Origin of the sequence: Rhizobium sp. LC145, from assembly GCF_001005825.1 — a bacterium.
Classification (GTDB): domain Bacteria; phylum Pseudomonadota; class Alphaproteobacteria; order Rhizobiales; family Rhizobiaceae; genus Neorhizobium.
Window position 1 is genome coordinate 217,599 of sequence record NZ_LBHV01000007.1, and the last position, 106,729, is coordinate 324,327.

General features: G+C 61.5%; 128 protein-coding genes and 3 tRNA genes (2 of these 131 only partly in view). 58 read left to right on the top strand and 73 right to left on the bottom strand.

Annotated features, from left to right (window positions below; all coding sequences use genetic code 11):
- Nucleotides 1-721, top strand: partial view of a tyrosine-type recombinase/integrase gene (locus YH62_RS19135; protein WP_046795852.1) — the 3' portion only. 158 nt of this gene lie to the left of the window's left edge; the window shows 721 of its 879 coding nt (coding positions 159-879); the start codon falls outside the window, past its left edge; the stop codon is at nucleotides 719-721.
- A 480-nt stretch (nucleotides 722-1,201) separates the two neighbouring features.
- Here the strand turns inward: YH62_RS19135 and YH62_RS19145 are convergent.
- A protein-coding gene (locus tag YH62_RS19145) for an IS3 family transposase (RefSeq protein ID WP_137326828.1) occupies nucleotides 1,202-2,415 on the bottom strand; the annotation gives its coding sequence in 2 pieces (ribosomal slippage) (nucleotides 1,202-2,079 and nucleotides 2,079-2,415; 1,215 coding nt in all).
- A 315-nt stretch (nucleotides 2,416-2,730) separates the two neighbouring features.
- Here YH62_RS19145 and YH62_RS30230 point away from each other — a divergent pair.
- The 6 genes from YH62_RS30230 to YH62_RS19180 all read left to right on the top strand — a co-directional run bounded on the left by YH62_RS30230 (nucleotide 2,731) and on the right by YH62_RS19180 (nucleotide 5,496).
- A complete protein-coding gene (locus YH62_RS30230; protein WP_046795856.1) occupies nucleotides 2,731-2,967 on the top strand; it encodes a hypothetical protein in 237 nt (78 codons plus the stop codon).
- A gap of 11 nt (nucleotides 2,968-2,978) precedes the next feature.
- The gene (locus YH62_RS19160; protein WP_046795857.1) at nucleotides 2,979-3,230 is read left to right on the top strand and encodes a DUF982 domain-containing protein; all 252 of its coding nucleotides are present in this window, start codon (nucleotides 2,979-2,981) and stop codon (nucleotides 3,228-3,230) included.
- A gap of 144 nt (nucleotides 3,231-3,374) precedes the next feature.
- Entirely contained in the window at nucleotides 3,375-4,055 is a 681-nt protein-coding gene (locus YH62_RS19165; protein ID WP_046795858.1) for a hypothetical protein, read from the top strand.
- On the top strand, nucleotides 4,048-4,386 hold the full coding sequence (locus YH62_RS19170) for a hypothetical protein (RefSeq protein WP_052760461.1): 339 nt from the start codon (nucleotides 4,048-4,050) through the stop codon (nucleotides 4,384-4,386). Before YH62_RS19165 ends, YH62_RS19170 begins: the two co-directional genes overlap by 8 nt.
- 15 nt (nucleotides 4,387-4,401) lie before the next feature.
- Complete coding sequence (locus YH62_RS19175) at nucleotides 4,402-5,148, top strand: SOS response-associated peptidase (protein ID WP_046795859.1); 747 nt, start codon at nucleotides 4,402-4,404, stop codon at nucleotides 5,146-5,148.
- 21 nt (nucleotides 5,149-5,169) lie between these two features.
- Nucleotides 5,170-5,496 (top strand): hypothetical protein, encoded by a 327-nt coding sequence (locus YH62_RS19180; RefSeq protein WP_046795860.1) that lies wholly within the window; start codon nucleotides 5,170-5,172, stop codon nucleotides 5,494-5,496.
- Nucleotides 5,497-5,695: 199 nt separating this feature from the next.
- On the opposite strand, the gene YH62_RS19185 is transcribed toward YH62_RS19180, so the two are convergent.
- The 3 genes from YH62_RS19185 to YH62_RS19195 all read right to left on the bottom strand — a co-directional run bounded on the left by YH62_RS19185 (nucleotide 5,696) and on the right by YH62_RS19195 (nucleotide 7,454).
- Nucleotides 5,696-6,064 carry a hypothetical protein gene (locus tag YH62_RS19185; protein ID WP_137326919.1) on the bottom strand — a complete coding sequence of 123 codons (369 nt, stop codon included), beginning with the start codon at nucleotides 6,062-6,064 and terminating at the stop codon, nucleotides 5,696-5,698.
- A 458-nt stretch (nucleotides 6,065-6,522) separates the two neighbouring features.
- A complete protein-coding gene (locus YH62_RS19190) occupies nucleotides 6,523-6,771 on the bottom strand; it encodes a hypothetical protein (RefSeq protein WP_046795861.1) in 249 nt (82 codons plus the stop codon).
- Complete coding sequence (locus tag YH62_RS19195; RefSeq protein WP_052760462.1) at nucleotides 6,771-7,454, bottom strand: lysozyme; 684 nt, start codon at nucleotides 7,452-7,454, stop codon at nucleotides 6,771-6,773. Before YH62_RS19195 ends, YH62_RS19190 begins: the two co-directional genes overlap by 1 nt.
- Nucleotides 7,455-8,091: 637 nt before the next feature.
- Between YH62_RS19195 and YH62_RS19200 the strand changes: the two genes are divergently transcribed.
- Entirely contained in the window at nucleotides 8,092-8,370 is a 279-nt protein-coding gene (locus YH62_RS19200; RefSeq protein ID WP_046795862.1) for a hypothetical protein, read from the top strand.
- A 106-nt stretch (nucleotides 8,371-8,476) separates the two neighbouring features.
- Nucleotides 8,477-9,490, top strand: a complete 1,014-nt coding sequence (locus tag YH62_RS19205; RefSeq protein ID WP_046795863.1) for an acyltransferase family protein — start codon at nucleotides 8,477-8,479, stop codon at nucleotides 9,488-9,490.
- Nucleotides 9,491-9,548: 58 nt separating this feature from the next.
- Here the strand turns inward: YH62_RS19205 and YH62_RS19210 are convergent, their stop codons facing one another.
- From YH62_RS19210 to YH62_RS29585, 33 genes are all read right to left on the bottom strand, one after another.
- Nucleotides 9,549-12,254: a GDSL-type esterase/lipase family protein gene (locus YH62_RS19210; RefSeq protein WP_046795864.1), complete on the bottom strand. Its 2,706-nt coding sequence runs from the start codon at nucleotides 12,252-12,254 to the stop codon at nucleotides 9,549-9,551.
- Nucleotides 12,255-12,281: 27 nt separating this feature from the next.
- Entirely contained in the window at nucleotides 12,282-14,483 is a 2,202-nt protein-coding gene (locus YH62_RS19215; protein WP_046795865.1) for a phage tail protein, read from the bottom strand.
- The gene (locus tag YH62_RS19220; protein WP_046795866.1) at nucleotides 14,480-14,884 is read right to left on the bottom strand and encodes a hypothetical protein; all 405 of its coding nucleotides are present in this window, start codon (nucleotides 14,882-14,884) and stop codon (nucleotides 14,480-14,482) included. The genes YH62_RS19215 and YH62_RS19220 overlap by 4 nt, the downstream gene beginning before the upstream one ends.
- Nucleotides 14,881-15,459 (bottom strand): hypothetical protein, encoded by a 579-nt coding sequence (locus tag YH62_RS19225; protein ID WP_046795867.1) that lies wholly within the window; start codon nucleotides 15,457-15,459, stop codon nucleotides 14,881-14,883. Before YH62_RS19225 ends, YH62_RS19220 begins: the two co-directional genes overlap by 4 nt.
- Before the next feature lie 3 nt (nucleotides 15,460-15,462).
- Nucleotides 15,463-15,678, bottom strand: a complete 216-nt coding sequence (locus tag YH62_RS19230) for a hypothetical protein (protein WP_137326671.1) — start codon at nucleotides 15,676-15,678, stop codon at nucleotides 15,463-15,465.
- 3 nt (nucleotides 15,679-15,681) lie between these two features.
- Nucleotides 15,682-16,410, bottom strand: coding sequence for a hypothetical protein (locus YH62_RS19235; protein ID WP_245282133.1), 729 nt, complete (start codon nucleotides 16,408-16,410; stop codon nucleotides 15,682-15,684).
- Complete coding sequence (locus YH62_RS29145; RefSeq protein ID WP_052760463.1) at nucleotides 16,407-18,302, bottom strand: hypothetical protein; 1,896 nt, start codon at nucleotides 18,300-18,302, stop codon at nucleotides 16,407-16,409. The genes YH62_RS19235 and YH62_RS29145 overlap by 4 nt, the downstream gene beginning before the upstream one ends.
- 13 nt (nucleotides 18,303-18,315) lie before the next feature.
- Entirely contained in the window at nucleotides 18,316-18,495 is a 180-nt protein-coding gene (locus YH62_RS30805) for a hypothetical protein (RefSeq protein ID WP_245282134.1), read from the bottom strand.
- A 101-nt stretch (nucleotides 18,496-18,596) separates the two neighbouring features.
- Nucleotides 18,597-18,950 (bottom strand): GTA-gp10 family protein, encoded by a 354-nt coding sequence (locus tag YH62_RS19250; protein WP_046795870.1) that lies wholly within the window; start codon nucleotides 18,948-18,950, stop codon nucleotides 18,597-18,599.
- A gap of 10 nt (nucleotides 18,951-18,960) precedes the next feature.
- Nucleotides 18,961-19,668 (bottom strand): phage tail tube protein, encoded by a 708-nt coding sequence (locus YH62_RS19255; RefSeq protein WP_046795871.1) that lies wholly within the window; start codon nucleotides 19,666-19,668, stop codon nucleotides 18,961-18,963.
- Between the two features lies 1 nt (nucleotide 19,669).
- The gene (locus YH62_RS19260; RefSeq protein ID WP_046795872.1) at nucleotides 19,670-20,038 is read right to left on the bottom strand and encodes a DUF3168 domain-containing protein; all 369 of its coding nucleotides are present in this window, start codon (nucleotides 20,036-20,038) and stop codon (nucleotides 19,670-19,672) included.
- Between the two features lie 7 nt (nucleotides 20,039-20,045).
- Nucleotides 20,046-20,480, bottom strand: a complete 435-nt coding sequence (locus YH62_RS19265; RefSeq protein WP_046795873.1) for an HK97-gp10 family putative phage morphogenesis protein — start codon at nucleotides 20,478-20,480, stop codon at nucleotides 20,046-20,048.
- Complete coding sequence (locus tag YH62_RS19270) at nucleotides 20,455-20,817, bottom strand: phage head closure protein (protein ID WP_046795874.1); 363 nt, start codon at nucleotides 20,815-20,817, stop codon at nucleotides 20,455-20,457. The genes YH62_RS19265 and YH62_RS19270 overlap by 26 nt, the downstream gene beginning before the upstream one ends.
- On the bottom strand, nucleotides 20,817-21,398 hold the full coding sequence (locus YH62_RS19275; RefSeq protein WP_046795875.1) for a hypothetical protein: 582 nt from the start codon (nucleotides 21,396-21,398) through the stop codon (nucleotides 20,817-20,819). The genes YH62_RS19270 and YH62_RS19275 overlap by 1 nt, the downstream gene beginning before the upstream one ends.
- 1 nt (nucleotide 21,399) lies before the next feature.
- The gene (locus YH62_RS30235) at nucleotides 21,400-21,576 is read right to left on the bottom strand and encodes a hypothetical protein (protein WP_156176982.1); all 177 of its coding nucleotides are present in this window, start codon (nucleotides 21,574-21,576) and stop codon (nucleotides 21,400-21,402) included.
- 61 nt (nucleotides 21,577-21,637) lie between these two features.
- Complete coding sequence (locus YH62_RS19280; RefSeq protein WP_046795876.1) at nucleotides 21,638-22,864, bottom strand: phage major capsid protein; 1,227 nt, start codon at nucleotides 22,862-22,864, stop codon at nucleotides 21,638-21,640.
- Between the two features lie 26 nt (nucleotides 22,865-22,890).
- The gene (locus YH62_RS19285; RefSeq protein ID WP_197082538.1) at nucleotides 22,891-23,703 is read right to left on the bottom strand and encodes a head maturation protease, ClpP-related; all 813 of its coding nucleotides are present in this window, start codon (nucleotides 23,701-23,703) and stop codon (nucleotides 22,891-22,893) included.
- Between the two features lie 38 nt (nucleotides 23,704-23,741).
- Nucleotides 23,742-24,962, bottom strand: coding sequence for a phage portal protein (locus YH62_RS19290; RefSeq protein WP_046795878.1), 1,221 nt, complete (start codon nucleotides 24,960-24,962; stop codon nucleotides 23,742-23,744).
- Complete coding sequence (locus YH62_RS19295; RefSeq protein WP_046795879.1) at nucleotides 24,962-26,674, bottom strand: terminase large subunit; 1,713 nt, start codon at nucleotides 26,672-26,674, stop codon at nucleotides 24,962-24,964. Before YH62_RS19295 ends, YH62_RS19290 begins: the two co-directional genes overlap by 1 nt.
- A complete protein-coding gene (locus tag YH62_RS19300; protein ID WP_245282135.1) occupies nucleotides 26,661-27,077 on the bottom strand; it encodes a hypothetical protein in 417 nt (138 codons plus the stop codon). The genes YH62_RS19295 and YH62_RS19300 overlap by 14 nt, the downstream gene beginning before the upstream one ends.
- A gap of 163 nt (nucleotides 27,078-27,240) precedes the next feature.
- Nucleotides 27,241-27,417 (bottom strand): hypothetical protein, encoded by a 177-nt coding sequence (locus YH62_RS30240; RefSeq protein WP_156176984.1) that lies wholly within the window; start codon nucleotides 27,415-27,417, stop codon nucleotides 27,241-27,243.
- Nucleotides 27,418-27,993: 576 nt separating this feature from the next.
- Nucleotides 27,994-28,650: a transcription termination/antitermination NusG family protein gene (locus YH62_RS19310; protein WP_046795882.1), complete on the bottom strand. Its 657-nt coding sequence runs from the start codon at nucleotides 28,648-28,650 to the stop codon at nucleotides 27,994-27,996.
- Nucleotides 28,637-29,929, bottom strand: a complete 1,293-nt coding sequence (locus YH62_RS30245; protein WP_137326670.1) for a helix-turn-helix domain-containing protein — start codon at nucleotides 29,927-29,929, stop codon at nucleotides 28,637-28,639. The genes YH62_RS19310 and YH62_RS30245 overlap by 14 nt, the downstream gene beginning before the upstream one ends.
- Complete coding sequence (locus tag YH62_RS19330; protein ID WP_046795886.1) at nucleotides 29,883-30,227, bottom strand: dATP/dGTP diphosphohydrolase domain-containing protein; 345 nt, start codon at nucleotides 30,225-30,227, stop codon at nucleotides 29,883-29,885. The genes YH62_RS30245 and YH62_RS19330 overlap by 47 nt, the downstream gene beginning before the upstream one ends.
- On the bottom strand, nucleotides 30,224-30,772 hold the full coding sequence (locus YH62_RS19335; RefSeq protein WP_046795887.1) for a hypothetical protein: 549 nt from the start codon (nucleotides 30,770-30,772) through the stop codon (nucleotides 30,224-30,226). The genes YH62_RS19330 and YH62_RS19335 overlap by 4 nt, the downstream gene beginning before the upstream one ends.
- The gene (locus YH62_RS19340; RefSeq protein WP_046795888.1) at nucleotides 30,769-31,089 is read right to left on the bottom strand and encodes a helix-turn-helix transcriptional regulator; all 321 of its coding nucleotides are present in this window, start codon (nucleotides 31,087-31,089) and stop codon (nucleotides 30,769-30,771) included. Before YH62_RS19340 ends, YH62_RS19335 begins: the two co-directional genes overlap by 4 nt.
- Nucleotides 31,086-31,367, bottom strand: coding sequence for a hypothetical protein (locus YH62_RS19345; protein ID WP_046795889.1), 282 nt, complete (start codon nucleotides 31,365-31,367; stop codon nucleotides 31,086-31,088). Before YH62_RS19345 ends, YH62_RS19340 begins: the two co-directional genes overlap by 4 nt.
- Nucleotides 31,364-32,902 carry a hypothetical protein gene (locus tag YH62_RS29150; RefSeq protein ID WP_197082539.1) on the bottom strand — a complete coding sequence of 513 codons (1,539 nt, stop codon included), beginning with the start codon at nucleotides 32,900-32,902 and terminating at the stop codon, nucleotides 31,364-31,366. Before YH62_RS29150 ends, YH62_RS19345 begins: the two co-directional genes overlap by 4 nt.
- Nucleotides 32,899-33,102 (bottom strand): hypothetical protein, encoded by a 204-nt coding sequence (locus YH62_RS19355; RefSeq protein ID WP_046795890.1) that lies wholly within the window; start codon nucleotides 33,100-33,102, stop codon nucleotides 32,899-32,901. The genes YH62_RS29150 and YH62_RS19355 overlap by 4 nt, the downstream gene beginning before the upstream one ends.
- Nucleotides 33,102-33,314, bottom strand: a complete 213-nt coding sequence (locus YH62_RS30250) for a hypothetical protein (protein WP_137326669.1) — start codon at nucleotides 33,312-33,314, stop codon at nucleotides 33,102-33,104. The genes YH62_RS19355 and YH62_RS30250 overlap by 1 nt, the downstream gene beginning before the upstream one ends.
- Nucleotides 33,311-33,763 carry a hypothetical protein gene (locus YH62_RS19365; protein WP_046796068.1) on the bottom strand — a complete coding sequence of 151 codons (453 nt, stop codon included), beginning with the start codon at nucleotides 33,761-33,763 and terminating at the stop codon, nucleotides 33,311-33,313. The genes YH62_RS30250 and YH62_RS19365 overlap by 4 nt, the downstream gene beginning before the upstream one ends.
- A gap of 206 nt (nucleotides 33,764-33,969) precedes the next feature.
- A tRNA-Met gene (locus tag YH62_RS19370) sits at nucleotides 33,970-34,049 on the bottom strand.
- A gap of 145 nt (nucleotides 34,050-34,194) precedes the next feature.
- Complete coding sequence (locus YH62_RS29585) at nucleotides 34,195-34,413, bottom strand: Cro/CI family transcriptional regulator (RefSeq protein WP_348625774.1); 219 nt, start codon at nucleotides 34,411-34,413, stop codon at nucleotides 34,195-34,197.
- 76 nt (nucleotides 34,414-34,489) lie between these two features.
- On the opposite strand from YH62_RS29585, the gene YH62_RS19375 reads away from it, so the two are divergent.
- The 16 genes from YH62_RS19375 (at nucleotide 34,490) to YH62_RS19450 (ending at nucleotide 43,281) form a co-directional block, all read left to right on the top strand.
- The gene (locus YH62_RS19375; protein WP_046795892.1) at nucleotides 34,490-35,182 is read left to right on the top strand and encodes a helix-turn-helix transcriptional regulator; all 693 of its coding nucleotides are present in this window, start codon (nucleotides 34,490-34,492) and stop codon (nucleotides 35,180-35,182) included.
- Nucleotides 35,183-35,665: 483 nt separating this feature from the next.
- A complete protein-coding gene (locus YH62_RS19380; protein ID WP_046795893.1) occupies nucleotides 35,666-35,902 on the top strand; it encodes a hypothetical protein in 237 nt (78 codons plus the stop codon).
- 66 nt (nucleotides 35,903-35,968) lie between these two features.
- Complete coding sequence (locus tag YH62_RS19385; RefSeq protein ID WP_046795894.1) at nucleotides 35,969-36,202, top strand: hypothetical protein; 234 nt, start codon at nucleotides 35,969-35,971, stop codon at nucleotides 36,200-36,202.
- Nucleotides 36,202-36,540, top strand: a complete 339-nt coding sequence (locus tag YH62_RS19390; protein ID WP_046795895.1) for a hypothetical protein — start codon at nucleotides 36,202-36,204, stop codon at nucleotides 36,538-36,540. The genes YH62_RS19385 and YH62_RS19390 overlap by 1 nt, the downstream gene beginning before the upstream one ends.
- The gene (locus YH62_RS19395; RefSeq protein ID WP_137326667.1) at nucleotides 36,527-36,850 is read left to right on the top strand and encodes a hypothetical protein; all 324 of its coding nucleotides are present in this window, start codon (nucleotides 36,527-36,529) and stop codon (nucleotides 36,848-36,850) included. Before YH62_RS19390 ends, YH62_RS19395 begins: the two co-directional genes overlap by 14 nt.
- On the top strand, nucleotides 36,847-37,161 hold the full coding sequence (locus YH62_RS19400) for a hypothetical protein (RefSeq protein WP_046795897.1): 315 nt from the start codon (nucleotides 36,847-36,849) through the stop codon (nucleotides 37,159-37,161). The genes YH62_RS19395 and YH62_RS19400 overlap by 4 nt, the downstream gene beginning before the upstream one ends.
- Nucleotides 37,151-37,390, top strand: a complete 240-nt coding sequence (locus YH62_RS19405; protein ID WP_046795898.1) for a hypothetical protein — start codon at nucleotides 37,151-37,153, stop codon at nucleotides 37,388-37,390. Before YH62_RS19400 ends, YH62_RS19405 begins: the two co-directional genes overlap by 11 nt.
- A gap of 245 nt (nucleotides 37,391-37,635) precedes the next feature.
- Entirely contained in the window at nucleotides 37,636-38,226 is a 591-nt protein-coding gene (locus YH62_RS19410; protein WP_197082540.1) for an HNH endonuclease signature motif containing protein, read from the top strand.
- Complete coding sequence (locus YH62_RS19415) at nucleotides 38,223-38,663, top strand: hypothetical protein (protein WP_046795899.1); 441 nt, start codon at nucleotides 38,223-38,225, stop codon at nucleotides 38,661-38,663. The genes YH62_RS19410 and YH62_RS19415 overlap by 4 nt, the downstream gene beginning before the upstream one ends.
- Nucleotides 38,660-39,481, top strand: a complete 822-nt coding sequence (locus YH62_RS19420; RefSeq protein ID WP_046795900.1) for a hypothetical protein — start codon at nucleotides 38,660-38,662, stop codon at nucleotides 39,479-39,481. Before YH62_RS19415 ends, YH62_RS19420 begins: the two co-directional genes overlap by 4 nt.
- Nucleotides 39,478-39,819: a hypothetical protein gene (locus YH62_RS19425; RefSeq protein ID WP_046795901.1), complete on the top strand. Its 342-nt coding sequence runs from the start codon at nucleotides 39,478-39,480 to the stop codon at nucleotides 39,817-39,819. Before YH62_RS19420 ends, YH62_RS19425 begins: the two co-directional genes overlap by 4 nt.
- A complete protein-coding gene (locus YH62_RS19430) occupies nucleotides 39,816-40,457 on the top strand; it encodes a hypothetical protein (protein WP_046795902.1) in 642 nt (213 codons plus the stop codon). The genes YH62_RS19425 and YH62_RS19430 overlap by 4 nt, the downstream gene beginning before the upstream one ends.
- Nucleotides 40,454-41,044, top strand: a complete 591-nt coding sequence (locus YH62_RS19435; RefSeq protein WP_046795903.1) for a hypothetical protein — start codon at nucleotides 40,454-40,456, stop codon at nucleotides 41,042-41,044. Before YH62_RS19430 ends, YH62_RS19435 begins: the two co-directional genes overlap by 4 nt.
- On the top strand, nucleotides 41,041-41,247 hold the full coding sequence (locus YH62_RS19440) for a hypothetical protein (RefSeq protein WP_046795904.1): 207 nt from the start codon (nucleotides 41,041-41,043) through the stop codon (nucleotides 41,245-41,247). Before YH62_RS19435 ends, YH62_RS19440 begins: the two co-directional genes overlap by 4 nt.
- Nucleotides 41,240-41,989 (top strand): DUF5131 family protein, encoded by a 750-nt coding sequence (locus YH62_RS19445; protein ID WP_046795905.1) that lies wholly within the window; start codon nucleotides 41,240-41,242, stop codon nucleotides 41,987-41,989. The genes YH62_RS19440 and YH62_RS19445 overlap by 8 nt, the downstream gene beginning before the upstream one ends.
- Before the next feature lie 233 nt (nucleotides 41,990-42,222).
- On the top strand, nucleotides 42,223-43,281 hold the full coding sequence (locus YH62_RS19450) for a site-specific integrase (protein ID WP_245282136.1): 1,059 nt from the start codon (nucleotides 42,223-42,225) through the stop codon (nucleotides 43,279-43,281).
- Nucleotides 43,282-43,400: 119 nt separating this feature from the next.
- Here YH62_RS19450 and YH62_RS19455 read toward each other — a convergent pair.
- Nucleotides 43,401-43,477 (bottom strand) — tRNA-Pro (locus YH62_RS19455).
- A gap of 251 nt (nucleotides 43,478-43,728) precedes the next feature.
- Here YH62_RS19455 and YH62_RS19460 point away from each other — a divergent pair.
- Nucleotides 43,729-44,094, top strand: a complete 366-nt coding sequence (locus YH62_RS19460) for a hypothetical protein (RefSeq protein ID WP_046795906.1) — start codon at nucleotides 43,729-43,731, stop codon at nucleotides 44,092-44,094.
- Nucleotides 44,095-44,193: 99 nt separating this feature from the next.
- Here the strand turns inward: YH62_RS19460 and YH62_RS19465 are convergent.
- Nucleotides 44,194-44,268: transfer RNA gene (locus tag YH62_RS19465), tRNA-Gln, on the bottom strand.
- Between the two features lie 175 nt (nucleotides 44,269-44,443).
- Between YH62_RS19465 and YH62_RS19470 the strand changes: the two genes are divergently transcribed.
- Nucleotides 44,444-45,352 (top strand): MBL fold metallo-hydrolase, encoded by a 909-nt coding sequence (locus YH62_RS19470; protein ID WP_046796071.1) that lies wholly within the window; start codon nucleotides 44,444-44,446, stop codon nucleotides 45,350-45,352.
- 2 nt (nucleotides 45,353-45,354) lie between these two features.
- Here the strand turns inward: YH62_RS19470 and YH62_RS19475 are convergent, their stop codons facing one another.
- Nucleotides 45,355-46,248 (bottom strand): DUF1499 domain-containing protein, encoded by an 894-nt coding sequence (locus YH62_RS19475; RefSeq protein ID WP_046795907.1) that lies wholly within the window; start codon nucleotides 46,246-46,248, stop codon nucleotides 45,355-45,357.
- Nucleotides 46,249-46,366: 118 nt separating this feature from the next.
- Between YH62_RS19475 and YH62_RS19480 the strand changes: the two genes are divergently transcribed.
- From YH62_RS19480 to YH62_RS19495, 4 genes are read left to right on the top strand one after another with little or no spacing between them, the layout of a single operon-like run.
- Entirely contained in the window at nucleotides 46,367-46,639 is a 273-nt protein-coding gene (locus tag YH62_RS19480; protein WP_046795908.1) for a hypothetical protein, read from the top strand.
- Between the two features lie 28 nt (nucleotides 46,640-46,667).
- Entirely contained in the window at nucleotides 46,668-47,738 is a 1,071-nt protein-coding gene (locus YH62_RS19485) for a glycosyltransferase family 4 protein (protein ID WP_052760465.1), read from the top strand.
- A gap of 39 nt (nucleotides 47,739-47,777) precedes the next feature.
- On the top strand, nucleotides 47,778-47,969 hold the full coding sequence (locus YH62_RS19490; protein ID WP_046795909.1) for a hypothetical protein: 192 nt from the start codon (nucleotides 47,778-47,780) through the stop codon (nucleotides 47,967-47,969).
- Complete coding sequence (locus YH62_RS19495; RefSeq protein WP_046795910.1) at nucleotides 47,962-48,246, top strand: type II toxin-antitoxin system RelE/ParE family toxin; 285 nt, start codon at nucleotides 47,962-47,964, stop codon at nucleotides 48,244-48,246. The genes YH62_RS19490 and YH62_RS19495 overlap by 8 nt, the downstream gene beginning before the upstream one ends.
- Nucleotides 48,247-48,259: 13 nt before the next feature.
- Here the strand turns inward: YH62_RS19495 and ppdK are convergent, their stop codons facing one another.
- From ppdK to YH62_RS19515, 4 genes are all read right to left on the bottom strand, one after another.
- Nucleotides 48,260-50,941: a pyruvate, phosphate dikinase gene (gene ppdK, locus YH62_RS19500; protein ID WP_046795911.1), complete on the bottom strand. Its 2,682-nt coding sequence runs from the start codon at nucleotides 50,939-50,941 to the stop codon at nucleotides 48,260-48,262.
- Between the two features lie 376 nt (nucleotides 50,942-51,317).
- Nucleotides 51,318-54,779, bottom strand: coding sequence for a chromosome segregation SMC family protein (locus YH62_RS19505; protein ID WP_046795912.1), 3,462 nt, complete (start codon nucleotides 54,777-54,779; stop codon nucleotides 51,318-51,320).
- Nucleotides 54,780-54,815: 36 nt separating this feature from the next.
- The gene (locus YH62_RS19510) at nucleotides 54,816-55,517 is read right to left on the bottom strand and encodes a DsbA family protein (protein WP_046795913.1); all 702 of its coding nucleotides are present in this window, start codon (nucleotides 55,515-55,517) and stop codon (nucleotides 54,816-54,818) included.
- A gap of 223 nt (nucleotides 55,518-55,740) precedes the next feature.
- On the bottom strand, nucleotides 55,741-56,241 hold the full coding sequence (locus YH62_RS19515; protein WP_046795914.1) for a DUF721 domain-containing protein: 501 nt from the start codon (nucleotides 56,239-56,241) through the stop codon (nucleotides 55,741-55,743).
- 226 nt (nucleotides 56,242-56,467) lie between these two features.
- On the opposite strand from YH62_RS19515, the gene mutY reads away from it, so the two are divergent.
- Complete coding sequence (gene mutY, locus YH62_RS19520; protein ID WP_046795915.1) at nucleotides 56,468-57,565, top strand: A/G-specific adenine glycosylase; 1,098 nt, start codon at nucleotides 56,468-56,470, stop codon at nucleotides 57,563-57,565.
- Nucleotides 57,566-57,603: 38 nt separating this feature from the next.
- Nucleotides 57,604-58,218 carry an HAD family phosphatase gene (locus tag YH62_RS19525; RefSeq protein WP_046795916.1) on the top strand — a complete coding sequence of 205 codons (615 nt, stop codon included), beginning with the start codon at nucleotides 57,604-57,606 and terminating at the stop codon, nucleotides 58,216-58,218.
- A 54-nt stretch (nucleotides 58,219-58,272) separates the two neighbouring features.
- Here the strand turns inward: YH62_RS19525 and YH62_RS19530 are convergent, their stop codons facing one another.
- Entirely contained in the window at nucleotides 58,273-59,355 is a 1,083-nt protein-coding gene (locus YH62_RS19530) for a LuxR C-terminal-related transcriptional regulator (RefSeq protein WP_046795917.1), read from the bottom strand.
- A gap of 185 nt (nucleotides 59,356-59,540) precedes the next feature.
- Complete coding sequence (locus tag YH62_RS19535; RefSeq protein ID WP_046796073.1) at nucleotides 59,541-60,428, bottom strand: LysR substrate-binding domain-containing protein; 888 nt, start codon at nucleotides 60,426-60,428, stop codon at nucleotides 59,541-59,543.
- Between the two features lie 141 nt (nucleotides 60,429-60,569).
- Here YH62_RS19535 and YH62_RS19540 point away from each other — a divergent pair, with 141 nt between their 5' ends.
- A complete protein-coding gene (locus tag YH62_RS19540; RefSeq protein WP_046795918.1) occupies nucleotides 60,570-61,238 on the top strand; it encodes an NAD(P)H-dependent oxidoreductase in 669 nt (222 codons plus the stop codon).
- A gap of 146 nt (nucleotides 61,239-61,384) precedes the next feature.
- Here YH62_RS19540 and YH62_RS19545 read toward each other — a convergent pair whose 3' ends face one another.
- The gene (locus YH62_RS19545) at nucleotides 61,385-62,515 is read right to left on the bottom strand and encodes a site-specific DNA-methyltransferase (protein WP_046795919.1); all 1,131 of its coding nucleotides are present in this window, start codon (nucleotides 62,513-62,515) and stop codon (nucleotides 61,385-61,387) included.
- Nucleotides 62,516-62,655: 140 nt separating this feature from the next.
- On the opposite strand from YH62_RS19545, the gene YH62_RS19550 reads away from it, so the two are divergent.
- A complete protein-coding gene (locus YH62_RS19550; RefSeq protein WP_046796074.1) occupies nucleotides 62,656-62,952 on the top strand; it encodes a nucleotidyltransferase in 297 nt (98 codons plus the stop codon).
- A complete protein-coding gene (locus YH62_RS19555; RefSeq protein ID WP_046795920.1) occupies nucleotides 62,952-63,302 on the top strand; it encodes a HepT-like ribonuclease domain-containing protein in 351 nt (116 codons plus the stop codon). The genes YH62_RS19550 and YH62_RS19555 overlap by 1 nt, the downstream gene beginning before the upstream one ends.
- Here YH62_RS19555 and YH62_RS19560 read toward each other — a convergent pair.
- Both YH62_RS19560 and YH62_RS19565 read right to left on the bottom strand, forming a co-directional pair.
- Nucleotides 63,299-63,646, bottom strand: a complete 348-nt coding sequence (locus tag YH62_RS19560; RefSeq protein ID WP_046795921.1) for an antibiotic biosynthesis monooxygenase — start codon at nucleotides 63,644-63,646, stop codon at nucleotides 63,299-63,301. The genes YH62_RS19555 and YH62_RS19560 overlap by 4 nt on opposite strands.
- Nucleotides 63,643-63,972 (bottom strand): NIPSNAP family protein, encoded by a 330-nt coding sequence (locus tag YH62_RS19565; protein ID WP_046795922.1) that lies wholly within the window; start codon nucleotides 63,970-63,972, stop codon nucleotides 63,643-63,645. Before YH62_RS19565 ends, YH62_RS19560 begins: the two co-directional genes overlap by 4 nt.
- Nucleotides 63,973-64,044: 72 nt before the next feature.
- Here YH62_RS19565 and YH62_RS19570 point away from each other — a divergent pair, with 72 nt between their 5' ends.
- Complete coding sequence (locus tag YH62_RS19570; RefSeq protein WP_046795923.1) at nucleotides 64,045-64,728, top strand: winged helix-turn-helix domain-containing protein; 684 nt, start codon at nucleotides 64,045-64,047, stop codon at nucleotides 64,726-64,728.
- Here the strand turns inward: YH62_RS19570 and YH62_RS19575 are convergent.
- The 3 genes from YH62_RS19575 to YH62_RS19585 all read right to left on the bottom strand — a co-directional run bounded on the left by YH62_RS19575 (nucleotide 64,679) and on the right by YH62_RS19585 (nucleotide 66,596).
- Nucleotides 64,679-65,155: a DUF1284 domain-containing protein gene (locus tag YH62_RS19575; protein WP_046795924.1), complete on the bottom strand. Its 477-nt coding sequence runs from the start codon at nucleotides 65,153-65,155 to the stop codon at nucleotides 64,679-64,681. The genes YH62_RS19570 and YH62_RS19575 overlap by 50 nt on opposite strands.
- Nucleotides 65,152-65,742 (bottom strand): biotin transporter BioY, encoded by a 591-nt coding sequence (locus YH62_RS19580; RefSeq protein ID WP_046796075.1) that lies wholly within the window; start codon nucleotides 65,740-65,742, stop codon nucleotides 65,152-65,154. The genes YH62_RS19575 and YH62_RS19580 overlap by 4 nt, the downstream gene beginning before the upstream one ends.
- A 185-nt stretch (nucleotides 65,743-65,927) precedes the next feature.
- Nucleotides 65,928-66,596 carry a GntR family transcriptional regulator gene (locus YH62_RS19585; protein WP_046795925.1) on the bottom strand — a complete coding sequence of 223 codons (669 nt, stop codon included), beginning with the start codon at nucleotides 66,594-66,596 and terminating at the stop codon, nucleotides 65,928-65,930.
- A 127-nt stretch (nucleotides 66,597-66,723) separates the two neighbouring features.
- Between YH62_RS19585 and YH62_RS19590 the strand changes: the two genes are divergently transcribed.
- Nucleotides 66,724-67,413: an HAD family hydrolase gene (locus YH62_RS19590; RefSeq protein WP_046795926.1), complete on the top strand. Its 690-nt coding sequence runs from the start codon at nucleotides 66,724-66,726 to the stop codon at nucleotides 67,411-67,413.
- A gap of 10 nt (nucleotides 67,414-67,423) precedes the next feature.
- On the opposite strand, the gene YH62_RS19595 is transcribed toward YH62_RS19590, so the two are convergent.
- Nucleotides 67,424-67,996 carry a PilZ domain-containing protein gene (locus YH62_RS19595; RefSeq protein WP_137326674.1) on the bottom strand — a complete coding sequence of 191 codons (573 nt, stop codon included), beginning with the start codon at nucleotides 67,994-67,996 and terminating at the stop codon, nucleotides 67,424-67,426.
- Nucleotides 67,997-68,121: 125 nt separating this feature from the next.
- Between YH62_RS19595 and thrC the strand changes: the two genes are divergently transcribed.
- From thrC to YH62_RS19615, 4 genes are read left to right on the top strand one after another with little or no spacing between them, the layout of a single operon-like run.
- Nucleotides 68,122-69,528, top strand: coding sequence for a threonine synthase (thrC, locus tag YH62_RS19600; protein ID WP_170986309.1), 1,407 nt, complete (start codon nucleotides 68,122-68,124; stop codon nucleotides 69,526-69,528).
- A gap of 28 nt (nucleotides 69,529-69,556) precedes the next feature.
- Nucleotides 69,557-70,855 (top strand): pitrilysin family protein, encoded by a 1,299-nt coding sequence (locus YH62_RS19605; RefSeq protein WP_046795927.1) that lies wholly within the window; start codon nucleotides 69,557-69,559, stop codon nucleotides 70,853-70,855.
- Nucleotides 70,856-70,875: 20 nt separating this feature from the next.
- Nucleotides 70,876-71,487, top strand: coding sequence for a GNAT family protein (locus YH62_RS19610; RefSeq protein WP_046795928.1), 612 nt, complete (start codon nucleotides 70,876-70,878; stop codon nucleotides 71,485-71,487).
- Between the two features lie 59 nt (nucleotides 71,488-71,546).
- A complete protein-coding gene (locus YH62_RS19615) occupies nucleotides 71,547-74,393 on the top strand; it encodes an EAL domain-containing protein (protein WP_245282141.1) in 2,847 nt (948 codons plus the stop codon).
- Nucleotides 74,394-74,403: 10 nt separating this feature from the next.
- Here YH62_RS19615 and YH62_RS19620 read toward each other — a convergent pair whose 3' ends face one another.
- Complete coding sequence (locus tag YH62_RS19620; protein ID WP_137326673.1) at nucleotides 74,404-75,099, bottom strand: helix-turn-helix domain-containing protein; 696 nt, start codon at nucleotides 75,097-75,099, stop codon at nucleotides 74,404-74,406.
- A gap of 207 nt (nucleotides 75,100-75,306) precedes the next feature.
- Here YH62_RS19620 and YH62_RS19625 point away from each other — a divergent pair, with 207 nt between their 5' ends.
- Nucleotides 75,307-76,458, top strand: coding sequence for an acyl-CoA dehydrogenase family protein (locus YH62_RS19625; RefSeq protein WP_046795931.1), 1,152 nt, complete (start codon nucleotides 75,307-75,309; stop codon nucleotides 76,456-76,458).
- Between the two features lie 47 nt (nucleotides 76,459-76,505).
- Here the strand turns inward: YH62_RS19625 and YH62_RS19630 are convergent, their stop codons facing one another.
- The 3 genes from YH62_RS19630 to YH62_RS19640 form a co-directional block, all read right to left on the bottom strand.
- Nucleotides 76,506-77,570 carry a putative zinc-binding metallopeptidase gene (locus YH62_RS19630; RefSeq protein WP_046795932.1) on the bottom strand — a complete coding sequence of 355 codons (1,065 nt, stop codon included), beginning with the start codon at nucleotides 77,568-77,570 and terminating at the stop codon, nucleotides 76,506-76,508.
- An 85-nt stretch (nucleotides 77,571-77,655) separates the two neighbouring features.
- On the bottom strand, nucleotides 77,656-77,847 hold the full coding sequence (locus YH62_RS19635; RefSeq protein WP_046795933.1) for a CsbD family protein: 192 nt from the start codon (nucleotides 77,845-77,847) through the stop codon (nucleotides 77,656-77,658).
- 85 nt (nucleotides 77,848-77,932) lie between these two features.
- Nucleotides 77,933-78,538: a YqgE/AlgH family protein gene (locus tag YH62_RS19640; RefSeq protein WP_046795934.1), complete on the bottom strand. Its 606-nt coding sequence runs from the start codon at nucleotides 78,536-78,538 to the stop codon at nucleotides 77,933-77,935.
- Nucleotides 78,539-78,699: 161 nt separating this feature from the next.
- Between YH62_RS19640 and YH62_RS19645 the strand changes: the two genes are divergently transcribed.
- Entirely contained in the window at nucleotides 78,700-79,560 is an 861-nt protein-coding gene (locus YH62_RS19645; RefSeq protein WP_245282137.1) for a protein-disulfide reductase DsbD domain-containing protein, read from the top strand.
- 106 nt (nucleotides 79,561-79,666) lie between these two features.
- Entirely contained in the window at nucleotides 79,667-80,152 is a 486-nt protein-coding gene (locus YH62_RS19650; protein ID WP_046795935.1) for a peroxiredoxin, read from the top strand.
- Between the two features lie 34 nt (nucleotides 80,153-80,186).
- Here the strand turns inward: YH62_RS19650 and YH62_RS19655 are convergent, their stop codons facing one another.
- The 13 genes from YH62_RS19655 to coxB all read right to left on the bottom strand — a co-directional run bounded on the left by YH62_RS19655 (nucleotide 80,187) and on the right by coxB (nucleotide 91,182).
- Nucleotides 80,187-80,495, bottom strand: coding sequence for a Dabb family protein (locus YH62_RS19655; RefSeq protein ID WP_046795936.1), 309 nt, complete (start codon nucleotides 80,493-80,495; stop codon nucleotides 80,187-80,189).
- 63 nt (nucleotides 80,496-80,558) lie between these two features.
- The gene (locus YH62_RS19660; RefSeq protein ID WP_046795937.1) at nucleotides 80,559-81,368 is read right to left on the bottom strand and encodes an endonuclease/exonuclease/phosphatase family protein; all 810 of its coding nucleotides are present in this window, start codon (nucleotides 81,366-81,368) and stop codon (nucleotides 80,559-80,561) included.
- Nucleotides 81,369-81,373: 5 nt separating this feature from the next.
- Complete coding sequence (locus YH62_RS19665) at nucleotides 81,374-82,108, bottom strand: class I SAM-dependent methyltransferase (protein ID WP_046795938.1); 735 nt, start codon at nucleotides 82,106-82,108, stop codon at nucleotides 81,374-81,376.
- 22 nt (nucleotides 82,109-82,130) lie between these two features.
- On the bottom strand, nucleotides 82,131-82,571 hold the full coding sequence (gene rnhA, locus YH62_RS19670; protein ID WP_046795939.1) for a ribonuclease HI: 441 nt from the start codon (nucleotides 82,569-82,571) through the stop codon (nucleotides 82,131-82,133).
- Nucleotides 82,568-83,548 carry a homoserine kinase gene (locus tag YH62_RS19675; protein WP_046795940.1) on the bottom strand — a complete coding sequence of 327 codons (981 nt, stop codon included), beginning with the start codon at nucleotides 83,546-83,548 and terminating at the stop codon, nucleotides 82,568-82,570. The genes rnhA and YH62_RS19675 overlap by 4 nt, the downstream gene beginning before the upstream one ends.
- A gap of 206 nt (nucleotides 83,549-83,754) precedes the next feature.
- On the bottom strand, nucleotides 83,755-84,759 hold the full coding sequence (gene ispH / locus YH62_RS19680) for a 4-hydroxy-3-methylbut-2-enyl diphosphate reductase (RefSeq protein WP_046795941.1): 1,005 nt from the start codon (nucleotides 84,757-84,759) through the stop codon (nucleotides 83,755-83,757).
- Nucleotides 84,760-84,907: 148 nt separating this feature from the next.
- Nucleotides 84,908-85,681 carry an SURF1 family protein gene (locus YH62_RS19685; RefSeq protein ID WP_245282142.1) on the bottom strand — a complete coding sequence of 258 codons (774 nt, stop codon included), beginning with the start codon at nucleotides 85,679-85,681 and terminating at the stop codon, nucleotides 84,908-84,910.
- Between the two features lie 86 nt (nucleotides 85,682-85,767).
- Nucleotides 85,768-86,643, bottom strand: a complete 876-nt coding sequence (locus YH62_RS19690; protein ID WP_046795943.1) for a cytochrome c oxidase subunit 3 — start codon at nucleotides 86,641-86,643, stop codon at nucleotides 85,768-85,770.
- Nucleotides 86,644-86,696: 53 nt separating this feature from the next.
- Entirely contained in the window at nucleotides 86,697-87,302 is a 606-nt protein-coding gene (locus YH62_RS19695) for a cytochrome c oxidase assembly protein (protein WP_046795944.1), read from the bottom strand.
- 17 nt (nucleotides 87,303-87,319) lie between these two features.
- Entirely contained in the window at nucleotides 87,320-87,460 is a 141-nt protein-coding gene (locus tag YH62_RS30255) for a hypothetical protein (RefSeq protein WP_156176988.1), read from the bottom strand.
- Complete coding sequence (locus YH62_RS19705) at nucleotides 87,457-88,413, bottom strand: heme o synthase (protein ID WP_046795945.1); 957 nt, start codon at nucleotides 88,411-88,413, stop codon at nucleotides 87,457-87,459. The genes YH62_RS30255 and YH62_RS19705 overlap by 4 nt, the downstream gene beginning before the upstream one ends.
- Nucleotides 88,414-88,579: 166 nt before the next feature.
- On the bottom strand, nucleotides 88,580-90,277 hold the full coding sequence (gene ctaD / locus YH62_RS19710; protein WP_046795946.1) for a cytochrome c oxidase subunit I: 1,698 nt from the start codon (nucleotides 90,275-90,277) through the stop codon (nucleotides 88,580-88,582).
- Between the two features lie 17 nt (nucleotides 90,278-90,294).
- Nucleotides 90,295-91,182 (bottom strand): cytochrome c oxidase subunit II, encoded by an 888-nt coding sequence (gene coxB, locus YH62_RS19715; RefSeq protein ID WP_046795947.1) that lies wholly within the window; start codon nucleotides 91,180-91,182, stop codon nucleotides 90,295-90,297.
- Between the two features lie 305 nt (nucleotides 91,183-91,487).
- On the opposite strand from coxB, the gene YH62_RS19720 reads away from it, so the two are divergent.
- The 3 genes from YH62_RS19720 to YH62_RS19730 all read left to right on the top strand — a co-directional run bounded on the left by YH62_RS19720 (nucleotide 91,488) and on the right by YH62_RS19730 (nucleotide 94,009).
- Nucleotides 91,488-92,078 (top strand): invasion associated locus B family protein, encoded by a 591-nt coding sequence (locus YH62_RS19720; RefSeq protein WP_046795948.1) that lies wholly within the window; start codon nucleotides 91,488-91,490, stop codon nucleotides 92,076-92,078.
- A gap of 93 nt (nucleotides 92,079-92,171) precedes the next feature.
- Nucleotides 92,172-93,587 carry a metalloprotease TldD gene (gene tldD, locus YH62_RS19725; protein ID WP_046795949.1) on the top strand — a complete coding sequence of 472 codons (1,416 nt, stop codon included), beginning with the start codon at nucleotides 92,172-92,174 and terminating at the stop codon, nucleotides 93,585-93,587.
- 20 nt (nucleotides 93,588-93,607) lie between these two features.
- Nucleotides 93,608-94,009, top strand: coding sequence for a VOC family protein (locus YH62_RS19730; protein WP_046795950.1), 402 nt, complete (start codon nucleotides 93,608-93,610; stop codon nucleotides 94,007-94,009).
- Between the two features lie 27 nt (nucleotides 94,010-94,036).
- Here YH62_RS19730 and YH62_RS19735 read toward each other — a convergent pair whose 3' ends face one another.
- Nucleotides 94,037-94,345: a pyrophosphatase gene (locus tag YH62_RS19735; RefSeq protein ID WP_046795951.1), complete on the bottom strand. Its 309-nt coding sequence runs from the start codon at nucleotides 94,343-94,345 to the stop codon at nucleotides 94,037-94,039.
- A 199-nt stretch (nucleotides 94,346-94,544) separates the two neighbouring features.
- Between YH62_RS19735 and YH62_RS19740 the strand changes: the two genes are divergently transcribed.
- Nucleotides 94,545-95,303: a sulfite exporter TauE/SafE family protein gene (locus YH62_RS19740; RefSeq protein WP_046796080.1), complete on the top strand. Its 759-nt coding sequence runs from the start codon at nucleotides 94,545-94,547 to the stop codon at nucleotides 95,301-95,303.
- 99 nt (nucleotides 95,304-95,402) lie between these two features.
- Nucleotides 95,403-96,446 carry a polysaccharide deacetylase family protein gene (locus tag YH62_RS19745; RefSeq protein WP_137326672.1) on the top strand — a complete coding sequence of 348 codons (1,044 nt, stop codon included), beginning with the start codon at nucleotides 95,403-95,405 and terminating at the stop codon, nucleotides 96,444-96,446.
- Between the two features lie 20 nt (nucleotides 96,447-96,466).
- On the opposite strand, the gene pdxH is transcribed toward YH62_RS19745, so the two are convergent.
- Nucleotides 96,467-97,087, bottom strand: a complete 621-nt coding sequence (pdxH, locus tag YH62_RS19750) for a pyridoxamine 5'-phosphate oxidase (protein WP_046795953.1) — start codon at nucleotides 97,085-97,087, stop codon at nucleotides 96,467-96,469.
- 172 nt (nucleotides 97,088-97,259) lie between these two features.
- Between pdxH and YH62_RS19755 the strand changes: the two genes are divergently transcribed.
- The 4 genes from YH62_RS19755 (at nucleotide 97,260) to YH62_RS19770 (ending at nucleotide 100,553) form a co-directional block, all read left to right on the top strand.
- Complete coding sequence (locus YH62_RS19755) at nucleotides 97,260-97,604, top strand: RT0821/Lpp0805 family surface protein (protein WP_245282143.1); 345 nt, start codon at nucleotides 97,260-97,262, stop codon at nucleotides 97,602-97,604.
- A 197-nt stretch (nucleotides 97,605-97,801) separates the two neighbouring features.
- Nucleotides 97,802-98,950 carry a DnaJ C-terminal domain-containing protein gene (locus YH62_RS19760; protein WP_046796081.1) on the top strand — a complete coding sequence of 383 codons (1,149 nt, stop codon included), beginning with the start codon at nucleotides 97,802-97,804 and terminating at the stop codon, nucleotides 98,948-98,950.
- 175 nt (nucleotides 98,951-99,125) lie between these two features.
- Nucleotides 99,126-99,944, top strand: coding sequence for an enoyl-ACP reductase FabI (fabI, locus tag YH62_RS19765; RefSeq protein ID WP_046795955.1), 819 nt, complete (start codon nucleotides 99,126-99,128; stop codon nucleotides 99,942-99,944).
- A gap of 21 nt (nucleotides 99,945-99,965) precedes the next feature.
- Nucleotides 99,966-100,553: a histidine phosphatase family protein gene (locus tag YH62_RS19770; RefSeq protein ID WP_046795956.1), complete on the top strand. Its 588-nt coding sequence runs from the start codon at nucleotides 99,966-99,968 to the stop codon at nucleotides 100,551-100,553.
- Here YH62_RS19770 and YH62_RS19775 read toward each other — a convergent pair whose 3' ends face one another.
- Nucleotides 100,554-100,814, bottom strand: coding sequence for a DUF1344 domain-containing protein (locus tag YH62_RS19775; protein WP_046795957.1), 261 nt, complete (start codon nucleotides 100,812-100,814; stop codon nucleotides 100,554-100,556).
- Nucleotides 100,815-101,092: 278 nt separating this feature from the next.
- On the opposite strand from YH62_RS19775, the gene YH62_RS19780 reads away from it, so the two are divergent.
- The 4 genes from YH62_RS19780 to YH62_RS19795 all read left to right on the top strand — a co-directional run.
- On the top strand, nucleotides 101,093-104,260 hold the full coding sequence (locus YH62_RS19780; protein WP_082118425.1) for an EAL domain-containing protein: 3,168 nt from the start codon (nucleotides 101,093-101,095) through the stop codon (nucleotides 104,258-104,260).
- A gap of 127 nt (nucleotides 104,261-104,387) precedes the next feature.
- A complete protein-coding gene (aroC, locus tag YH62_RS19785) occupies nucleotides 104,388-105,485 on the top strand; it encodes a chorismate synthase (protein ID WP_046795958.1) in 1,098 nt (365 codons plus the stop codon).
- Between the two features lie 10 nt (nucleotides 105,486-105,495).
- On the top strand, nucleotides 105,496-106,599 hold the full coding sequence (gene ribB / locus YH62_RS19790) for a 3,4-dihydroxy-2-butanone-4-phosphate synthase (protein ID WP_046795959.1): 1,104 nt from the start codon (nucleotides 105,496-105,498) through the stop codon (nucleotides 106,597-106,599).
- Nucleotides 106,600-106,676: 77 nt separating this feature from the next.
- Nucleotides 106,677-106,729 carry the beginning of a BrnT family toxin gene (locus YH62_RS19795; RefSeq protein WP_046795960.1) on the top strand. The gene runs 217 nt beyond the window's last position, so 53 of the gene's 270 nt are visible here — the first part of the coding sequence; its start codon is at nucleotides 106,677-106,679; its stop codon lies beyond the right edge, outside the window.

A 106,729-nucleotide genomic window follows, 5' to 3' on the forward strand; every position in this document is an offset into this window, starting at 1 on the left:
AGAAATCTTCCCCTTCGATGTGAAGGCGCTCGCGAACTCGCTTTACCCAGAGCACCAGAACTCCACGCGAAATCGCTGCGTCATCACGCCGGTACGAGCCGTTTTCAGCCATTCTTATGACCGCGGATGGGGTCCGCTCATCCGCCTACGGAACTTTCGTCAGGACGCCCCGAAAAGGAAGAAGGCCGCCTCTCAGGCTTGGGTCCATGCCTTCGTGCGGCAGTGTGCCAAGGATGATCTGCCGCACGTTGCCGCTCTGGTGATGTTTATGAGCCAGACAGGCGCGCGCGTGTCGGAGGCGATTGCCCTAGAGTGGAAGGAGGTGGATCTGCTCGGCAGGACTGCGCTGATCCTAAAGACCAAGACCGGCCGGAATTCCACCCGGTTTCTAACCGATCAGCTTCTCGCGCGCCTGCACCAGCTGCGCGAGACCGCCGCGCTAGGTGATCGAGTTTTCCGCTATACGAACCGTCACTCGGTCAATGAACGTATCCTTGCAGTCTGCCGGCGAGCCAGCATCACCTACAAGCCATCGCACACCTGCGGCCGGCACGCCTTCGCGAACAACGCCCTTTCACTCGGCCTTGACGTCAAGACCACAATGGACGCAGGCGGATGGAGAAGTGTTGCCGTTTTCCTCGGGACTTACGCGAACCCGCGAAACGCCGGCAGGATGGTCGCGGAAAGGCTAAACCTCTATCAATATGATAACGAGCTATGATTCTATCTATTTCCTCTAACAGAACATTCATTCGGGGGGCGGTAATGGCGGACATATTAGGTCATATCTGGAATCTATTGTCGTCCAATACGCGCGTTTTTCTCATCGTCCTTCTCTCCTGCCTCATCTTTCTTGTTCTTTTTCCTGAGGAAGCAACGGGGAACGTCCTCCTGACTGTACGAGCCGCAACAGCGGTGGCGGGCGCCGGTATCCTGGTAAGCGTGCTTGATTGTCTTTGGAAAAGATTCTGCGCTTGGCTTGAATGGCGCGGAGAACGAGAGGAAGGCCTAAAGAGAGCGCTTGAAGAGGAGCAAATAGCGCTAAGCAGCATCAGTCATTTACTTCCTGAAGAGCGCGAGTTCTTGCGGACAGCTCTCACTAGAGCAGATAAGGCAGGGCTCTTCCGAAGGTGGACAGGAGCTTATACCAGCGACAATATCTTGGATACTGGAGTGCCCCCCGTTTTACCGGACATGTCGGCTAGTTTGATTTAGCCCTGATGAACTGCCGTGGGGAAGCCATCTTGAGCGCGGAGTGGGGATGGATCTCGTTGTAGTCCTCGATCCATCCGTCGATGAGCCGTAGCGCTGTTTCGGCGTCCGGTAGAGCCGATATGCGGATGTAATCCCGCTTTAGGGTTTTGACGAACGCCTCGGACATACCATTCGACTGAGGGCTCGCGACAGGAGTGAAGCAGGGTGTCAGATTGAGCGCCTGGGCAAACAGCCTCGTGTCCCTCGCGGTGTAAGCCGAGCCATTGTCCGAGAGATGCTCGATTGCGTGCGGGGCTCGGGTGGCTACGAACCGCTTCTCGACAGCCTCCAGCATCATGTCGCGCACGTCGGAGCCGGAGATGCCTGCATTCGCGACCGCAGTCCAGGCAATGATCTCGCGGTCGAAGGCATCGATGATGAAGGCGAGACGAATGACCTCGCCATTCCAGCAGGTGAACTCCAGCCCGTCGGAGCACCAGCGCAGGTTCGAGCGCATGACCATCACCTTGCCGTCGTGGAGGCGGCCCTTGCGAACGGCCGTGTGCTTCTCCAGCAGCATGGCGTGGTTGCCCATGATGCGATGAACCCGCTTGGCGTTAACGACAGGCATATCGGCGGCTCGCCTCTCGCGATTGAGGAGCGCGGCGATCCGCCGATAGCCATAGGTTGGCCTTTGATCCACCAGCCTTCGAATGGTGGGCAGAAGCTCTGCATCCTCGGCCTTGTGATAGGCCCCGCGCGGCTTCGATCTGCCTTTCAGGCGCTCGACGAGGTTGGAACGGGAGACGCCCAGCGTGTCGGCGACGGTCTTCATCGGGAACCGTCCTTCGGCAACAAGATCGGCCGCGATATCCGTTTTTTTGAGTCCGCTTTGGAGAGAGCTTCCCGGAGGATTTCGACCTCCATCGTCTTGCGGCCGAGCATGCGCTCCAGCTCGCGAACGCGATCCTCCAGCTTCTTCACTTCCGAATTGCCGACAACCGGCTCGTCAGAACCCACGGCTGCAGCACCTCCCTCGCTTAAGAGCCTGCGCCACCGGTAAAGCAGATTGGGCGCAACGCCATGGCGGCGAGCAGCCGAAGACACCGTCTCGCCCGGTTCGAAACTCTGCTCAATGATTGTCAGCTTCTGCTCGGTTGTCCACCGCCTGCGGCGAACATCACCCGTCAGCAATTCGACGTGTCGATACTCGTTAGACATAAGCCTATCCTCAAGCCTGTGCTTGAGCCTTTCTGCTTATGCCGACTGTCCGGTCGAAATGGGGGGCAGTTCAGATACGCTCAGAGAATGCAAGATGATCGCCCCCTCCAACCCCAGTCAGATGCACCATTCAACGAGCGCCATTGATTTTTGGAAATTCTCACCTGCAGTGTTTGCGAGGCGCGATGATCTGGAGAAAGAGTTAAAGAACCAACCTTCACGGCGATGAGCAGCAGCTTGGCAAGCTGGCCTTGATGCCAACGCCGGCCGACGCTCTCCCTTTCCGCCGCTGCAGGTCGCCCTATCATTCTGGGCATGAGCGACATCCCTTCCCCGACACTCCCGATGGGAGACGAGAACCGGCACCTGTTCTGCCAGATGGCGGTCGAGCTACCGCTGCAGGATCTCATCGAGGATGCGGTGAAGGCTGGATGGGAGGAGACGGAGGTCATCACCGCCATCATTGAGGTCGCCGACAACCTCATGCTCGCCGCCGGCTCGAACGCAGAGCTGGAGGCGCTGCTGCATGCGCTGAAACGGAAGCTTGATTAGGGAGCGCGGCGATGGACCCAGGCCGGTGGGATACGCCCGTCACATTCGAAGAGGACGATCGCGGCGGGTTTCGCACTATCACCAGCGCGGAGGAAGCCGCTCGGGCTCTGCTGAAGCGCTGGCCCGTTGATGATGGGGAGGAATTTTGGGAGGCGCAGCGCGTGTGCCTTGCCGTAATGCAAGGGGAGCGGCCGGCAGAGGATGCCCGGACCGCATTCCTCAAAGCCGCCGCGGAAGCCGGCGTCTTCATCCGCGATCAATAGTCCATCAGCGTTCTCTTAATAACATTCATCATTGACTCGTCGTATCAGATGAGAACATAATCAGAACATCGGAGCCGCAATGCGGCGGCGCTCCCTATGAAAAGTTACAAAAGAAGAACGCGCGAAAAGCGCGAAGGAGAAGTCGTGTCCGAAGCCGAGAGGCCTAGAAAATTGGTTTCGCTGAGAGACGTGCCGGAGGAGATAATCGAGATCGCCTGCACGCAATGCGACTTTCGGCAGGAACTGCCGAAGGCCGACCTTCTCAAGACCTGCTCGCCTGATGTGCTGCTTGAAGTCCTCGTCGTGAACGCAACAAAGGACTGCAAGCATCGACGCGCCTATGGAGACCAGCCGCCGTGCGGCGCCTATACCGACCAGGTCCGCAGTGCCGAGGCGGCTATTCTGGAGAGAAGGGAGAGCGAGCGAAGGGAAAGAGAGGAAGCTGCCCGCCGACGTGCAGAAGAGGAAGAGCGCCGGGCAGAGCGTGTGAGGAACGCCGCAATTCGGGTTGGCGACAACAATGGCTGGATGGGCTGGCAGAAAATCCCAACAGGGTCGAAGCCTCGATACCGCTGGCAACATAGCTGGGCGGAAGAAGAGCCGGAGGATTTCATCGGCCTCGACGGCACTCAGCCGATAGGCAGGGTCTTCCAGCTTGAGACGGTATCCACCAGCAAGGATATCTGGTTCTGGATACTGTACGGCGTCGAAGGGCATCGACGGAAGCGCCCAGGGAAAGGCAGCGGTTGGGAGGGTTCGCGGCTAGACGCCATGTGCCGCGTCGAGCAGCTCTATGAAGAAATGAACAGCAAACGATATGCCTAGCGTCGAATACAAGGGCTTTGCCCATCCCGCACGGGAAGCCCAGATACCCAGGCTGACCGACGCGCATATGCTGGGCCAGTATGTGAAGATCACCTGCCGCTGGTGCAAGATCACGAGGACGTACCGCCCGTTGGACATTCTGAAGCTCGTGGGCGATGTTCATGTCTTGAAGCTCCAGCACCGGTTCCGATGCGAGAAGTGCAAACGCAAGGACTACATGGAGGTGGAGTTCAAGAGCGTGATGGGTAGCGAGATCGTCGGCATGCAGATCCGCGAGCTCGTGGAAATCAGGATGGTGAAAAAGCCGATCTGGCGCGACAGGAAGCTTTAAGGGGAGAAGAGCGGAATGTGCAATCTCTACAACGTCTCGACCAACCAGGAAGCCATCCGGAGGCTAACCAAGTCCTTCGACCGCCTGGGCAACCTGCAGCCGTCCTTGGACGTCTATCCGGATCAGATGGCGCCGATCGTCAGGAACAATGGCGGGGAACGCGAGGCGGCATGGGTGAGATGGGGAATGCCAAGCTCGCAAAAGGCGCTCATGGACGCGGCGAGCAAAAGGGCCGACAAGATGCGGGCCAAGGGCAAGGACGTGGATTTCAACGAGCTGTTGAAGATGGAGCCCGACCGCGGAACCACGAACATCCGGCGCGTAGATAGCAAGCACTGGCGCCGGTGGCTCGGAGAGGCAAACCGCTGCGTCGTTCCGTTCACCCGCTTTGCCGAACCCGATCCAGCCAGTGCCGGCGGTGGCCGCATTCCGAACGCATGGTTTGCCGGCGACGAGAGCGAGCCCCTGATGTTCTTCGCCGGGATATGGGTGAAGGATTGGGAATGCGTCCGCAAGGTCAAGGAAGGGCTGATCACGTGCGATCTGTTCGGCTTCCTGACGACCGATCCGAATGGTGTCGTCGGTCCTATTCACCAGAAGGCAATGCCGGTCATCCTGCGGAACGAGGATGAAATCGAGACCTGGCTGTCAGCGCCCTGGGAAGAGGCGGGAAAGCTGCAAAGGCCCCTGCCCGATGATGAACTGGTGCTGTTGCCGAAACGCGAGGAAGAGGCGCCGGAGCCGCAAGGCTTGCTGCTGTAGCCGTCCACAAGGAGAAGCGCGATGCAGATCGACATCGAGACTGCGGAACGACAAACCAGAGAAACAAAAATCCGCTATCGTCGCCTCATGGAACGGCTCTCGACCATAAAGCGGCCGGACCGCGAAGTCGATGTAGAGATGGCGGCGTTGATCGGCCGCAAGAAGGTGGAGCAGCGCGAGGATGGCGAATGGTACGCGGACGGGAAAGTCATTCCCCGCTACACGGCCTTTCGCGAGGCCGCTCTTGCCTTGTGGTGGGAATGCTTTCCCGCCGATTGGGATGAGCCGCCGGAAGAAGCCGACGCCATAGAAATCTGTTGGTGGAACGCCCAGGAAACCGAATACTAAACGCAGGAGACCAGCAGCTTGGCCGACGAAGGACGCACGAGCCAACCGGAATCATCGATCCACGTAAACCACTATTGCTGCATTGAAGGATGTGGGCAGTTCGGAGAGTTCGGTTTTGCACGGACCAGGGCAGAACCGGTCACATGGTGGTGCTACGAGCACTATCCGCAGTGGGATGAGATCAAGAGAAACGCTCGGGCTACCGGATCGAGGTAGGCGGAGGCCGATCACCTTCGATCCTCTGCAGGATTTCCCGCACCACCCGGATATCGGAGCCGAGGGTGTTGAGCGTGCTTTCCAGCGATCGCATCGATACGGCAGCCTCGCTCGCCTGCTTCTCGACGCCTGCAATCCGGATTTCCTGAGTGTCGAGGGTGCGAAGAGCGACCTCCGCCGCGGTGAGCCTCTTGTCGAGCCGCTCGATCGCCGCAGAATTCGCCCGCATCTCGGATTGCACCTGGTTCCAGGTGGCGCCCCAGGCGAAGAAAATCCCAATGAAGCCAATCAGGCTCACCAGAGTGTTCAGGTTCCATTCGAACTTCCAGGTGGGAGTTGGTACCGTGACCATGTCCATATCCTTGCTCGTCAATTCCCCGGCCCTCGTCTGATGCATGTTTAGGTATGGAGTTCATGTGCTCCCGGACTGTGGTAAAGTAGCCCGAGAGAGGGAATGGTGCCGATATGCGATGCGAGCGATGCAAAGACATCGGATGGGTATGCGAAGCTCATCCGAACAAGCCTTGGGCAGGCCCGAAGGCATGCCACTGTGGAGCGGCCGGCATGCCCTGCCCAAGCTGCAATCCGGTGAACGATGAAGAGCAGGAGCCCGATTTCGTAGGGGTGATGAAATCAGTGGTCGTTGTGCACGGAAAAACGGTCCACTGACGGACGCGTCACTTCCTGCATCCGGCATCGCGCCGGCACTGATCATTGTTGGAAGCAATCGCCGGGCCGGCCGTGGCATCCTGCGATGCGAGCCGCGCCGCCTGAGCGTCGGAAAAGCGCACGATCTGGTAGCCGGAGCCGTCAGTCGCACTCCCGCTCTGGCAAGCCGCTGTCACGCATGAAGACAAGACAACGATCGCGATCCGAAAGCTTGCGAAAATTCGCATTGTTCTTCTCCAGGTCCTCGATGCGATTGAGGGCGTTCTTTGCCGCTTCGATCTTGGCGGCCTCGGTCGCTTCCTGCCGCCCGTAGAAATAGGCAGGCGCGGCCATGAGGGCGGCGCCGACGAAACCGCCGACGCCGAGCTTCATCCAGTCGAAGAGGGACATCACGCCCTCACCTTCCGATAGATGCCGTAGAGGGTCAGCCCCACGATCACGGCGGCGATGGCGATGCGCGTCCAGTCGCCGCTCGAAAGCTCCTGCTGCTGACCATTGACGACATCCACAATCTCGGGGATGACAGGACCGATCGTTGCGCCGGCGCCTGCCGCGCCAGTGCCGCCGACCACAGCGACATCCGTCGCGGGAGCCTTCGTCTTCGCCTCGACGGTATTGCTCGAGACGAACTCGCCCTTGGCCCAGAGACCGGCTTCCGCGGCACGGCGATTGACGAGCCCCTTCACCTTCTTCCCGCCGGCATGAACCCACTTCATCAGCTCGACTGGAACGGCGTCATAGTCGCCCTTGTTGAGCTTCTTGAGCAGCGTGGACTTGTCGAGCTTGCCGGTGTTGAAATCGAAGGAGACGAGCACCGCAAACTGATTGTCGGTCAGCGGCACCTTCACGAAGCGCTCGACGCGCTCCTCAAATTTCCGGAGATCGCGGCTTAGGATTTCCTCGGCTTCCGCCTCCGTGATCTTCATGCCTTCCCTGACCACCGGAGCGCCGGCGGCGGAGGTATGGCCGTAGCCGATCGTCAGAATGCCGGCCACGTCTCGATAGGCGCGGGTCTTGAGGCCTTCCCACTGCTTGACGTGCGAAAGCCCCGCCGCGTTGATGCGTCGTGTCATGATGTTTTTCTCCGATGTTGAAGGGAACCGTTTCAGGGGAGCGATGTTTGGACGCCATCGCACCACACTTCACTCCTATGGTGCGCCGCTGCGAGCCCCCGCCCCCGAAGCATTAAGGTCGCAGCACAGAGGCCTGGTGGAGTGGAACCCGCCAGGCCTCTTTCATGTTCAGCTACGTCAAATGACCAATTTGTCTGGCACCCTTGTTGGCACTAGAATTTGGTTGCCGCGGCAATCCCACACCTGCTCGCGGTGGAGAGAGGTCCGCGCGTTCCCAATCAGCCTCGCGCGGGCCTCTCACCCGAGAGCAAGTCGGGAACAGAACCTGTGCCGAAATGTTCGGGCAAGTCGCGGCTAAGCTGCCATTGACCTCCACTGCGACCGCAGGCCGGCAGGAGTCCATACTTGCCGGTCCTGTGCTTGCCTTGATCGAGCATCTTCAAACGACCACATAAGGGTTGCGGCAAGGCGCTTACTTCAGCAGCCAGCCGCTGGCCGGTGCACAGTCTTGGGGTGCGCCGGCCGGAAGCCCTGCTGTGAAGGGTGAACCAAGCGCCGCCTCGATCCCGAAGCAGATGTATATCTTGATTTTTTCACACCCCAGTGGTTGGGTATCAGCTGTTCCGAGGACAGACAAATGAGCCACCCGCCAGCCGTTGAGAGAATGCTTGAAGACCTTCGCAGACGAGGCGGAGAACTATTCGTTTTCGATTTAGACGAATGCGAATACCCCGATGAGGCCGTTCGCTATGCGAAAAAGCACCGCCTCATTAAGGTGGACACCGCCGGAAGCTGGACCGACTACGGATGGACCTACACCTTGCGCGATCCAGACAGGAAGACGCTCTTCGAGGAGCTTAGAGACCGGCTGTATACCGCTATTTATAACTGGTTGGATAGACCGAAGCAGAAGTAGTGAGATGCACTGGACATCGCGCATCAGATGCGCCCGCCGCTTGCATGATGCTTGAATTCCCCTCGGCACCTCCGTATGCACCCCTGACGCATTGCAGGGGAAATTTATGCAAAGGGATTCGGCGCTCGATAATCTTCGGGCCGTGGCAATCATCTCGGTGCTGATCATCCACAGTATCGACACGGCAAATAATCTATCCCATATCGGACGAGAAACAGTCGACTGGCCTATATATCAAACCCTACGCGCGATCGGGCGACTTGGGGTTCCCCTCTTCCTGATGGTTTCAGGCGCCCTTATCTTGAATCGATTGGATAGGGTTTCGGACTTCTATCGCAAGCGCCTGTTGCAGTTTGTAGCGCTCATTTTCATCCTGCCGTTCGCATATGACTTCTTCAACGTCTATATCCTCGGTCACAGCCCCGCTGCTAACCTAACGCAGATATTGCGCGGTCGCTCCGGGTACGCCTATCAGCTCTGGTATCTTTACGTCGCGTTCGGCCTGTACATCATCGCCCCGTTACTCCAGGCGATAACCAGAACCAGCCGCAGGGATCTACTTGTGGTCTTGGCCGCAGTGCCAATTGTCTGGAATTTCATTCCGAGCACACTGGCCGTCTTCGGCATCACCACGCATCTCCCCTATTTGGGGCTGGAGTTTACCGGGATCTACTTCTTCTACTTCGTGTACGGCTACATCGCCTACCGAATGAATTTCCTCCAGAATGTACCCGGTATCGCAATCGGGGCAGCACTCGTGGCGTGCTTATCACTTTGGGTGATCTCGCAACTTCAATGGCTGGAGAATCCCGTAGTGAGTGGCGACGGCTTCATGTGGTATGACAATATCTTCTGCCTTATTTCGTCAGCCACGACATTCGAGTTGGTGCGCCGGATCAGGATGAGAAGCAGTGCCGCAGAAGAAGTTAGCCAAGCCAGCTTTGCGATATATCTCTGGCATCTGTTCCCATTTTACTTCCTATCCAGCTTCTCGGCTGACCTCCTCGGCACTCCATGGTGGATCTTAGCCGTTCTGATGCTCGTCTCCGGTGCGGCCTTTGGTTACGCGCTATACCGCGCGCTGCGAAAACTTCCGTACCTCAACCGCCTGGTGACCTAGACGGTACCTCGTCCGAAGCGCAAATGGATCAAGATGTACGATCGCTTTGCAAGCCCACTCACAAGTAGTGGGCTTGCGCTGCGACGTACTTTGCTCCCGACACGATGCCAAAGGCTTGCACCGTCCCATCCACGTTGAAAACGAGAGTTCCCGACGCATTCGATGCTGTTGAGCATGGTACGCGCACCCTACTCTCCGGCCGAAGATGTATGGGGAGCTGCATAATCACGACGCCATCGGCAATCACACCGGCATCGCCGCTGGTCGTCAGAAGACTGAAGCTAAGGTGTTTGACACCTTGTTCATCAATCCACCAATTAGCAGAATCCCCCCCGTAATATGTCCAAGTGTTCCGGAACCAGGAGCTGCTAAGAGACACCGTGGGAGATGTTGCCTTAGTCGGCTTGCTGTTGGTCAGGACCGCCAGCGCCTTCCGCGCTAGAGCATTGGCGAGATACTTCCGACCAAGTGCGGACAAGTGGATGTTATCGTATACGAGCGGGTCGACTCGGCTCCCTGCCGCGTTCCAGTCTATGTAACGCGCGAGAATAGGGGGCATTGCGCGAAGCGTATCGACCACCCCAACGGCCTGCTTATGAATTGATCGGCTGTCCGCCACCACGCGAAGGATAAGGTCTCGATAAGGAGCTCCGCGCTCAGTGTTCCCTAACTCGAATCCACCGCCGCCATGCGCAGCTGCCTCCGTTTCATCGTACATGACAGGAGGCGTCGCGAGGACAAGAGGAATCGACGCATTTCGAAACAAATCGACAATTGAATTTATCGTCGACTTAAACGCGCCGATCTCCGTCTGCCCTCTTATGTCGTTCGTCCCGACCATGCCAACAGCCAGAGTGTAGCCTGACAAGTTCAAAGCCTGCAGGTCTTCCAATTGCTGAGCGGCGCTGTCGCCACTAACCGCCACATTACTGAGTTGCTCGATCTGGACGCCATTTGAGCCTTGCAGCAGCTCCGTGAGATAGATCGGCCAGCCAGGTATATTCGGGTCCGTGATGCTGTCCCCGAAGGTAAGCACTCTGAGCGGCTTCGGGACCGAGGGGTTGAAAAACTCAGTCTTTGTCGGGTAGCAAACAAATGCACTCCCCGTCAGCCCGCCGCCTCGATAGAAGCCCCACCCTACGTAGAGGATTGCCTCACCATTGAGGCCGGGAGTGGAGAAATCACTCACAGGAGAGGCTTTGACACCATTAAGCGTCAACTCGAAGTGGTAGGGACTGATCACATCGATGCCAAGCTGGCAATAGCGGAACTGATATCCGAGTTGGTCAGGCGCGATCGCGCCTATATTCGCTTCTTGGGCTGTTCCGGCCAAATGATCCAGGAACGCGATCTTGAAAGTGTTAGCGGTACTTCCATCGAACCAGAAGGCAACAGTTCTCGTTTCCGTCCGCACAAAGCAGGCCGGGACGAGCGAACCCGTACCGAGATGACGCAGACTGGCGGAATATGAATACCCTGCCTCTGCCTTCGTGTGGACGCCCACGAAGCCTGCGGCCGTCATCGTCTCCAGGTTAAAGACGGCTAGGTCGGCAGAACGCGAAATGCCGGTCGATGGAGCGTTATTCCATGCAGTAACGGCAGGCCATCCGGTCATCTGCAGAAGCGTCTGAGTGACATCTACCGCCTTTGGCTCGCTGAAATCCAGATCCCCAGGAGTGAGGTAGGACTTCCGCATCTCAGACTGAGGCTGAGGATAGATCTCAAAACCGTTCGGCCAAACAGGATTATCCGTCCGCTTAAGCAGCAACTTCCCATTGAGTACCTTGTTCGTTACATACGGTTGAATTGCGGCTCCTCGAAAGGTAACCCCCTCCTCCACTTCCATCGGTCCATCAAAGGCGCCTCTCCACTCGTACTCGAAAACGCCGGTTAAAGTCTTCCTTACGTGCAGGACGGCGCCCGGCTTTGCCTGGATATAGGATTGCGCGGCCCCCCATGCTGCATCGTTGAACGTAGCGCCATCATCCACAGCTCCGAATGCGCGGAAGTCTGGCGCACTTTCCGCCATTTCCCACCACGTGCCATCCGCATCTTGAAATTTCGCTTCATGCAAAGGCTCGACATTTCCGGGCTGCGCAACCGGCTCATATCGAGTCGGCGCCAATGCGTCGGTCGGCGCCGGTCGATTAATAATAATCGCGCGGAGGCCAGTCAGCACATATGTGGCCGCCGTGTCGCGGCTGTCAAAAATAGGGACATTACCCTGACTAATGATATCGGATGCAAACCCGGCCGCTAGATCGGCGGCGACCTCGGCTCGATCGCGCGCTGCAAGGGTCTCATCCCGAGCGATGAAGATCAGCGAGGCGATCGCCTCGTCGGAGAATAGCTGGAACACGGCGCCCATCTTCGCCCCCAGCAGATATCCAGGCGTGAGGCCTCCGGAGATGATATCCTGACCGCTACGCGTCTTGATTGTCAGGGGAGCTTGCCCGTTGAAACTGACTGTGACGGGAGCGCCTGTGTTCGTGTCTAGAATATTCAGCACAACCAGAACTGCTTCAGTAACAGGAAGCGCGGTCGTGGCCTGGATTGCATTTGGGGTTCCGGCACCAGAGTTGACGGCCCTCAACCAATATGGCGGCAGATCTTCCGGATCGATACCAACAGATCCGAGAGCAACCAGTGTGCGCTCGACCTCTGTCATCCAAACCTGAAACTCCTGCGGCGAGATCGCGCGCGGATTGCCGTTTTCATCCACCGGCGCAGCAATCAGCTGTCCGAGCTTCGTGAACATGACCATGCGGTTCATTCCTTGGTTTTAGATTTTTTAGTTGCCCGAAGGCTCGGCGCTGAACTGCAGGTAAGGGCCGCCAGACCCATTGCTGCTGAGCGTTTGAACGCGCCAAATGACGACGCCAGCTGATTGGCTGATAGAATCCTGAAAGGTAAGTTCCAGTTTGGGTCGCACGTTCTGCCGTGAAACGACAACCCAGGTGGGAGGCAGGATCCCAACACGCCTCTCTAACTGAATGGATGCGGCCCTAAGGTCGTTTGTTGTCACCACCACATTGAGCGATACGCTTCCGCTATCGCCAGAAGCACCACCGCTGACGAGTATTGGAGCACCCGGAGGCGTGTCGTCGGCGATGACGGTCGTATGGAGCGGCGTGGAGAAATAGCTGCCGTCATCACCATTGAAGACGCGCACTCGAGCGTCGACAACTCGTCCGGTGAGGTCAGCTGAAACATACGCCCCTACGGCGGAATACTCCCCTTCGCCGCCGATGACCTCTTCCGGCTCTCCGGGGAATTCCGTCATGCTCTGATAAACATCCGGCAATCCGTTTGTGTAAGGCCGGTACGACGCCTCCGCGACGGTGTAATCCTGATCTGGAAGATTGAAGCCTATACGGAACTCCTTTCCTCCGTCGGGATAAGTAATTTGCACTGCTGCATAAGGAGGATCGGGCGTGATCATGTCCGTTTCGAAGCCGAGCTCCGGAATGACATCAGGCGCGGGAGCTTCATCAGCTTGCGGGTTCCATGGCGGCAGCGTAGGCCAAACCATGAAAGGTATCTCAACCGTTCCGTTATCGTCATCGATCCGAGGCGTATCCATTCGGACCTCCATAAGGTCGTGAAGGTCTGGCTCCTCGATCTCGGCATAGAGCAGACCCCATGCGGCCAGACCGACCATATTCGTAATCATCGTGCCGCGATCGGCCCGCGACAGATCGAATATCCTTCGGCCTATCCGCTGGGCCTGGGAAGCAGACGGACAGAATGGAAGATCGATATCCAAATACTTGGGGCCATACCGTGCTACCTCGTCGTCAACCCTCGCCCAGGCGATGCCCTCCAAATTGATCTCTGCGAGCTCGTAGCTGCGTTCCGGTGAATAATACTTGATCCGGCAGATGTTCGGCCGCTCTACCGCCTCAGGGCCAGATACCCAAGTGTAGTCGTAGATATCGAGCGGGTCGAAATCGATCTCCGGCGTAACGCTGTCTTCGATCAATTCGAAATAGACCCGTCCCTCTTCATCCAGCCGAATTTCAAGCCCGGCTGAATCGAGGAACTGCTGCATAGTCTCGCCGCGTTCGCTCTCCCATGCCCAAACGCCCCAAAGGCGAGACCGCTTTTCGGTACCGCTCCTGGTTGGAACAAGCACGTCCGCCTTGTTCGCTGTGTCCGCAATCCGCGCCCAGTTGAACCGCTCCGCGGGAAAGGCCGGGTCGCGCCGCAGCACATGAGCGCAAATCAAAGGGGCATTATCTGACCATCTCCAGGATCCCGGATTACTTGCCGATTGGGATGGGTCGCGGGGGTCGTAAACCCGTGACGCGCGGCATACCCACTCGGTTTCAGGGGCGCCGTTTTGATAGAGAGACAGGTACTTCTTGTTTTCCAGGCCCGGATTGTAGAAGAGGAGCTGCGATTGTGCGATCCCGCGCACCCGGTGCGCAGAGGTCCAAATGGCGGGAAATAAGGACATGAGACCGGCCCAGGCAGTTTCGGCGCCATTGCCGAGCTTGTCTTGCCAGTTCGCCCAGGATCCGTTCGGCCTGGCCCACGGCGGCGAACTCACATCGCCATTTGCCTCTACCGTGACCTCACGCTGGCCAAGATAATACTGCTCGATCGCGTCGATTGGTCCCTGAAGTCGGCAAATCAGCCTGGCTCGCGTGGAGCCATCGGTATTGCCGAAGGCCTTCAGGCCACCAACCCGCACGCGCCCCACTCCTTCAATCACCGAGCTTTCGCCGGTCTCGAAAGTGCTTTTCGCGTCCGATGGCTTGATGGCGCCACCTCGCTGCTGCCCGAGCAGTGCCGAGCCCAGAACAGCGGCGCCGGCAATACCATAGCCGATGACGGTAGCGAGCGTTCCAGTGATCGCCGCCGGAATGGCGGTGCTGGACAGCAAGAAGCCGTGAATGCCGATGATCAGGCTTTCTATACCGGCATGGGCAGGCATGGCGCCCAACCAATAGGTGGCGCTCGTAAGAAGCAGTAGTGTGCGGATTTTCATTTCTGGAACGTCCAGACCTTCACGATTTCCCGTGGCATCAGCATTGAAACCCCTCGTCTCACCCGCCAGACGAAGCGGCCGTGATCGAGGAATATCCCGCTCACCTGTCCGGCTATTCGAGTGTTGATGATGCCGACATCACCGAATTCAGGCGCACCGGTCTCCCAGAGCAATTCCCCGATAAGAGCCTCTTCCCAGAGCGCGCACAGGGATCCGGCTGCAGAAATCTTCGCTTCAGCCTCTTCCCAGCTATGCCAGTCCGGTTCCGGTATGACCCGCTCGCCAGTGAACATGGCTTGCCATTCATCTGCCCAGGGTGAGCAATCATCGACACCCCACTGTGCATCCTTGGAAGAGACGGCATCGATATGATCCTGAAGCAGTTCGCCAATGTCGCTCATGCCTTGATGATCTCCTGAACCTTCACGCCGACGAACTGGAGCCCCTTGTCGCCTGGATAACGCCGCTCCTGGTCAGCCGGAGTCCATCGGCCACCGAACGGGTAGTTCTGGCTCTGCCAAAGGGTTTCGACCGTGAACGATACCGTCCGCACACCGATACCCGTGCTCTGACGCTTGGGAGCGGAGAGGAAACCGGGAAACAGCTTTTTCAATCCGAATGGCCAGACCTCCTGCGTCTCCTGGTCGAATGCGCACCAATAGAGATCCGCAAGCGCACCTTCCGTTTGCCGCGCCTGGTCCTTTACTGAACGCAGGAATTCGACATTGACGCCGGAAAGGACAATGTCCACTTTCGCCGCCTGCCCGAACCTGGGATCCTCGACGGCCGACATCGAGACGAGTTGCCGGCCGGCCGGATCGGAAACACCGCGCCATTCATGCCCGCCGACCACCTTGCGTCCGACGCCGTTGTGAAGGCGCCAGGTGCCGGACGGCAGTCCGAGTTCGGCAAACCAGGCACGCGCGATGTGGGGGCGACGAAGGAATTCCCTCGCCTCTTCGGAGAATAGCGCCATGACCTAGCCGTTCACTTGTTCCCATGCGCTCAGCTCGCGCAGGTGCTGGCGCTGCAGTTCCGAAACCGCGTTAGCAATTTCCGCCTTCTCTTCGGCGGTGATTTCATCGTCTGGGCGACCGGGAAATGGATTGAGCGCAGCATTCATCTCGTCAGCATGCAGGAGCGCCAATTCACGCCGGGACATCATGGCGACTTCCTCAAGATTTCTGTCCGTCATGGATTACACCGTGAAGTAGTCGCGAACGTCGTAATCGAAGACTTCCGAGAGGATCAGCGTCGTCTCTTCGCCGTAGCCCACTCCTCGCGATAGTTCGGCCGCCTGCTCACCATCGAGTTTCATGGCAAGCACCGGCTTTAGCGTTGCGAAATCATCGGTGGTGATCGCCTTTCTGAGCGGAGGCCAGATCCTGTATTCGCCGCTCCCGCGCGCTTCGGTAATCATGTATTTTCCGAAGTGCAGCGGGAAAAAGCCGATCTCGTCTCCCATATCGAGGTCATACCCCCAGAAGTCTGCTGTCAACCGGATAATCGTCGCACCGACACTGGCATTTGCAGCCACCGGCACGTTTGGCGGTGAGGCCGACCAATTTCGCTGATTTGCCCACGGCATCACGTTATCCCACGGCATGCCGTCGCGCTCTTGCACGTAAGCGTACTTCGCTCCGGCTTCATTGAGCGTCAGCGCATCAGGAGCCGGCCACGGCACCCGCACTGCGTTGGCGCCACCATGTAACGCCGTTATCAATCCCTCGATCCGACGATAAAGCCTGCCCTCTGCGACCGGCAGAACGAATTCGTATTTCCACGCGCCAAAGGGAGAAGCTACGGATTGGGATCGCCCACCGATGGAATCCTGCGGCGAAGTACCGCCGACCGATCGCGGGCCAGAAAGCGGCCGGCGCGTTCTGACTCCCAAGCCGTTCGGCCAATTCAGCAAACGCCCCATCATCCCCTCGTCTTGCGGCTATTCGATATTTTGGTGCGCGCATCGACCATCTTGCCGAAGTTCCGCGCCTGCTCGTCCATGCGGCGCTCTATGCGGGCAAGACCCGCCGCATCCGAATTCGGAGCGTTGATGACTGGGGCGAATACAAGCGATCCGCCCCCGATGCTCTGCCCCGGTTTCGTGATATCGACACGCTCGTTCGGAGATTTGCGGAACATGACGAGCTGACTGTCTATCCCGCCTGTACCGCCCGGCAGAATGGAACCGCCGGTAGAGAAGCCCACCAGCCCCTTGAACAGGCTCCCGAAGAGGCCACTAAAGAAACCGCCCCCACCTCCGCCAATGTTCATGCTGGAGATAAGGCTGCTGGCGACACTGCGCAGCGCATCAAGCGCCACATCGCGCCATTCCTTCGTGCCGCTGATGGCGTCCGCGATGGAAGACCCGAGACCGGAAAATGCGCTTTCCATCCCCTGCCCCAATCCTTCGCCGACACCTTCGATCCCATCGAAAGCACCCCTGATGCCGTCTGCAGTCTGCGCCGCCGTCCCGACAACTTTTCCCTGGAGGCTAGTCATACCGTTACCGAGACCCTGCATGACGTTGACACCAACGTCATGCATCACCCGGGAAGGAGAGTGGATGCCGAGGGCGCTTTTGACGCCTTCGGCGATACCGGTACCTATGCTGGCGATATTGCCCCTAATGGCCTCCCATCTCGCTTTGACGCCGTTCCACAGGCCATCGATAATCTGACCGCCGATTTCGAGCATCTTTCCCGGAAGCGCTAGAAATGCGTTCACGATATCCGCGGCTACCTGCACCACCTGATTTTTGAAGGCTGTGAACGCCTGCCCCGCATTTTCGACGCCGCGCTTAAGCTGCTCCCAAACACCACCGGCAAACTGTACGGTCGCCTCATATGCTCTGGAGATCTCCGGCCAGAACGCGATCAGACCGGCGGTCAATGCCGCAATCGCAGCAACGACCCCGAGCACGGGGAGACTGATTGCGGAAACGGCAGCGAGGAACAAGCCGAGAGCAGCAACGACCGGTCCGATCGCCGCGGCAATCCCGCCGATGATCACTCCCCACTTGAGAATTTCAGGATTGGTGGCGGAAAGTGTTTGGACAAGGCTCGTCAGCCACTGCACCATCTGCGTGATGTATTCAACGATGCCGCTGCTCGCCAGCGCGATCGTCAGCCCCTTGACCGCCTCGGAGAGCGCCCGCATGGCATCGTTATACGCCTTCAGGCCAGCAGCCTGACCCTCGGATATGACCGCAGCCCCCTCGCCCAATTCTCGAAAGCCTTCTCCACCAGCCTTCAGAAGCGGAATGAGTGCGGTTGCATCAGACGCCATCGCCTCAAGATAGAAGGTCATCTCCTGCTGAGAGGCGCCCGCCTTGACGAGGCTGTCATAGTAGAGCTGGAGCGACTGCGGGCCGGACAGATTCTTGAACGCTTCCGCGGTGATACCGACTTTCGGCGCGATCTTCTCGAAGAAGTCAGCCATTGGGCCGCCGCCCGTCTGGTTGAAATCGCCGATGCGGTCGTTCACATCCTTGAAGATATCGGCGAGCTTGTCGCCCTCGATGCCAACCGATTTGGCGGCATACGCCAGGCGCTGGAAATCCTCGAATCCGGTGTTGGAGATCTGAGCTGCCTTGCGAAGCTCGTCGATGTCCTTGGCCATGCTCACGGCGGCAGCAGCCACCGCGCCGCCGGCGATCGTCAATGGAGCACTGATGTAGGTCGAAAGCTTGCCGCCCCACGCCTGCATCTGCTTCCCGACATTGGCCATGGAAGCGCGCACCCCCTTCAGGCTTTCCGTGAACTGGGCCGTATCGATGCCGAGATTGACGCGAAGCGCGCCGATGACTGCCGATGCCATTGATATCAACCTTCTACTTCCGTGCCTTGAACCACGCCGAAATGCCGGCGAAATCCTCCTCCCAGCTGCGCTTTGGAGCGGGCCGTCGCTCATCGTTGGTGATGAGGTCTTTCAGCTTGGGGAGCTTTTTCTGGCGCGAGAGCGCCGCGATGTGCCAGGCGAGGATTGCCCGCTCATCGCGATCGCGTTTCATTCTCGCCACCGCGCCGTCGATGACGACCCTGACTTCGCGGAGCGTCAGTCGCCAGAACAGCGAGGGGTCTTGCCCGCATTCCACCCAGGACTTGAGCAGATCTAGCGGGCTGAACTCCTCGCTATCCGAGGGTTTGCATTTCCTCTCGCCTCCGGGAACGCAAGCTGGAAGGCTTTGCCGATCTTCTCCATGCAGGAAGGCAGGCCCGCGTCTGTGGCGATTTTCCCCGCCTCGTTTATTTCGACTTCGGGGTGGTGGTCATGAAGGGCCGCGCAGATCAGCTTTCGAACATCCTTCACCGTGATGTTCTCCGCATCGTTGAAGATGGAGCCGATCTTCTGGATCGGCATGCCGAACGCGTCCTCAAGCTCACAGAGCGCATTGACCGAAAACGAAAGGGTATACTCCTTGTCGCCGGCCTTCAGCGAAACGGAGCCGCGATTGCTGTTTGCCATGTGCCCCACCTCACGCCGCGACAGCAGCAGTTTCCGTCGAGTTGACGGGCGTGCTGAAATCGCTGTTCGATCCGGTCACGGTGGCACGGATCTCAGATCCGACATCACCGGTAACAGGAACGTAAGCCATGCCGGTCGCATCGGGGATATTGGTGAAGTTGCCGTCGCCCGCCGCATCCTTCTGCCACTGGATGGCGAAGTCCTTGGCGCCAGCCCACACACCAGGGTCGAGAGTGAGCGGCGCACCAACCTTCGGCGTGCCGCTGATAGCCGGCGTGACGAGAGCGCGTGGCGCAGTCGGTTCGGTCAGCACCGGCTCGCCCGACCGCTTGAACGTGACGCTTGCCGTCATCTTGTCGTCATGCGGCGCGGAAGGCTCGTAGTTCTGCCGGCTCGCATAAGTGAGGAACTGGCATCCGTTCGGGAACGTGATCCTGGTCCACTTCCTCTTGCCTTTGGCGGCAGAAATCTTCCGGTCGGAATCCGAGCCGGGGATATAGTTCATCTCGAACGTAAGCTCGCCGGGATCGGTGAGCCCATCGATATACTCCCGGAACTTGCCCGGCGACTGCATGTGGGTTGCGTCGATCTGATCGGTCGCCTCGGAACCGAGCGACAGATTGAAGACTTCGCTGACATAAACGAAATCGGTCGGCGTAGCGGCATCCGCCATTTCGAATGTAGTGCCGTAGCCTATGGATGCTTGGGTATCAGGCATCTCAGTTCTCCGTATGATGGATGATGAAGTCGAGCGATGTTCTGAAGAGACTGGTCACTTCCCCGGCATCGCTCGCCGGGAGATCTCGTTCCTGATCGAGGAAAATTCCCCTGATAGCCCCCGACCGGTAACCCGACATGATGCGGATGATGTCGCGCGCGATTTTCTTGGTCTGCGTATAGGTGTCGGCATAGACGTCGATCTGCACCCTGCTCTCGACGTAGCCGCTGGCCCCGGAGTTGGTGTAGTCACGAAAGCCCGTCACCCGGTTCAGAAGCACATAGGGGCGAAGCACCTTCTGGGGCGCCCTCACCCAATAGCGTTGCCCGCCGGCGACGGTCGCCAGCAGAGCGGTAAGAGCTTCTTCCATGTTGGGCCTATTTCTTCTTGGCTAAGCGTTGCGCAGCACGATGGATGAAGAACCAGAGCGAATTGGCGATGCGATCAAGCGTCGGCATCTTCTCGGCATCCCAGGCGGGCCGCATGAATGGCTGAGCCGGATGTCGCTCGTTCCCGAATTCCTGCTGCACGCCGGCAGGGTTGTTGGTGCCGACAAACATCTCCTGGAATGTCGGCTTGTTCTCCTCGCGATGGATCGAACGTTGGCGCTTGTTCAGCCGCGTCGAGACGTCGATGCTCTCATAGAGATGATATTCATCCTTCGGAGCAAGCTGGCGCGCAGTCCGCGCCATGGGTTCCGCCGCCTCGCGCAACGTTTCCCGCAGGACCGACTTTGCGACGGACTGGGGAAGCTGCCCGAGTGCACGGTCGAGCTCCCGCAGCCCCTCAACCTTGACCGTCGTTCGCGCCATGATCCGCATCCCTCACAGCCTTAAAGACGAGAAATCGACGCGGTTCTTCGCGAAGCTCCATTCGCTCAGTAATAGACCAGACAGCGCCGTCATGAAAAATGCGGTCGATCTGCCGGACGCCCTCCGTCTGGCTGATACGACGGACAGTAAAGCGCGCCATAAGGAAAGCGCCGACCTGGCCCGCAGCCTCTTTTTCGCCAGAACTCGCGTCCTCACGCATCGCCCAGACTGTCGCCTGATCAGTCCAGGTTACAATGTCCTCGTTAAATTCGTTCCGTGTGGTCGTGGCGCGCTGGAATGTGATGCGACGATCGAGATCTTGAGCCGTAACAGTCATCACAGCCCGACCGATCTGTAGGTTCCGATCAATCGGCTCTCGATCTTTTCGAGAACGTCAGCGCCCTGCTTGGCCGCCTCATCGATATGCATCTGCACCCGGATCTTGATCGCAGCCTTGATGCTTTCCGGTGTCGTAGGCTTACCTTCGGCCAAGGGCCAGCCAACTATATATTCGACAGAAACAGCACCAGCGTCCGCCAGTCCGGACGGATAGGCGTAACCGCGCTTAAAGCGGACGAAGGAAAGCCCCCCATCGTCGGTCTCTAGCGCATAGTTCGACGTAGCAACGGTCGCAGTCTCGCCAGCAGCATTGCGCCAATTCACCGAAGTGATACTTTGAACCGGACGCAGCGGCAACATCAGGCATCGCTCAAATCGATCGAAACTCTGGCGCCAGGTCTGCTCGACCAAGCATACACCGAGGATGCCGCTCCATCCTTCGTAGTACTCGACAGCCGACTTGATCTGGCTCTCAATCTCGCTATCGAGATCCGCGCCATCAATGCGCAGGGCGCCCTTTACCTCCGCGACTGTGACAGGCAAGGCGGACGCAGGAGTCACGAGGACAGGACGGCGCATATCACTCAGCAGCCTTTGCAGTTTTCGACTTGGCAGTGGGCTTACTGTCCTCTTTCGCCGCTTCGACGAGTTTCTTCGCCAAAAGAGGCTTTGCCTGCGCTTCGCTCATCTCGACGAGCTCGTTGCGCCGATACACGGAAGAACCGTGACGAAAGGTTTTAAGCGCGGTGAGTTTCATGGTTCTCTCCTTCGGTTCATGAAGCGGGCAGCACCGCTGCCCGCCGTGATCAGCCGAACGATCAGCCGCCAATAGGCGCCGGCACAGCGGTGCCGAACGGACCGGTAACGAACGCTTCCGGACGCTTCAGCGCCAAAGCGAGGCGCTCTTCGCAACGAACCGAGATGAGGTTCTTTTCGAAGTCATCGGCATTTTCCGTGGAAATGACGACGTTGGCATCTTCGCGGTCGAAAATCTGCGCACCGGACTGAAAGGCACCAGCTAGGAACTCGCCCTCAAACTGCGGGATTTCCGTTTCGACCACCGGGCGACCCCAGAGCGTCGGACCGGCAATGCGCAGGGGATTGGCGAGGATGTACGCACCTTCCGAAGTCTTCGTCAGCTCGATTTTCGCCCAGTCGATCGAGTGGATGACGAAGCCGTCGACCGGCAAACGAGCGAGCTGCGCCTGCAAGATAGCGAGGCGAAGATCATCGATCGGCGTGCGGCTTTCCGGGGCGAAGGCGGGCGCGAATGCCGACGCGTTCGGCACAATACCATCAAGATGACCCGAAGCGCCGGAGCCGAATAGGATTTCCTGTTCCTCGACATATTTCAGACCATAGCGAAGCTCGGCATCAATCGTCGACTGCAACTGCGCGAAGTCATCCATGATCTGCTTCGATGCCTTGAACATGTGCGCGATCGTCACGACCGGCGTGATCTTGGTATCGAATTCAATATCCGAATACGGCTTTGCCGTGCCCTCCGTAGCGATCACGACCGCAGCGTTGGTAAACCCTGTCTGCTGAACCCAGAATATGGCCGGCGATGTGGTGCGACCGCCTGCGATCAAGTCGCGAACAAACAGTCGCTGTTTGGGCATCACGTCGATGCCGGGCAGACGCTGAGGCTCGACAATACCGGTGGCGATGTCCGGCGAGGTCGTGACATTCTTGACCGGCACACTGACGCGGCGACCGCCCTGAACGCTGGCAGCGAAATCCTTCATTGCCTGATGCTCAATGGCCTGATGACCGATGGACTTCAAGCCATCGGATCCGCCGCCACCGCGACGCGCACTCTTCTGCTCGACCTCGCCAAGGCGCGCCTGCAGATCTTCCAGCTTTCCGGTCAGCTCTGTCTGACTGGTCGCCAGCTTGTCGACTTCGGACTTCGTCTCCTGCGAAAGCTTGCCGTTGTTCTTCACCTCGGTGAGGCATTCTTCGGCCTTCTTGCTGAACTCGTCGTTCACGCGCGAAAGATCGTTCGTAACCTGCTTGAGCAGGTCGCGTACTTCATCAGCCATCGTGGTTCTCCTGATGTTGGAAAGGCTTACGCCCTGGTAAGGCTCAATCGGGCCGCCGCAAGTCTGAGGCGGTCCAAGACATCGTCGTCAGCGCTCGGCTTGACGATTCCGTGAGCAGCGCCCGGCATACCCTCGGCAATTTCTTTAATCAGCTTGCGCCGTTCGGCACGCGGCAAGGGCTTTCCAGCAGCAAGTGCCGCCTCAAGACGGTAGAGAGCCGGTTTCGAATTGCTGACGCCAGCTTCTTCGACGTCGAAGTCGGCGAGAACATCGGCAAAACCTTTGTCGATCGCTCCCTGTCCACCCATCCATGTCTCATCGTCGAGCATCGTTTGCACGTCGGCAACCGACTGCCCAGAGCGAGATGCATACATTTCGGCGCAGGTTTCGTCGAAGACCTTCATAATCCCGCCGGTCTCGTACATCACATGTCGGTCGCCTGCCGCAACCCACTGCGTGTTATGCACCATCATGAAGCCGAGCTTGGCGATCTGAATCTCATCGCCGGCCATTGCAATCACAGAAGCGGCTGACGCGGCGATCCCGATGATCTGCACCGTCACCTTGGCAGGATGCGCGCGTAACATATTGTAGATTGTCACGCCCTCGAAGAAATCGCCTCCAGGGGAATTGATCAACACGGTGACCGGCTTGTCTCCGATCTGGCGAAGCGCGGCAGAGATACGCTTTGCGGTAACGCCTTCCCCTGTCCACCAATCATACCCGATGACATCGAGAACGGTGATGACATCCGCGCCATCGGCCGCAGCCGCGCGCGGAGCTTCCAACGACCTGTACATCTGGGCGGCTTTTTCGGTGATGTGGATCGAGCCGGTCACGCCATCCGGCGAGCGCAACTCGGGCAAAGCGCGAAGGCTCATTCGTTCTCTCCTATTCTCGGGCCGCCGTTGTGGCCGATCCCGCTTTCGGTGATCGGGACATTCTGAGACTGCATGCGGGGCACGTCACCACCATCGACAGGTGGCAACCCTTCCAGGCGGCGGACCTCATTGATGGTCATAACACCCGCGTTGAGCAAAGATCCGTAGAATGCTGCACGAGCGACACTGTCACCACGCAACAGATCTTCATAATTGAAACGGACCTTGAAGCGGCGCCGCTCTTCTGGGGTCATGATCCGCTTCGAGATCGCCTTTTCGATCCGACGAAGCTGTGAGCGAAGGCTGAGATTGAGCCAACTCTGCATGATCGCAGATACACCGGTTCCCCACATCGTCTGACCTTCACCGGCATGGCCGATGATGACAGGCGGGACCCCGAGCCATCGGCATATTTCCTCGACGTTGAACCGCCGGTTGAGGATCATCTCCGCGTCTTTCGGCGTGATGTTGACCGCCTTAAAATCTACACCGGCTTCGAGGATGCCAACGCCAGGAGCGTTTGGCCCGCTGTAGCGATCCGCAAAATTCTTCCGTGCCTCGGCGCGTTGCTCTGGCGAGAGCTGTGTGGGGAAGGTAAAAAAGCCCTTCGCCCGCATCCCCTTGCCAAAGGTCTGGCCGGCGGCGCGTTCGGACGCAATCGAGATCCCGAGGGTCTGCCGCGCGTATTCGACGGGAGACAATCCGACATCACCATCCCCGAATGCCTTAAGGTGGAACACCTTATCATCGGGCAAATCGACGAGCTTGCCACGATCGTTGAATCGATACCGCAAACTGCCGTCGCGCAGACGCTCGACAGATGTATCGTAAGGCATCGGATTAAGGGCAATCAGCCTGTTGCCGCTGAATACCTTTTCCGCATACCCGTTTCCTGAGGTGCAAAGACCCAGGACGCGACCTTCCCAAAACTCTATCGAGGTTTGGTCCGCATTCGGGCTCTCGTCGAGTAGCTCCTGTAGCGGATGATCGGGAACACGCTCGCGGGTGCCGTCTGCCCGCTTCTCCATCACTTCGAGCGACAAGCTCGCAATTGTCTGCGCCGTTACCCTTGTGCACGCCCAGAACGCCGAAAGATTGAGCGCCGACCGCGTCGATACCGCTTCGCCGGACCACGTATTGCCGCCGTCCCAGATTTCGTAAAGCTCTCCGTCGCGGGCCGTGAGCTTCTTCCCGAATAGCCGGTTCCAAATTCCCATCAGACAAACACCGAATTGGAGATGATATCACTCATGTCGACAGGGCTCGCAGCTTCTGGGTTTTGGAACATCAGCATGGCAGCATTGAAAAGCGCCATAAGAAGGTCGATTTTCGCGGCGCCTGAGACTTCTTTGGTCACCACGTAGTTGCTGCCCCTAAGGGTCTGCTTCGCGTTTCCCACGTTCCACGCCATGATCGGCTGATCGCCATGGAGGAAACGGCGATCCTCCAACTTCAACGGAACGGAGGAAATCGCGGTCTGGAGCTTCCAGCCTTGTGCAACGGCCTGAACGAGTGGCTGCTCCAGCTTCTCCTCCTCGAGCGCGTCCAGGAGGAGAGCGATACCGGCGCTATCTAGACCTATACCACCTTGCTCCGGGAGAAGACCGCTATCGAACACGCGGCGGCAAATCTCGGCGGCCGAGGCCGCCTGCTCTTCCCCGGATTGCGCGATCACGAGATCGCCGGCCTCCTCGAACTGCTTCAAACGTGGCGAGATGCTTTTGCGCTGCTCAAAGACAGTCGGCCGGGCCCAGGCCGTTCCCCAGCCAAGCCACCGCTTTGACTGTTTCTCCCTGCCGATCACATAGAGAGCGGCCAAATCGTCAGCGCCACCCCAATCGATCCCGATCGTGCAAACTTCCGACCGCTTCAGCAGGGCCTCCAATCCGGTCAAGTTGACATCGACGCAGTTTGCCCAATGCAGGGCGCCGGACCATCCATCGCCACCAAGGCCGACACCGATCTCGATATTCAGGTGCTGACTAGCCCAGATCTGCTCTGTCTCTTTACTAACTTTCCCGTTGTTTTCGTAATCGTCGACAAGCGCCTCCGGATCGATGGAGCGTCCGAGATTGGGGAGCAGGTATTTCCAGTTCTTCTGATCGCGCCAATATTCCTGCTTGACCTGCTGCTCTCGCGGGAACTCGTAGAGCACCGGCAGCATGATCGGGGATGCTCCACCCTTGCCGTCACGAATGGCCCGCGCCTTATCCAGCTCCGTACGCCAAATTCCGGCGGGCGTTTCGTCAGATTGGGTTGTGATCATCAGCACCTGGCCGCGTTGCTTGGTGATACCGCCGCCGCGGATCTGCTGCATGACCCTGGTCGCCTTCGAAACCTTCCCGAGTTCGTGCAGTTCGTCGATGATCGTAAGGATTGGGATTTCTCCCGTAACGATCGATGTGTCGAAGGTCTTCACGTCAAGCTGCGTACCAGTCTTTCGACGGGTGATGCACTTCAAGTGCTCCTGCACCTTGAAAATCTCAGCCAATTTTGGGTCGCCCTGGATCATCAACTGCGCCTGGCCGAAACACCGTTCGGAAATATTCTGGCTCGGCGCCACGATCAGCATTTGCCGGTTCGGCGCCTCCTCCATGAACAGAGCCGTCAATCCGAGTGCCGCCACGTACGTGGTTTTCGAATTCTTCTTCGGAACCATGCATAGCAACTCCCACACGAGCCGCCGGCCTGTATCTGGATCCTCGCTGGCCAGAAACGCGCAAAGGATATCCCGAAACCAGTCGCCGCAAGCCTCCGCAAGGGGAGGATTTCCAGGCACGTCCGGCAGACGAAGCCGATTGAAGAAAGCCAGGGCCTTGGCTGCCTTTTGCCTGTTTAAGGGGACATCGGCCATCGGCGTCTCCAGCGCCTGCAGCTTCTCCCACCAATCAGGACAGGCGAACCTTGGCAGATCCTCAGTGACGAGCATTCTGCGTAGCTTCCCGTTCCAGCTCGGCCATCAGGTCCGCATCAGCGTCGAGCGCGCGCATCTCTTCCATGACCTTCTTTCCGAGGCGTTCAACTGCAACCTGCTTCTCCGGCTGCTTGGCTTCGGTAGCGAGTTCGCGCTCAAGCTCCATGCGGTCGTTGCGCTCCATCAGCCTCGCAAACTCTCGCATGGCGCCCACATTGCCGGCTTTCGCCAGCTCCCATGCCAAATCAAGCCGAGCGCCTTCGAGACGGTCTCGCGCCAAGTCACGGCAACGGAGCTGCTGAAAATAATTCTTCCGCAAAGTCGGCTGTGTGATGCCCAGCGCGTTGGCAATGCGTGCATTGCTCCAACCCATCGCCAGTAACAGCATGACTTTGTTGCGGTTTTTCTCCGTCGCCATATGAGGCGGCCTGCCGCGCCTCCCCCAACCCTCCGGAATGGGATCACCGAGCAGATCAAAATTCGTGCTCACGAGAAAAAAATCTCCAAATGAGGGGGGCGCGGGTCCATAGGAAGAGGCTCGCTGAACTTTCGACCCACCCCCCCCTGACGAGGGTAAAGGGTCAGGCCTCGTCGACCTCATCGAGGCCGACCTCGATCCGGACGGGGCTGATGCGCCTAGCGATGGCGATCAACCTGCCGACGATCCACATCCTGAGCCCGAATGCCTTCGGCATCCGCAGCGTCAGGGTGAGACCCTGCATCAGTTCACCGCCGTCAAGCTCTACCTTAGCCATCATCACCACCGGGCCTGCGCCCGCTCCTGTTTCTGCTTTTCGCTGTCGTGATAGGTCTTGCTGACGCAGTGCAGATTGTTCGGATCCCAGAACAACTGCTCGTCACCGCGATGGGGTCGAATGTGGTCGACGACCGGACTGTGCGGATCAGGATATTTCCCGGTACAGAGAACTCCGGTTCGCTGGCACGTGTAGTGATCCCTTACGAGGACCTGCTGCCGAAGCTTCTGCCATCGTGCTGTCTTGTACCAGCTGCGCCAGCTGACATTCTGGTCACGCTCACGAAGGCGGGCCTGCTCATCACCAGGCGCTCTACCGATACGAGGGGCGAGCGTGCCTATCCTTGGCTTGAGGGTCTTGAGACGTCCCATACTCCTAGATGCACGAAAGGCGACCTTTCGGCCGCCTCATCATTCATCTGGTCATAGCTTTCGCACTGGCCCTGAATCGGTGTCTCGCAAGGGAGACTGTCAGGGCTGGGGCTGACCGGCGTACCGACCTCGGGATTGCTCCCCGCTGTTTAGGCGTTCTCAGAGGCTCACTTCAGGATCATCAGCTTGTCCAATGCAGAAATGACTCTCACAACTTCTGCAGCAAAGCAAGTGGCACGGTGACGGGCACCTCTCTGCCCATGAACTTGATTGCTACGACAACGTCGCCGCGCCCTCTCCTGTTCGGGGTAACGACAATGGCTTTCTGATCGCAGAAATGTCCCGCAGTGATGAACACAGGTTCTCCGGCCTGAACTTCCAGCTCGACCGGCCTCTCCGCATCATAAGCGCCAGAATGGGCCAACGCATTGAATCTGTTAACCTCTGCGCTGCTGATCCACATCGGCTTTTCGCACCCTCCAAGTACTTCGATCGCATGCTCGACGGCTTGCAGCCCAGCCAGGTATTCAGCCCTCGCCAGCATCTGGACGAGAACATATCCATGGATGACAGGCATCATCGTACCCTCGATTACGCGGTGCCGACGACGTAGATCAGGCCCTTTGCGCATGGGCACGAGTGACCTTATGCCCATTTCTTCCAGGTTGTTTTCCACAGCCTTCTCGCGTCCAGTCCAGACCCGAAGAGCAAACCATGGCGCCCTTCCTCCATTGATTCGGCAGTTCAGGACCACGAGTGCCGCCTCTTCAAGAAGATCGACGTTGATCCGCCGCATCCGGTCCACGAACCGCTCTCCCGCATATGCTGCGATCGGCGCTCCAGAGATATTCTTATGCTGCATCATTTTCCCGCCTTTCGATAAGCTGTCTCTGGAATTGCCTCAGTGCTTCCGCTACCGCCTCGTCGGGGTCATCGATCCCATCCGGTAGAGCCGGAAACTGCACGAATGGCAGCCCGTTCGGCTCTGGCAACCACGGCCAGCACCGCTCGTGATGCAGGCGCTTCCACGCTTCCCAGATCTCGCCACCCACCTCGACCTTGTCGAAGGTCGAGGAAAGGGCAACGATATGCGGAGGTACCGCCACCGGCCGCCGCTCGCGAGCCGCCTGGTTCAACCTCACAGCCTCCGGCCACGCCGATTTCTCGCGTTTGTCACGCCAGATGACATCTTCCTTTTCAGGCTTGTTTTCGATGATCTGGGCTTCCAGCGGCGTCAGCGTCAAAGGCATCGGCGGCCGCGAAAGCTCTGCCAAACGCAAGGCGCTCCACGGTCGGGAGTATGGGTTGTGGCGTTCCGGAGTAGTGCCACCGGCCGCAGGGGTCGTTATCTCGCCAAGGCGCTCCCATGCCCGTTCGGAGAGATATGTTGCACCGGCCTTGGAGAACTTGCGGCCACTCGCCTTTGCTGCGGCCAGGTAATCGGGAGTACGCTCCTCGCATGCTTTGCGCTGCTCGGGGGTTAGATCGAGCCACGCCCTCCGAGTAGGTATCTCAGCGTCAACGGCATAGGTAGGCCACGTCGACCACCACTTTCGGAATCGCCTCTCCAGCGCTCTGCGATCTTCTTCCCCTTCACCATCATCACGCCCGCGCTCTCTCTCTTCTCGTTCAGAAGGGGCCGTTAGATAAGGGTCGTTAATAGGTGCCGGTCCAGAACCGGCAGGGGGTGCCGCCCCAGGACCGGCAGGGGGTGCCGGTGTACCGGCAGGGGGTGCCTCATCAGAAGCCGGCGCGATAGGATCATTTTCCTTGTCGTCAACCTCCTGATATGCATCAAAGTCATAGCCGGATGGCGGAGCGCGGTCATAGATAACCCGGTAAAAATGGGCACTGTCGCGCCCGTCCTTGCTCTCCTCCACGTGCTTTTCCAGCACTCCCATATCGACAAGCCTGTCGATCGAGGCCTGTACCGTGGAACGCGCGCGACCGAGCTGCTCGGCCATCTTCACTTGGCTTCGCCTGCACCAGCCGTGCTTGTCGGTATGCTTTCCGAGGAGGCATAGAACCTGCAGGTCAACGAGCCCCTTGAGACGCGGATCTGTGACAATCCAGCCCGGAATGATGGAGAAACGCGCATCATGTGTCATGGCGCAACCCCAATCTTGCGCGGCTCGGACGGTCATCCGTACCGTTCCGCCGCTGCTCGTAGGCGATGAGGAAGGCGATACGCGCAGCCGCATGCCAAAGGTGAGAGCGGCCGCTCTGAGGGTCCTTGTCCTCGCCCCGCCACCAGGCCCAAAGGTGCCGCATCAGCGACCCGAAAACCTTGCTCCAGGACTTGCCGTTCTCCCAGTCCCTTTCCCCGTGCTCGCCGGCACCAAAGGTCAGTACCTCCGCCATTGCGAAGATGACCTCCGGAGGGATAAGCTCGATGCGCGGCTTTTCTACCGCGCCTTCCCGAGTGGTTTCGCTCCCGCTCATCGCCCACCCCTTTCCCATGCGTAAAAATCCGCCCGCAGCGCGCGGAATGCGGTGCCCGCGCGCTCGTCCACGTTGAGTTCCGATTTGCTGGATATCGCCAGAAGCCCCTTGAGACGGGTGTCCGCGGCCTGCGCATCATGCACCGGGCCTCCCGGCCCTTTCAGTTCGAGGAACCTCCGGAATGCGGCGTTCTCGCAAAGCTTCTTCGCCTGAAAACCAAGATTGGCCTCGCGTTTTCTCGCGGTCTGGCGCTCGACCTCCGCTCCGAGTTGCCGCACCTTTGCAGCCGCCCGGTCGAAGAAGCCGATGAACATCCGCAGATGGTCTAGCGCGCCGCAAACGAGATCGATCTCGTCCACCAGCGCATCAGCGGCATGAAGCGTCAGAATGCGCGTGGATTCCCCTGTCGCGCGTCGCGCCACCAAATGCATCTCGCCGGGCGCCGCCTCGACCATCCACTGGTCGCCTTGGGTCCGGTCCAGAATGCCGCGCAATTTTTCCAGAACCCGCTTTTCCTGATCCCGATCGAGGACAGTGCCACTCATGGCCGCGCCTCCCCTCGTTCCCGTTTCACGTTGGTCCCGGTGAAACACGTTGTTTCCAAAGAGAAATCCGGAGGCAGATAGAATTCCTCCACCGGAACGCCGAGCCATTTGCAAAGCGCGATGACCTTGCCGACGCTCACCATCTGACCGCCCATCGCGCGGGAAAGGTCGGAGACGGTTACCCCTATCTCCCCGGCCAGAGCGCGAATTCCCTGGTCCGCATGGTCACGCTGCCGCTTGTGCATCAGCGCTCGCGCGAAGGCCCGGTAATCGTAGTCGGCGCGCAGCGGGCTGGAACCATTCTGCAAACCTGTCATGGCGACGTCTCCTGTCCGCCGTGCATGAGGATCACACCGAAGGCACCGGGGTTGATGCCGAGCGCCGCCCATAGCTTCGCTCTCGGGACCGGCGCCATCAGCCGCCCCATCCAGGCCAATTCAAATTCTGTGTTGGTCACGCCGGCACGCTTGCGGATGGCAACCTTTGCCCCGCGCTCCTGGCTGGCGCGCGCCGCTGGAAAGGCGATATTCGCCTCATGCATCACGCGGGCGCGAAGGAAGAACTTCAGCATGGCGGGTGAGAAATCGGGGGTCATGCCGCCACCGTCCTTTCCGCACGCCACGCCTTCACGGCCTCGGCCGCGTTGGCAGAGGCCGTCAGATGAAGCCCTGCTCCGTTCGGGAACCAAAGCCCGTCTTCGTTCTTCTCGATCAGGCCGTTCGCCGACATGGCTTCGATAAGCGCCACCGCCACACTGTCGCGAACGCCGATACCCCGTCGCAGGATGGCGCTGTCAAACGGCTGCATTTCCTTGAGCCAGAGGATTGCGCGGGAAATCTCTTCGTCCACGTGCTCATCCACCGACTTGCGCGGGGTCGTTCGGGTGAAATCCTCCGCCGCCTCAGAAAACACCATCGGCGATCGATGCCCGCCTTCCCCCGGAGGCAGCGGATCCGCATGCTCGAACTCCTTCCAGTCCACCCGGATCGTGGTCCAGATGCCGTCGCCGCTGCCATAGCTTCCGTCTTCATTCCGCTCCCAGATGAAGAATGCCGTATTCATCTGGCTGGAGGCTTTGTTGCCGTCCCAGCCATCGCGATGCATCATCGGCAGGCGGCGGGTGAAGACGTAGACCCGGCTGGGCGGGTTCTCGTCCATGACGAAGCGACGGTCCGGATCGTCGAACCCGCACATGAAGTTGAGGTTCAGCAGCGCCGCCATCTTGCGCGGCTTATGCACCCGCAGCGCATGCGCCAGACACTTGTTTGCGAGGTCACCATAGGGCGGGTTGGTGAAGATGTCGGTCCCGACCGAATCGCCTGGATCGGAAAGAAGGAAATCTCCGACCTGCTGCAGCTCGCCATGCTGCGTGGTGATACCGCGATCGACGAGGTCGGCGATCTGCACGTCATATCCCGCCGCCTCAAGGGGGCGGAGAATGGCAGCCTTGCCGACGAACGGTTCCTTGATGATCTCGGAAAAGCTTTCGAGCGCCAGCACGGTGCGGGTCGCCTCGATCGGCGTTTCGTAGAGCTGATCGCCACGTTCTTCCTTGGTCGCGGTTTTCGTACCGACCGCGTGACCGGCCGCCTGCTTCAATGAAGCGCGGCTAGGCTCCAGGCCTTCCAAAAGCCTCGCCTCGACGACCCGATCCACGAAATCCGGTTTGGCACGAACGGCGTTACGCAATTGTCTGGCGGCATGGAGCTGCTGGCGATCGACGCCGACTTCCTCCAGCGTAAAACTGTTTTCATCGGAAACGGTTTTCGGGCGACCGCCGCGGGAGATCTCACCTTTTGCCTGGGCATCGTCCACGGCGTCTGCCATGGCGACGTAGCACATGCTTTCGATCTTCAGGGCGTCGGCCTGCATGCGCCTCGCCTTCTCCACCAGCTCGCGCGAGGCCTTCACCCGCTCGGCAGAACCGGCAGCCGCCTTCGCTTGGTCATAGGCGACGGCGGATAGCTTCATCGCTTTCTCCACGTCGCCCTGATCGAAGAGCGAGCGCGCCTGCTCGACCACGGCGGCAAGTTCGACGATTTCCCGGTGCCGGCCGATCTCGGCGAGCGCCCCGAGCGTGGTCTCGACAACTTCGCCGCCCGCCGAAATGGTGACCTGCGTGCGGTTCATCGCGCCACCCTCCGGTCTCGCCAGGACTGGCTTTCGCCCTCTTCGATCATCCGGCAGACGTCGGCTTCGTTGAGATCGAGCATGCCGGCGATGCAGCGGGTCGAAAGGTGTTCTGAGTGCCAAAGCTCAAGAACCCGCGCGAAGCGGGCTTCCTTGACGAGCAGAGATTGCCGGTTTGCTGCGAGACGGAGCGACATCATCAATGGACCCCCTCGCCTGCCCCGCGCTCGCGCAGGGTTTCAAGGGCGCGAACGAGCCCCGTTACCGCCGTATCGTCGTCGAGGCCGGCGTCGATGCAGGCAGCCGCGCACGAAACGACCATCACATCGGCCGCGCGCTTCCGGTCCTTTGGAAGCATGGCCTGCACGGCTTCGTAGATATCGAGGTTTGATTTCGTGCGCCGACCAGTCATCCACCGGCCCCCGCCATCATCGCGTCGAGCTTCGCCAGATACTGTTTCGCCGCGACGATACGGGCGCGAATGGCGCGCCGCTCGCCGGCATCTATGTGGCCGTCCTCGATCGCCGTCGCGACTTCCCGAACTACATCATCGAGAACGCCGTCGAGCCGGAGGATTGCGCTCGCCGTCACCGCGCCAAAGGCGGAGACGCGCTCGTCATTGACTACCCTGGTCATCGCCGTCAGCAGGAAGGGATGATCGCAGCGCCGGTCCAGCTCCACCGCCAGGTCGAGGCGGATAAAGTTTTCCCGCCACTCGTCCCCGTGCGAAGCGTACTTCGTGAGCGTCGAGGTCGCGACGTTCAGGGCTTCGGCGGCGCGGCTGACGCCGCCGAGCGCCTCGTAGGCTGCGGCGGTCGCATCCTTGATGATGGCTGCATGTTCGTCTGAAATGGCACGCACGAAAACACCCCTGAGTTTGGTCAAGGAAAAAGTCGATCGAAAGGATTCCGTGAAAGCCGCATCCGCGCGGCTTAGGTTCAGCCCGTCACATCACGGGGGACCGCATGACTGGAACGCATGAACATGAAGCTGAATGGAACGGCCGCGTTGCCGCTGCAGCCGCCCTTGTTCCATCGCGCCTGTCGGCAACCGCGCCGGGGGTATACTGGTTGCGGGGGCAGGATTTGAACCTGCGATCTCCGGCTTATGAGACCGGCGAGGACGACCAAGCTCCTCTACCCCGACAGAATGGAAAAACGGCCGGGACGGTCCGCCAAGGAAGCCTTGTCCCGGCCGAGTACGCGCCATTGCCAGGGAAAGCAACTCGCGCGGGTCGGCGACCACCAGGGAGGAGGAGCAGCCACCGAAAGAAATGGAAAACGGGAGGCCTGTCATTCGGCAGCCTCCGGTATCGGGCCAAACACATCAGGACGAAGACTATGTCTAGAAACGCCCGTTACCTGCTCTACCGCCAGTACACGAGTGGCAGGGACTTTGTCCCATTGCAACACTGCAGCCGGCGTCAAACCAAGTCGACGAGCAAGCTCGCTCGCGCTTCCAACGCGAGCAATTGCTTCCTGAAGTGGGGCGGGGTGATCGGCCATGCGCATTTGTAAGCATAACTTAGAATTGGATGCAAGTTATAATTTGCTGGAAATAGGGCCAACCAATAGGCGATTTATAAGCATGTCTAAGAAAGAGAACGCTCTCAAGATTGGCCTAGCAATCAAAACCGCTCGCAAACGCCGAGGGCTTGTCCAGCGCAACATTGCTGAATCTCTTGGTATCGAGGTCGCAGCCGTAGGAATGTGGGAAAGCGGAAAGAATTCCCCATCTTTCGATAATCTGCGGCGTACCGCTGCATTGCTGCGCGTGGATGCAAGCGCCCTATCCGAGGGCGAGATCGTATATCTGGATGACGAAGGTTTGGCGGATGCCGAGGTGATTTCCGACTTGTCGCCACCACCTAGCGGCCCGATGGATGTACAACTGTTGGGCGTTTCTTATGGTGGAGATGACGGCGACTTTTCCTTCAATGGCGAAGTCCAAGGCTTCGTCCGCCGGCCACCCGGCGTTGCATCGTTAAAGAACGTTTTTGCTTTGCACGTCCTAAGCGACAGCATGGTACCCCGCTACGATCCCGGAGAGGTCATTTATTGCGGAGGACGTGAAGCAGTACCTGGAGACCATGTTGTGATAGAGATGTTTCCGGAGGAGGAAGGCCACGTGGGAAAGGCCTTCATCAAAAAATTGGTTCAGCGAACAGCTAAAGAAATCATCGTCGAGCAATATAATCCCGCCAAGCGGATTAGGTATGACCGTTACGCTGTTAAGCACCTTTGGCGCGTAATTCCCTTGAAAGAGCTACTTGGTTTCTAAGAACCTCTCGCTCCGCTCTGATCCGATCAGCGTCACGGTCAAAGAAAGCCTGCACCGAAACGTTCTTGCCGGGCAAACCATCAGCACGACAGGCAGAGCATGAAAGTTTCGACGCAACCTCGTGTAAGCACGTGTGGAGCGTAACCCCGCGCTTCGTGATCTGCGACGGAGCAATCCACCTACTCCGACCGCAATCTGCGCACTCGATGCCAAGTCGCGCAACGGAGCCCAATGCCATCTCTGCAGGCATGAATTAACCTCCTGTTCTCATTCCGTTCTGTTATTGATTCTTTTCCGAAAGGAGTCGAGTCTGATTCGTTCTAAGTCTTGCTTATAATTTTCGCTTGCCTCCAGTTATAATTTTTGCTTACATCTCTCCATCCGAGCCATGAAGGCTTGGACGATCCCCGCCGAAAAGGTCCGGCGCGCCTCACCCCCTAAGCGCGCCGGACCAGCGGGAAGCCCAGTTGGATGGAGAGAACAATGCAGCCCCAAAACCATAACGCTTACCCCCTCTGCCGGAACCGCGACGAGAAAGTTGCATGCGTTGCGGAAGCGATGCGCCGCCTTGGCGAAGGATGCACAGCGCAGGACCTCAAGAACTGCCTCGGGATTACCGATGCCCAGCTGAATGATGTCGTCGATGATGCCCGTGCCCGCGCAGTGCACCTGAGCGTGCGCCAGACGCGGTACTCAATTCCGGCCCGTCGCGCCGCCTGATCCGCTTCGGTGTCCGTCTCTGTGACCCCAGGAGACGGCATCCGAAACGGATCGGAGGATAGAGCCGTGACGGAACGCAACTATTTTACCCCTTTCATCGTCGACGATCCCGGCCCCGAGGCTCGGGAGGCCATGCTTTTCGACGGTGAGGCAAAGGTCAGACACGAGTGGAAGCCGAAACGCTTCTACATCGCGTGCGCCATTGCGATTGCCCTGCTCTCGCTGCTCGGCGCCGGTGCGCTCGCCGGACAACGCGTGGCTGAAATCGAGGCCCGGTTTGCGGCCGAGGCGCTCGTCTGATGAGCGCCGAGATCCTCACCTTTCCGGTTCCGGTCGAGGAACAGCGCGTACAGCTCGTAAAGAGCGAGACCCGCGACTGGCAGATGACGCAGCTTTTGCGCGCAGCCGAGTATCTCGACGCCGCCAGGCTTGAGCTTTCGCAGGCGGCAAACCGGCTTCACCACGGTGGCGAGCTGACCGACGACGATCCCGCAACATCGGGCCAGACGCTCGAATCTGCGCTCATCGCGGTCGTTTCCATCACCAATCTCATGGGCGCCACCAATGCGAACCGCGATGTCGCGCGCGTTGCTCGCGTCTGGCTTCAGGTAAATGGGAGTTCCGATGATGTCGGTTAAGCTGAGAAGCAAACGACGACTGCCGATCAACGAGCGCCTCCGGGCGGAAGCGGCCAAGGGCTATGGCCTCGCTGAGCTTTCCGATCGGTATCATGTCAGCATCGATCATATGCGCCGGCACCTGAAAAGGCTTGGCATCAACATCCGTATGCACGGATCTCCGTCTCCTCGCGATCCATCCGAGCCCGCGCCCGATCGCTTCGTCGTCGAAAAGCGCGTCACCGCGGCGGAATTCGGCGGCACCAAGACCATCCGCATCAGCCTGCCACGCATCTCCATGCACGTGGCCTACGTGGAGGGCCGCCCGTGACCACATCGACCGGCATCCTCGAAACCGGGAACCGCTTGGAAGTCGCTGCTGCAGCAATCAGCCAGCTACATGCTCAAGGAGCGATCCCGGCCCTGACGACCAAGCAGGTCCTGCAGGTGGCGGAGGCGGTACTTTCCAGCATTTCCCCCAACTCCGAGAACCTCCTTCAGGGCGGGGTTCTCGATGCGTTACGTCGAGCCGAGAGGTTCATGTGCGGCTTCGAGGGCGATGAACTCCAGGAAGGTCTCGATGCCGATTTGAGCGCGGTTCGCGAAGCGATCGGGCTGATGGAGGCTTCCAATGAAAAATAAGTTAGTCGATCTAAACAACCATCTTTTCGCCCAGCTCGAACGCCTCGGCGATGAGGAACTGACTGCCGAGCAGCTCGAGCAGGAAGTGAAGCGGACGGATGCCATGGTCGCTGTCAGCACGCAAATCCTGCGCAACGCGGACCTCAGCGTTCAGGCGGCGAAGCTGGTGGCGGAATATGGCGGCAACTACGAAAAAGTTCTGCCCATGATCGAGGGCACCAAGTCATGAGGCGGGCCCCAATTCCTTATAGCGCCGCCGAAATGGCGTGGCTTGAGGCCAACTTCGGAATGGTCATCAGCGACTATCACCGCGCCTTCGTCGAGAAGTTCGGCCGCTCCGATGTTTCGCTTTCCCACCTTCATAGCTTGCGCAAGCGCAAGGGTTGGAAGGTAGGACGCGGGGGCGGCCGCTATCTCGGTCGATTGAGGAAGTTCAGCGAGGCTGAGATCCAATGGCTGCGCGAGAACCGCACCATGACGATCGGTGAATATCACCGGGCGTTTTCCGATCAGTTCGGTCGCGACGACGTAACCGCTGAAAATCTTCACGCACTTCGCAAGCGGCAGGGCTGGAAAACCGGCCGCACTGGCCAGTTCGAAAAAGGTGCAGAGCCGGTGAACAAGGGTAAGACGTGCCCCCCTGGCGTGGGCGGCCGACATCCCAACGCGCAGCGGACGCAGTTTCGCAAAGGCCAGGTGCCGCACACATTCCGGGGAGCCGGGCACGAGCGGATCGATACCAAGGACGGTTACGTCGTCATCATCGTCGATGAAGAAAACCCATGGACCGGCGCGAAAACCCGGCCGGTCCATAAGCACCGCTGGCTTTGGGAAAAGAAACACGGCCCAATCCCTGACGGCTTCGTCCTCAAGTGCCTCGACGGGGACAAGACGAACTGTGACCCGTCGAACTGGGAACTGATCCCGCGCGAAGTCCTGCCGCATCTCACCGCTCGTTTTGGAATGGCCTACGACCAGGCCGAACCTGAACTCAAACCGACCATCATGGCCGTCGCCAAGCTCAAGCACGCCGTGAAGAAGGCGCGGGAAAGGAAGTCAGCATGACCGACAAGCTTACAAAATGCCCGGCTTGTGGTGGGCTCGGATACTTCCGCTGCGACTGCTGGCCGGGTGATTGCATCTGCGGCCAGGACGAAGACACATGCTTTGAATGCGAAGGTGAAGGGTTGATAGACCCAACCTATGACGACGACTTTGGCGTTCCCATTGAGGAACCAGTCACCCCGCCACCCGAGAACCATTTGCGGGTAAAGCCGCTTGAGTGGGCGGACGAGGACGAAGGCCTTGAGTGTTGGCGCGCCCGTCCAACTGTCGGACCGATCTATACGGTCGAGGACGATGGTTTCTCTTCCCTCAAGTACCACGTCACCGCGCATCAACTCGTGCTGGGGAACTTTGGCGATCTCGCCACTGCCAAGGCTGCGGCTCAGTCCGACTACGAGACCCGTGTTCTATCAGCCATTGAAGGAGCGGGCCGATGAGTTGGGGCGACACTTTCAACCGCCACAAGGCGACCGGCATGGACCCTAGCGCCGCCGCATTCATCGCGGACAAGGGCGAACCCGCCCGCAAAAAGAAGGCGGATAAGGACGAAGCTATCCGTCTGCTGAGCGCCGCTGTCGATCTGTGCATTCAGATGATGAACGACAACGGGCTACACCTCCCGCATACGGTTGAGAAGGCTCGCGAGGCTCAGGCGTTTGCCGGAACCTACCCATCGCCCCAACCGAAAATGCCGGTGGCCGTTGACGCCTACATGCGGCTGATCTCGCTCTTCGACCAGGACGAGACGGCCGGATCATTCCTCAGCGAGGACGGTGAAGGCGGCTTCGTCGGCGGCGTCTACCGGATGGCTCGCGAGATTGACATGCTCCGTACCGGCATCAAACGGCTGTCTGACGAGGAAGAGCTTTGCGGCGAGACAATGCCGGAAGAAGACGCCTTCAATCTCGTACGCATGGCCGCCAAGCTGGCTGCAGCAGAGGCTGAAAACGACCGGCTGCGTAAGATGCTCGCAGGATGCGATTGGTATTGGCCGGAAGATGATACGTCATCGGACGCATGCGCCGATGGCCGTTGGCAGCTTGCCGAGAATATCGATGCACGGCCTGGCGAAGTGTTCGGCTACTCACGCGGCGGCGTTGTCGAGACCCGCTATTACGGCTTTCTCGAAGCGGCCGAAGACGCAGGAAGCGACGACCAGTTCGAAGTCGATGAGCCAACCCGTGAGGCAGCAGAGGTAAAGATTGCCGCTGAGCTGCAGCGCCGCGCCGCCCTCACCACGGAGGGCCAGGAATGAACTGGTTCTTGACCGCGAAGGCTGGCGACAAGATCGTTTGCATCAACGATGCGGACAGGGGGAAGGCGTGGCCGACGTGTCGGGCTGCCGGCTGCCGATTTCCGGAGAAGGGCCGCATCTACTCTATCCGACAGATCGCTTATTCAGACTTCAAGGGCCATTGGTGCCTCCGACTGGTTGAGATCGTCAACCCGGACGTGACTTTCCCGCCGTACCGTCCTGGCGAGCCGACGTTCCATGTGCGGCGCTTCCGGCCGCTCGTTTCGCGGCCGACCGATATCTCCATTTTCACCGACCTGCTGAAGCGTGCCGCTCAGTCGCAGAAGGAGCGAGCATGACAAATTCTGTCACCCACACTCGCAGCTATCCCACCTACATCATCACCCAAGAGCCCCGCCAAGTGCCGAGACGCAAAGGGCCGTTCTACGGCAACAAGATGGTCGAGGACTTCCTGCGGGAAGCCTACCGCTACAACCCGGAGATCATCTGCATTGTCATCGACATGGAGGCAGAGGACAACACTTGGTATCCGGAGCACGGCTACGAGTGGCTGGACATCAACGGCGACGGCCGCAAGCGACACCCCCGCAAAGACCGGCCGTCTTCCCCATCGCCACAGACGAATGCGGCAGGCAATAGCGTCTTCCCATCGAAAGAAGAAATCCACCATCTGGCGAAGTTGGCTCTTGAGGAGATGCAGAAAGAAGCGACAACCGACCCTGCCGCGTGGATCGCCTCGTATGAGCGGATCATCGTGTCGTATCGGCGACTCGCTCTGGCGAAACAGCAGGCGGCAGACAGCGCATCGCCACCGCCCCAACAACATTTGCAGCCGACTGACGATCTGCGAAAGCGCGTCATGCGGGCCATCTTCGATCCCGGCGCAACGGAAGGCTTCAAGGGCGACCGCGACCTGACGACATGGCAGACGGACGCCGTGATGCGCGCCCTCGCAGTGGAGGGTTCGGCAGCATGAGCATCACCGCAGATCACATCCTTGATGCTTTGGTTGCGGCCAGCACCGAGAAGATCTGGGCGACCGAAGTCCCGTTCCGTGGCTCTACTACCCGCATCGACTTCTGGACGTTGGAACCCACCAAGTCCGCCGGCTTTCGTGCCACCAGCTACGAAATCAAGGTCTCTCGGCAGGATTTCAAGCGTGACAGCGAGGAGAAGCAAGCCGGCGCTTTGCGCCATTCCGACCGCTTCATCTACGTGACCCCGCCCGGCCTTCTGACAAAGCTGGACGTGCCATCGTGGGCAGGTCTCTTCGAATGGGATGGCTCGACATGGCGCGTCGTGAAGCGACCGCCTCGCTTGGAGAAAGCCGCCGAGCCGGGATGGGGTCTGCTGGTAGACATCTTGCGAAACAGCGGCCAGTGCCGACGCGATATCGCGATCCTGACCCTTCGCATTCAGATGGCCGAGCGCCAAGCAAGGCAGAACAGCGGCTACCATGCCTACGGCTATTCGCCCCTGTCTCGCCTCAACCAGCGCTTCGCATATCGCGCGCTGAAGGACGATCGCACCCTTCCCACGCTCAAATCAAGGAGCGGATCATGACCGAGAAGAACGCGCCGCCCCAAACGAGTTTGCGGGTGCCGGTAACCCGCGAAGATGCCATCAAGTTTCTTGAGGGAGCTTGCCGCAACTGGTCGAAGGTGCCGCGCCTATCGAACGATGATCTGCAGGATGTGGCAACGGAACTATCTCGCTTTGTTGCGTCCCGCGCCCTCGCCACCACGGAGGACTCGAACAATGGCTGAGAACAGCAAGATCGAGTGGACCGACCACACCTTCAATCCATGGATTGGCTGCACAAAAGTCTCCCCGGCCTGCGACGGCTGCTATGCCGAGAACCTGATGGCGAACCGCTACGGTCGCGTCCAGTGGGGAGCTGGCGAGGATCGTCAGCGAACAGGCAAGGCCAACTGGCGCAAGCCGATTGCTTGGGACAAGGATGCTGCCGCCACCAACAGCAGGCCATTCGTTTTCTGCGCCTCTCTCGCTGACGTGTTCGACAACGAAGTTGACGAGATGTGGCGCTATGACCTGATGAACCTGATTGAGGCAACGCCGAACCTTGTATGGCTCCTGCTTACGAAGCGCATCGGCAATGTCTTGAAGATGACTGATCCGGCGCGCGGCAACCGGATGCTACCGCGAAACGCTGCCATCGGCGCGACGATCGCCAATCAGGCCGAATACGATCGTGACCGGATGAAGCTCCGGGAGGTCAAAGAGGCGCTTCAGCCGCTGTTTACGTTCGGCAGTCATGAGCCCCTTCTAGGACGGATCATTCTCGACAAATACGCGCCCGATTGGATCATCACCGGTGGCGAGACTGACCAGGGGCCGCACAAGGCGCGACCAACCGACCCTGACGACTTCCGATATCTGCGGGATCAGAGCCGAGAGCTTGGCCGCGCATTCTTCATGAAGCAGATGACGCGCAAGGCGCCGATCCCTGCCGATCTCCTTATCCGCGAGTGGCCGGAGGTAGCATGACAAATCCTGACACCCACGCGCCCGCATCGAAAAAGCCGGAGGTCGCCGATGGTTGAGTTTGAGATTGGTGACGATGATCCGATTCCTCTGGCGGATGCAGCTCGCCTGTTCTTTCATGGGCGCTTGACGAAATCATCCCTGAGGACAGAAGCTGGAAAAGGCAACCTGGAGATCATCCAGATTGCCAACAAAGACTTTGTCACCCGCAACGGGATTAAGAGGATGATTGAGAAATGCCGCAAAAACGCCGGCCCGCAAGGCTCTGGCTCCGACCAGACACAGGAACATGGGTCATCAAAGACGGTTCCCAACGCATCAGCACAGAGTGCCCTGAGAGCGAAGTTGAGGCAGCGCAGGGAAAGCTCGCCGAGTACATCGCGAGCCAATATCGGCCCCAGCGCAGCAATCGTTCCGCTGAAGTCACGATAGGCGACGTGCTTCTGGTTTACCTTGAGGAAAAAGCCCCAAAGACGGCCCGACCGAAAGAAACCGAGGGAATGATCGACCGCCTGAACGAGTTCTTCGGAGATCTGACGGTGGCTGAACTGCGCGGTCAGGCTTGCCGCGATTTCGCTGATGACCGTGGCAATGAAGGCGGCTCCAGGCGCGACCTTGAAGTGCTTCGGGCAGCCATCAACTATTATCATGCCGAGCATACCCTCGACATGGTGCCGAAGGTAACCCTTCCGGCGAAGGGCGATCCTCGTCAAACTTGGCTAACTCGACAGGAAGTCGCAAAGCTTCTGAGAGCTGCACGGAACGGGTTCCGTAGCCAGCACCTCATTCGCGTCATTATGATCGGTCTCTATACAGGAACGCGCCTGTCGGCGATCCTCAATCTGCAGTGGATACCAAATACCACTGGTGGACACGTCGACCTTGAACGCGGGGTGATTTACCGGAAAGCCGAAGGGCAGCGCGTTTCCCACAACAAGCGGCGCACGCCTGTGAAGATCCCGCCGCGGCTGATGAGGTTCCTGCGGTACTGGAAAGCTGCCGATACGAGCATCGACGAGACTGGCCAGGAGGTGAGGCTCCGTTATGTGGCACACTATCAGGGCGAGAAGTTCGTAAGCCCACACAAGGCCTTCAGAGGCATTCGCGCCGCCGCAGGATTGGGCGACGATGTGACGCCGCATGTATTGCGTCATACCCGCGCAACGTGGCTGGCTCAGGCCGGCGTCGATATCCACCAGGCCGCGTCGTCCCTCGGGTTGACGGTAGAGGAGTTCGAGCGGACCTACGCACACGCTAGTCCGGACTTCCAGAAGGCGGCTGCGAACGCCTTTTGAACCCGGACGGTAAATCGTCCGATACTGAAACGGTCCGCAATCGGTCCGTAAATCTAAAAAGGGCTTTCGCGGAGGAAGTCATCTCGGGATGAAAACCCTTGTAGGCCAAGGCTTCTAGCTGGTCGGAGTGGCAAGATTCGAACTTGCGACCCCCACGTCCCGAACGTGGTGCGCTACCAGACTGCGCTACACTCCGTGACCAGCGGCGCCTCTATAGACCAGCCTTCCGCGTTCCACAAGCGGGTTTCCGAATTTTCTGCAACGAGATTGTGACGGCGGCGGAACCCCCTCGAAAGCAAGGAGCGGCGGGAAGCGTGGCAAAAAAGCGGCGCTTGCAAATTTTCAGCAGAAGCCCCGTGCATCCGCTGCGAAGCCGGCGAAAAATCTGTTAGGTGCATCGCACATAGAGCGCCTTCCGGCGCTTGCGACAACAGGGGCTTTAGGGACATGAACCGCCGCATCATCGCATCGACCGCATTCTTCGCCATCGCACTTTCGGCCTGCACCAGCACAGGGCCCATCGTGGCCGCCAGCAACCCCATCGAGGCGCGCTGGGTGGGCCGTTCGGCCGGCGAGTTCTTCGCGAAGTATGCGCCGCCGCTCAGCGATGTCGAAAGCGGCTCCAACACCATCTACAGCTGGCGCGGCGGCTACAAGCGCGTCAAGCTCGCCAACGGCCGCAACGCCAGCGTGAGCTGCTCGGCGCAGATCACCGTTTCGCAGGACTACACGATCCGCGACATCAAGATCATCGCCGACCGCCCCGGCACCAATGGCCCGAGCTACTGCACGGAGCTGCTGACGGGGGAGTAAGACCCGGACAGTTGATTGTGGAGAATACAGAGCCCGCCGGTGAAGATCGGCGGGTTTTCGTTGCACAAAAATAAACGTGCCGAATGAACTGGCAACGTATGGCTGGGGCGCCAGGATTCGAACCTGGGAATGCCGGTACCAAAAACCGGTGCCTTACCGCTTGGCGACGCCCCACCATGGCGCGGGCGGCGATCGGAAAACGGCCGCCCCGCAAGTGCCGCCTGCTCTAGCAAAGCTTCGCGCGAGCGGCAATCATGCCGTGACGGTTTTTTGAAGATTTCCTCCGCCGCCTCATGCTAGAGCACGGGCAAGTTTTTCGACGGATCATGCCATGGCGGACGAAGACGACGTGACGGAACCCTCATTCGATCTCGAATTCGCGCCGGCCTATGGCACGGCGGTGCCGGTCGCCGACGGCGTGGAGCGGCTGACCGTCAACAATCCCTCGCCCTTCACCTTCCACGGCACCAATACCTATATCGTCGGACGCTCCTCCGTCGCCGTCATCGATCCGGGTCCGGAGAACGAGGCGCATTTCGAAGCGCTCATGGCGGCGCTGAAAGGCCGCGAGGTGACGCATATCTTCGTCAGCCACACGCATCGCGACCACTCGCCGCTTGCCCGCCGGCTGAAGCAAGCGACCGGGGCGCTCACCGTCGCGGAGGGGCCGCACCGCGCCTCCCGGCCGCTCCATGCCGGCGAGACGAACCCCTTTGCCGAAAGCGCCGATACCGATTTCATGCCGGATATCGCGGTGGCCGACGGGCAGGTGATCGAGGGCGACGGCTGGGCGCTTTCGGCCGTGCATACGCCGGGCCATACGGCCAACCACACCGCCTTTGGGCTCGAGGGCACGGGCGTTCTCTTTTCCGCCGATCATGTGATGGCCTGGGCGACCACGATCGTCGCGCCGCCGGACGGTTCCATGGCGGATTTCATGGCCTCGATCGAAAAACTGCTTACCCGCGAGGACCGCATTTTCCTACCCGGCCATGGCGGGCCGGTGAGGGAGCCCGGCTCGTTCCTGCGCGGACTTCGGGCGCATCGGCGCATGCGCGAGCGGGCCGTGCTGGAGCGCATCCGCTCGGGCGACCGGCTGATCCCCGATATGGTGAAGGCCATCTATTCCAGGACAGATCCGCGCCTGCATGGCGCGGCAGCACTTTCCGTGCTCGCGCATCTGGAAGATCTGATCGAGAAGGGCCGCGTCGTGACAGACGGGCCGCCCTCGCTTACCGGCGCCTATTGGATCGCCTGATTTCAGCCGCCGGAAATCCCCAAAAGCTCCACGTCCAGCCGATCGAGGAAATCCTCGGCGATCACCGCGCCGAGCCCGAGGTCGTGCGGGCCATAACGGGAGGCGACGCGGATATCGACCGAGGTGGTCTCGGCATCCTCCCTCAGCCGGATCACGACATCGAACCGCAGCCCGAGGACGAGCGTGCGCGTCTCTCCCTGCAAAAGCAGGTCGCCGGCTGTCAATTCCGGATCGGCAAGCAAGGGTTCGGGGCGCTGCAGCGGGATGGGCGCGACATCCGGGACGACCGCCTGATCGTCTCCCGGCGCCGGGCGCTCGCTGATATCCGGCTCCACCAGTTCCAGGCCTTCGTTGCGGGTGATCGTGATGCGGGCGGAGAGCGCGGCATTTTTTACGCCCTCATAGACGCGGTCGAGCGCGCCTTCGTAACGCCGGCCGGTGAGCCCCGGATAGGCGGCGAACTGCGCCCGGCGATCGGCCGGCGTGACGGTCGCGGAGCGCGGCATCCATTGCTGGTCCGCGCGCGGCTCGTTCACCCAGTCCGGCGGGTCGGAAAGGTCGGTCGAGATATCGTGAAGCGCAGGCTGCGTGTAATAGAGGAAAGCTCCGGTCGCGACCGTACCGAGCGGCAGGGCGGCGTAAATGAGGGCCTTTGCGGCGGCAACGCCGCCGCTGGCGCCCACCTGCCAGAGGCGCGCGAGGCCGATCAGCGCGAGCGGAACCGCGGCTGCAGCGATCGCAGCCGATAGGAAGAGGAGAGCCACGAAATCCGGCCCGGTCAGCGGCCCGAAGCGATGGGCAAGTGCTGCCAGCAGGAACAGGACAAGCGCGGCGAGACCGATCCGCCGGGCGGCATAGGCCGAATGGGAAACGGGCCTGACGAAGCGGACGGTCATCTTGCAGGAACATCCTCGCGAAGAGATGGTCTTCAATGTATAGATTCAATGTGTAGAACAGGTCGGCGGGGAATGGAATCGGGATCGTTCCGTCCCGCCGAGCTTATGGAGCCTTGCCATGCGACCCTATCGCCTCATCCTCCTCGCGGCCCTTCCGCTCCTGCTTGCAGCCTGCGAAACCATGTCGCCCGAGGAACGCCGCGCCGCCGACGAGCAGCACTGCAGGAGCTACGGCTTCCGGCCGGCCACGGAAGGCATGGCGCGCTGCCTGCTCGACCTCGATCTCGACCGGCGGGCGGAAAGCCGCAGCTGGCGCGATCAACAGGCGCGCACCGCCTGGGGCCCCATGTTCGTGGAACGGCGGGTGATCATTCACGATCGCAGACGGTGAAGATCGCCGCATCGGCGCCGGGACGGGCATGACCAGAGACATCCACTATTTTTCCAGCCGCGACTATGCGCGGCGCACCGGCGGCTTCGTCTACAACAGCCGCCTGACAGAGGCGCTTGCCAGGCAAGGGGGCCGCATTCTGCCGATCGGGATCGAGACGGCGTTTCCCACGATAGGCCAGGAAGCGCTTGCGGCACTCGCGCCAAACCTTTCTGCGATCGGCGGGAACGGTCTGCTCCTCACCGATCACATCCATGTCTGCCAGCTCCTGCCGCTCTTGTGCCACGCGGCGTTTCCGGTGGTTTCCATCTTCCACCACTCGCTTGTTGTGGAGCACGGCAATCCGCACGACGAGGAAGGGTTAAGGCTTAGCCGGATGGAAGGAGAGGCGCTCGCCGCAAGCCAGGGCATCATCGCCACGTCGCAGGAATCGAGGCGCTATCTCGAGCAGCACTATTCCATCGACGCCAAACGGATCAGGGTCGCCGTGCCCGGAAACGAGCGGGCTTCCCGATCGGCCGTCGGTGCCACACGGCCGCTGCAGATCCTGTCCATCGGCGCGGTGATTCCCCGCAAGCGCTACGACTATATCCTCGAAGCGGCAAGCCGATTGCGCGCGACGGACTGGCGGTGGCGGATCGCGGGCGACCCGAACCGCTATCCCGAGCTTGTCGCGCAACTCCGCAGAAGCATCGCCGACCTCGGCCTTGGCGGCCGCGTCGAGCTGCTGGGAGAGGTTTCCGACAGCGATCTCGCTTCTCTCTGGCAGACCACAAGCCTTTTCGTCGCCGCATCGCGCTACGAGGGTTACGGCATGGCCGTGGCGGAAGCGCTTAGCCGCGGCGTTCCGGTGGTCACGACGGATTCCGGCGCGGTGGCAACCTGGGCGAGCGGCGGAGTGATCGGCGCACCGGCGGACGACGCGCCGGCAACGGCCGCGCTCATCGATGCGCTGCTTGCCGATCCTGAGCGTCTTGCCACGGAAGCCGAACGCGCCTGGCGCTTCGGCCAGTCGCTACGGACCTGGGAGGAGACCTTCGAGGGCATGGGCGAGTGGATCGGCGGATTGCAGAGTACCGTCGCCGAAGCCCCGAGATAAGGCCTTCACTCTTCAGATCGCCTCTGCGATACTTGCAGCATGAGCACGACGCCAAAACCCATTTCCGTTGCGGATGCAATCTCGCCGGTTACGCCTTCCGAGGCGACGGAGGATGTGCTCGAATGGCAGATGAGGAAACTCAAGGAACGGCAGAAAGCAGCCGACGAAGGGCGCTTTGCCTCGGCGGAGGCCGTTCGGAGCGTTATCCGCAAATTCATCCCCAATGGATGAAATCATCTGGCTGGATGAAGCCCTTCAGGATCTCGACGACATCGGCTCCTATATCGCGCTCGACAATGTCGTGGCCGCCGAACAGGTAGTCCGGCGTATTGTCGAGGCAGTTGCCCTGCTTGCCTGGCATCCGAAGATCGGCCGCTTGACGGCCGACGAGGATACGCGTCGGCTGGTCATCAGCGGAACACCCTACATCGCCTTTTACCGCCTGCGTGAGCGGATCGAGATACTGGCGATTTTCCATGCCTCCCGGAAATGGCCGGAGCATCTTTAGAAGCCAATCGCTCCTATTCCAAACATGCTTTCCTCTGCTCGATCGCGGCTTGAGCGGCGGCGAGCCGCGCGATCGGCACGCGGAAGGGCGAGCAGGAGACATAGTCCAGCCCGGCCTCCTCGCAGAACCGTATCGAGGCCGGATCGCCGCCATGCTCGCCGCAGATGCCGAGCTTGAGGTCCGTACGGGTGGAGCGGCCCCGCTCGGCCGCCAGCCGGATCAGTTCGCCGACGCCATCGAAATCCAGCGAGATGAAGGGATCGTGCTCGATGATGCCCTTCTTCTGGTAGATCGGAATGAAGCCGGCCGCATCATCTCGGGAGATGCCGAAGGTCGTCTGGGTCAGGTCGTTGGTGCCGAAGGAGAAGAACTCTGCGGTTTCAGCGATCACATGAGCGCGGAGCGCGGCGCGCGGCAGCTCGATCATGGTGCCCGCCAAATAGCCGATCCTCCTGCCGCTTTCCTCGCCCACGGCGGCGGCCACGCGATCTATGACGCCCTTGACGTAATCGAGTTCCGAACGAAGGCCGACCAGCGGCACCATGATCTCCAACTCGACCGGCTCGCCGGCCTTTTCGGCGGCGGCAACCGCGGCCTCGAAGATGGCGCGCGCCTGCATCTCCGCGATTTCCGGATAGGAAATGGCAAGACGGCAGCCGCGCAGGCCGAGCATCGGGTTGAACTCGTGCAGCGCATCGACGCGGCGGCGCAGGAAAGCGGGCTCCATGCCCATGGCCCTGGCGACGTCGGCGATCTCCTCGTCCGTCTTCGGCAGGAATTCGTGGAGCGGCGGATCGAGAAGGCGGATCGTCACCGGCAGACCGTGCATGATCGTGAAGAGCTCGATGAAATCGGCGCGCTGCATCGGCAGCAACTCGGCAAGTGCTGTGCGGCGCCCCTCCTCCGTCTCCGCGAGGATCATCCGGCGCATCACGTGAATGCGGCCGCCCTCGAAGAACATGTGTTCGGTGCGGCAGAGCCCGATGCCTTCGGCACCGAACGAACGGGCAGCGCGGGCATCCTGCGGCGTATCGGCATTGGTGCGCACGGTCATGCGGCGGGTCTTGTCCGCCCATATCATCAGCCGGCCGAAATCGCCCGAAAGCTCCGGCTGGATCATCGGCACCGCGCCCTTCAAAACCTGGCCGGAAGAACCGTCGATGGTCACCGTGTCGCCGCGCTTCAGCGTCACGCCGCCGAGCCCCATCAGCACCTCATTGCGCAAATCGACGCGCATGGAGCCGGCGCCGACCACGCAAGGAATGCCCATGCCGCGCGCGACCACCGCCGCATGGCTGGTCATGCCGCCGCGCGTGGTCAGAATGCCCTCGGCCGCGTGCATGCCGTGAATATCCTCCGGGCTGGTCTCGATGCGGACGAGGATGACCTTGCGCCCCTCCTCCTCGGCCTGGACCGCCTCCTCCGCCGTGAAGACGATCTCGCCGGTCGCAGCCCCCGGCGATGCGGGAAGGCCGGAGCCCACGAGGTGACGTTCCACGCGCGGATCGATGGTCGGATGCAGCAGCTGGTCGAGCGAGGCCGGCTCTATGCGGCAGATCGCCTCCTCTTCCGTAATCAGCCCCTCTTCCACCATATCGACGGCGATCTTCATGGCCGCGCGGGTCGTTCGCTTGCCCGAGCGGGTCTGCAACATCCAGAGCTTGCCGCGCTCGACGGTGAACTCGAGATCCTGCATATCGCGGTAATGCCGCTCCAGCCGGGCGCAGATTTCCGTGAACTCGGCAAAGGCCTCGGGCATCAGCTTTTCCATCGAGGGCCTGTCAGAGCCGGAGGCAAGCCGCCCCTCCTCGGTGATCGCCTGGGGCGTGCGGATGCCGGCCACGACATCTTCCCCTTGGGCATTCACCAGGAACTCGCCGTAAAGCGCGTTCTCGCCGGTCGAAGGATTGCGGGTGAAGGCGACGCCGGTGGCGGAAGAGGAACCGAGATTGCCGAAGACCATGGCCTGGACGTTGACCGCCGTGCCCCAATCCTCCGGAATCCGGTGAAGCATGCGGTACGTGGCGGCGCGGGGGTTCATCCAGCTTGCGAAGACGGCGGCGATCGCCTTCCAGAGCTGCACATGCGGGTCCTGCGGGAAATCCTCGCCCAGCTCCTCCTCGATCACCCGCTTGTAAAGGCCTACGACATGCTGCCACTCCACCGCGGAGAGCTCGGTATCGAACTCATGGCCGAAGCGCGCCTTCTCGTCCTCCAATATCTCCTCGAAGATTTCGTGATCCAGCCCCATGACCACATCGGCATACATCTGGATGAAGCGGCGATAGCTGTCCCAGGCGAAGCGGGCATCGCCGGCGTCATGGCCCAGCGCCTGCACCGTGCGGTCGTTGAGGCCGAGGTTCAGCACCGTATCCATCATACCGGGCATGGAGGCCCGCGCGCCGGAACGTATCGAAAGAAGAAGCGGTCTGGCGCCGCCGCCGAAGGCGCGGCCGGTCAGCCCTTCTATACGGGAAATCCCCTCCAGCACCTGCGCCTTCAGATCATTCGGCAGGGTGCGACCGTTGTCGAAATACCAGGCGCAGGCTTCCGCGACGATGGTGAAGCCGGGCGGGACCGGCAGGCCGAGGCTCGCCATCTCCGCGAGATTGGCGCCCTTGCCGCCGAGCAGTGCAACATCGGCGGCCCGCCCTTCCGCCTCGTCGCCGCCGAAGCGATAGACCCATTTCACCATGCCTGCTCTCCACCCGCCGCAGTATTTTTCTTAACGATTACAGCTTTTGCGACAGTTTGGAAACGCTTCACGGCAGGATTATGTTGCAATGCAGCAATCGATTTGCCGAAAAGGGTCAGGGAAAGGGCGTGGGAGGAAGGGAAAGCAAAGCTTTGCGGGGCCGGATCACAAGCGGCCCCGCAAAGCTTTCCGTCCAGGACAGGAGACCCGGACGGGGGGTACATGAAACTGTTGGACCGTCGAAACCCTAACGCGGGTTAAGAATTGTGACGGGATAAAGGCATGTATAGCCCATTTCGAACATCACCCATATGGGTGATTTAACGCATTTGAATCGAATTTTCGGGGATGAAATATCGGGGTCGGAAGCCGGCCGTCAGCTTGCTTCGCGCATCAGCTCGGCGGTCTGCAGATCGACGGAAACGAGCTGCGAGACCCCCTGTTCGGCCATGGTGACGCCGAACAGCCGGTTCATGCGCGCCATGGTGATGGGGTTGTGCGTGATGATGACGAACCGCGTCTCGGTGGAGGCGGCCATCTCGTCCATCAGGTTGCAGTAGCGCTCGACATTGTGGTCGTCGAGCGGCGCGTCCACCTCGTCCAGCACGCAGATCGGCGCCGGATTGGTGAGGAAGACCGCGAAGATCAGCGCCATCGCCGTCAATGCCTGTTCGCCGCCCGAAAGCAGCGTCATCGTCTGCGGCTTCTTGCCCGGCGGACGCGCCAGGATTTCCAGCCCGGCCTCCAGCGGATCATCCGATTCGATGAGCTGCAGCTCGGCCGTGCCGCCGCCGAAAAGATGGGTGAAGAGGCGCTGGAACTCCGTGTTGACCACGTCGAAGGCGGCGATCAGCCGCTCGCGCCCTTCGCGATTGAGGCTCTGGATCGCGCCGCGCAGCTTGCGGATAGCCTCGATCACGTCATCCCGTTCGCGCACCAGCGTCGCGAGCTTTTCGGCAAGCTCCTGCTGTTCCTCGTCGGCGCGCAGATTGACGGCACCGAGCCGCTCACGCTCCATCTTCAACCGGTCCACCTCACGCTCGATATCGCGCGGATCGGGAGGCGCACCCCCCGCCTGGAGACCGGCGAGACGCAACACCTCGTGCGGCGCGACGCCGAGCGCCTCGCGGATGCGCTGTTCGCTTTCATGACGCTTTTCGGCGGCCGAAACCAGGCGCTCCTCGGCCCGGCCGCGTTTTTCACGCGCCTCGGCAAGCTCCAAAAGCGCGGTGGCGGCTATCTGGTCCGCCTCGCGTTGGCGGGTTTCGGCCTCGGCCAGCCGGTCGGAGGCCATGCGGCGCGCTTCCTCCGCCTTCTGCAGCTCGTCGATCAGGGCGCGGCGCTTGTCGTCGAATTCCTCCGGCGCGGCTTCGAGATCGACGATCTCTTCGCGCGCCTCCTCCTCGCGTTCCCGCAAGGTCGCCACATGATCCTCGGCGCTCGCGGCCCGGGCCTGCCACGAGGTGCGTTCCTGGGCGATCGCGCACAGCCGGCGGCGGCGTGCCTCGATCTCGCGGTTCAGCCCTTCGTGACGCGCGCGCGCTTCGGCGAGCAGGCCGCGATCGGTCGCAACCGCCATCTGCTGGTCGCGCAGCCGCTCATCCATATCCGAAATATCCGGCGCGTCTTCCAGTTCGACCCGGGCATTCTCCTCCTGAAGGCCGAGATCCTCGAGCTGCGCCTTCACCTGGCTCACAGCCTCCGCCACCACATCGCGGCGGCGCATCAGGTCGCCGGCGGCGCGTTCGGCGGCGGCCAGCACATCGCGGGCTTCGGCGAGCTGGCGCGCGGCAAGCCTGCTGCGATCGCGCGCATCAGCAAGACGCCGCTCCTGCGCGGCGATTTCGCCGGCGGCGGCGGCGGCCACATCTTCCGCCTCGGAGAGCAGGATGCGCGCCTCGTCGATTTCCGCTTCCAGCTCAGAAAGCCGGTTCTTCTGGGCGAGCCGAAGGGCGGCGGCACCCGGCGCCTCCGATCCCTTCACATGGCCATCCCAACGGTAGACCGCGCCTTCTTTCGTCACCAGGCGCTGGCCGGGCTTCAACAGCGCCACCAGCCTCACGGCATCCGCCAAGTCAACCACGCCGATCTGGCGCAGGCGGCGGGCGAGTTCCGGGGGAGCCGTCACGCGATCGATGAGCGGTTCGGCGCCCTGCGGCAAGGCCGGATCGTCGGCGCCATCGCCGTTGAGCGACCAATGGGCCGGAGCGGAGGCATCGACCGGGCTTTCGAGATCATCGCCCAGGGCCGCGCCGAGTGCGGCTTCATAACCGCGATCGACGCGGATCATTTCCGCGACCGGCGCGAAATCACCCGACGCATCGCCGGCAGCGAGCATCTTGCGGATCGTCCGGGCTTCCGTTTCGAGCCCGTTTAAGCTTGCGCGGGCAGCTTCCACGGGCGCGCGGGCAAGCGTCTCGTTCGAACGCGCCTCGGCAAGCGCCGCCTCGACCTCCTCGGCCATGGCCGCTGCTTCCTCGACCGCGAACTCGGCCGCTTCCACAGTCTCACGCTTTTCGGAAGGATCATCGAGACCGGAGAGCCGCTCGGTGATCGAAGCAAGCTCCGCTTCCGCCTCTCCCAACTGCCGGTCGAGCCGTTGGCGCCGCTCGGAAAGATCGCGGATCAGCCGTTCGAGCTGGTTGCGCGCCGCCGCGGCCTCGGCGCGCTCGGCAGTGATGGCGGCAAACAGCTTTTCGCTTGCCGCAAGGGTTTCGGCAGCCGCCTCGAAGGCCACCCGCACATCCTCTGCCTCCACGCCGGAATCGGCCAGGAGCTCATTGAGTTCGGCCTCCTCCTGGTCGAGCTTGGCGAGAAAGGCGGCGTTATCCGCCACCAAGCGCTCCTCGCGCCGGATATCCTCGGCGAGCTGCGCAAGGCGGCGGGTGAGTTCGTCGCGGCGTTTCAGGAGCCGGTTAACCTCCTCCTCGAGCTGGCCGCGGGCGATCTGCAGGCGCTGGAGCGCTGCTCCCGCCTTCGCCTCCTCCTCGCGCAGTTCCGGCAGCTTGAGGCTGGCGATGCCCTGCCCCTTGGCGGCCTCCATCTGCGCCTGCGCCTTTTCGGCGACGACGATGGTCGCCTGGTTGAGCGCGCTTTCGGCCTCTCCCTCGGCCTCCTTCGCCTGCACCCAGCGGATATGCAGCAGCATGGCCTCGCGGGAGCGGATATCGGCGGACAGCGACTTGAAGCGGTTCGCCTGGCGGGCCTGGCGCTTCAGGCTCTCGATCTGGCTTTCGAGCTGCGTGACGACATCTTCCAGGCGCTCCAGATTGCCTTCGGCAGCGCGCAGGCGAAGCTCGGCCTCATGACGACGCGAATGCAGGCCGGAAATGCCGGCCGCCTCTTCCAGAAGCTGGCGGCGAGCCTGCGGCTTTGCCTGGATCAGCTCACCGATGCGCCCCTGCCCCACCATGGAAGGCGAGCGGGCGCCGGTCGAGGCATCGGCGAAAAGAAGCTGGACATCCTTGGCGCGCGCTTCCTTGCCGTTGATGCGATAGATGGAGCCGGATTCCCGCTCGATACGGCGGGAGACCTGGATCTCGTCGCTATCGTTGAAGGCGGCGGGCGCGGTGCGGTCGGAATTGTCGAGGTGAAGGCCGACCTCGGCGGTGTTGCGGGCCGGGCGGTTGCCGGAGCCGGAAAAGATCACGTCGTCCATGCCGGACGCGCGCATGTTCTTGTAGGAATTCTCGCCCATCACCCAGCGCAGCGCTTCGACAAGATTGGACTTGCCGCAGCCGTTCGGGCCGACCACCCCGGTCAGCCCGCGCTCGATGACGAATTCCGTCGGCTCCACGAAGGACTTGAACCCGACGACGCGCAGCTTGGTGAACTTCATGCCGCGCCCCTCGCCTTCCCCCTTCGGGGGAAACGATCAAAGCAGGCTGTCGATGAGCGCCGACATGGATTCAACCGACATGTCTCCAGTGTACTTCTTCCCATTGATCAGGAAGGTCGGCGTGGAATTGACGCCGAAGTCGTTCGCACCCCGCTGCATGGTTGCGTTCACATCATCGAGAAGCTGCTGGTTCGTCAAGCAGGCGTTGAAACTCTCCTGTGAGAAACCCGCAAGTTTCGACATCTGCAGCAGCGCGGCGCGGCCATCTTCGGCCGCAGCCCAGGTCTGCTGCTGTTTGAAGAGCATGGAGACCATCGCTTCGTACTGTTCCGGCGTGGTGCGCTCCTCCGGATTGGAAGGATTGCAGCGGGCCAGCATGAAGGCGGCAGCAGCACGCGGATCGAACGGGAATTCGCGCACGATGAAGCGGACCTTGCCAGTATCCACATACTTCGTCTTGATCGCAGCGAAGGTGTTGTTGTGGAAGTTGGCGCAATGCGGGCAGGTCATCGACATGTATTCGACGATCTGGACCGGCGCATTTTCCGGTCCGAGCGCCATTTCCGGCAGCGGGCCGGGCTTCAGCACTTCGGCCATATCCACATCGTCGCCCTCGGATTTGGGAAGCTCCTGCGCCAGCGCCTGCGAAACGCCGAGCGGGGGAGCCAGGCAGAGAGCCGCGACGGCGGCGCTGCCGAGAAGAGCACGCCGGGTGATGGTGGTTTCGGTAAGCTGCATGGAACACCCTTGTTCAAGAAAGCTGAATTCTTCGTCATTTCCGTATCGCGGCCCCAAGGCACTAACAAGCCGTCGATAGGGAAATCTCTTCAAAGATGTGTGACAGGCCGGAGCTGAACGGAAGCTGTACGGGTGAAGCGCCGCGAACTTCCGGGTTCGCCCTCACGCCTTCGGTTACGCATGTCGTTATCGCAAAACCGCGGCACACTTTTGTGCGACCTACTTACCGCTTCTTCTGGAGAACCGCCGTGCCGAGGCGCTCGACGGCCTTTTTCAAGACCTCGCTCTCGATGCCCGCCGTCATCTCCTGAAGCTTGCGCGCGGCCTCTCCCTTCAAAGGCGGCGGCTTGCGCGGATGGCGGAAGGTGGCCGATACCGGCTTCTGTACGATGCGGATCTGACGCACCGCCGGAAAGCCGAAGAAGCTGTTGATGCGGGAGATCAGCTCGCCCTGCGCATGGGTGAGGAAGAGCGCACGCGCGCCTTCGCAAGCAATCGTCAGCACGCCGGATTGGTAACCTTCGGCCTCGCCGGCCGCGTCACGCCGAGGCCAGGCGATCTTTTCCGGACGCGTGCAATCGGCAAATTCCTCGCCGGCGATATCATCCCAGGAGCCGAGAAGGGCCGTGGAAATGCCGGCGCGGCGGGCGAGCACGGGATCGATGATCCCGTTCGCCACTTCCGAGATTTGCAGTTCGCGCTTCGGCGTAAATGGTTTCTTCAAGGCTTCGTACTCGAAACGGAGGTCGGGCAGGCAGGATGATCTGCCGGATATTGATCAAAATCTCCGTGGGGACACCAGCCGCTGGAAAAATTCAGCACCACCACCACAATTGCGAATGCAGTCACGACCATTAGAGCAAGCGCGGCGCGGAAAACCCAACGAAGTGCTTCCCCAGCCGTCATGCGATATCTCGACATCGTGAAACTTCAAGCTCATATAGCTCAGAATGACCCCTCAGCCAACAACGCAACCTGTCACCGCGCGCAATCCGGCAGATACACTCCTCACCTGGTACGACCGGCACCACCGGGAGCTGCCCTGGCGGGTGAGCCCGGCCGCGGCGAAAGCCGGCAAAAGGGCCGATCCCTACCACATCTGGCTTTCGGAAGTGATGCTGCAGCAGACCACGGTGCAGGCGGTCAAACCCTATTTCACCAAGTTTCTGACGCTCTGGCCGAAGGTGACGGACCTTGCCGCCGCGCCTGTCGAGGACGTCATGGCCGCCTGGGCTGGGCTCGGCTATTACGCCCGCGCCCGAAATCTCAAGAAATGCGCCGAGGCGGTGGCCGGCGAGCATGGCGGGGTATTTCCCGGTACCGAGGAAGGCCTGCGGCAGCTTCCCGGCATCGGCGACTATACGGCCGCCGCCGTCGCGGCGATCGCCTTCAACCGCCCCGCCACCGTCATGGACGGCAATGTCGAGCGGGTGATCTCGCGCCTTCATGCGATCGATGCGCCACTGCCGGGCGCCAAGCCGCTGATGAAGCGACAGGTGGCGGCATTGACGCCGACCGACCGGCCCGGCGATTTCGCGCAGGCAATGATGGATCTCGGCGCGACGATCTGCACGCCGAAGCGGCCGAGCTGCATTCTCTGTCCGTTGCGTGAAGACTGTCTCGCCTTCGCCGAACACGATCCGGAGAGGTTTCCGGTGAAGGCGGCGAAGAAGGAGAAACCGATCCGCGTGGGCGCCGCCTTCATAGCGGTGACGCCGGGGGGCGAGGTCCTGCTCAGACGGCGTGCCGAGAGCGGGCTGCTCGGCGGCATGACCGAAGTGCCCACCACCGGCTGGACCTCGCGGATCGACGGTGGCTCCACCGCGGGCCATGCGCCCTTCCCCGCAAAGTGGGAGGCCTGCGGCGCGGTTACCCATGTCTTCACGCATTTCGAACTCAGATTATCCATCTTCCGGGCACTGACCGAAAAGGTCGTGCATGATGACGGTTGGTGGGAGCCGGTCACAAATCTTGATGCCCAGGCGCTGCCGACCGTCATGAAAAAAGCGATCGTCCAGGCTATTCCACGGGCGTTCCAACCCAATTGATTCACGGGTTTAGTTAATCCAAGGGAGCCAAGGCATTCATGGCGGCAAAGATCGACCACATCGTTTTCGACATCGGCAAGGTTCTGATCCATTACGATCCCAACATTCCCTATAGCCGCATCATTCCGGACGAAGAGGAACGCCGCTGGTTCTTCCTCAATGTCTGCACCCATGAATGGAACCTGGAGCAGGACCGTGGCCGCAAATGGGAAGACGCCGAAAGCCTGCTGATCGAGAAGCATCCGGAGCGCGAGGAGCAGATTCGCGCCTTCCGTAAATACTGGCACGAGATGGTGCCCCACGCCTATGAGGGCAGCGTCGCCATCATGGAAGGGCTGATCGAGAAGGGCCGCGACGTGACGATGCTGACCAATTTCGCGGCCGATACCTTCACCCATGCCCGCGAGCTCTTCCCCTTCCTCAACAAGCCGCGCGGGGTCACCGTGTCGGGCGAGATCGGGCTCATCAAGCCGGATGTGGCGATCTATGAGAAGCATAGCCGCGATTTCGGGCTGAAGCCGGACGCCACGATCTTCATCGACGATTCCTACCCCAATGTGGAAGGCGCCAGGGCTGCCGGCTGGCAGGCCATCCACTTCACGGATGCCGAAAATCTAAAGAAGGACCTCGCCGCCCACGGCGTCGAGGTTTAAGCGCTTGCGCGTGTCGTTATCGCAAAACCACAGCACGGTTTGGCGCGACATGCTTCAAAGCAGCAGACGCAGCAGGTCCACCTGACGGCTCACGCCGAGCTTGGCGTAGATGCTCTTGATCTGGGTGCGGACCGTCTCGCGCGAAACACCGTGGGCGAAGGCGACTTCGTCCACGGTTTCCCCCTTCACCAGCCGCGCGGCAACCCTTGCTTCGGCCGGTGTGAGACCATAGGCGGCAAGCAGCGCGTCCTGCTGGCGGGCCCTATCCTGCTCGTTTCGTTCGATCAGGACCGCGACGGTCGGCCCCTCGAGAAATTCGCTGATGTAATCGGAAGCCAGGCGCAGGAGAGTATAGCGGAACCGCTTGCCGTTCCGCTCGGCCATGGTGGAGAAAACGGAATTTCCGGTGAAATCGCGCTTCAGCATCAGGTCGAGCCGTCCACTCGCTTCGTCATCGGAAAACATGGCGCGGCCTGTTGGCGAAATGCTGATGCCGCATCCTTCCTCGATCATTATCCGAGCCTTATCGCTCGTGGAACGGACGAAGCGCCCCTGCCGGACGAGCACGGTACCCACGCCTATCGCGGTCAGCATGGCCTCTTTTTCGGCGGCTTCGGCTGCGGCGCGGCGCCGGTAAAAGTGAAAGGCGCGCTGCAGGTGCGGAGAGAGACGGGTGAGAAGATCGGCAACCGCGAGCATCTCTTCCGGTTCCGCGCTTGCATTGAGCGTGCTGAGAAGCAGGACACCCTCGCTATTGCGGACCGGAACGACGCCGACGCCGCATGTTACCCCCAGCGGCCGCATGAAGTCGTTATAATATTCCGTCCGCATGGATTGGCTTCTCGGCATCAGCTGATCCGAGATCATGCCCATGCCGATAGGCTGCATGAAAGCCTTGGACATCCACGGATGCACGCGATGATAATAGCTGTTGTAGCTTTCTATGGCATCGGCCGGGCAATTGGTGCTGAGCTCGACATTGGCACGCGAGCCGCGGCTTTCCACCATCACGAAATTGCTGATCGCATTCGGCAGCAGCGCATCGATGCGCGTCATCAGGCTCGGCCATGGCAGCTCGCCGAGGAGACAGGCATAGATCGTCTCTACGAATTCCTCTTCCGGTATATGCTCGATCATCCGCCGCGCCCGAAACTGAATATCGATTGGTCCTGAGGTATGCGCCTGTTCAAGATATGCTGAAAAGCATCGAAGATTCTTGATCTTCAGTAATATATGAATCAAAACTTAAATAAAGAGGCTTGATGGCGGGATAAAATATTCCCCGAAAGAGTAACGCCCGACGTCAGCTTCTGCGAATGGGCCTATTTCTGCTTTCGCATCCAATCCATGAACAATTTCAACTCGCCGGCTCGTGGATTGGAACTCAGGAACACGCCCCAGAAGGCCAGTCCGGGAAGGGTAATCTGCGATACCCGGATAAGCTCGCCGCGCGCGAGCAAATCCGAAACAAGCACCTCGGAGGCCAGCACCACGCCCTGCCCCGCGACGGCTGCGTCGATCGCATGGACCTCTTCCGAGAAAGTTTGAACCGCAGGCTTTCCCGGCAGGCCTTGGGCCGCACGCGCGAACCAGCGCTCCCATGACGGGGCATCTTTCGATTTCGACTTCCAGCGATAGTGTATCAGCGGCAGCCCGGCTATTTCTCCGGGGTCCAGGTCAGGGGAACGCCCTTGCAGAAGCGGCGGCGCGCAGACCGGCACGATGCGGTCGTCGAAAAGGCGGACCCACTCCGCCCCCTGCCCCGGCGCTTCCGAATAGCGGATCGCGATATCGACATCGGAGGCATGCAGATCCACCGGCCGATCCTCCGCTTCGATCGCGAAAGCAAGGCCGGTTTCGGCCCGCAGGCTTGGCAGGCGCGGCGTCAGCCATCGGCTTGCAAAAGCCATCGTGACGGAGACGGTCAGCGGCCGATCCAGACGCACGGCCGAGATATCCTCGACCGCCGCGGCAACGCGATCGAGCGCTTCTCTCAGCACCGGATAGAGCGTCTCGCCTTCCGGCGACAGACGAACCGGACGAGGATAGCGGTGGAAGAGCGTGACGCCCAGAATGTCTTCGAGATGGCGAACCTGGTGGCTGACCGCCGTCGGCGTCAGGTTGAGCTCTTCCGCCGCCTTGGAGAAGTGGAGATGCCGGGCGGCGGCTTCGAAGGCCCTGAGCGCGTGCAAAGGCGGCAATCGGCGCATGTCGATCTCTTTTCGGGAGCTCGGAAGATGAATCTCATTCACCTTATCTCTGAAATATTCGCTTTCGCCAAGCCTTTCGGCCGCTGGTAGCTCTTGGCCCCGAAGCGGGCTTTTGCCCGCGACCAGAGACAAGGAGATACCATGACCACCCTGCTGCGCATCGATTCGAGCGCCCAACTCGAAGACCGCTCGCTGACCCGCCGCCTGACCAATCTCTTCATCGAGGAGTATCGGCGGCAGGCTCCCTCGGCCCGTATCGTCACGCGGGATGTGGGGCGTTTTCCGGTTCCACCGATAGATCACCGCTTCATTCATGCCGCGTTTACCCCACCGGAGACGCGCGAAAGCTGGATGACCGAAAAGCTGGCGCTTTCCGACCGGCTTATCGACGAGGTCATTGAGGCGGATATCCTTGTCATGGGCGTGCCCATGTACAATTACGGCATTCCATCCACGTTGAAGGCATGGATCGACCATGTCGCCCGAATCGGCCGCACCTTCTCGTTCGATCTTTCACGGGGCGACATACCCATCGCGCCGATACTTTCGGGCAAGCGGCTCGTCGTGTTGTCGTCGCGCGGGGAATTCGGCTTCGCGCCGGGCGGGTTGCGCGCGCATATGAACGCGCTCGACCCGGCGATTGCCGCCTGCGCCCACTATTTCGGCGTCTCAGCGGACGCAATCGAAACCGTCGCGATCGAATACCAGGAATTCAAGGACGACCGGCACAGAGTATCCGTAGAACTTGCCGAAGCGCAGGCTCGCGAGATCGCGCGCCGGCTGGCGATGAGCGCTCTGGAAGCGGCCTGACCTCATCGGATGCCGCGCGCCCTAAGCGGACGGCGGCAGACTATTGACGCCCGGGGTCAGCCTCCCCGGGCGTCAATTATCCTTCTTCGGGACTAGAGGTGAAACCGAGAGAAGGAATTTCGAGATCGGGCTTGAGGACCGGTGGATCAGTCCAGTTTCGCAAGACCACTGCGGATAACCGCGCGCAGGTCGTCGATCGGACGCAGGGATTGTCCGTCGTCGAAGTGCCAGAAGGTCCATCCGTTGCAGGCATCGAGCCCCTGGACCTTGGCGCCGAGACGATGAATGGAGCCGGCGTCGCCGCCCGAAGCAACCGTGCCATCGGCGCGGATGATGGCGCTGTAGCGACGCTTGGCGTCCGTCAGCACCTGTCCGGGCTTGACCAGCCCGCTTTCGATCAGCGTGTTGAAGGCGACGCGCGGCTCGGCCTTCTTGCCGGTCATGACCGTCAGCTCGGCTTTGCCGAGAGGCTCGACGGCGGCGATGCGGGCGGTGGCGGCATCGATATAGTCCTGCTCGCGTTCGATGCCGACGAAGTTTCGGCCGAGGCGCTTGGCGACGGCGCCGGTGGTGCCGGAACCGAAGAAGGGATCGAGCACGACATCACCGGGCTTGGTGGAAGCCATGATGACCCGGGCGAGCAGCGCCTCCGGCTTCTGGGTCGGATGAACCTTCTTGCCGTCCTCGCCCTTCAGCCGCTCGTGGCCAGAGCATATCGGGAAGAGCCAGTCCGAGCGCATCTGAACGTCGTCGTTGGAGGCCTTCAGCGCATCGTAATTGAAGGTATAGCCCTTGGCCTTCGGATCACGGCTGGCCCAGATCATTGTCTCATGCGCGTTCTGGAAGCGACGGCCCTTGAAGTTCGGCATGGGGTTCGTCTTGCGCCAGACGATATCGTTCAGGATCCAGAAGTTGAGGTCCTGCAGCATCGTGCCGACGCGGAAGATGTTGTGATAGGAGCCGATGACCCAGATCGTGCCGTTCGGCTTCAGAACGCGCCGGCAGGCGAGCAGCCAGGCGCGGGTGAAGGCATCATAGACCTCGAAGGAGGCGAACTGATCCCACTCGTCATCGACGGCATCCACCACCGAGTGATCCGGCCGGTGCAGCGTGCCGCCGAGCTGGAGATTGTAGGGAGGATCGGCGAAGATCGCGTCGACGGACTGATCCGGCAGCGCTTCCAGCGCGGCCACGCAATCGCCCTTGATGATGGAATTAAGCCAGGAGGCTGGCCGAGCCTGAACTTTCAGGTCGGCGAGCGGCAGGACAGACGCCATGGGATACTCGCTACGCTAATACTCTTTACTGGCTGTTATGGTTACCCAAGTTGGTTACCAAAACCTGAAGCGCATGAGCGATTTCGAGAAAAAATCCGGACACATGGAAAGACGTGAGCCCATGCGCTAGAATGATGCCCATGAAAAAGGACGAAGCGATCGAAAGACTGAGACGGAATGCCGATGCCATCCGGGCACTCGGCGCGACCTCGCTTTATCTCTTCGGCTCGGTTGCAAGGGACGAGGCCGCGGAAACGAGCGACCTCGACCTGTTCATCGATTACGATCCGCAGAGCCGCTTCAACGCGTTCGACCTCGTTGGCATCAAACTCTTTTTGGAAGACGAGTTGCATCTGCCGGTCGATGTAACCACGCGAGACAGCCTGCATCCGATGCTGAAGGACAAGATCGAAAACTCCGCCGTGCAGGTCTTTTAATGGCGCGTGAAATCCGGCATTTTCTCAATGACATTCTTCAATCGATCGCTATCGTCGAGACGGCGATTGCAGGGAAGTCATTCACTGATTACCAGAATGACCCAATTCTAAAACTCGGGCTGGAGCGTGCCGTCGAGATAATCTCGGAGGCCAGTCGCAGTATTCCGGCCGAGCTCAAGAATACGCGGCCGGAAATACCTTGGCCGCGGGTCAAGGGCATCGGAAACGTGTTGAGACACGAATATCATGGCCTGTCCGACAAGATCATCTGGGGCGTTATCATCGATGAGCTTCCCAGACTTCGGATCGCGATTGAGGCCATTCAAAAGCAGGTGGACCAGTCCTACTAAGCCGCATGCGCTTCCCGGCTATCCTCCGGTGCCTCGGCGCGCTCGGTCATGCCGTAGTCGCGCACCACATGGCCTATCCGCAGGCGGTAATCGGCGAAGATGCCGTTGCGGCCGGCGCGCTGGGCCGCGCGGTGGCTCTCGAGATTGCGCCATTGCCGCACGGCCTCCTCATCCCTCCAGAAGGAGAGCGACAGGATCTTGCCGCGCAGCGTCAGGCTCTCGAACCGCTCGATGGAGATGAAGCCATCGATCTTTTCGAGTTCGGAGCGAAGCTCGCCCGCAAGGTCGAGATATCTGTGGCGTTCGCCCATATAGGGCAGCACTTCGAAGATGACGGCGATCATGGCTTTACGAAAGCTCCGTGCGGCAGGGACATGTTCTTCAGGAAAATGCGGTCTTCCTTCAGGATGAAGCGCTCGCGCTTGGCGAACTCGTAGTTCTCGCGGCCCAGCGGGTCTTCCGCCAGACGCGCGCGATAGGCCTCGTAGGCCGCGAGGTTCTCGATGTTATAGAGGCCGTAGGCAGTGGTGGCCGAGCCCTCGTGCGGGCCGAAATAGCCGATCAGGTCTGCTCCGCAACGTGGGATAGCCTGGCCCCAGGCGCGGGCATAATCCGCAAATTTCTCCTTCTTGAAAGGGTCGATCTCGTAGCGGATGAAGCAGGTAATCATGTTGTCTCTCCGTTTTTCATGGGATGACTTTGACACGTTGTGCGACGGAGATGCTTCGGTTATGATCGAAGTATGAAGGAAGGTCCCGACATAGCCCGCATAGGCACGCTGATCGGCGATCCGGCACGCGCCAACATGCTGACTGCGCTGACGGGCGGCCGAGCGCTGACGGCGACCGAACTTGCCCAGGCCGCCGGCGTGACGCTGCAGACGGCAAGCTCTCATCTTTCCAAGCTCGAAGACGGCGGCATCATCTCACAGCGGAAGCAGGGCCGGCACCGCTATTATGCGCTCGCGGATACTGCAACGGCTTCGCTTCTGGAAGGCATCATGGTTTTTGCCGCAAGCCGCGGGCATCTGCGCCATCGGCCAGGACCGAAAGACCCCGCGCTGCGCAAAGCGCGCGTCTGCTACGACCATCTTGCCGGAGATTACGGGGTGCGGATGCTCGACAGCTTCGTGCAGAGCGGGGCGATCGATGCGGAGGGCGAAAACCTCCGGCTCACGGATCAGGGCCGCGACCGGCTTTCCGAAATCGGCATCGATCTCGATACGCTCGCTTCGAGCAGGCGGCCGCTCTGCAAATCCTGTCTCGACTGGAGCGAGCGCCGTTCGCACCTTGCCGGCACGCTCGGCAAGGCATTGCTTTCGCACTTCCTCCAAAACGGCTGGGCGCGGCGGAGTGAGGATAGCCGCGCGATCCTCTTCACCCCATCCGGCGAGCGGAAGTTTCTCTCGCTGTTTCCGGCCGAGTGAGACGGGCCGGACCGACCAGAACGCCGTCGAAGCCTTCGGTCGCGATGCGATCACACAAGGAGCTCCATTCGCAGCCGCTACAGGCCCCGCGAACGGAATGCTTTGAAAATCCCTCGCGAAGCTTCGCCAGGAATGCCGCATCGGGCCGGATCACCAACCCCTCCACTATCGCCATGCCGAGCAGCGCGCCGACATCACTCGCGGCGAGTTGATCTCTCGTTTCGACGCTCTGTCGGAAGCAATGCGCGTCGGCATCGGCCAGGAGCGGAGCGCAGATATCGTCCGGACCATGGACGATCTCGATCTCCTCCCCCGCCGACAGCCGCTCGGCGATGCGGCGGTAATTCGCGGTGAAGGCCGGACTATAGCCTTCACCGACGAATGTCAGCATGCAGAGGAGATGATGGGCCCGAAGCCGGATCGTCAATTGAGATCGGTGCGACCGCTATAGGCCCGCACGCCCTTGAGCACGGCAGCCGCCAAAGCGGACTTCAGGAAGGCCCCGAGAATGAAGGGAGCGACGCCCAGGAGCCAGCCCTTCTCAATTCCCATCAGCCACGAGAGATAAGCACCGCCGATCGCCAGGCAGAGCAGATTGGCACTGAAATGCGCGAAAAAGCTCCGCACCATCTTTTCGCCGGTCCAGCCACGCTCGGCAAGCCAGCCCACAAGTGCGGCGATGATCGGGAAAGACGCGAGATAGCCCGCGGTTGGACCGACGAAAGGAGCAAGCCCGCCTGATCCGTTGGCGAGAACCGGCGCGCCCAGCGCTGCTTCGCCAAGCCATGCAAGCACCGTGAGGCCACCGAGCCGCCAGCCGTAAAGCGCGCCGATCATGGTGATCGCAAAGGTCTGCATGGTGATCGGCACCGGATACATAGGCACCGAAATGCGCGAGGCGAGCGCCAGCACGAGCGTGCCGGCGAGGACGAAAACCGCCTTCGTCGCGAGCGAGCGGTCGGCCAGCCGCAGAGGGTCGAATACGAGGGTCTCATAGGAATTGGTCAGGGACATTTGCCTCTCCTTTTTCAAATTATAGATAAAATTCGATTCCCATATATTTTCATGCCGACGATTTTTCCCAAAGGCAAGCGCCGTTCCGAAAGATGCCGAAACTTCGAGGCAAAGAAGAGCCAAAAACCTCTGAATTTTCCAGGGAAAATGCAGATTTAAAAAAATCTATAATTTTTGAGAAATCGTCAACCGACGATGGCGAAGGCTTCGCGTGCAGCGCCGGATTTCACGCTCTGGGGTGCGCGGCCGATCCACTGCACGTGCTTTTCGAGGATGCCGCAGGCCTCCTCCGTCCGCCCCTGACGAAGCGCCAGCAGAATGGCCCGGTGGTCGTGGTCGGTACGTTTTTCCCAGCCGGACTGCCAGGCGGAGAAGAGGAAGCGGGCGCTCGCGGCGTGCAGATCGTCGATCGAGGCGAGCAGGCGGTTCATGCCGCAGGGGGTCAGGATGAGCCGGTGAAAGCGGCGATTCGCCTCCTCCCAGGCCCGCACGTCGGCTGCGGCATCGCCCTCGCGGGTCGCCTCTTCCGCGGCTTCAAGGATCGCGGGCGTCAGGTGGCGCGCCGCATGGCGCAATGCCAGCACTTCGAGGGCGGCGCGCATTTCCGCCACTTCGCGGACTTCGGCCAGATCGAAGGAAGCGACCCGCACGCCACGGCGCGGCTCGCTGATCGCCAGCCCCTGCGCCTCCAGCCGGCGGAAGGCCTCACGCACCGGCACGTGGCTGGTCTGGAATTCCTCGGCTATGTGATCCTGGCGGAGGCGGGCGCCCGGCGCCAGTTCGCCGCGCACGATGCGATCGGCAAGCTCCCTGCTGATGCGGCTGGCGATTGTGTCTTCCGGCTCCTTGCCCATGTGCGTTCATTAGACGGCCTGCCTGGGGTTGTCGAGGGCTGCACCCCTGCCATGCAGCCGCATCGGTTGAGCTTGCCGCGCGCCTCGTATAAAAGGCCCCGTACCTCCCCCAACAAGGCGTTTCATCATGAGTGGATTCGACCTCATCATTTTCGATTGCGACGGCGTTCTGGTCGATTCCGAGATCATCGCGGCACAGGTGGAATCACGGCTGCTCACCGAGGCCGGCTATCCGATCAGCGTCGAGGAAATGGGCGAGCGCTTCGCAGGCTTGACCTGGAAGGACATTCTGCTGGCGGTCGAGAAAGAAGCGGACATCCCCTTCTCCGCCTCGCTGCTCGACAAATCGGAAAAGCTGCTCGACGCCAAGCTCGCGCGCGAAGTGAAGATCATCGATGGCGTGAAGTTCGCCCTTGCGCGCCTCACCACGCAGCGCTGCATCTGCTCCAATTCGAGCTCTCACCGGCTCGACATGATGCTGACCAAGGTCGGGCTGAAGCCCTATTTCGCGCCCCACATCTTCTCGGCCAAGGATCTCGGCCCCGATCGGGCAAAGCCGAAGCCGGACATTTTCCTGCACGCAGCCGAGCAATTCAACGTCTCGCCGTCCAAGGTGCTGGTGATCGAAGATTCGGTCCACGGCATCCATGGCGCACGCGCGGCCGGCATGCGCGTCGTCGGCTTCACCGGCGCCTCGCACACCTATGCGAGCCATTCCGACCGGCTGACGGATGCCGGCGCTGAAACCGTGATTTCGCGCATGGTCGATCTGCCGGCGGTGGTCGCCGCGCTCACCGAATGGGCGGGCGCGGTCTAAACATCCGCTATCAGGACCGGGCCTTCTTCGCCGGTCCCGTCTCGAAGCCGAGGCGAACACGCGTGAAGCGCGAGGCACCGCCTTGTCCGTTCGGAATGGAGACATCCGGTTTGTTGAAGACGAACTGGGTCGAAGGCGCGCCCGGCGGCAGGTCGACCCTGAAATTGACGACCTGCGAATAGAGGACGTTGTCGCCATCGATCACTTCCACCCGAATCGGTAGGGAGACCGGGCCCGAAGCCCCGGCCGCGCCGGTGACGAGCCGTCCCTGGGCGACCACGTTGATGGTCAGGGTCGTTTCGTTTGCGGTGCAGGCGCGGGTCGCGTCCGCAAGCGACGCCTGATAGAGGAGCTTCTCCGGATCGTCCTGGCCACCGCGTGCATAGACACGATGGAAAGCCGCCTCCTCACGCATCACCACGGGCGGGCAGAAAGCCTGAACCACCGGCGTCGCCGGCTGTTGCGCCTCCGCGGAAGCCTGCTGGCCGAGCCCCAGCCCTCCACCTTCCGAGGAAGAATTGCAGCCGGCCGCGACAGCCAGGAGCGATATGGAGACAAGCGCGCGCGATATCTTGCCGAACACCTTACTCAACTCTCTTCACCTCTTCCCGTTGTTCCGCAGCAACCGGTCTGCGATCACGTTTTGTGGCCTTTCATGGCCAATTTTCCTGGTCTATACCAGCGGCGCGAAGAAAAATCGATTGGGGATTGAAGGTCGTGGACTACATTTCTACCCGGGGCGAAGCGCCCGCGCTCGGCTTCCGTGACGCGCTGCTGGCTGGACTCGCTCGCGACGGCGGCCTTTACGTGCCCCGCGAATGGCCGGCACTGACGAAGCGCGAGATCAGGGCGCTGCGGGGAAAACCCTATCAGGACGTGGCCTTCGAGATCCTGAAACATTTCGTGGGCGACGAGATCCCCGCCGACAAGCTGAAGGCGATGATCGACGAGGCCTATGCCACGTTCCGCCATCCGGCGGTGGTGCCACTCGTCCAGACGGGGTCCAACGATTTCGTGCTGGAACTCTTTCACGGCACGACGCTCGCCTTCAAGGACGTGGCGATGCAACTGCTCGCCCGGCTAATGGATTACGTGCTTGCCGAACGCGGCGAACGCGCGACCATCGTCGGAGCAACCTCCGGCGATACCGGCGGCGCTGCGATCGATGCCTTCGCCGGGCGGGACCGCACCGATATCTTCATCCTCTTCCCGCACGGCAAGGTCTCCCCCGTCCAGCAGCGGCAGATGACCACCTCGAACGCCACCAACGTGCATGCGCTTGCGGTCAGGGGCAATTTCGACGACTGCCAGAACCTCGTGAAGGAGATGTTCAACGACACCGCCTTCCGCGACCGGCTGAAGCTTTCCGGCGTGAACTCGATCAACTGGGCGCGCATCATGGCGCAGGTTGTCTATTACTTCACCGCCGCGGTTTCGCTCGGCGCACCGGACCGGAAAATCTCGTTCACCGTGCCCACCGGCAATTTCGGCGATATCTTCGCCGGATACGTCGCCAAGAAGATGGGGCTGCCGATCGACCGACTGGTGATCGCCACCAACGACAACGACATCCTCGCCCGGACGCTGAAGAGTGGACGGTACGAGATGAAGGGCGTCAAGGCGACCACATCGCCTTCCATGGACATCCAGATTTCCTCCAATTTCGAACGGCTGCTGTTCGAGGCCTATGGGCGCGACGCCTCCTCCATCCGCTCCGCCATGGCGGGCCTCAAGCAGTCCGGAGCCTTCGAAATCCAGCCGCCGGCGCTGAAAGCCATCAAGCGCGAATTCCGCGCCGGACGCGCCACCGAACGCCAGGTGGCGGCGACGATCCGGGAGACGCTTGAGGCGACCGGCTACCTCATCGATCCGCATACCGCGACCGGCGTTTTCGTCGCGAAAAAGAACTCAAGACCGTCCAGTCCGATGGTCACGCTGGCAACCGCGCACCCGGCCAAATTCCCCGCCGCGGTAAAATCCGCTTGCGGAATTGATCCCGCGCTTCCATCATGGCTCGCCGATCTGATGGACAGGGAGGAGCGCTTCAACGTCTTGGAACCGGACCTCAAGGCCGTCGAAAAATTCATCGGCGAGCATGCGCGGGCAAGGAACTGAGTATCGGCGGCGCCCGGAAAGACAGACTATGAATGTACAAATCACCCGGCTTTCCTCCGGGCTGACGGTAGTGACCGAGACGATGCCCCATCTGGAGAGCGTGGCGCTCGGGGTTTGGATCAAATCGGGGTCTCGCAACGAGACCGAAGAAGAACACGGTATCGCCCACCTCCTCGAGCACATGGCCTTCAAGGGCACCACCCGGCGAAGCGCCCGCGATATCGCCGAGGAGATCGAGAATGTCGGCGGCGAGCTGAATGCCGCCACCTCCACCGAAACCACCTCCTATTATGCCCGTGTGCTGAAGGATCATGTCCCGCTCGCGGTCGACATCCTCGCCGACATCCTGACGGAATCGGTCTTCGACGAGGAAGAGCTACGGCGTGAGAAACACGTCATCCTGCAGGAGATCGGCGCCGCCAACGACACGCCGGATGACGTGGTTTTCGACCGTTTCTCGGAGGTCGCCTATCGCGGCCAGACGATCGGCCGGCCCATTCTCGGCACGCCGGAAAAGGTGAAAAGCTTCACGCCGGACCAGATCCGCGGCTATCTCTCTCGCAATTACACGACCGATCGCATGTTCGTCGTCGGCGCCGGGGCTGTCGATCACGAGACCTTCTGCCGCCAGGTGGAGCAGGGCTTTGCAAAGCTGCCGCAAAGTGCGAGCGCGCCTCCGGTCTTCGATGCGGCCCGCTATATCGGCGGTGACGCAAGGGAAAGCCGCGACCTTATGGATGCCCAGCTCCTCCTCGGCTTCGAGGGCAAGGCCTACCATATGCGCGACTTCTATTGCTCGCAGATTCTCGCCAATATCCTGGGCGGCGGCATGTCCTCCCGCCTCTTTCAGGAGGTGCGCGAGCATCGCGGCCTCTGTTATTCGGTCTACGCCTTCCATTGGGGCTTTTCGGACACCGGCATCTTCGGCGTTCATGCGGCAACGAGCGGCGACGAGCTGCCGAACCTGGTGCCGGTCGTCATTGACGAATTGCGCAAGGCTTCCGACAGGATCGACAATCAGGAGATCGACCGCGCCCGCGCCCAGATCAGGGCGCAATTGCTGATGGGGCAGGAAAGCCCGGCGGCACGCGCCGGCCAGATGGCCCGGCAGATGATCCTTTACGGGCGCATCATCCCCAACCAGGAAATGATGGAGCGCCTCGAGGGAATTACGACAGAACGCCTGACCGATCTTGCCGGCCGGCTGTTTTTCGATACAGTTCCGACATTGTCGGCCGTGGGCCCCATCGAAAGGCTGGCACCCATGTCGGAAATCTCCGCTGCGCTTTCCTCGCCCGGGGCAAGGACGCAGAAAGCCGCAAGTTAAAGGGCGCCTGGAGCAAGGGCATGGCAAAATCGGTGTTTCGGTTCTTGTCGCGGCAGCCGGACACACCAGAGCTTTACGGCGAGAACCACATGCTGCGCCTGCCCCGCTATTCGGATTACAGGCAGTGGCATGCGCTCCGCTACGAGAGCCGTGCCTTTCTGCAGCCCTGGGAGCCGGTCTGGCGCAGCGACGACCTGACCGAAAGCTCGTTCCGCGCCCGCGTGATACGCTGCGGGCAGGAATTCAATTCCGGGCTTGCCGTTCCCCTTCTCCTCTTCCGCCGCCAGGACATGGAACTGCTGGGCGGTCTCACCATCGGCTATATCCGCCGGGGGGCGGCGCAAAGCTGCATGATCGGCTATTGGATGGGAGAGCGTCACGCCGGGCAAGGCCACATGCTTTCCGGCCTCAATCTGGCCATCCCCTACATCTACGGCGAACTTCAGTTGCACCGGATTGAGGCAGCCTGTATTCCGGAGAACTGGAAAAGTGTGCGGCTTCTTGAGAAGGCCGGTTTCGTGCGGGAAGGTCTTTTGCGGAAATATCTGAAGATTAACGGCGAGTGGCGCGATCACGTGATGTATTCCCGGCTGCCGGAGGATGGCGAATTCGGGAAGATGCTGAAATCATGAGTACCCGCCGCCTAGGTCTTGTCCTTCCGCTCCGCTGGCTCGCAGCGCTTCTTGCCCTGATGACGGTGACGGCCGTGCTCGGGGCGCACCCCGCACGGGCGGCCGAGCCGGTGAAGATTTCCCGTGACGATACGGCGCTCGATCTCACCGAGACGACCGACATCTACACCAACCAGGGAGAGGCCTTTCAGGTTTCGACGGCCGCCGGCGCCGACGGCATCCGCCGCCGCATCGAGGTACGGGCGAGTTCTCCCCGGCATCAGGGCGACTGGGCCGTCTTCGCGCTTGCCAACGTTTCCGAAGAACAGCTCGAACGCGTGATCGTGGCGCCGCATTTCCGGCTCGTGAATTCACAGCTTTTCTGGCCTGACCTCGGCTCGCAGCGCATCATCGCCATCACGCCTTCCGAAGGCTTCGCGCTCGACCGCGAGCCGAGCCCCGATGCGGACGTGTTCCGCATCACGCTCAATCCGGGCTCGGTCATCACCTTCGTTGCGGAACTCGCAACCCCGCAACTGCCGCAGATCTATCTGTGGGAGCCGGAAGCCTACAAGGACACGGTCAACGCGTTCACGCTCTATCGCGGTATCGTGCTCGGCATCGCCGGCCTGCTTGCGGTGTTCCTGACCATCCTTTTCGTGGTGAAGGGCACCTCCATGTTGCCAGCCGCGGCCGCGCTCGCCTGGGCGGTGCTCGCCTATATCTGCGTGGATTTCGGCTTCCTCGACAAGCTCATCACCATCACCTCCAGCGACCAGCGAATATGGCGCGCCTGCGCGGAAGTGGCGCTCGCCTCCTCACTGGTGATTTTCCTCTTCACCTATCTCAACCTCAACCGCTGGCACGTGCATCTCGGCTATGCCACGCTTGCCTGGATAGTGGGTCTGGTGCTGCTCTTCGGCGTGGCGATCTACGATCCCTCCATCGCTTCCGGCATCGCGCGGCTTTCCTTCGCGCTCACCTCGACGGCGGGCATCCTGCTCATCGTCTATCTCGGCTTCAACCGCTATGACCGCGCCATCCTGCTGGTGCCGACCTGGGGGTTGATCCTGGTCTGGCTGTTCGGCGCCTGGCTGACGGTGACGGGCCGCCTCGACAACGACATCATCCAGCCGGCGCTCGGCGGCGGCCTGGTGCTGATCGTGCTCCTGATCGGCTTCACGGTGATGCAGCACGCCTTTGCCGGCGGCGCCTACCAGCAGGGCCTGTTCTCCGATCTCGAGCGCCAGTCGTTGGCGCTGACCGGCAGCGGCGACACCGTGTGGGATTGGGACGTGGCGCGCGACCGCGTCGTCACCACGCCCGACATATCCACGCGCCTCGGGCTTTCGCCGGGCTCCATGCACGGACCGGTCCGCAACTGGCTGCCGCGCCTTCATCCAGACGATCGCGACCGCTTCCGCGCCACGCTCGATGTGCTGCTCGAACACCGGCGTGGCCGACTGAACCACGAATTCCGCATTCGCGCCGAGGACGGGCATTTCCACTGGCTGCAGATTCGCGCGCGGCCGGTGCTCGGCTCCGACGGCGAGATCATCCGTTGCGTCGGCACCGTCGTCGACATCACCGAGCAGAAGAACTCCGTCGAACGCCTGCTGCAGGATGCGGTGCACGACAACCTCACGGGCCTGCCGAACCGCCAGGTCTTCCTCGATCGGCTGCAGGCCGTGCTGACGCTGGCGCCGGGCGGCGACACCGTGCGGCCGACCGTGCTGTCGATCGACATCGACCGCTACAAGCAAGTGAACGATTCGCTCGGGATCGCGGCGGGCGACAACATCCTGATCGCGCTGACGCGCCGGCTCAGGCGTCTCCTCAAGCCGCAGGATACGCTCGCCCGCCTCAACGGCGACCAGTTCGGCCTCATCCTGGTTTCCGAACGCGATCCGGTGAAGGTGGCCGATTTTGCCGATGCGGTTTCCAAGGCGATCATGGTGCCGATCAATTTCGCGGGCCGCGAGATCATCCTGACGGCCTCGATCGGGCTCGCCTCCTGGGTGGACCAGCAGGAAAGCGCCGCCAGCCTGCTCGCCGACGCGGAGCTCGCCATGTACCGGGCCAAGCGCGCGGGCGGCAACCGGGTCGAGCCGTTCCGGCCGGCCTTCCGCTCCTCCGGAACCGACCGGCTGCAGATCGAGACGGACCTTCGCCGGGCGATCGAGCGCAAGGAACTTTCGCTGGCCTATCAGCCGATCATCCAGCTGAAGGACGGCGAGATCGCCGGCTTCGAGGCGCTGCTGCGCTGGGAGCATCCCAAACGCGGCAGCATTCCGCCCTCCGAATTCATCCCGATCGCGGAAATGTCGGACCTCATCGGGGAACTCGGCATGTTCGCGCTCGACCGCGCGGCGAACGACCTGATGGACTGGCAGCAGCATACGGGAGAGCTGCCGATCTTCGTTTCCGCCAACCTTTCCAGCGCCCAGCTTCTCAACGCCGAGCTCTACAACGACGTGCGCACGCTGCTCGCCAAGACGCAGGTCAATCCCGCGCAGCTCAAGCTGGAACTCACCGAATCGGTGATGATGGAAAACCCGGAACAGGCGCGCCTCGTGCTCGCGCGGCTGAAAGAGACGGGGCTCAGCCTCGCGCTCGACGATTTCGGCACCGGCTATTCCTCACTCGCCTATCTGACGCAGTTCCCCTTCGACACGATCAAGCTCGACAAGGCGCTCGTCGGCGATACCTCCGATAAACGGGCCGTGCTGCTGCGCTCGGTGATCGCCATGGCCCGCGCGCTGGAGATGACCGTGGTGGCGGAGGGCGTGGAAACCGACGAGGATGCGGCCGAGCTCGCCAAGATGGGCTGCCATTTCGCCCAGAGCTTCCTCTTCAGCCCGCCTGCGCCGGCCGATGCGGTGCTGCGTTTGCTGAAAGAGCGTTTTCCGCTGACCAAACGGGCCTGAGCGCAAGAGCTCAGGCCGCCGTGCTTGCCGCCTTCCCTTCGCGGGCGAAGGGGCTCAACCCAAGCCATTGCTGCATGGAGGCCGCAAGCACGGGATCGCCGTCAATTTCCAGACGCCCCTCCTCCACCTCGCTTCGCACGGTAGCGAGCCCCATCCAGATGGCCGTCATGGTGCGCAGCGAACACTCGACATAGAGATCCACCTCGAAACCGGGATCGGTCGAGCAGACATCCACGTCGCGCCCCTCCACGACCAGCCAGTATCTCTGCCGGGCGGAAGGCAGGTCCGGATAAAGGAACAGGATCGTGCAGCGCCCCGCGACCATGGGGTCCGGATCGAGGTGCCGGCGCATATCCCACATCAGAAGCGAAGGATCGAGCTTCCTCAGCGCGAGATCGCTTTCGACCCAATGCTGTCCCCAGAAACCCAGCGCCATCACCACTTCGCGCAGTTCCTCTCCCGCGGGCGTCAGGTGATATTCCATACTTCCGTCCGCGCTTCTGCGGCTTTCTATGATGCCCGCCTGGGTAAGCTCCTTGAGGCGTTTCGACAAAAGCGTCGGCGACATGCGCGGCACGCCGCGCCTCAGATCATTGAAGCGGCGGCTGCCGCAGAGAAGCTCTCTCAGGACAAGCGGCGTCCACCGGGTGCAGAACACCTCGGCAGCCATCGCGACGGGACAGAACTGGCCGTAGCTTGCAGTCATTTCCATGACGGCACCCTCCTCATTGGCCAAAGAAGAAATATAGACCCTCCGGCCCGCCTGCAAAATACACTTTATGTACCTTCCAGCCCGCAAACCTCCGCCACCAATAGTGGCAATAGCAGACGCGGCCGAAGTACACTTCCTGTACTTGAGGAGTATCCCACCCCCGCCGACAATCGCCTCCGTCTCAATGGGAGGAACATGACCATGTCAGCAGTCAGTGAACTTAATACCGGTCCGGCGGCGCTCGGCGTCGTCGCCATCGCCCGGTCGCTGGGGCCGAGCTTTGCGGCGCGGGCCGAGGCGGCGGATGACGGCGATGCCTTCGTCGCGGAAAACTATCAGATGCTCAAGGAATCCGGCCTTGTAGAAGCCGGTGTTCCGGCCGATCTCGGCGGCGGGGGCATCGAGATCGCAGAGCTTTGCGCGATGATCAAGGAGCTGGCTCATCATTGCGGCTCCACTGCGCTTGCCTTCTCCATGCATACCCATCAGGTCGCCATTCCCGCCTGGCGCTGGACGCACCAGCAGGCGGCACCTGTCATGCCGCTTCTCAAGCGGGTGGCCGCCGAAAGGCTGGTCCTGCTTTCCAGCGGCGGTTCCGATTGGATCAGGGGCTCCGGCAAGGCCGAGAAGGTCGAAGGCGGCTATCGGATCACGGCGCAGAAGATCTTCACCTCCGGTTCGCCCGCCGGCGACATCCTGATGACTGGCGCGGTTATCGAGGAGCCGGACGGAGCGAAGGTCCTGCACTTCGGCCTGCCGATGAAATCGCCGCATGTGCGGGTAGCCCCCACATGGAAGGCGATCGGCATGCGCGGCACCGGCTCCAACGACGTGATCGTGGAAGGGCACGTGGTTCCCGAGGAGGCGGTGGCACTGAAACGCAATCAAGGCGAATGGCACATGCTCTTCCACATCGTCTCGATGCTCGCCTTCCCGTTGATCTACGCCGCCTACCTGGGCGTGGCGGAAAGCGCCCGCGACATTGCGGTTGCCATTGCTAAGCAGCGGGCGCCGGACCCGCATGTCATAGCGCTTGCCGGTCAGATGGAAACGGAGCTCCGGGCAGCGCAATACGCCCATGCCGCCATGATTGCGACTGCCGAGCGCGGCAATCCCTCGCCGGAGACGACCAACGAAATCATGATCGGCCGCGGGCTTGTGGCACGCCACGCGATTTCGGCAACCGAACTCGCCATGGAAACGGCAGGCGGCTGCGCCTTCTATCGGGACAAGGGTCTGGAACGCCGTTTCCGGGATGTGCAGGGCGCACGCTACCATCCGATGAGGACCGGCCCGCAAAGCGACTTTGCCGGCCGGATCGCACTCGGGCTAGATACGAAGACGACGTTCTGACGTCTCGCGCCTCCGCATCCGCCGCAGCTCCCCGGGGAGCTGCGGCATCATCTATGCCGCGCCCGGATAAGGGCATGGATGAATTCGAGCTTCGCCACCACGGTCGGCGTGAGGATGAAGGGATAGAAATCCGGCACGCCCATCGAGCGATGGATACCGTTCAGGGCCAGGCTGAAGGGTATCCAGGCTGCGACGAGCTGCTCGGCATCGCGGGCGGCATAGGGATTGAAGACGACGACGGCGGCCAGATCCTCATGCCCGCGCGGCTCGATCGCCATGCCGTAGGACCGCGCGGTCTCCAGCGTATCGACGATATGCACGTAATGGGCAAAGCATTCGGCGAAATCCTCCCAGGGATGAGCGCTCGCATAGGCGCTGATCCAGTTTTCCTGCCAGCCCGCCGGCGGGCCGTTCTCATAGTGGCGCCTGAGCGCTGCACCGTAATCCTCGCGCTCGTCGCCGAACGCCAGCCGGAAGGGCTCCAGCCGATCGGCGTCGCGCACCAGCTTGTTCCAGATGTAGTGACCGATCTCGTGACGGAAATGGCCGAGCAGGGTTCGATAGGGCTCCTTCATCGAGACCCGCACCTCTTCGCGCGTGAGGTCGTCCGCCTCCGCCGCCCGGATGGCGATCACCCCATTTTCATGGCCGGTTCTGGCGGGGATGACGACGCCGTCCGCCCCGATCTCATCCACCAGGAAATCGAAGACGAGACCGCCTTGCGGATCTTCCTCCCGATCGGTCAGGGGCAGGTTCCAACGCAGGAGCGAGTAGAAGAGGTGCCGCTGGGCCTGGCCGATGCGGCGCCACTGGTTGAGCCCGGCTTCCGTGGAGGCATCGGGAACCAGCCGGTTGTGCCGGCAGGACGAGCAATAGGCATGCGGATCTTCCGCCGCGACCGTCCAATTGCAGATATCCATGGCTGCGTTGGCGCAAAGCCGAACCCTGTAGTCCGGCTGAGCGACCAGATGCCAGGTCCCGTCCCCATCCTCCCGCAGAGCATGCATGGCCAGCCGCTCCGGCACGAAGGCAAGACGATGGCCGCAGCTCACGCAGGAGCGGTTATCGAAGTGGACGGGTCGACCGCAGTGGTCGCAATCGTAAAGACGCATGCACAATTCCATTGAACGTTAACACAAGAAGACCCGCCCCGGCGGCCCTCGGAGCAGGTCTTTACGTCAAAAAGATGAGAGGCTGTCAGAGACGGTCGAGCGTGCTCTTGGCGGCATCCTTGACCTTGCCCTTGGCCTGCTGCGCATGTCCCTTAGCCTCCTGGGTTGCGCCCTTGGCGCGAAGGCTGTCCTTGCCCGTCGCAGCGCCCGCAGCCTGCTTCGCCTTGCCGGTCACTTCATTGGCCTTGCCGGCCAGTTTGTCCTTGGTGCTGCCCATTTCACATCTCCCTGTTTGCGGACGCTCATCGTCCGGAGCGCAGGAAACGCGGGGCGTGCTGTTCGGTTCCAGCCGGATTGCGCGCTCAGGCGTGGCCGGCTTCGCTGGACAGCATTTCCGGCGCGATGCCGAGGAGCGCCAGGGCCCGCTCGTACTTGCCCTCCAGCACACGGTCAAAGATGAGCTCTTCCGTAGCCGGGCAAGTGAGCCATCCGTTGCCGACAATTTCCGTCTCGAGCTGGCCTGGCCCCCAGCCGGCATAGCCGAGAAGCATGGTGGCGCGGGCAGGCCCCCTGCCCTCACCGATGGCGCGCACAATGTCGAGCGTGGCGGTCAGCGAAATCTCCTCGCTGACGGGAATGGAGGATTCGGAGAGGAAATCATCCGAATGCAGGACGAAACCGCGGCCGGTTTCCACGGGCCCCCCTGAGAGGATCGGAAAATCGCGGGTTTGATCCGGCAGCATGATGGCTTCGGTCTGATCGCAGAGCTTGAGATGCAGCAGGACATCCGTGAACGAGATGTTCTGGGGCCGGTTGATGATGAAACCCATGGCGCCGGCGAGCGAGTGAGCACAGATATAGACGACAGCGCGAGCGAAATCGCCGTCCTGCATGCCGGGCATGGCAATCAGGAATTGGCCATCCAGGAAGCCGCGCTCGTCCGTATCCTTCAAGCTCGACAAGGCCATCGCGCCTCCAGTCCGCTCTTCCACCCGGCTCGGGCGGAAGGCTTCAGAACAACAATAAAATGAAGATGGGGCAGAGTGCCTTCGCAATCAACCGAAAATGATCGCCTTCTCGGGCTCGTGACTGGCCCGCGACGGCCGGATCGGCTAAATGCATTGCCGGCATGAGAAGAATTTTAACCAATCGCCTATCTTCCCGATGGCGCTCGCTGACGCTTGCCGGCGCCCTGGCCGCTGGCGGGCTGCTCTACCACGTCCCAACGGCCAATGCCGAGATGACGCCATGGGCGCAGAACGAAGGCGGGCGGATGCGCATCATAGCGCTGCCGCCGGAGCCTAACGGCAAGGTGCGCGGGGCGCTGCAGATCGAGCCGAAGGCGGGCTGGATCACCTATTGGCGCGAGCCTGGCGACGCTGGAATCCCGCCCAAAATGGTCTTCTCGAAGGCCGGCGGCGTGACGCTCGACAGCATCTCCTACCCCGTGCCGAAACGCATCGACAGCGGCAAGCTGCGCGACATCGGCTACGATCAGGCCGTGACCTTTCCCTTCGAGCTCACGGTGAGCGATCCGGAAACGCCCGTCAGTCTCGGCGCCTCCGCATTCATCGGGCTGTGCCGCAACATCTGCATTCCCTTCCAGGCGGAATTCACGCTGGCGCTCGGCTCGGTCAAGGGCACGCCGGTGGAAGAGGCGATGATCCTCTCCCAAGCAGCCCTGACGCTGCCGGAGGCCCCTTCCGACGATTTTTCGGTCACCCATTACGCCGTGACGCAAAGCCGCGATCTCCTCAAGCTCACCCTGGAACTGCCGGCCGATGTTGAGAAAGCGCCCCAAGTCTTCGTCACCGGGCCGGAGGGACACGTGCTCTTCGACAGCCTCAACGGCGAGCGGAAAGGCAACAGCTATTCCCTCGACATGCCCATCGGAAAGCTGCCGGAAGATTACGAGATGAAGGGCCAGCGCTGGGGCATTCTGGTGATCGCCGGAAACCGCGCCATGGAGACCTCGCTCACCTTCGAATGACGGCCCGTTTTCTGCGGCCATCTTTCCTTGCCATCAATCCGGCTGGGTCTATAGTGCGCCGCGAAGGGGCGGGCCATCCCAACTTGCCCGAACGAAGGAGAGCACCATGACCATTGCCGTCGGCGACAAGCTGCCCGAAGCCAAATTCAAGGAAAAGACCGCCGAAGGTCCGGTCGAGGTCACCACGGAACAGCTCTTCAAGGGCAAGCGCGTGGTGCTGTTCGCCGTGCCGGGCGCATTCACGCCCACCTGTACGCTGAACCACCTGCCCGGCTACCTCGAAAACCGCGACACCATTCTCGCCCGCGGCGTCGACGACATCGCAGTGATCGCCGTCAACGACTGGCACGTGATGGGCGCCTGGGCCGAGCATACCGGCGGCTTCGGCAAGATCCATTTCCTCGCCGATTCCGACGGTGCCTTCACCAAGGCGGTCGGTCTCGATACGGATCTTTCCGGCGGCGGGCTCGGCGTTCGCTCCAAGCGCTATTCTATGCTGGTGGAAGACGGTGTGGTGAAGTCGCTCAACATCGAGGAAAGCCCCGGCCAGGCGACCGTCTCCAGCGCCGCCACGATGCTGGAGCAGATCTGATCCGACATTCGGGCGGGGCCGCGAGGCTCCGCCGTCACACCGCCAGATCGAAAACCAGCAGGCCGGCGAGCCCTCCGTCGGTCGCGCTGACGATGCGCTCTCCGACCGCCATATGATCCGGATGCTCCAGATAGGCGTCACGGGCCTCCGGGCTCTCGAAGGTCACCACGAATCCATCCACGAAACCGCCGTTCAACCCTTCCGGTGAGATATTCGGCCCGTATTTCACGTCGAGCATGCCGGGAACGACCTGTTTCAAGGCCGCGACGGCATCGTAGAGAGCCTGCTTGTCGGCCGCCTGCATGGATGCCTTGAAGCGAAGAAACACGCAATGAAGGATCATAGTCCCAGCCTCCCGATCTTTTGGCGGCAGAATAGTGGCTGACGGCGCAAGCGCAACTGGGGATCAGGCGATTTCCAGAAGCAGTGCGCGGTGATCCGAGACCTCGGGTTCGGCGACCACCTCGAAGCAGGCAATCCCGATATCGGGCGTGGTCAGCAGGTAATCCGCATACCGGCCGTCCTTCGCATACCAGGAGGTGCGCGTATCGGTGAAGCCGCGCGTGGTGACGAGTTCCGTTAGGCCGAGCTCGCCGAGGATCGGAAACGTTTCGCTATCCGGCAGCACATTGAAATCGCCGCAGACGACCAGGCCCTCGCCCGGCTGCCAGACCTGCCGGACGAGCTTCACCAGCGCACGCGCCTGAGCAAGACGCGCCGGAGTATCGCCCTTGCCGGCGGGATCGCGCAGGCCATGAAGCTGGACGACTGTCATCGCCCTGTTCAGCCCATAGCTGAAGACGCGGACGCCGTGGGCATTGCGCGAGCGGGGGTGATCTCCCCAGCCATCCGCCGAGAACGCGCCGTGGATGAAGCCGAGCGCCTGGCCGATGACCGAATGCGATTTCCTGACGAAGGTGGCGAGCCCGAATTCGGAGGCAACCACCTCGTCGCCGTCGAAAAGATCGCCACGGGCGACCGGCGCGAAGAAGGCTTCGTAATCGGGAAGCGCCGCCCGCACCTCCTCGAACAGATTGGCGCGCTGCGGCAGCACCAGCGATCCGTCGCGATAGGCGAGCCATTCGGCCCCGCGCGACGGGGTGCGCGTCACCTCCTGCAGGCAGATCACATCCGCATCGACCTTCGGCAGATAGCGCATCAGCGGCTCGTGGACGCGGCCGCCCCAGGCGTTCAGGGAGAGGATGCGGAACGACATCGGTGCTAATCCGGCAGGTGCGCGGAGAGGATCATCATCATCGGCCGATCCATCTCCTCCTCAAAGGCGGGATTTGCGGCAAGCTGCTCCGGCGAAGGATGCCATTCCACCAGCCTATCAAGCACGAAGCCGGCATCGATCAGCGTATTGATCGTGGTGCCGAGCGTGCGATGATATTTGATGACGCCTTTGGCGAGCCAATCGGTGGTGCGCTTGCCTTCCACGGAATAGCCATCGACCGGCCAGATCCTGCGGCCGGCCTCGTCCGTCCGGAAACCCGGCTGGGTGGGCGCCATGTAGATCGGATGCTCGATGGTGAAGACGAAGCTTCCGCCGGGCACCAGCGCGCGCTCAACCTTCCGAACCATGCGCCCGAAATCCTCCAGATAGTGGAAGGCGAGCGAGCTGTAGACGAGGTCGAAGGCGGCCCCGGGCAGCTCGACATGCTCCAGATCGGCGATCTCGTAACGAACCGCGGGATCGCTGGTTTCCGCCCGCGCCCTGTCGATCATGTTCTGCGAGAGATCAAGGCCGAGCACGGAGGCGGCTCCCTCGCCTGCCGCGAACCGGCAGAACCAGCCGAAACCGCAGCCGAGGTCGAGGACGCGCAGGCCCTTCAGCGCGGGCAGTTGCGCCTGGATGGAAGGCCATTCCGGCGCACCCGCCAGCCCATGCACCGAGCGGGGAAGCTGGCTATAGCCTTCGAAGAATTCCGGCTTGTCGTAGATATTCTGCGCCATGTTCTTCTGCTCCCTTGATCGCTTACCTTTTCTTGAACGGCGCCATGCCGAGGCGGGCAAGCTCGTCGGCCCGCTCGTTTTCCGGATGTCCGGCATGGCCCTTGACCCAATGCAGGGTCACCTTGTGCTTATTACGCGCTTCCTCGAGCTGCTGCCAGAGTTCGGCATTCTTCACCGGCTTCTTGTCGGCCGTCTTCCAGCCGTTCTTCTTCCAGCCGAAGATCCATTTGGATATGCCGTCCTTCACGTAAGCGCTGTCCGTATAGAGATCGACCTCGCAAGCGGCTTTGAGCGCGTTCAGCGCCTGGATCGCCGCCATCAGCTCCATGCGGTTGTTGGTCGTTTCAGCCTCGCCGCCGAACATCTCCTTCTCCGCCTCGCCATAGCGCAGGATGGCGCCCCAGCCGCCGGGGCCGGGATTGCCGGAGCAGGCGCCGTCGGTGAAAATCTCGACATGCTTCATGATCCGGCCATCTCCGGCGCCAGCCCGTATTCCGCGCTGGACGCGATCTGGCGGTGAAAGCGCAGCTTGCGCAGATATTCCAGCGGGTCCTTCTTGACCACCAGCGCGCCGGCGGGCGTCGTCAGCCAGTCATAGAGGCGGGTCAAGAAGAAGCGCAGCGCCGAGCCACGGGAGAGTGCCGGAAGGGCGGCAATCTCGGCTTCGGACAATGGCCGCACGCTGCAATAGCCTTCCAGCAGGGCCGAGCCCTTGGTGATGTTGTAGGAACCGTCCTTCTCGAAGCACCAGGCATTCAGGCAGATCGAGACGTCATAGGCGAGCAGGTCGTTGCAGGCGAAGTAGAAGTCGATCAGGCCGGAGAGCCGGTCGCCCAGGAAGAAGACGTTGTCCTGGAAAAGATCGGCATGGATGACGCCCGCCGGCAGATCCTTCGGCCAGTTCGCCGCCAGAAAATCCAGTTCGGCCGCGATCTCTTCCTGCAGACCAGGCTCGACCTCGTCGGCCCGCTCGGCGGACTTCGCCCAAAGCGCCTTCCAGCCCTCGAGCGAAAGCGCATTCGGCCGCTCGATCGTGAAATCGGCGCCAGCGAGATGCATTCCGGCAAGCGCCTTGCCGACCTCACGGCAATGCTTCGCCTCCGGCTTCCTCAGCCACATGCCTTCCAAGAAGGAGATGAGCGCCGCCGGACGACCGGAAAGCTCACCGAGAAGCGCCCCATCCCGGCGCGGCAGAGGCAGCGGACAGGAAAGGCCCTTCGAGGCAAGGTGCTGCATCAGACCGAGGAAGAACGGCAGATCCGCCTTCTCCACGCGCTTCTCGTAAAGCGTCAGGATCAGCGGATCGCGGGTGGTGTGCAGCAGGAAGTTGGAGTTCTCAACGCCCTCGGCAATTCCCTTATAGGAGGTAAGCTCACCGACATCGTATTCGGTGAGGAAGCGCTTGAGGTCGTCTTCGGTGATATCGGTGTAAACGGCCACGTTATTCTCTTAAATTTCAAAGGTAGAATTCGGAAGCGTCGCCCGGCCCTGCGCTATGGCTCCGGGCGTTCGTCCTTCGGAGTGTTTCCGAATTGCTCCGCTACCTTCGCCGCCTCGTCCGGCCCTTCGCTATAGCTCCGGGCGTTCGTCGCTGAAATCGATTCACTGGATCGATTTCTCCGGCTTCGCCGGACCGCTCCTCACCCTCACCCATTGACCCAGGCCATGTCTTCCCGGGTCAGCGGAACGCCGCGAAGTTCCCGGTTGACCAGGAAGTTCTCGTTCTCCTCGGCCGTGATCGCCAGCTCCACCCGCGCATCGAAGCACTCGCGGAAGGCGTCGATGATCTCGTCGACGATCACTTCCGGCGCGGAGGCTCCGGCGGATATGCCGAGCGTGCCGATATCGCCGATCTCGTTCCAATCGAGCTCGGAAGCGCGCTGCACGAGAAGCGACCGCTTGGCGCCGGCGCGCAACGCGACCTCCACCAGCCGCTTGGAATTGGAAGAATTCGGAGCGCCGACGACGATGAAGAGATCGCAGCCGGGAGCAGCCGCCTTCACCGCCTCCTGGCGGTTCGTCGTCGCATAGCAGATCGAATCGGCGGCCGGCGCCTGGATATTCGGAAACCGCTCCTGCAGCTTGGCAATGACGCCAGCGGTATCATCGACCGAAAGGGTCGTCTGGGTGACGAAGCCGAGAGTGTCCGGATCGGCCGGCTGGTAGGCCTCGGCATCCTCGACGGTCTCGACCAGCGAGACCGCGCCTTCCGGCAACTGCCCCATCGTGCCTATCACCTCCGGATGACCGGCATGGCCGATCAGAACGACGTGGCGGCCGAGCCGCTGGTGGCGCATGGCCTGCTTGTGGACCTTGGAGACCAGCGGGCATGTGGCATCGAGATAGAAGAGATTGCGGGTCTGCGCATCCTCGGGCACGGATTTCGGCACGCCATGGGCAGAGAACACGACCGGCTGCTCCCGGTGTTCGTCCGGAATTTCATCGAGCTCCTCGACGAAGATCGCGCCCTTGGCCTCCAGCCCTTCGACCACATAGCGGTTGTGGACGATCTCATGGCGGACATAGACCGGGGCGCCATAGGCCTTCAGCGCCAGCACGACGATCTGGATGGCGCGATCGACCCCTGCGCAGAAGCCCCGCGGGCCGCAAAGCCTTATCGTGAGCGCCGGTTTGGTGACCTGAATGTTCATTCCCGTTCCGTCGTTAACCGCCGAAGCGTGTTACGCTTCGTTTTCCCTAGCGCATGTCGTGATCGGAAAACCGGTTCCCACTTTTCCGCGACATGCGTCAGGCTCCATATAGGCGAGCCAATCCGGCCCCGCCAAGGAAAATGTTTGCTCAAAGCTCCGCGCCGCCGGAGCGCCTGCGCTTCCACCAGACGCCGAAGACGACCGCGAGAAGCGCCGCCGCCAGCCCGTACCAGGTCACCGCATATTGAAGGTGGTTGTTCGGCAGGTCGAACTGGGTGACACCGCCCTCAGGCCAGCCGCCGGGGCTTTTCACCGAGGCATCCGCATCCACGAAGAAAGGCAGGACCTTGCCGGCGCCGAGGCCGGCGCTCGATGTCATGAGATCGAGATCCTTCCAGTAGAAGATGTTCTTGGCCGTATCATTATCCGGAACCAGCGAGGACGGCTTTTCGGAAAGCCGCCCACGCGCATATCCCGTAAGGGTCACTTCACCCGCGACTTCGCCATCCGCACGCGTCGAAGGCTCCTTCATCTCATAGGGCACGAAGCCGCGGTTGACGAACAGCACGCGGCCATCGGCGAGCGTCATCGGGGTGTAGACGTAGAAGCCGGTGCGGCCCTCATGCGTGGCGAAGAAGTGCCGCTCGCGCGAATGGTCGAAACTGCCGGTCACCGAAACGGTGCGATATTCGATATCTCCGCCGGCTTTGGCAATCTCCTCGATCTCCGCCACCGTGACCGGCGGGGCGGTGCGGCGCTCGGCGATATCGGCAAGCAGCCTCTCCTTCCAGTGAAGGCGCTGCACCTGCCAGGTGCCGAGCGAAAGGAGGATCGCCAGCGCGAGGATGACCACGCCAACCGTCGCGACGGATTTCCACCGGCTCGCGGGCACGCTCGCGCCGCCGTCCTTTGCGTTTGCCATATCCTTCACGGCCATATCGTCATCCCAATTCCCGAAAGCAGAAAGGGCGGCCCAAAGCCGCCCTCCCGATACCTTTAAATTCCCGTTCAGTGGGCGATCGGAGCGCCCCAGCCACCCCAGATGTAGATGGAGAAGAACAGGAAGAGCCAGACCACGTCGACGAAGTGCCAGTACCAGGCGGCAGCCTCGAAGCCGAAGTGATGGGTCGGCGTGAAGCCGCCGCGAATGGCGCGCAGCAGGCAGACGGCCAGGAAGATCGTGCCGATCAGCACGTGGAAGCCGTGGAAGCCTGTCGCCATGAAGAAGGTCGCGCCATAGATCGAGTTGGAGAACTCGAAGGGCGCATGCGCATATTCGTAAGCCTGCACGAAGGAGAACAGGACGCCGAGAGCCACGGTGAGCGCAAGGCCGTTGACCAGGCCCTTGCGGTCGTTGTGCAGCAGGGCGTGGTGAGCCCAGGTCACGCAGGTGCCGGAAAGCAGCAGGATGACGGTGTTGTAGAGCGGCAGGTGCCAGGGATCGAGCACTTCGATGCCTTGAGGCGGCCACTGGCCGCCGGTCGCCTGAACGCGCGAGGCCTGGATCGCCTCGTTGGTGAAGAGGCTCGCATCGAAGAAGGCCCAGAACCAGGCGACGAAGAACATCACCTCGGAGGCGATGAACATGATCATGCCATAGCGCAGATGCAGCGATACCACGCGGGTATGATGCCCCTCGCGGCCTTCCTTGATGGTGTCCGTCCACCAGCCGATCATCGTGTAGAGGATGATCGCCAGGCCCATGTAGAACAGCCACGGATTGGCCATGTTCACGCCGAACAGGTTGAACTGCCCGCCATGCAGGTAGCGCATGTAGCCGACACCGCCGAAGGTGATGATGAAGGCGCCGACCGAGGCCAGAAGCGGCCACGGGCTCGGATCGATGATATGGTAGTCGTGATTTTTCTGATGCGCTTCGGCCATGTCAGAATCCCCGATGAATGCCTGCTCCGCCGGAAACCGGCGAACCCTCTACTCTAAAGTTTCCCGTCTCCCCCCTTACCCTTTTCCGGCAGCGCGGCCACAGGTTTGGACGGCTCGCTGGGGTAGAAGGTATAGGAAAGCGTGATCGTCTTGATGTTTTTCGTCTCTTCCGCCTTGGTGATCTCCGGGTCCACGAAGAACAGCACCGGCATTTCCAGTGTTTCGCCCGGCTGCAGCGTCGTTTCCGTGAAGCAGAAGCACTGCACCTTGTTGAAATAGGCGCCGGCTTCCATGGGCGTCACGTTGAAGACGGCCGTGCCGGTGGTCGGATTGGGCGAGCGGTTGGTGGCGGTGAAATTGACCTGCACAGTCTCGCCGATCTTCGGCTCGATCGCCTGCGCCGCCTTGAAATCCCAGTTCAGGCCACTCGACGTGTTCGCATCGAAGGTGACGCGCATGGTCTGGTCGAGGATCGTATCGGAAAACTGCTCGACGCGCTGGGTCGTGCCGTTATAGCCGGTGACCTGGCAGAACAGCCGGTAGAGCGGCACGGCGGCATAGGCCGCACCCACCATGGCCGCCACGAAGACGACGCAAGCCGCCAGGATCGCGCCGTTGCCGACCTGCTTTCTGCCGTTGCCTTGAGCCATTTCCGCCATGTCCGCCTCCTGTCCCGTCAGTTCCCGAGCCCGCCGATCTTCACCAGCGTAATGACATAGAAAAGCACGACGAGCGCCGCGAGCACGACGCCGAGCGCGACATTGCGGTTGCGCCGCGACTTTCTCTGAGCGTCGTTGAGCTTGACGGTATCGATCATAGCGTACCTCCCGCGAGGTTCAGAAGCCCTCCGGCCAGCCGATCGACCAGAAGAGCGGAGAAGATCGCGAACAGGTAGAAGACCGAATAGGCGAACATCTTCTTTGCCGCGATCATCTTCTCGTCGCCGTCTGGCATGCGCCGGACGGCGATGGAACAGTAGATGAAGATGGCGCCGAGCACGGCGGCGAAAGCACCGTATGCCCAACCCGCAAGCCCCGTAACGGCGGGTGCGACGGCGGTCAGCGCGGTCAGCACCGCATAGGCGAGGATCTGGTTCTTCGTGGATGCCTCGCCGGCGACGTTCGGCATCATGGGAATGCCGACCGAGCCGTAATCGCGCATCTTGAAGAGCGCCAGCGCCCAGAAATGCGCGGGCGTCCACAGGAAGATGATGAGGAACAGCAGCACGCTGTCGAAGGAGACGCCGCCCGTCACGCAGGCCCAGCCGATCATTGGCGGAAAGGCGCCGGAAGCACCGCCGATGACGATGTTCTGCGGCGTCGAGCGCTTCAGCCACATCGTATAGACGACGGCATAGAAGAAGATGGTGAAGGCTAGCAGGCCGGCTGCGAACCAGTTCACCGCAAGGCCGAGAATGACGACCGAGAAGACCGAGAGCGTGAGGCCGAAGGCGAGCGCTTCCTGCGGCAGGATGCGGCCGGCCGGGATGGGGCGCTTGGCGGTACGGCTCATGACGGCGTCGATATCGGCGTCATACCACATGTTCAGCGCGCCGGAGGCCCCTGCCCCCACCGCGATGCAGAGAATGGAGATGAAGCCGAGCACCGGATTGATGTGACCGGGCGCCAGGACCAGGCCGGCAAACGCCGTAAAGACCACGAGCGACATCACGCGCGGCTTCAAAAGCTCGAAGAAATCACGCGCACCGGCTTCCGACAGGCGCGAACCCGCTTCGGTGCCGAGTACCTCGTGATTGTCGATGACCGTCATTGATCCATCCTGCTACACGTCCTAGAGCATTTCCGGTGAAACGGTCGCCTGAAATGCTCTATCTCTTTTTTTAAGCAATTCCGGACGGAAAACCGGTTCCCACTTTTCCTGGAATTGCTTCAGGGCATCGCGGGTGCCGCGACGCCCTCTTTCGATGAACCGCCGCTTACTTGATGCGCGGCAGTTGTTCCCACTGGTGGAACGGCGGCGGCGAAGAAAGCTGCCATTCCAGCGTACTCGCACCCTCGCCCCACGGATTGTCGCCCGCGACGCGCTTCTTGGCGAAAGCTTCCCACACACAGTAGAGGAAGATCAGGACGCCGACGAAGGAGATGTAGGAGCCGATGGAGGACACGTAGTTCCAGCCGGCGAATGCATCCGGGTAGTCGATGTAGCGGCGCGGCATGCCGGCAAGGCCGAGGAAGTGCTGCGGGAAGAACACGAGGTTCACGCCGATGAACATCACCCAGAAATGCAGGTTGCCGAGGGTTTCGGAATACATGTAGCCGCTCATCTTCGGGAACCAGTAGTACCAGGCCGCGAAGATGGCGAAGACCGCGCCGAGCGACAGAACGTAGTGGAAGTGAGCCACCACGTAGTAGGTGTCATGCAGCGAGCGGTCGAGGCCGGCATTGGCGAGCTGAACGCCCGTGACGCCGCCGACGGTGAACAGGAAGATGAAGCCGATCGCCCAGATCATCGGGGTGCGGAAGGAGAGCGAACCGCCCCACATCGTCGCGATCCACGAGAAGATCTTGATGCCGGTCGGAACGGCGATGACCATCGTGGCGAAGACGAAATAGCGCTGCGCATCGAGCGACAGGCCGACCGTGTACATGTGGTGGGCCCAGACGATGAAGCCGACGGCGCCGATCGCGACCATGGCATAGGCCATGCCGAGATAGCCGAAGACCGGCTTCCTCGAGAAGGTCGATACGATGTGGCTGACGATGCCGAAGCCCGGCAGGATCAGAATGTAGACTTCCGGGTGACCGAAGAACCAGAACAGGTGCTGGTAGAGGATCGGGTCGCCGCCGCCTTCCGGCGCGAAGAAGGTCGTGCCGAAGTTGCGGTCGGTCAGAAGCATGGTGATGGCGCCTGCAAGCACCGGCAGCGAGAGCAGGAGCAGGAAGGCGGTGACCAGCACGGACCAGGCGAAGAGCGGCATCTTGTGCAGCGTCATGCCCGGAGCGCGCATGTTCAGGATCGTGGTGATGAAGTTGATCGCGCCGAGGATCGAGGAAGCACCCGAAACGTGCAGTGCGAAGATCGCCAGATCCACCGCGGGACCCGGCATGCCGGTCGACGAGAACGGCGGATAGAGCGTCCAACCACCGCCGACACCGTAAGCGCCCGCCGGACCTTCGACGAACATCGAGAGGATCAGCAGCAGGAACGCGGGCGGCAGGAGCCAGAACGAAATGTTGTTGAGGCGCGGGAAAGCCATGTCCGGCGCGCCGATCATGATCGGGATCATCCAGTTGGCGAAACCGCCGATGAGAGCCGGCATGACCATGAAGAAGATCATCACCAGCGCGTGCGCGGTGGTGAAGACGTTGAACATGTGCTTGCCGCCGTCGATCGCGGCGTCACCCTGGAAGCCGTAGACCATCGCCGCCAGACCATGGAAGATCTGGATGCCGGGCTCCTGCAACTCCATGCGCATGGCGACCGACATGAGGCCGCCGACGATGCCGGCCATGATGGCGAACATCAGATAGAGCGTGCCAATGTCCTTATGGTTTGTCGACTTGAACCAGCGATCGAAAAAGCTCAGCTTGTGATCGTGGTGGTCATGGGCATGCGCATCATCGTGAGAGGTGCGGGCATGAGCGTGATCGTCGTGAGCGGAATGTCCAGCCATTGTCCTCACTCCTCTTATTACTTGGATTCGGTTTCGGCGACGAGAACGGCCGGCTTGCCGCCGTCGACCGAAGCCATCAGAGCGCGGTTCGCGGCAGGCACGTCGGATGCAGCCGTCGCGAGCCAGGTCGCATACTGCTCATCCGAAACGACGCGGATCGCGATCGGCATGAAGGCATGGTCTTTGCCGCAGAGTTCGGAACACTGGCCGTAGTAGAGGCCTTCCTTCTCGGCATGGAACCAGGTCTCGTTCAGACGGCCGGGAACGGCGTCGATCTTGAGGCCGAAGGCCGGCATCGCGAAAGCGTGAATGACATCGGTCGGAGCCGCGGTCTCGAGCAGGCGGACCGTCTTGTTGACCGGCACGACCATTTCGTTGTCGACGGCGAGAAGGCGCGGATAGGCGGAGCGGTCCTCCTTGCCGGCGGCGGCGCGGTCTTCGTCCTTCAGCAGATAGGAATCGAAGGAGACCGGATTTTCGCCACCTTCGTACTCGTAGCTCCAGAGCCACTGGGTCGCGGTCGCCTTGATCGTCAGATCGGGATTCTGCGGGATCTGAAGCTGGGCGTTGAGAAGGTTGAAGGAAGGAATGGCGAGAAAGAAGAGAATCAGGACCGGACCGATGGTCCAGACGATCTCGATCATCGTGTTGTGGCTCGTGCGCGAGGGAACCGGGTTGGCGCTCGCGCGGAACTTCAGCACCACGTAGATAAGCAGCGCGAGGACCAGCAAGGTGACGGGAACGATGAACCAGAGCGTATATTGCTCGAACCAGCGGATTTCCCGCATGATCGGCGTCGCCGCCTGCTGCAGACCCATCTGCCAGTCCACAGGCTTGTCCGCCGCTGCGGCGGACGCAAAGAGCAGACAGATGAGCCCCGTCATCACTGCATAAGCTCTGTTCATCGCTATTTTCTCCCCATGCGTTTGATCTCGATCAATCGAACGCAGAATCCAAGGTATATAATCCTGCTTCAATCACAGTTTTCCGGCCGCCGCAATATCTGCCCCGACATGCCCGTGCGGCATTTTTGCGCTCCCTCCACCCTGCGGCGGAAGCAGCACGCGGGCGCCTTTTACTCCTATCCGCGGCAGGACGAAACCGTCTTCGGGTCCCATTTTCGCCGCACTCGACTGGAATGAGAGCGGGGCTTTCATTTCCGCTGCGGAGCGACAAAATAGCCGCACTGATTCGCCAGCCAGAGGTTTCCATGCGTCGTTTCCTGCTTCTCAGCGCCTGTCTTGCCGCCGCGGTTACGGCAGCATCGCCGTTTTCGGCGCTCGCCCAGCAAGCGCCGACGCCACAGCCTTCGCCCGGCGCGACACAGAATCCCGCCCAGCGCCCGGCACCGCAGCCTTCCGCGCAGCAGCCGGGGAACGTGCGCGCCAACCATGGCGCCTGGTCCGTCATCTGCGACAAGCCGGCCGGCGCCTCCGTCGAGCAATGCGCGCTGATGCAGAACGTGATCGCCGAAGACCGCCCGGAAGTCGGCCTTTCGGTCGTCGTGCTGAAGACCGCCGACCGCAAATCCAAGATCCTGCGCATCCTCGCGCCGCTCGGCGTGCTTTTGAAGGACGGCATGGAGCTCTATGTCGACAACAACAATATCGGCCGCGCCTATTTCACCCGCTGCTTCTCCGAGGGCTGCTATGTGGAAGTGGAGATCGACGACGAGCTGATGCGGATTCTGCGCGCCGGCAAGAACGCGGTCTTCGCGTTACGCGAGTCGGTCGATCAGGACCGCGTCGGCATTCCGGTCGAACTCGCGGGCTTCGCCCAGGGCTACGACGCGCTTCCCTGACGCTGGTTGTCGAAGGCTTGCTTCCTGCCAGGGCGGGACCTACATCGCAGGTTCAGACACAAGCCGGCGCCTCCATGGCACAGGGAGCATTGCATGAATACCGACCTTCTCAACCTGTTCGACTGTGTCGAAGCCAGACTGCGGAGCCTGCTTTCCGACACGCTCTCGGGCGCCGACGACGGCGAGCTTTTCGTGGAACACGCCCAGGCGGAATCGCTGACCTTCGACAACGGACGGCTCAAGGGCGGCTCCTTCAATACGGACCAGGGTTTCGGCCTGCGGGCAGTCGCGGGCGAAGCGGTCGGCTATGCCCATGCCGGCGAACTTTCCGAAGCCGCGCTTTCCCGCGCTTCCGATGCGGTGCGCGCGGTCACGGCCGGTCATTCCGGCTCCTATGCGGCCGCCCCCCAGCGCAGTAACAAGAAATATTATGGCGACGAGAACCCGATCGGCAGCCCCAGCTTCGAGGAGAAGGTGAAGCTGCTGACCGATATCGACGCCTATCTGCGCGGCAAGGACGACAGGGTTCGCCAGGTGACGGCAACCGTCTCGGCGAGCTGGCAGGTGGTCGATATCCTGCGCGCCGACGGGCATCGCGTGCACGACGTCCGGCCGATGACCCGCATCAACATCTCCGTCGTGGTCGGCCAGGGCGACCGGCAGGAATCCGGCACGTTCGGCACCGGCGGGCGCATCGGCTTCGGCGATTTCGTGACCGACGGCAACTGGCATCAAGGCGCCGACGAGGCGCTGCGCCAGGCGCTGGTGAACCTCGAGGCCATCGACGCGCCGGCCGGCACGATGGACGTCGTGCTCGGTTCCGGCTGGCCGGGCGTCATGCTGCACGAGGCTGTGGGCCACGGGCTGGAAGGCGACTTCAACCGCAAGAAGACCTCCGCATTTGCCGGCCTGCTCGGCGAGATGGTGGCCGCTCCGGGCGTCACCGTCGTCGACGACGGCACGATCGACAACCGCCGCGGCTCCATCACCATCGACGACGAGGGCACGCCCTCCGGCTACAACGTGCTGATCGAGAACGGCAGGCTCACCGGCTACATGCAGGACCGGCAGAACGCGCGGCTGATGGGCATGAAGCCGACCGGCAACGGCCGCCGGCAGGGTTATGCGCATGTGCCGATGCCGCGCATGACCAATACCTACATGCTCGGCGGGGACAAGACGCCGGAAGAGATCATCGCCTCGGTGAAGAAGGGCATCTATGCCGTTTCCTTCGGCGGCGGCCAGGTGGACATCACCTCCGGCAAGTTCGTGTTCGGCTGCACCGAGGCCTACATGATCGAGAACGGCAAGATCGGTCCGGCAATCAAGGGCGCCATGCTGATCGGCAACGGGCCGGAGGCGATGAAGCGGGTTTCCATGGTCGGCAACGACATGAAGCTCGATACCGGCGTCGGCAATTGCGGCAAGGGCGGCCAGTGGGTGCCCGTCGGCGTCGGCCAGCCGCATCTGCGCATGGACGAGGTGACGGTCGGCGGCACCAAGGCGTGAGCGCAACTGGCTCGAACGCCATGATCCCCGAACTATCCGTCAGCGATTGGCGGGCGAGCCGGGACTTCTACTGCGACCTCATCGGCTTTTCGGTTCGTTACGACCGGCCGGAGGAAGGCTTTGCATTTCTTACGCTCGGCGAGGCGCAATTGATGATCGACCAGATCGGCATCGGCCGGGATTTCGACATGCCCGGCGCGCCAAGAGAGCGCCCCTTCGGGCGCGGTGTCAATCTGCAGATCAGGGTTTCCGCACTGGAACCGATCCTCGCAAGGCTTCAGCTTGCGGGCATTCCTCTATATCTGGAGCCCGAGGAGAAATGGTATCGGCGAGACGACTTGGAGGTCGGCAATCGACAGTTCATCGTCGCCGATCCGGACGGCTATCTGCTGCGGCTTTTCGAGGATCTGGGCGAAAGATGACGGGAAGGCTAAGCAAGCCCGCCAGGCTCAATCCTCCACAGGCCTGAAAAGCCATTTCCGCTCGATCGCAGCGGTGAGATCCAGGCGGTTGTCATGCGCGAAAAGCAGGATGTGCCCGAAAAGATCGGCGGTCTCGTCGGCGAGATCGCGGCGGAGTTCTTCATCGCTCCTCCCCTTCTTCCGTCCTCGACCCGTCGCCCGGTTCCACGCCTGGGTCAATTCTCCCACTTCTTCCTGCAGCTTCAGCAGAAACCAATCCGGGTCGCGCGTGATGCCGTTGGCCTCGGCATAATCTGCGGAGGCCACCTCGAACTGCGCGCTCAATCTTTCCAGCATGAAGTTCCCTCTTTGTTCATGAGGACAACACACCGATTCTCGAAAGCTGTCGAGCGTCACGGGACGGTTCATCATCAAATTGCCCGCTTTTCTCATCTGCAAGCTTGACATAGCCACCCGGCTTTCCGCAGCTATGGCGTGCAAGATGCCAGCCTAGAGTCCTTCACCCGTGCCATTTGAAAACACGCTTTCCGCATTCCTGGGAACGGTCCTTCCCGGCCATGCGCCCGGTCAGATCGCCTTTCTCCTGGTTTCCGCGGTCGTCGCGGGGCTGGCGCGCGGCTTTTCCGGGTTCGGCGGGGCGCTGATCTTCGTGCCGCTTGCGGGTGCCGCGACAAGCCCGCAGATCGCCTCCGCCCTGCTGCTCATCATCGACGGCGTGATGACGCTCGGCATGGTGCCAGCCGGCTGGCGCCAGGCAAACCGGCGGGAAGTGGCAACAATGCTGATCGGCGCGACGGTAGGGGTTCCGCTCGGCACGACAGTGCTTGCTCTTGCTCCTCCGATCATGCTGCGCTGGATCATCTCAGGCGTCGTTCTCGCCCTGCTCGCCTTCCTGATTTCGGGCTGGCGCTATCACGGACGGCCGAAGACGGTACTGACGATCGGCGTCGGCAGTATTGCAGGCCTATTCGGGGGCGCGGCACAGATGTCCGGACCGCCGGTCGTCGCCTATTGGCTCGGCGGCGCCATTCCGGCCGCGACGGTGCGCGCCAATCTGATCCTCTATTTCGCGCTGGCGACCTGCATCTCGATCTCCGCCTATCTCTTCGGCGGCCTGCTGACGCGGGAAGTCCTGCTGCTCGCCGTGCTGACCGGCCCCGCTTACGGGCTCGGTCTCTATACCGGCTCGCGGCTCTTCGGCCTCGCGGACGAGGCGACCTTCCGCAGGGCCTGCTTCTTTCTCATCGCTTCGGCCGCCCTGATCGGCCTTCCCCTATTCGACGGCTGGCGCTGATTTTTCGGGAACCTTAGTCAAGGTTTAAGACAGTCGGACGTAGGTTCCCCTGTCTTGAAGAATACGGGCGTGACCGCAGCAGGGCACATGATCGACAGGGTGCATGCCATTTGGCGTCGTGACGTCAAGCGCCGGCTGATTGCCGGCGGGCTCGACGTCGCCGCACTTCTCGCCCGGGCCGGCGTGCTCAACCAGGCGCGCGGCAACGGCGCGATCTTTACGCTTCACCACGTCCGTCCTCACAGGCCGCGCCCGCTCGAGCCGAGCATGCATCTGGAGGTGACGCCCGAATTCCTCGAAGCGGCGATCGTCCGGCTGGCCAGGGAGGGCTATGAATTCGTTCCTCTCTCCGAGATACCGTCGCGGCTGCGCTCGCCCGGACAACGCCGCTTCGCCGCCTTCACCCTCGACGACGGCTATCGCAACAATGCCGAGCACGCGCTTCCGGTCTTTGCCCGGCACAAGGTGCCCTTCACCGTATTCGCGACACGCGGCTTTGCCGAACGCACCCATTCGCTCTGGTGGGAAACGCTTGCCGAACTCCTCGGCCGTCTCGATGAGGTAAGCTTCGATTTCGGCGATGGTTTCGAAAGGCTCGACCTTTCGACCGAGGCGCGCAAGTTCGACGCCTTCGACCGCTTCTCTCATCATATTGCCGGAAGGGACGAGGCGGCAGCCGTCGCGGAACTCGACCAGCTTGCCCGGAGCCATGGGGTCGATCCGCTCGGCATCACGGCAGAACTCGTCATGGACGGCGAAGAATTGCGCAGGCTTGCGGCCCATCCCCTCGCCTCGCTCGGCGCGCACACGATCAGCCACCGCGCCATCAGCCGGCTTTCCGCGGAGGAAGCCGCGCGGGAAATGCGGCAATCGGCCGACTGGCTGGAAGAGCTGACCGGCGAGCGCCCCCGGACATTTGCCTTTCCCTACGGCACGCGGGAAGCGGTCTTGGCCCGCGACGAGGCGATCGCCCGCGAACTCGGATTTTCAATCGCGGTGACGACGCGGCCCGGCACACTGGACGGCAAGAATGCCGATCGCCTGACCGGCCTGCCCAGGATATCCCTCAACGGCTATTACCAGCAGCCCCGCCACGTCTCTGCGCTCGCCTCGGGGATACCGTTTGCGATCGGCGGCCGCTGACACCCGTTATCCACAGGAAATCAGGGATACATCCGCACCTTTTCCCAAGGACCATCCGGATGGGACCGGCGGAACTCGATACGGTCGTGGAGGCGGAACGAACGGTCGTGCCAGAACTCGATGGAGACCGGCTTGATGCGAAAGCCCGACCAATGGGGCGGACGCGGAATATCGCCTATGGCATAGCGGGCGGTATATTCCGCCACCGCCTTCTCCAGCGCGAAACGGCCCTCCAGCGGGCGGGACTGTTTCGAGGCCCAGGCGCCGATGCGGCTTCCGCGCGGCCGGGAGCGATAATAGGCATCGGCCTCCTCGTCGCCGACGACCTCGACCTCTCCCCTGAGACGTACCTGCCTTCGCAGCGATTTCCAGTGGAAGCACATCGCCGCCTTTTTTTGACCCAGGATTTCGCGTCCCTTCTGACTTTCGAAATTCGTGTAGAAGACGAAACCGTTCTCGTCATAGCCCTTGAGCAGCACCATGCGTACATTGGGCAGGCCATTTTCATCCACCGTCGCCAGCGCCACCGCGTTGGGATCGTTGATCTCGGAGGCCTCGGCCTCCTTCAGCCAGGCGCCGAACAAGGCGAAGGGTTCAGTCTCCTCGGTGAAGTCACCGGATGTTAACCCGCTCTCGGACATATTGACTTAAATGCTCCTAATCTGATCATTGCCCGTGACTCGTTGCCGGACAGGGACACCAGAAGACGTGATAGCAAAGTCGAAGAGCCGCAAAAAGGGGTCGCTCCCGTTCTGCCTCAGGGCGCTAGCGATGGCCGCGGTAGGCTTCTCCCTTGCCGGCTGCACCAGCAGCATGGACCTTTTCGGCGGCGTCAAGCGGGTGGATCGTTCGATCGCGACCGGAACCGTTCCGGTGCCGGCAAGTTCCGGCGTCACCCTTTCCGACGAGACGACCGTCCGCAATGCCGTGACCTCCGCCGATCTCGCGAGACTCGGCTCCAGCTCGGTTCCCTGGGCCAACACCGCAACCGGCAGCGCCGGCGTGGTCTCCTCCATCCGCGAGGCCCGCAATGACGGCCACGTCTGCCGCTACTTCACCACCACGCGCCATTCCTACGAAGGCATTGCCCGGTTCAACGGACAGGCCTGCCTCACGGGCACCGGCGACTGGCTGCTGACGGCCTTCGATCGGCTGTAACAATTTATTTACCCTGTCTGCGATTGGCCGCCGGCTGCAAAGCCGACGTAACACCTGATTCACGAGTGCGTTGATAGCCTCCGGAAAGCAGGCAGCGCGTCCCGAATACGAGGCGGGGCGAGGACTGCGCGAGTAATTGAGTATCGGGGTTCGGGTTTCCTGCGCGGGCCCGCCGCCCGGAGCGACCGGTGAAGAAGATGCGCGATCCCTATTCCGTACTCGGCGTGAAACAGACCGCCGACGCAGACGAGATCAAGGCCGCCTGGAGAGCAAAGGCGAAATCGGCCCATCCCGACCGCAACCGGGACGACCCTTCCGCCACGACGCGTTTCGCGGAGCTCGGCCAGGCCTATGAGGTGCTGAAGGACCCGGAGCGGCGGCAGCGCTACGACCGGGTCGCCGAGATGCAGCAGACGATCATGCAGCAGCGCGAAGCCACCCGCCAGGCGGCCGAGCGCGCCAAGGCCGCCCGCGCCAATGCCGAAAAGGTGATGGAGGAATTGGCCAAGGCCGACGCTCGCCGCGCTCAGACGCAAGGTCAGACCCAAAATCAAACCCAGGGCCAAGCGGGCGGCAGCGCCGAATCGGCCGAGGAGATGATCGAGCGGATCTTCGGCTCCGCCTATGCCGGCAAGACGGAAGACCAGGGCAAGCCGCAACCGCAGGGTCACTCGGCGAGCGGCCCGGCTGCGGACGAGCCGTTCGAGACCACCAATTTTTCCGTTCCGGAAACCGGCCCGCGGACGGATGCCGAGCAGAAAACCCCGGCGGTCCTGCAGGCCGTCGATCTCATCGCCTCGCTGGTCCGCCGCATTCGCGGCACGGTACCCGCGCTGGAAAAGGCGCCCGACCTCACCGCCGAGGCGACCGTCACGATCGACGATCTTCTGAAGCAGAACTGGGCGGTCGTGCAGCTTCCCGACGAGCGCGAGGTGCGCTTCCCGCTCGAAGCGGGCATGACGGCGGGGCACGTGCTGCGCCTGAAAGGCCAGGGGCTGAAGCTTCCAAACATGCAGCGCGGCGATCTGGTCGTCACGCTGAAGATCGCGCCGGAAAAGGATTTCCGCGTCGAGGGCTTCGATATCCACACGATCATGCCGATCTCGCTGGAGGACGCGGTCCTCGGCGCGGAGGCGGAGCTTGCCACCCCGGAAGGCACACGGACGATAGCCGTACCGGCCTGGTCGGGCTCCGATCGCTCGGTAAGGCTCGAAGGGCTCGGCCTGCCGAATGATTCGGACGGCCGCGGCGATCTCGTCGTGGAACTCAGGGTGCTGCTCTGGGATCAACCTAACGACAAGGTGACCGACCTCATGCGCCACATGCGCGAAGGTCTCTATATCTGAGCTCCGCGCCACCCCCCTTTGTTTTCAGGGGCTCGGCGCTGGCATCCCCGTTGCGCACCCTTTGTTACCACAGCTTACACGAGATGATCTGCGCACGCTTGAACCGATTAGCTGCCTATGCCATAGGCAGCTTTCGAATTGAGCATAGCTCTTCACGAGTTTCAGGGGACTTAGCATGGTTCAGGCTTCCGGCCTCATGGCAGGCAAACGCGGCATCATCATGGGGGTTGCGAACAACCGCTCCATCGCGTGGGGGATAGCGAAGGCCATCCATGCACAGGGCGGCGAGATCGCCTTCACCTATCAGGGCGACGCACTCAAGAAGCGCGTCGAACCGCTCGCAGCCGAACTCGGCGCGATTCTTGCCGGGCATTGCGATGTCGGCGACGAGGCCTCGATCGACGCCGTTTTCGAGAACATCGAAAAGCAGTGGGGCAAGATCGACTTCCTCGTGCATGCGATCGGCTTCTCGGACAAGGACGAACTGACCGGCCGCTATGTCGACACTTCGCCGGAAAACTTCGCCAAGACGATGCAGATCTCGGTCTATTCCTTCACGTCGGTCGCCCGCCGTGCGGAGAAGCTGATGACCGATGGCGGTTCGCTGCTGACGCTGACCTATTACGGCGCGGAAAAGGTGATGCCGAACTACAACGTCATGGGCGTGGCCAAGGCCGCTCTGGAAGCGAGCGTCAAGTATCTCGCAGTCGACCTCGGCCCGAAGAACATCCGCGTCAACGCGATCTCCGCCGGCCCGATCAAGACGCTTGCCGCATCCGGCATCGGCGATTTCCGCTATATTCTCAAGTGGAACGAGTACAACGCGCCGCTGCGCCGCACCGTCACCATCGAGGAAGTCGGCGATGTCGGCCTGTACATGCTGTCCGACCTCTCGCGCTCGGTGACCGGCGAGACGCACCATGCCGATAGCGGCTATCACGTCGTCGGCATGAAGGCGGTCGACGCGCCGGACATCTCGGTCATCAAAGACTGATCGAAACCAGGGAAGTCCGCCGTGCTCATCTACATGATCCGCCACGGCCAGACGGACTGGAATGCCGAAGGCCGGCTTCAGGGCCAGAGAGACATCGGGCTCAATGAGACCGGCCGGAGCCAGGCGACGCGCAACGGCGAAATGCTCGGCGAAATCATCGGAAAGGGCGAGGGCTTCGACTATGTCGCAAGCCCTCTTTCGCGTACCCGCGAAACCATGGAGCGCCTGCGCGCCGCCATGGGCATAGAGCCCCTCGCCTACCGGACCGACGAGCGGCTGGTCGAACTCTCCTTCGGAGATTGGGAAGGCCACACGCTCGAGGAAGTCAGCCATATCGCACCGGACCGGCTGCTCGCCCGCGCCGCCCAGAAATGGAGCTTCATCCCTCCCGGCGAAGCGGCCGAAAGCTATGAAATCCTCTCATGGCGGGTGGGCGCCTGGGTGCGCTCGGTCGAGGCTCCGACCGTCTGCGTCAGCCATGGCGGGGTCATCCGGTCGCTCTTCCGGCTGATCGCCGATCTTTCGGAGAACGAGGCGGCCACCATGCCGGTACCGCAGGACCGGATACTCAGGATCGATACCGGAGCCGGCCGCATAGAATGGCTATAGCTATTCCATGACCTGAAGGTCATCCACGACCCGGCTGCCGTTCTCGACGGTGTAGAAGACCAGCACCTTCACGCCGGATTTCAGCCCTTCGAAGTTGAACTCCTCGGGCACCTTATAGGTCTTGCCGTCATCGAGCGTCAGGCTCAGGGAATTGACATCCACCGACTTGATCGTCGCTTCGACATCGGCACTCTGCGCAAAAACCGAGAGCGGCGACAAGATGCTTGCGGTGACAAGCAGGGTGGCGATCAGGATGCGCATGGTCGAAGCCTTCAACGGAATGAGTGCTGTATCTTTTCGGAGCAAAGAATAGTCCTTCGATTGTGGCGAAATTCGCCCATGACCATGACATTTTCATTGCAAGTAATGATCTGAATCTTAACACTTTTCAAGAATTGACCGAATGCGGTTGCATGTTCTTGCAGCCACTAAACCAGAAGAACAGTCCGGCCCAAGAAATAGCCTGCGACAATGCGCATGGACGCTCAATCGGAAATTAACGCCGCCTGTATACCGTCCCGCCAACAACACAATAACGAATGAAAAAGGGTGCTGCGGTTTTGAAGGTCCGGCTCTCGCCTCTTGGGAAAATCCACCATGCTGCCCGCGGCATCCGCACATCCGCCGCCGCGGCGATGCTGCTCATCCTCGGCGTCATTCTGACGGGCGTCGTGCTCGATCGCCAACATACCGAAAGCTACCGCCAGGAATTGCGCGGCAGGACGGAAAAAGCCGCGACATTCCTTTCCGGGCGGCTTGCCGCGCGGCTGGACAAGGATGTCTGGCTCGCAAAACACCTGGCGCAGGCCTTTACCGGCGAGGCGGGAGGATCGGCTTCACGCTTCCGCCATGTCGCCGAAGAGGAGATTGCCGGAACGCCGCATTTCCTCGCGATTGCCCTTGCTCCAAATTCAGAACTCGCAGACGTATTCACCCGCCAGTCGCTCGGCCTGGACGCGCATGATCTCGAGGTCGACGCCGGCCTGCTGGGAGAACAGGTGAATTCCGTCCGGCAAGACGGCCCCGCCAAGCTCCTGAGCGACGCGCGGAACGGCCATCTCACGTTGGTTCTGCCGTTCGGCGAGCCCGCGGCCGGCACAACCGGCCACGGGTCCATCGCCGTCGCCATCGACCAGGCCGGACTGATGGAGGCAAGCGGCATCAGCTTCGCGCCGACAGGTTCGGGTTCCGGCGCTCTCGCCGATCTTTCCTGGATGGACGTCGCCATCCGCGACATGGGCCGCGAAGGCGGACCGGTGATCTTCGGCGACGCCTCCATTCCAGCCCCGCGGGCCTGGCCGCTCGCGGTCAATGGCGCCACCTGGGAAATTCTTGCCGCGCCCAAGGCCGGCTGGAATGCCGTCCCGCCGGATCAGACGATTATCCGCCTTTCGATCGCCCTTGCAGCACTCGGCATGATCGTGCCGATCATCGTCGCCAGCTTGCTGATCGACGAGCGCAATCGCAACATCGCGGCCCTGAAGGCCAGGGAGGCCAACCTGCTGCAGCTTTCGCAGCGTTTCCATCTCGCCATGGAATCCTCCAATATCGGCATATGGGAAGTGACGGACGACCACCGCCTCTACTGGGACGAGCGCGCAGCCGCGCTGCACGGCCGGCAAGCGGAGGCGAGAGGAAGCCGTCTGGAGGACTGGCTGGCCTCGATTTTTCCGGAGGACAGGGCGGCGGCGGAAGCGCATTTCTTCATCGCCACCTGCTCCATGAGCCCGTGCAGCGACATCTACCGCGTGCGGCTCGAAGACGGGGCGCTGCGTTACCTGCGCTCCGCCGGCGCAAGCTACCTCAATGCCGACGGCAGCCGGCGCACCACCGGCATCGTCTGGGACATCACGGCCGACATGGTGATGACGGAGACGCTGCGCGCCGCCAAGGAAACGAGCGACATCAAGAACGCCGAGCTCGAACTGGCGCTCGACGAACTCTCCAATCGCGAACAGGAGCTGGAGGAACTTTCCACCAAGCTCGATCTGGCGCTCGAGGCATCCAATTGCGGTATCTGGGAAAGCGATCCGGCAACCCATTTCGAGACCTGGGATGCGCGCATGTGCCAGTTGCACGGCATCCCCTTCACCGACGGGCGGATCACCGCGGATCGGTGGATCGAATTGCTGCACCCGGACGATCGAGCGCTGGCGCACAACTCGTCCTTCCATTTCCGGGAGGAGTTCCGCTCCGAGATGCTGGTGGCCCGCGTGCTGCTGCCGGACGGCAGCGTCCGCTACATCCGCTCCATCGGCAAGCTGCGCACCGGCCGCGACGGCACCCAGAAGGTCATCGGCATCGCCTTCGACGTGACCGCCGATGCCGTGCTCGCAGAGGAATTGAGGGCCGCGAAGGAAGAGGCGGACGCCAAGAACGCCGAGCTGGAACTCGCAAAGAGCCGCATCGAACACAACGCGCTGCATGACCCGCTGACCGAGCTTGCCAACCGCCGGAAGCTTGATCTCGAACTCGACCGGCTTTCCCGCGCCAGCCAAGGCGAGCGGCAAAAGTTCTCGATCCTTCATCTGGACCTCGACCGCTTCAAGCAGATCAACGACACGCTGGGCCATGCGGCGGGTGACGCCATGCTCGTGCATGCGGCGCGAGTTCTATCGCGCAATGTCGGCAGCGGCGATCTGGTCGCCCGCATCGGCGGAGACGAGTTCGTGATCTTTGTGAACGGCAATTGCAGCGCCGAGCAGATGGCCGATCTTGCCGCCGGCATTATCACGGAGCTGCGCCAGCCCATCGATTTCGAGGGTTTTTCCTGCCGCGGCGGCGTCTCGATAGGTATTGCCCAGGCCAGCGGCTTCAACCTAGATGCACGCAGGACGCTGGTGAATGCCGATATCGCGCTCTATCGCGCGAAAGGCATGGGCCGCAATCGCTATGAGTTCTTCACGCAGAACCTGCAGGCGGAAATCATCAGCCATAAGCGCACCGCCGACGAGGTGCTGGCAGGCATCGACAACCATGAATTCGTCACCTGGTACCAGCCGCAATTCGATGCTCGCTCCAACGAGCTGACCGGTGTCGAGGCGCTGGTACGCTGGAACCATCCGCATCATGGCATTCTGGCGCCCGATCGCTTCCTCAAGATCGCCGAGGATCTCAATGTCGCCGCCACGCTCGACCAGATCGTGCTGGAGACGGTGTTGAAGGACCGCATGCGCTGGGCCGCGCTCGGCATCCGAATACCGAAGGTTTCCGTCAACGTCTCTTCCAGGCGCCTGCATGACGAGGGCCTGATCGACAGCTTGAAAGGGCTCGCCATCACGCCCGGCCAGGTATCCTTCGAACTGGTGGAATCCATCTTCCTGGACGAGAGCGAGGCTGCCGCGGCCAGCAATCTGGAAAGGATCAAGGCGCTCGGCATCGATATCGAGATCGACGACTTCGGCACTGGCCACACGTCCATCGTGAGCCTGCTCAAGCTGAAGCCGAAGCGGCTGAAGATCGACCGCCAACTCGTCATGCCGATCCTCACCTCGCCGCAGGAGCGGGCGCTGGTGCGCTCCATCATCGATATCGCCCGCTCGCTTGGCGTCGAGACGGTGGCGGAAGGGGTGGAGACCATGCAGCACGCAAGCCTGCTGCGCGAACTCGGTTGCGACCTCCTGCAGGGTTACGCCTTCTCCCGGCCGCTCTCCTTCGACGATTTCACCCGCTCGGCGCTTGCGGGCTGGCGGAAGGCCGCGGCTTAAGAGGTGGCCGGCCGGCGCTGCTTGCGCATGCCGCCAAGAAAGGCTTGTCCCTTCCGCCGTTTTTCCACTATGACAGGGCCGCTTTCAGGAATGGAGCAGCCATTCCCCCACGGTTCCGGTCGCCACCATGTCGCACAACACCTTCGGTCATCTTTTCCGCGTCACCACCTGGGGCGAAAGCCACGGGCCGGCGCTCGGCTGCGTCATCGACGGCTGCCCGCCCGGCATCCGCTTCACGCTCGCCGAAATCCAGGCCTGGATGGACAAGCGCAAGCCCGGCCAGTCGCGTTTCGTGACCCAGCGGCGCGAGGAAGACCTCGTGAAGGTGCTTTCCGGCGTGATGCCGGACGAGGATGGCGAGACGCTGGTGACCACCGGCACGCCCATCTCCATGCTGATCGAGAACACCGACCAGCGTTCCAAGGATTACGGCGAGATTGCCCGGAGCTACCGCCCCGGACACGCCGATTTCACCTATGACCTGAAATACGGCATCCGCGACTATCGCGGCGGCGGCCGCTCCTCCGCCCGTGAGACGGCGGCGCGTGTCGCTGCAGGCGCGCTCGCCCGCAAGGTCGTGCCCGGCGTCACCGTCCGCGCCGCGCTGGTGCAGATCGGCAAGCACAGGATCAACCGGGCGAACTGGGACTGGAACCAGATCGACCAGAACCCTTTCTTCTCGCCCGATGCCGAGATCGTGCCGGTCTGGGAAGAATATCTCGACGGCATCCGCAAGGCGGGCTCGTCGATCGGCGCGGTCGTGGAAGTGGTCGCCGAAGGCGTTCCGGCCGGGCTCGGCGCGCCGATCTACGGCAAGCTCGATCAGGATATCGCAAGCCTTCTGATGTCCATCAACGCCGTCAAGGGCGTCGAGATCGGTGAAGGCTTTGCCTCCGCCGAGCTTTCCGGCGAGGAAAACGCCGACGAGATGCGCATGGGCAACGACGGACAGCCGATTTTCCTTTCCAATCACGCAGGCGGCATTCTCGGCGGCATCTCCACCGGACAGCCGGTGGTCGCCCGCTTCGCCATCAAGCCCACTTCCTCCATTCTCGCCGAGCGGCGCTCGATCGACGCGGACGGCAACAATGTCGATATCCGCACCAAGGGCCGCCACGACCCTTGCGTCGGCATAAGAGCGGTTCCTGTCGGCGAGGCGATGGTCGCCTGCGCGATTGCCGACCATTATCTTCGCGACCGCGCCCAGACCGGCCGATTGAAGTAAGGAATTCCCCATGGCTTATGACCAGAAGCGTGTCGTCGATGCCATCCGCGCCTTCGAAGCCGGCGAGATCGTCGTCGTGACCGACGACGACGATCGCGAGAACGAAGGCGACCTGATCGTCGCTGCCGTCCATTGTACGGCCGAGAAAATGGCCTTCATCGTGCGCCATACATCCGGCATCGTCTGCGCGCCCATGCCGCGCGAGGAGGCCAAGCGCCTGAACCTCAACGCCATGGTGGCGGAAAACGACAGCGCGCATACCACCGCCTTCACCGTCACGGTCGATTTCAAGCACGGCACGACCACCGGCATTTCCGCCGATGACCGGACGCTGACCGTGCGCAATCTCGCCAATCCCAATGCGGGAGCTGCCGATTTCGTGCGCCCCGGCCATATCTTCCCGCTCATCTCCCGCGAAGGCGGCGTCTTGATGCGCTCAGGCCACACGGAAGCGGCGGTCGACCTCTGCAAGCTCGCCGGCCTGCCGCTGGTGGGCGTGATCAGCGAACTGGTCAATGACGACGGAAGCGTCATGCGCGGCCAGCAGGTCGCCGCTTTCGCTCAGGCCCACGGCTTGAAACAGGTTTCGGTCGCAGACCTCATCGCCTACCGCCAGCGCAAGGAAACGCTGATCGAGCTGCAATCGCAATTCGGTGTGGATACTGCCTTCGGCAAGGCCAAGGCGCATGCCTATTCCCTGCCCTGGGACCCCATGCAGCATGTGGCGGTCATCTTCGGCGACATCCGGGACGGCGTCGATATTCCCGTTCGCCTGCATCTCGAGAATGTCGCGGATGACGTCTTCGGCGCCGAGCGGCCCATCAACCGCTACATGGAAAAGATCGCCGAGGAAGGGCGCGGGGTCATCATCTACCTTCGCGAGGGCTCCGTCGGCGTCGGCCAGATGGACCATGGCCGCAAGCTTCGCCATAGCGACAAGGAAGAGCACGAGCAGGCCAAGGCGCGCGAGAGCGAGTGGCTGGAAATCGGCCTCGGCGCGCAGATCCTGAAAGATCTCGGCGTCACCTCGATCAAGCTGCTCAGCCGCAGCGAGCGGCACTATGTCGGCCTGGAAGGCTTCGGCATCAAGATTGCCGAGACGGTGATCTGCTGAACCACTAGTTGCATTCGGCTCCGGCCACGTTAGATTGCTTCTGCTTGAGGGGAAGCAATTTTTCGTGTACGAATAATATGAAATTCGTTTGGGATGAGCTGAAACGGCTGGCGAACATTGAGAAGCATGG

What these genes read in the sequence shown, in the direction of transcription:
- YH62_RS30230 (WP_046795856.1), top strand. Translation starts at nt 2,731, where the DNA reads ATGAGCGACATCCCTTCCCCGACACTCCCGATGGGAGACGAGAACCGG.
- YH62_RS19160 (WP_046795857.1), top strand. Translation starts at nt 2,979, where the DNA reads ATGGACCCAGGCCGGTGGGATACGCCCGTCACATTCGAAGAGGACGAT.
- YH62_RS19170 (WP_052760461.1), top strand. Translation starts at nt 4,048, where the DNA reads ATGCCTAGCGTCGAATACAAGGGCTTTGCCCATCCCGCACGGGAAGCC.
- YH62_RS19175 (WP_046795859.1), top strand. Translation starts at nt 4,402, where the DNA reads ATGTGCAATCTCTACAACGTCTCGACCAACCAGGAAGCCATCCGGAGG.
- YH62_RS19180 (WP_046795860.1), top strand. Translation starts at nt 5,170, where the DNA reads ATGCAGATCGACATCGAGACTGCGGAACGACAAACCAGAGAAACAAAA.
- YH62_RS19185 (WP_137326919.1), bottom strand. Translation starts at nt 6,064, where the DNA reads ATGGTCACGGTACCAACTCCCACCTGGAAGTTCGAATGGAACCTGAAC.
- YH62_RS19190 (WP_046795861.1), bottom strand. Translation starts at nt 6,771, where the DNA reads ATGTCCCTCTTCGACTGGATGAAGCTCGGCGTCGGCGGTTTCGTCGGC.
- YH62_RS19195 (WP_052760462.1), bottom strand. Translation starts at nt 7,454, where the DNA reads ATGACACGACGCATCAACGCGGCGGGGCTTTCGCACGTCAAGCAGTGG.
- YH62_RS19200 (WP_046795862.1), top strand. Translation starts at nt 8,092, where the DNA reads ATGAGCCACCCGCCAGCCGTTGAGAGAATGCTTGAAGACCTTCGCAGA.
- YH62_RS19205 (WP_046795863.1), top strand. Translation starts at nt 8,477, where the DNA reads ATGCAAAGGGATTCGGCGCTCGATAATCTTCGGGCCGTGGCAATCATC.
- YH62_RS19210 (WP_046795864.1), bottom strand. Translation starts at nt 12,254, where the DNA reads ATGGTCATGTTCACGAAGCTCGGACAGCTGATTGCTGCGCCGGTGGAT.
- YH62_RS19215 (WP_046795865.1), bottom strand. Translation starts at nt 14,483, where the DNA reads ATGAAAATCCGCACACTACTGCTTCTTACGAGCGCCACCTATTGGTTG.
- YH62_RS19220 (WP_046795866.1), bottom strand. Translation starts at nt 14,884, where the DNA reads ATGAGCGACATTGGCGAACTGCTTCAGGATCATATCGATGCCGTCTCT.
- YH62_RS19225 (WP_046795867.1), bottom strand. Translation starts at nt 15,459, where the DNA reads ATGGCGCTATTCTCCGAAGAGGCGAGGGAATTCCTTCGTCGCCCCCAC.
- YH62_RS19230 (WP_137326671.1), bottom strand. Translation starts at nt 15,678, where the DNA reads ATGACGGACAGAAATCTTGAGGAAGTCGCCATGATGTCCCGGCGTGAA.
- YH62_RS19235 (WP_245282133.1), bottom strand. Translation starts at nt 16,410, where the DNA reads ATGATGGGGCGTTTGCTGAATTGGCCGAACGGCTTGGGAGTCAGAACG.
- YH62_RS29145 (WP_052760463.1), bottom strand. Translation starts at nt 18,302, where the DNA reads ATGGCATCGGCAGTCATCGGCGCGCTTCGCGTCAATCTCGGCATCGAT.
- YH62_RS30805 (WP_245282134.1), bottom strand. Translation starts at nt 18,495, where the DNA reads ATGAAACGCGATCGCGATGAGCGGGCAATCCTCGCCTGGCACATCGCG.
- YH62_RS19250 (WP_046795870.1), bottom strand. Translation starts at nt 18,950, where the DNA reads ATGGCAAACAGCAATCGCGGCTCCGTTTCGCTGAAGGCCGGCGACAAG.
- YH62_RS19255 (WP_046795871.1), bottom strand. Translation starts at nt 19,668, where the DNA reads ATGCCTGATACCCAAGCATCCATAGGCTACGGCACTACATTCGAAATG.
- YH62_RS19260 (WP_046795872.1), bottom strand. Translation starts at nt 20,038, where the DNA reads ATGGAAGAAGCTCTTACCGCTCTGCTGGCGACCGTCGCCGGCGGGCAA.
- YH62_RS19265 (WP_046795873.1), bottom strand. Translation starts at nt 20,480, where the DNA reads ATGGCGCGAACGACGGTCAAGGTTGAGGGGCTGCGGGAGCTCGACCGT.
- YH62_RS19270 (WP_046795874.1), bottom strand. Translation starts at nt 20,817, where the DNA reads ATGACTGTTACGGCTCAAGATCTCGATCGTCGCATCACATTCCAGCGC.
- YH62_RS19275 (WP_046795875.1), bottom strand. Translation starts at nt 21,398, where the DNA reads ATGCGCCGTCCTGTCCTCGTGACTCCTGCGTCCGCCTTGCCTGTCACA.
- YH62_RS30235 (WP_156176982.1), bottom strand. Translation starts at nt 21,576, where the DNA reads ATGAAACTCACCGCGCTTAAAACCTTTCGTCACGGTTCTTCCGTGTAT.
- YH62_RS19280 (WP_046795876.1), bottom strand. Translation starts at nt 22,864, where the DNA reads ATGGCTGATGAAGTACGCGACCTGCTCAAGCAGGTTACGAACGATCTT.
- YH62_RS19290 (WP_046795878.1), bottom strand. Translation starts at nt 24,962, where the DNA reads ATGGGAATTTGGAACCGGCTATTCGGGAAGAAGCTCACGGCCCGCGAC.
- YH62_RS19295 (WP_046795879.1), bottom strand. Translation starts at nt 26,674, where the DNA reads ATGCTCGTCACTGAGGATCTGCCAAGGTTCGCCTGTCCTGATTGGTGG.
- YH62_RS19300 (WP_245282135.1), bottom strand. Translation starts at nt 27,077, where the DNA reads ATGGCGACGGAGAAAAACCGCAACAAAGTCATGCTGTTACTGGCGATG.
- YH62_RS30240 (WP_156176984.1), bottom strand. Translation starts at nt 27,417, where the DNA reads ATGATGGCTAAGGTAGAGCTTGACGGCGGTGAACTGATGCAGGGTCTC.
- YH62_RS19310 (WP_046795882.1), bottom strand. Translation starts at nt 28,650, where the DNA reads ATGATGCAGCATAAGAATATCTCTGGAGCGCCGATCGCAGCATATGCG.
- YH62_RS30245 (WP_137326670.1), bottom strand. Translation starts at nt 29,929, where the DNA reads ATGACCGTCCGAGCCGCGCAAGATTGGGGTTGCGCCATGACACATGAT.
- YH62_RS19330 (WP_046795886.1), bottom strand. Translation starts at nt 30,227, where the DNA reads ATGAGCGGGAGCGAAACCACTCGGGAAGGCGCGGTAGAAAAGCCGCGC.
- YH62_RS19335 (WP_046795887.1), bottom strand. Translation starts at nt 30,772, where the DNA reads ATGAGTGGCACTGTCCTCGATCGGGATCAGGAAAAGCGGGTTCTGGAA.
- YH62_RS19340 (WP_046795888.1), bottom strand. Translation starts at nt 31,089, where the DNA reads ATGACAGGTTTGCAGAATGGTTCCAGCCCGCTGCGCGCCGACTACGAT.
- YH62_RS19345 (WP_046795889.1), bottom strand. Translation starts at nt 31,367, where the DNA reads ATGACCCCCGATTTCTCACCCGCCATGCTGAAGTTCTTCCTTCGCGCC.
- YH62_RS29150 (WP_197082539.1), bottom strand. Translation starts at nt 32,902, where the DNA reads ATGAACCGCACGCAGGTCACCATTTCGGCGGGCGGCGAAGTTGTCGAG.
- YH62_RS19355 (WP_046795890.1), bottom strand. Translation starts at nt 33,102, where the DNA reads ATGATGTCGCTCCGTCTCGCAGCAAACCGGCAATCTCTGCTCGTCAAG.
- YH62_RS30250 (WP_137326669.1), bottom strand. Translation starts at nt 33,314, where the DNA reads ATGACTGGTCGGCGCACGAAATCAAACCTCGATATCTACGAAGCCGTG.
- YH62_RS29585 (WP_348625774.1), bottom strand. Translation starts at nt 34,413, where the DNA reads ATGCGCATGGCCGATCACCCCGCCCCACTTCAGGAAGCAATTGCTCGC.
- YH62_RS19375 (WP_046795892.1), top strand. Translation starts at nt 34,490, where the DNA reads ATGTCTAAGAAAGAGAACGCTCTCAAGATTGGCCTAGCAATCAAAACC.
- YH62_RS19380 (WP_046795893.1), top strand. Translation starts at nt 35,666, where the DNA reads ATGCAGCCCCAAAACCATAACGCTTACCCCCTCTGCCGGAACCGCGAC.
- YH62_RS19390 (WP_046795895.1), top strand. Translation starts at nt 36,202, where the DNA reads ATGAGCGCCGAGATCCTCACCTTTCCGGTTCCGGTCGAGGAACAGCGC.
- YH62_RS19395 (WP_137326667.1), top strand. Translation starts at nt 36,527, where the DNA reads ATGATGTCGGTTAAGCTGAGAAGCAAACGACGACTGCCGATCAACGAG.
- YH62_RS19405 (WP_046795898.1), top strand. Translation starts at nt 37,151, where the DNA reads ATGAAAAATAAGTTAGTCGATCTAAACAACCATCTTTTCGCCCAGCTC.
- YH62_RS19410 (WP_197082540.1), top strand. Translation starts at nt 37,636, where the DNA reads ATGACGATCGGTGAATATCACCGGGCGTTTTCCGATCAGTTCGGTCGC.
- YH62_RS19415 (WP_046795899.1), top strand. Translation starts at nt 38,223, where the DNA reads ATGACCGACAAGCTTACAAAATGCCCGGCTTGTGGTGGGCTCGGATAC.
- YH62_RS19420 (WP_046795900.1), top strand. Translation starts at nt 38,660, where the DNA reads ATGAGTTGGGGCGACACTTTCAACCGCCACAAGGCGACCGGCATGGAC.
- YH62_RS19425 (WP_046795901.1), top strand. Translation starts at nt 39,478, where the DNA reads ATGAACTGGTTCTTGACCGCGAAGGCTGGCGACAAGATCGTTTGCATC.
- YH62_RS19430 (WP_046795902.1), top strand. Translation starts at nt 39,816, where the DNA reads ATGACAAATTCTGTCACCCACACTCGCAGCTATCCCACCTACATCATC.
- YH62_RS19435 (WP_046795903.1), top strand. Translation starts at nt 40,454, where the DNA reads ATGAGCATCACCGCAGATCACATCCTTGATGCTTTGGTTGCGGCCAGC.
- YH62_RS19440 (WP_046795904.1), top strand. Translation starts at nt 41,041, where the DNA reads ATGACCGAGAAGAACGCGCCGCCCCAAACGAGTTTGCGGGTGCCGGTA.
- YH62_RS19445 (WP_046795905.1), top strand. Translation starts at nt 41,240, where the DNA reads ATGGCTGAGAACAGCAAGATCGAGTGGACCGACCACACCTTCAATCCA.
- YH62_RS19450 (WP_245282136.1), top strand. Translation starts at nt 42,223, where the DNA reads ATGCCGCAAAAACGCCGGCCCGCAAGGCTCTGGCTCCGACCAGACACA.
- YH62_RS19460 (WP_046795906.1), top strand. Translation starts at nt 43,729, where the DNA reads ATGAACCGCCGCATCATCGCATCGACCGCATTCTTCGCCATCGCACTT.
- YH62_RS19475 (WP_046795907.1), bottom strand. Translation starts at nt 46,248, where the DNA reads ATGACCGTCCGCTTCGTCAGGCCCGTTTCCCATTCGGCCTATGCCGCC.
- YH62_RS19480 (WP_046795908.1), top strand. Translation starts at nt 46,367, where the DNA reads ATGCGACCCTATCGCCTCATCCTCCTCGCGGCCCTTCCGCTCCTGCTT.
- YH62_RS19485 (WP_052760465.1), top strand. Translation starts at nt 46,668, where the DNA reads ATGACCAGAGACATCCACTATTTTTCCAGCCGCGACTATGCGCGGCGC.
- YH62_RS19490 (WP_046795909.1), top strand. Translation starts at nt 47,778, where the DNA reads ATGAGCACGACGCCAAAACCCATTTCCGTTGCGGATGCAATCTCGCCG.
- YH62_RS19495 (WP_046795910.1), top strand. Translation starts at nt 47,962, where the DNA reads ATGGATGAAATCATCTGGCTGGATGAAGCCCTTCAGGATCTCGACGAC.
- ppdK (WP_046795911.1), bottom strand. Translation starts at nt 50,941, where the DNA reads ATGGTGAAATGGGTCTATCGCTTCGGCGGCGACGAGGCGGAAGGGCGG.
- YH62_RS19505 (WP_046795912.1), bottom strand. Translation starts at nt 54,779, where the DNA reads ATGAAGTTCACCAAGCTGCGCGTCGTCGGGTTCAAGTCCTTCGTGGAG.
- YH62_RS19510 (WP_046795913.1), bottom strand. Translation starts at nt 55,517, where the DNA reads ATGCAGCTTACCGAAACCACCATCACCCGGCGTGCTCTTCTCGGCAGC.
- mutY (WP_046795915.1), top strand. Translation starts at nt 56,468, where the DNA reads ATGACCCCTCAGCCAACAACGCAACCTGTCACCGCGCGCAATCCGGCA.
- YH62_RS19525 (WP_046795916.1), top strand. Translation starts at nt 57,604, where the DNA reads ATGGCGGCAAAGATCGACCACATCGTTTTCGACATCGGCAAGGTTCTG.
- YH62_RS19530 (WP_046795917.1), bottom strand. Translation starts at nt 59,355, where the DNA reads ATGATCGAGCATATACCGGAAGAGGAATTCGTAGAGACGATCTATGCC.
- YH62_RS19535 (WP_046796073.1), bottom strand. Translation starts at nt 60,428, where the DNA reads ATGCGCCGATTGCCGCCTTTGCACGCGCTCAGGGCCTTCGAAGCCGCC.
- YH62_RS19540 (WP_046795918.1), top strand. Translation starts at nt 60,570, where the DNA reads ATGACCACCCTGCTGCGCATCGATTCGAGCGCCCAACTCGAAGACCGC.
- YH62_RS19545 (WP_046795919.1), bottom strand. Translation starts at nt 62,515, where the DNA reads ATGGCGTCTGTCCTGCCGCTCGCCGACCTGAAAGTTCAGGCTCGGCCA.
- YH62_RS19550 (WP_046796074.1), top strand. Translation starts at nt 62,656, where the DNA reads ATGAAAAAGGACGAAGCGATCGAAAGACTGAGACGGAATGCCGATGCC.
- YH62_RS19555 (WP_046795920.1), top strand. Translation starts at nt 62,952, where the DNA reads ATGGCGCGTGAAATCCGGCATTTTCTCAATGACATTCTTCAATCGATC.
- YH62_RS19560 (WP_046795921.1), bottom strand. Translation starts at nt 63,646, where the DNA reads ATGATCGCCGTCATCTTCGAAGTGCTGCCCTATATGGGCGAACGCCAC.
- YH62_RS19565 (WP_046795922.1), bottom strand. Translation starts at nt 63,972, where the DNA reads ATGATTACCTGCTTCATCCGCTACGAGATCGACCCTTTCAAGAAGGAG.
- YH62_RS19570 (WP_046795923.1), top strand. Translation starts at nt 64,045, where the DNA reads ATGAAGGAAGGTCCCGACATAGCCCGCATAGGCACGCTGATCGGCGAT.
- YH62_RS19580 (WP_046796075.1), bottom strand. Translation starts at nt 65,742, where the DNA reads ATGTCCCTGACCAATTCCTATGAGACCCTCGTATTCGACCCTCTGCGG.
- YH62_RS19585 (WP_046795925.1), bottom strand. Translation starts at nt 66,596, where the DNA reads ATGGGCAAGGAGCCGGAAGACACAATCGCCAGCCGCATCAGCAGGGAG.
- YH62_RS19590 (WP_046795926.1), top strand. Translation starts at nt 66,724, where the DNA reads ATGAGTGGATTCGACCTCATCATTTTCGATTGCGACGGCGTTCTGGTC.
- YH62_RS19605 (WP_046795927.1), top strand. Translation starts at nt 69,557, where the DNA reads ATGAATGTACAAATCACCCGGCTTTCCTCCGGGCTGACGGTAGTGACC.
- YH62_RS19610 (WP_046795928.1), top strand. Translation starts at nt 70,876, where the DNA reads ATGGCAAAATCGGTGTTTCGGTTCTTGTCGCGGCAGCCGGACACACCA.
- YH62_RS19615 (WP_245282141.1), top strand. Translation starts at nt 71,547, where the DNA reads ATGACGGTGACGGCCGTGCTCGGGGCGCACCCCGCACGGGCGGCCGAG.
- YH62_RS19620 (WP_137326673.1), bottom strand. Translation starts at nt 75,099, where the DNA reads ATGACTGCAAGCTACGGCCAGTTCTGTCCCGTCGCGATGGCTGCCGAG.
- YH62_RS19625 (WP_046795931.1), top strand. Translation starts at nt 75,307, where the DNA reads ATGTCAGCAGTCAGTGAACTTAATACCGGTCCGGCGGCGCTCGGCGTC.
- YH62_RS19630 (WP_046795932.1), bottom strand. Translation starts at nt 77,570, where the DNA reads ATGCGTCTTTACGATTGCGACCACTGCGGTCGACCCGTCCACTTCGAT.
- YH62_RS19635 (WP_046795933.1), bottom strand. Translation starts at nt 77,847, where the DNA reads ATGGGCAGCACCAAGGACAAACTGGCCGGCAAGGCCAATGAAGTGACC.
- YH62_RS19640 (WP_046795934.1), bottom strand. Translation starts at nt 78,538, where the DNA reads ATGGCCTTGTCGAGCTTGAAGGATACGGACGAGCGCGGCTTCCTGGAT.
- YH62_RS19645 (WP_245282137.1), top strand. Translation starts at nt 78,700, where the DNA reads ATGAGAAGAATTTTAACCAATCGCCTATCTTCCCGATGGCGCTCGCTG.
- YH62_RS19650 (WP_046795935.1), top strand. Translation starts at nt 79,667, where the DNA reads ATGACCATTGCCGTCGGCGACAAGCTGCCCGAAGCCAAATTCAAGGAA.
- YH62_RS19655 (WP_046795936.1), bottom strand. Translation starts at nt 80,495, where the DNA reads ATGATCCTTCATTGCGTGTTTCTTCGCTTCAAGGCATCCATGCAGGCG.
- YH62_RS19660 (WP_046795937.1), bottom strand. Translation starts at nt 81,368, where the DNA reads ATGTCGTTCCGCATCCTCTCCCTGAACGCCTGGGGCGGCCGCGTCCAC.
- YH62_RS19665 (WP_046795938.1), bottom strand. Translation starts at nt 82,108, where the DNA reads ATGGCGCAGAATATCTACGACAAGCCGGAATTCTTCGAAGGCTATAGC.
- rnhA (WP_046795939.1), bottom strand. Translation starts at nt 82,571, where the DNA reads ATGAAGCATGTCGAGATTTTCACCGACGGCGCCTGCTCCGGCAATCCC.
- ispH (WP_046795941.1), bottom strand. Translation starts at nt 84,759, where the DNA reads ATGAACATTCAGGTCACCAAACCGGCGCTCACGATAAGGCTTTGCGGC.
- YH62_RS19685 (WP_245282142.1), bottom strand. Translation starts at nt 85,681, where the DNA reads ATGGCAAACGCAAAGGACGGCGGCGCGAGCGTGCCCGCGAGCCGGTGG.
- YH62_RS19690 (WP_046795943.1), bottom strand. Translation starts at nt 86,643, where the DNA reads ATGGCCGAAGCGCATCAGAAAAATCACGACTACCATATCATCGATCCG.
- YH62_RS19695 (WP_046795944.1), bottom strand. Translation starts at nt 87,302, where the DNA reads ATGGCGGAAATGGCTCAAGGCAACGGCAGAAAGCAGGTCGGCAACGGC.
- YH62_RS30255 (WP_156176988.1), bottom strand. Translation starts at nt 87,460, where the DNA reads ATGATCGATACCGTCAAGCTCAACGACGCTCAGAGAAAGTCGCGGCGC.
- YH62_RS19705 (WP_046795945.1), bottom strand. Translation starts at nt 88,413, where the DNA reads ATGACGGTCATCGACAATCACGAGGTACTCGGCACCGAAGCGGGTTCG.
- ctaD (WP_046795946.1), bottom strand. Translation starts at nt 90,277, where the DNA reads ATGGCTGGACATTCCGCTCACGACGATCACGCTCATGCCCGCACCTCT.
- coxB (WP_046795947.1), bottom strand. Translation starts at nt 91,182, where the DNA reads ATGAACAGAGCTTATGCAGTGATGACGGGGCTCATCTGTCTGCTCTTT.
- YH62_RS19720 (WP_046795948.1), top strand. Translation starts at nt 91,488, where the DNA reads ATGCGTCGTTTCCTGCTTCTCAGCGCCTGTCTTGCCGCCGCGGTTACG.
- tldD (WP_046795949.1), top strand. Translation starts at nt 92,172, where the DNA reads ATGAATACCGACCTTCTCAACCTGTTCGACTGTGTCGAAGCCAGACTG.
- YH62_RS19730 (WP_046795950.1), top strand. Translation starts at nt 93,608, where the DNA reads ATGATCCCCGAACTATCCGTCAGCGATTGGCGGGCGAGCCGGGACTTC.
- YH62_RS19735 (WP_046795951.1), bottom strand. Translation starts at nt 94,345, where the DNA reads ATGCTGGAAAGATTGAGCGCGCAGTTCGAGGTGGCCTCCGCAGATTAT.
- pdxH (WP_046795953.1), bottom strand. Translation starts at nt 97,087, where the DNA reads ATGTCCGAGAGCGGGTTAACATCCGGTGACTTCACCGAGGAGACTGAA.
- YH62_RS19755 (WP_245282143.1), top strand. Translation starts at nt 97,260, where the DNA reads ATGGACCTTTTCGGCGGCGTCAAGCGGGTGGATCGTTCGATCGCGACC.
- YH62_RS19760 (WP_046796081.1), top strand. Translation starts at nt 97,802, where the DNA reads ATGCGCGATCCCTATTCCGTACTCGGCGTGAAACAGACCGCCGACGCA.
- fabI (WP_046795955.1), top strand. Translation starts at nt 99,126, where the DNA reads ATGGTTCAGGCTTCCGGCCTCATGGCAGGCAAACGCGGCATCATCATG.
- YH62_RS19775 (WP_046795957.1), bottom strand. Translation starts at nt 100,814, where the DNA reads ATGCGCATCCTGATCGCCACCCTGCTTGTCACCGCAAGCATCTTGTCG.
- YH62_RS19780 (WP_082118425.1), top strand. Translation starts at nt 101,093, where the DNA reads ATGAAAAAGGGTGCTGCGGTTTTGAAGGTCCGGCTCTCGCCTCTTGGG.
- aroC (WP_046795958.1), top strand. Translation starts at nt 104,388, where the DNA reads ATGTCGCACAACACCTTCGGTCATCTTTTCCGCGTCACCACCTGGGGC.
- ribB (WP_046795959.1), top strand. Translation starts at nt 105,496, where the DNA reads ATGGCTTATGACCAGAAGCGTGTCGTCGATGCCATCCGCGCCTTCGAA.